This window comes from Pseudomonas sp. LBUM1645 (assembly GCF_059716185.1).
Map to the genome: position 1 here is coordinate 4,435,599 of NZ_CP166811.1, position 110,164 is coordinate 4,545,762.

Consider the following 110,164-nt stretch of genomic DNA (forward strand, 5'->3'; position numbering starts at 1 on the left):
TCACCGCAGAAACGGATATGTACCCAACCTTAAGTGAACAGCATTACGGCAAGCGGGCCGGGCTCAATGAAGCTGGCGTTGTCTCTGCAGCTCCGTCTTCAGCCAGGTACTCGTCGGCTGGACGCCTGTTGAGCAACGCACTTCATAGGCTTTGCCATTCATGCTGCTTTTAGTGGCAGCGAGATCAATGAAGTCTTCCGCGCTGCTCACCATGTTCTTGCCTTCGAGATAATTCAGCTTCTTTTCGAGATGTGCCCGAGCCTGGGGTCCAGGGTATTCACTGCCGTTGCGCACGAACTTGCACTCACTGCGCTCCACAAAATCCAGCAAGCCCTTTATCTCCTGGTTTGCCTGTGGCGTGGTTTGAGCCTGTGCACCGCCCGCCACCGCAAAAAGGCCGATAGAAGCAGTGATCAACCATTGGCGAAAAATGGGCCGAGTCACCGCTACTTTCAAAATCCACATGATACTTCCTTGTCTAAAAGGCGTGACTGTAGCGCGGCGTCGCCCGAGCAGCCAGCAGAACGCTGAGCGATGTTGCTCGTTCGAAAGAATCAATCTGTGGAAGAGAAAGGGGATCAATGAGCCCAATGCCTCTGTGCGCGAGCAGTTGGCCAAAGTCGCTGTTACTTATCCCTGTATCGGCATCAGACTCATTGATCGTTGCCCAGCTCAATGTTGGGCGATTTCCATCTAACCGAATGGAGATGCATTGGCGCGTCAATAGCAGCCATGCACTATTTTTTTAACAAAACAACTTCGGCACGTCTAATCACCTTTTTCCCCGGCCTTATAGGCTCAGGAAATATCGGCACCACCATTCGTCGCATCAAAAACCTTGCGCGAATTTTTTGACTATTCCTGGCTTAAGGTTTGCACAAGACGCTCGTAGCAGCCACAGAACGACGTAATTCTGACACGGCAGCACTTTAATTAACGCTTAGGACGCCAGCGATGCGCTTGGTCAGTCACCGGGAGATGTAACGTGTCAACTCTCAACGAAATCGCAGCGAACCACGCGAGAATGGCCAAGGCTCTTGTCGAACAGTCGACCGGGCTGAGTGAGCGCCCCACCCAGATAGTGGAGAGTTTCGAAGTTCCATCCATGGATTCGCAACACATGCCTCTGCACCTTATCGCCGGCGTGCAGGACAACCATTTCGGGCAAGCGACGGCCTACTCGCTCTGACGATGCTTGATCCGGGCAGGCGGTGAAGGACTGCCTCCCGGCGCGCTAACGATCGAGTACCACTTTCTGGCCTAAACTCAACTGACTAGCCCGTTGGGGAGCTGCCGGAGTGGCATTCCCATGCTCGAAACTGTAGAGATGTCGCGCGTGAAGCACTTCGCCGCAAATGTTGCCGGCCGGGATTTCGCGGTCGGTGATATTCATGGCCATTTCACTGGGGTGCAGGCCGCTCTGGATGCAGCCGGGTTCAACCGCTTGGTCGATCGGCTGTTCAGTGTTGGCGATCTGATTGACCGCGGGCCCGAGTGCCGTGATGCGCTCGATTGGCTGGACAAACCATGGTTCCACCCGGTGCGAGGCAACCATGACGACTACGTGGTGTATTTCGATACCTGCGACATCGACAGCTGGCTACTCAACGGGGGCTCATGGTTCACGGGCCTGTCATTGATCGAGAAGCAAACATTCGCGGCGCAGTTCGCCAAGCTCCCTATCGCGATCGAAGTCGAAACGGCACACGGCCTGATCGGCATTGTGCACGCCGATTGTCCATTTCCATCATGGCAGCAGCTGCGAAAGGAACTGGAGTCGCCGGAAAGCAACAGGCGCCTGCAGGAAGCGCAGCACTACTGCATGTGGTCACGAAGGCGGATCGATCAGCAGGAGACGCATGGCGTTGAAGGCCTGCGCGCACTGGTCGTAGGGCATACGCCGCTTTACATGCCCGTCAGCCTTGGCAATGTGATTCACATCGATACGGGTGGCTGGAGGCCGGACCGTGGTTATTTCACCCTGCTGGATCTCGAAACGCTCCAAACCATCCCCGCAAGCTGACTCAACACGGATCGGCCAACGCCATTCACTCAAAAAAAACCCGGCCTCATCAGCCGGGTTCTTTTTTAGCTATTCAGGTGGCATCACTGCCACCGACCATCAACAGCACTTCGGCCCAGCCTTGCTTCCGTAACGAGCTTCCTGGCGCTCCCGAAAGAACACCTCATAACTCATCACCGGCTTGTCCGGGTGCTTGGTTTGCATGTGCTCGACGTAGGTGTCGTAGTCGGGCATCCCGACCATCAGGCGCGCGGCCTGACCGAGGTATTTACCGAGGCGACTCAGGTCATTGAACATGCTGCAATCCTCGATCAAGCGTCCGGCAGTGCCTGGAATGGCGCTTCTTTATCCGTACGTTCTTTAGTGCCCCAAGCGGCGATACCGACCTTGAGTGCAAAGAACAGGATGCTGAAGACCACCAGCAGGAACAACGCGGTCAGCGTTGCGTTGGTGTAGGCGTTGTAGATCACGTGCTGCATCTGGTCGATGCTCTTGGCCGGGGCGAGGATCTGACCGTTGGCCAGGGCATCGCTGTACTTCTTGGCCAGGGCCAGGAAACCGATCGCCGGGTTGGCATCAAACAGCTTGATGAAGCCGGCGGTGGTGGTGCAGATCAACAGCCACACGGCGGGCAGCATGGTGACCCAGACGTAGCGCTGGCGTTTCATTTTGATCAGCACAACGGTCGCCAACATCAGTGCGATACCGGCCAGCATCTGGTTGGAGATACCGAACAACGGCCACAAGGTGTTGATGCCACCCAGCGGATCGATCACGCCCTGATACAGCAAGTAACCCCACATCGCCACACAACCGGCGGTTGCGATCAGGTTAGCGGTCCAGGATTCAGTGCGTTTCAGCGCTGGCACGAAGGAACCGAGCAAGTCCTGCAGCATGAACCGTCCGGCACGGGTACCGGCATCGACGGCCGTCAGGATGAACAGCGCCTCGAACAGGATCGCGAAGTGGTACCAGAACGCCATGGTGTTTTCACCCGGCAGAAGGTGGTGCAGGATCTGCGCAATACCGACTGCCAGGGTCGGCGCACCGCCGGCACGGGCCAGGATGGTGGTTTCACCGATGTCCTTGGCCACCGCTTGCAGCGCTTCCGGGGTAATCGCAAAGCCCCAGCTGCTGACGGTCTGAGCCACCGTAACAGCATCGGAGCCGACAAGCGCCGCCGGGCTGTTCATGGCGAAGTACACGCCCGGTTCGATCACCGACGCAGCAACCATTGCCATGATGGCGACGAAGGACTCCATCAGCATGCCGCCGTAACCGATGTAACGGGCATGGCCTTCGCTGGCCAACAACTTCGGCGTGGTACCGGAAGCAATCAGCGCGTGGAAACCGGAGACCGCGCCACAGGCGATGGTGATGAACAGGAACGGAAACAGACCTCCCTTCCACACCGGCCCGGTGCCGTCGACAAACTGGGTGAGTGCCGGCATTTTCAAGTCAGGCATGGTGATCAGGATGCCGATCGCCAAGGCCACGATGGTGCCGATTTTCAGGAAGGTCGACAGATAATCTCGCGGCGCCAGAATCAGCCACACCGGCAATACCGCGGCGACGAAACCGTAGCCGATCAGCATCCAGGTGATCTGGATCCCGGTGAAGGTAAAGGCCTTGGCCCAGACCGGATCAGCAGCAATCTGCCCGCCCAACCAGATCGAACCGAGCAGCAACAGCACGCCGACCACAGAGATTTCACCGATGCGGCCCGGGCGGATGTAGCGCATGTAAATGCCCATGAACATCGCGATCGGGATAGTCGCCATCACCGTGAAAATGCCCCACGGGCTTTCGGCCAGGGCCTTGACCACGATCAACGCCAGCACCGCGAGGATGATGATCATGATCAGGAAGCAGCCAAACAGCGCGATGGTGCCGGGGATGCGGCCCATTTCTTCACGGACCATATCGCCGAGGGAGCGTCCGTTGCGGCGGGTGGACATGAACAGGACCATGAAGTCCTGAACGGCACCGGCCAGCACTACACCGGCAATCAGCCACAGCGTCCCGGGCAAATAGCCCATCTGCGCCGCCAAGACCGGACCGACCAGCGGCCCCGCGCCAGCAATGGCGGCAAAGTGGTGACCGAAGAGCACGTGTTTGTTGGTCGGCACGTAGTCCAGACCGTCATTGTTAACGACAGCGGGCGTGGCACGATTAGGGTCGAGTTGCATCACTTTGGTAGCGATGAACAGGCTGTAGTAGCGGTATGCGACGAGATAGATAGCGACTGCTGCGACTACGATCCAGAGAGCATTGATCGCTTCGCCGCGGCGCAGGGCCACGACACTTAGCGCAAACGCTCCCAGGACAGCCACGGCAAACCAGGCGAGGTGTTTAGCCAGACGGGGCATAGCGTGTCTCCTGCCGACAGCCAGTGGACTGCGGCGGTAATTTTTATAATTGTGTCCGCTGTGCGGAGCTGGCCCAATATCCCCGCATGCCGTCTACAAATAAATCCGCGTTACTACGTACGTGGCGCCTACGTAGTTCTACGTAGATGTCGCCTGATACACCGCCATCGCGAGCAAGCTCGCTCCCACAGGGGATTGGTGTCATCTGCCAGAGATTGGTCGGCTGTCAGGCCACCAAGGTCAAGATCAAAAGATCGCAGCCTCGTTGCACTCGACAGCTCCTACAGGGGAATCGGCGTACGCATTTCGCTCCTCACCACTCAACAGGCCGAGCGTTAGCTCGCCTGCAAGCTTTTGATCTTGATCCACCCGCCCCTTCGGGAGGCTGAGTGGAGGTGTGCATCCGGGGAGTGGCGCGCAGCGCCGTTCGACGCAGTCGAACACGCTGCATGTAGGTCGTCGCGAAGCAGACCGGAGGGCAGTGTCCCCGGATGGATACCGGAACGAAGGAACGCCGAGCCCAAGCGAGGGGCCGGACGCTCGGGGCGAGACTTTTTGGTTACTTTTGAGGCGTTTGTCAAAAGTGACTCGCCGTAAGGGCGAAACCCTAAGCGGCCGTTACCGCAGAAATGGATATGTACACCTGAGGTCATTCCGTCCAGCACCGCTACTGGACCCGCGTATCTTTGGCATATGATGCCGGGCCTTAGCCTCCCCTCAGTCCGGTCAGGAGCCAAGATGCAGCTCAAACACAAAATCGTCGCGCTCGGGATTCTGCCGCTGGTATTGGCCATCGCCGTCATCTGCGCGCTGGTGATCTCCATGAACCGGCAACTGGGTGAACAACAGGCACAACTGATCGAAGACAGCATTCTGGCGAGCAAGCGCGCAGAACTTAAAAACTACGTCGAAATGGCGCAAAGCCTGATCGAACCGCTGTACGACGACGGCCACGGTGACGAACACGCACAGCAACAAGTGCTGGAAGAACTGCGCAAGCTCAGCTTTGGCATCAATGGCTACTTCTTCGTCTACGACCACGAAGGTCGCAGCCTGATGCACGCGCGCCAGTCCGAGCTGGTGGGCAAATACCTGTGGGACATGAAGGACCCTCACGGTTTGCCCGTGATCCAGGCGTTGCTCAAAAGTGCGCAATCGGGCGAAGGCTTTCAACGCTACGCCTGGAACAAACCCTCTTCCGGCCAAGTGACCGACAAGCTCGCCTATGTGGTGATGCTGGATCGTTGGGGATGGATGCTCGGCACCGGCATCTACCTTGAAGACGTTGAGCGCGCGACCCAGCAAGCGCGTGACGAAGTGGCCCAGGGCATTCGTAAAACCATGCTGGCGATTGCCGCGGTGGCCCTCGTGGCGGTGCTGTTTGTCTTCGCCAGCGGCATGACGCTGAACGTCAGCGAGCATCGTCTGGCCGACAAAAAACTGCAGCGCCTGACTCAGCGTATCGTCAGCTTGCAAGAGGAAGAGCGCTCGCGGGTTTCCCGTGAACTGCACGACGGCATCAGCCAGCTACTGGTCTCCATCAAGTTTCAGTTCGAGCTGGCCAGCCATCTGCTCGAGAATGGGCAAGCACACGACAAGGGTTTGAGCACGTTGAGGGACGCCACGGAACGCCTGGGGGAAGCGATTGGCGAGGTTCGCAGCCTCTCTCACGACCTGCGTTCCTCACTGCTCGACACCTTGGGCCTGCCGGCGGCGATCGGTCAACTCGCCGCGGAATTCGAGCAACGCAGCGGCCTGGTAGTGACCTACAACGACAACGAATTCGACTGTCATTTGGTTGATGGGGCAGCGGTTTCGCTGTTTCGCATCGTGCAAGAAGGCCTGACGAATATTGAACGACACGCCCAGGCTAAAAACGTCTCCATTACCCTGCACGGGTCCGAAGATTCCATACGATTGACAGTGGTCGATGACGGTATCGGTTTCAACGTCGCCCAGGTCGAACGTCGTCACGCGGGCATTGGCCTGCGCAATATCCGTGAGCGTGTCGAGCATTTTGGTGGACGATTCGACCTGATCTCGATGCCGGGACGAAGTGAGCTGGACGTTTGGCTGCCAATGAAAATGCCCGGTACAACACGCTGACTCGCCCCCTGACAACAAGAGTGAATACCCGCGATGAACCTGCCCTACCCGATCCGCGTCGCCCTGGTCGACGATCACGCCCTGGTCCGCGACGGGATCAAAGCACTGCTGGCGGTCATGGCCCCCCTGGAAGTGGTGGGCGAAGCCGAGAGTGGCGCGGATGCCATTGAAATGGTCGGGCGCTGCCAGCCGGACCTGTTGCTGGTCGACATCAGCCTGCGGGACATGAACGGGCTCGAGCTGACCCGGCTGTTGCGCAGCCAGTACCCGTCGCTCAAGGTGCTGGTGCTCAGCATGTACGACAATAATGAATACGTCAGTGAGTCCGTTCGCGCCGGGGCCAGCGGCTATGTGCTGAAGAATTCACCGTCGCGGGAAATCATCGCGGCGATCGAAGCCATCGCCAGCGGCGGCACGTTCTACAGCGCCGAGATCGCCCAGCGGCTCATCGCCGATAAAAATACCGACAACGAGCTGACACCGCGCGAGAGCCAGGTGTTGTACAAGATGGCTCAAGGGCTGAACAACAAAGAGATGGCCCGCGAACTGGACATCAGCGTTCGCACGGTAGAAACCCATCGCCTGAGCATCCGTCGCAAACTCAACATCGACAAACCGGCGGCCCTGGTCAAATACGCGATCGATCACGGGATCATTTCGCGGTAGCGGATATGCATCATTTGCCACCGTGATTTTGATGCACCGGGTCAGATTGAGCGCACCGGTCCGAATTTCAGGCAAAAAAAATCCCAGGCAGCTGATGGACGCCTGGGACTCAAAATGCATAAACCGTGGTGGTGAACGCGGGGCGAATATTACTTAATATTTCTGCCTGTAACAAGATATTTTGATTCACTATCCAGTTACTAAAACGTCTAACTCATTAAATATCCACACATTTTTTATGGACGAGCACCGACAAGGACTGATTTAGAGGTACCAGCGATACTCCCGCGCACTGATGTCCTGCAGGAATGCCAAATGGTCCTGGCGCTTGTTTTCGCAGTAGACATCTACAAACTCAGCCCCCAAACCCTCGCGCAGCTGCGCGTTGTTTTGCATCGAACGCACGGCCTCCAGCATCTCCAACGGGAAGTCGATTCCGCTGCCACGATCTTCGTTGAGGGATGCAATCGGTTCACGCCCCACTTCCAGCCCTTGCTCCAGCCCGACCAGAATCGCCGCCAACACGAGATAAGGATTGGCATCCGCGCCCGCCAGGCGATGTTCGATGCGCAGATTTTTAGCGTCCGACTCCGGCACCCGCAGGCAGGCGTCACGATCTTCAAAGCCCCAACTGGCGCGCGTCGCGACATTCACCGTGCCGCTCAAGCGACGCATTGCGTTGTGATTCGGTGCAAAGATCGGCATGCAATGCGGCAACACTTCAAGGCAACCGGCCACTGCATGGCGCAGCGCCTGCTGATTGTCAGCCGCCAACAGGTTGGTTCCCGCCTCGTCGTAAAGGCTCACATGCACATGCATGCCGCTACCGGGGTGCTGCAAGTAGGGTTTTGCCATGAAGCTGGCGCGGTGGTTGTGCTTGAGGGCCACGCCCCGTGTGCTGCGGCAGAACAGGGCCGCCCAGTCGGCCGCACGCAGGCCGTCGTCAAGGTGACCGAAATTGATCTCGAACTGGCCCGGGCCCAGCTCCGCAGTGATCACCGTGGCATCGATGCCTTGCGCCCGCGCCGTCTCGACCATGTCATCGAGTACCGGTGAAAATCTCGACAGCCGTTCGATGTGCATATTCGGCTGATCATCGGCATCGTCGGTCAGCTGATCGCGAGGGAACTGTGGCAAGCCGTCACGTAGCTGACGATCGAACAGATAGAACTCCAGTTCGAACGCGACCACAGGGAAAATCCCTTTTCGGCCGAGGCGCTCGAGCACCTGCGCCAACACTTCGCGCGGCTCGAAGACGATGGGCTTTTCAGTACCGCTTGAGGTAATCAGCATCTGCCCCAGCAGTTGTTTTTCCCAGCTCACTGGCTTGAGCGTACCGGGCACCAGGCGGCGTGGAGCATCCGGGTCGCCGTCGTTGAAACAGTAGTCGCCGATTTTGAACAGACCGCCCTGCGTGCCCAGCAACACACAGTTTTGCGGCAGCTTGAGCGCGCTGCCTGCGGCGACCTTCTCGAGCATTTCTATCGGGTAACGTTTACCGTAAAAATGCCCGGGGATGTCCAGGGAAATCAGGTCAACGTAACGCACCTGCGGGAAGCGCTGACGAAACGCGCGAACCTCAGCAACCAGATCAGAGCAGACAGCATCCATCGTTAGTGTTCCTTGTTGTTTTTATCAGGTGTAAACCCAAAGCACTCGGGTGAGCTGATCCGTGAGGTTGCCGTAGCGACAATGCGTGTGACTGGCCAGCTGAAAACTGTCGCCGGTGCGCAATGTCACCGGTTTATCGTCGTCCAGCCACAGCGTCAGCTCCCCCTCGAGGACATAGCCACCTTGCTCCGAGCTGTCGTTCATGTGCCGATCACCACTGCTGGCGCCGGGCTCCAGTTGGCTTTCAAGCATTGAAAAGGACGCCCTCATCTTTGGAGAGACGAGGATGTCGGTAATCCCGTCGGCGTAATACAGCGTGCGTCGCTCATCCGGACGGGTCACCCAAGGCAATGCCATGGGCTTTGGCAAGCTGTAGAAATAGGTAGTCGGCACGCCGAATGTTTCGCTGATGGCGGTCAAGTCCGCCACCGTGGGACGTGACAACCCCCGCTCGACTTGCGAGAGAAACCCGACCGAACGACCGATTTTGTCCGCCAGGTCTTTCAGCGTGTATTTTTTGTGTTTGCGCAGGTCCTGGATCAGGATCGCCAGCGCCGAGATTTCTTCTTGCATGTCCATCTAAAGGCTTCCCGAAATTGATGCTTCAAATACTGTCGCGCAGCCGATACCAGGCCTTGCCGATGGCTTCCAGCGGTGCTGCCAAATGCTTTCCACCGGGAAAACTGCCGTTGATCAAACCCTGATACAACGCCAGCTCATCCGGCAGGCCAAGTATCGCGTCGGACACGGCACGCGCCCCGGCCAATGTCGGCAGCACGCCATGCCCTGAGTAACCCTGTAGCCAGTACAGATCGCCACGTCGACCGATGTCAGGCGTGCGCTTGAGGGTCAGATCGATGTGTCCTCCCCAGGCAAAGTCCAGTTCGACGCCCCTGAGTTGGGGAAACACGCGTTCCAGATAGGGCCGTGTCGCGGCGGCGATGTCCTTCGGCATGCCGCCCAGGTAGGTGCAACCACCGCCGAACAACAGGCGGTTGTCCGGCGTGCGACGGAAATAATCGAGGACAAACTGGTTGTCGGTGACGCACACATTGCTAGGTAGCAACGCGGTCGCCTGTTGCTCTGAAAGTGGCGCGGTGGCCACCTGGTAAGTGCCAACCGGTAACACGCAACTCGCCAATTGCGGGTCAAGCCGATCAAGGTAGGCATTGCACGCCAGCACCAGCACGTCGGCGCGAATGCGACCGCGTTCAGTGGTGACCACGTAACGATCGCCCTCTTCGCGATAACTCAGCGCCTTGCTCTGTTCATGAATGCGTCCACCGGCCTGTTCAATCGCAGCGGCCAGGCCGAGCGCCAGTTTCAGCGGATTCAAATGCCCGCCTTCAGGATCAAACAGGCCTGCCTGGTAACGCTCACTGGCGACCCAATCAGGTAACGCTTCGCGCGCAATGAACTGCAAACCATCGTGGCCCCACTTGTGGCTGGCCTCGTGTTGCCATTCTGTCAGCAGACTCACCCGACGCGGCATCACTGACGTCCAGAGGTGACCGGGCCGATAGTCGCAATCGAAACCATGGCGCGCGGGCAAGTCTCGCAACTCCCGGGCAGCCCAACGCATGCTGTCCCATAACCGGCGCGCGCGCTCATAACCCAGCGCCGCCTCCAACGGCGGCATGTCACACGACCAACCGAGAATGGCCTGACCGCCATTGCGACCGGAGGCGGCCCAGGCCACCCGACTGGCTTCCAGCAACGTCACGCGCTTGCCGGCCAGGGCCAGACGCAACGCCGTATGCAATCCACTGAAGCCGGCCCCGATGACCAACACTTCGGTGTCCTGCTCGCCCTCCAACGCGGCTCGATCGAACAGACGATCGGCGCAGGTGTGGGCGTAATAGCTGGCGACGTGCTGGGTAGATTGCTGAAACATGCAGGCCTCGTGAATTTTTATACTTATATTTTCATGAAAAAGTACACGTTAAATTTCACGACCGCAACCGTTCAAGGCGCAAAAAAAATCCCGCCCAAGAGAACCCTGGCGGGATTTTTTCTAAACAGACAGCGTTATCGAAGCAACGCTGCCGACGTTTCAGGCCACAGGAATCATCGGATCCGCTGAAGCCAGCGCAGTGACACGATCAGCCGCGGGCGGGTAGATCCACATCGTGTTGATCTGGGTCTTCAACGCCTTGGCTTCCTCCTTGACCAACTTCACCTGGCGGTCCCAACCCTCGGTGTAGACCGCTCCCCAGGCACCCAGATCCAGACAGGTCACGTATTTAGGCTGGCTGTACGGGGTCGGGTCCACGCCCAGGATCTGCGCGGCCACGTTGTTACCGGCATGACGACCCAGCGAGATGGCGTGCTGACAGGTCATCAATGCGAAGTTGCCGATGTCATCGCTGGCGGCGTAGGCGACGTCGCCGGTGGCGAAGATGTCTTCCTGACCAATGACTTTCAAGTGCGCGTCGACGTGCAGACGGCCCAGGTGATCGCGTTCGGCCGGGATCTGCTCGGTCAACGAGCTGGCGCGCACACCGGTGGTCCAGACCACGGTTTTGGCATCGATGCGCTGACCATCGGTCAGGGTCACGCCGTTTTCATCGACGGCGACGACCGACGATTTCAAGCGCCATTTCACGCCGGTTTCGATACTGGCTTCAGCAATCGACTCGGCGATTTCGGCGCCCATGGACCCGCCAACCTTCTCGCCACGATCAACGATGATCACTTCGATGTCGGCACGATCACCCAGGATGGCACGCAGACGCGCAGGCATTTCAGTCGCGGTTTCAATCCCGGTGAAGCCACCGCCAGCCACCACTACGGTGTTGCGAGCTTTGCTTTCTGGCAGGTTGACCAGGGACTTGAGGTGATTTTCCAGGCGTACAGCCTGTTCAATCTGGTCGACGTCGAAGGCGTGTTCCGCCACACCTGGAGTGTTCGGCAGTGCCAGACGGCTGCCGGTCGCCAGAACGAGTTTGTCGTAGCTGCACACTTGCTGGTTGCCCGACGCATCGACGTAGCCGACACGTTTTTGCTCAACGTCGATGGTCTCGGCAGAGCCTTTGATGAAATTAACGCCGACCGCATCAAACAGTTCGCCGATCGGTGCGGCCAGTTGGTGAGCATTCGGCTCGTAGAAGCGCGGACGGACTCGCAGCTCGGCCTGAGGGGCCAGAACGGTCACTTCAACGTCGTTGTGACCATGAATGTCGAACAAACGCGTGGCGCTCAAAGCCGTCCACATGCCACCGAAACCTGCGCCGATAACCAAGATGTGCTGTTTCATTTTTAACTCCGGGGAGAAAGACCAAGTGATGAATTCGTTAAAGGTCACGCTCTTCGGTAGCGACTGCTTACCACTGCTGACCGGACAACGGCGACTATATTGATCCTAGTTACTTGGCACAAAACGAAATTACTGATGGTTAGTATCGAAAAGTTTGATTTGTCCATAAAAGGCTTATGAACAGCCAACTCTGCCGCACAACAAGCAGTTAATACGCGACCGGATGCGTTGCTCGACTCGCTTTCCGCTGTTAACATTTACGACAACTTTAGTCGGAGATTGATATGTCTCTTTACAGCGCAGGCGTTGAGTACGGCATTCATTGCCTGATTTTTTTGGTGGGCAATAGCGGCGACACCCGTGAGGCGAGCGTGCGTGACCTTGCTGAGCTGCAAGGCGTACCTCAGGACTATCTGGCAAAAATTTTCACCAAACTGGCCAAGGCAAAACTGGTGGTCGCCACTGAAGGCGTGCGCGGCGGGTTCAAGCTGGCCCGCCCTTCTGACGAAATCAGCATTCTGGATATCGTCAATGCCATCGACGGCCAGAAGCTCATCTTCGATTGTCGAGAGATTCGGGGGCGTTGCGCCTTGTTCGAAGGTTCCGCGCCGGCGTGGGCGCTGGCAGGTCCTTGCGCAGTTCATGCCGCCATGATGACCGCGCAGAAACGCATGGAAGACGCCCTCGCCCAGCAGACCATTCTTGATCTCGCCAGGAAGGTCGGACGAAAAGCGCCGGCGCAATTCAATGCTCAGGTGGACAACTGGATGAACGATCGTCGGGAAAAGAAAACCAGTGCGAGCACTCAGGCAAGCGGCGACCCGATCATCCAGGTGACCGATATCACCGACTAACCCTTAAAGGCAATCACGCACTGCCTGACGCAACGCCCCGGATTTCGCCCAAGGCGGCCCCTGATAAAGCGACACGTGGCTGCCATCCTTGGATTTCACTATGTCCACGATCTCGTCGGCCGTGATGATGCTCGGTGCCGTGACCCTGTAGCCATTGGAAATCGCCGATTGGGTCGTGTTGGGTATCTCCTTCTGCCACGCCGGCAGCACGCACGCGGCATAGTCTTTTGGCGCCTTGTTGCTGTACTTGCTGACATTGGGCTCACCTGGCACCAGGGACGCGGGCAACGAACAGCCCGCCAGCAACGCCAACCCTACTCCCCCAATCAATTTGCGCATGACGCTTCCTTAACCCGAAAAAAGGGAATGTAGCGTGTCGCTGTCCAGACATCCATCCGCTGCACTGAACTCAGCAAGGGGCGTTGTGATCGCCGGGATGCGGATACGACCTCTCGTTCAGATAAGTCATCCATCTTTCGTACGCTTCATGCTGCCATTGAGTGACCCGCTCCCATTCCGGGCCGCTCAACTGATGTGCAGAAATCAGTTTCATCATTTCCGTGGTAGCCGCGTCCAGATCAACCATCAGCTCATGGGCATGAAATCTAAAGTCATCAGTAGCCGTCATTTGAAGTTGCCTCGCCCTAGCAAAAATTCAATACCTCACTACGACATCAGATCTGCGGGTTCGCGTTCTTTTTCCCGACGAAAGGCTGCACCAACGGTCCAGACGAACAAAACGTCCTGACTCGGGAAATGGGACTAAAATTTCGTAGCGGGGATTGGCAGGAGGTCATCATGTGGCTTAACGAATCTGAAAACGAACTTCGGCGTAACCTGCAAAGCGTTGCGTCGGATTTGAGATGGTCAGCGGTAGAGCTTTTGCGCATCGCAGAGCAGCTACGCCTGGCCGGCAATGATGTGGATGCGCAAGCAACCCTGAAGCTGTGCGAGTTGTTTCAGGGAGATGAAGAACGACTGAAGGGTTATGCCGAGGAAGTGAAAGCCAAGGTGATCACTCGAACGAAAACTCATTAGCAGGAGCACCGCCATGCACAAGCCTCTATGTGCGCTGGTCGTTGTATTGGCCGCGTCGGGTGGCTGCAGCTCCGAATCGCGTGTCTATCGGGATCAGCCGCTGGTCGCAAAGGTCGAGACCGGTATGAGCAAGGATCAAGTCCAGCAGATTGGCGGCCAGCCTTTATCCATAACGGATCGCACCGTTGAGCCTGGCACTTGCTTTGACTACAAGCTGAAGCAGGCCGGCCATCAGCAGACGTACAACGTCAGTTTCGATGGCAGGGGCAAGGTCGACCATACAAGCTTCATGACCTGCGCGGAATGGAGTAACGCACAGCAAAAAGCCCGAGAGCCCTCCCGCAGCACCGGCGGCGGCGGTTATTAGCGCGGGATCTCAGCGCCCAACAAAGAAAAGCCCCGGCGAACCGGGGCTGCAAGTGCGCTATTTATCTGATTTCTGGCTGCGTGCAGGCCGACTTGCCTTGGCCTTGTAGCCGGGAAGAGCGGCCGCAAAGGCCAATGCTTCCTCTCTACTGCCAAAGGCTCCAAGCCGGTCACCTTTGGTGCACACCCGCCACGGGCCGTTGTTCACGCTGAGTACGTCATAACCGTTCATGTGCATTTTGGTCAGCATCGGAACGCTCATAGTCACCTCCATTTCGGCAGTGATGATCCTGGATTCACTTCAATACCTTACACCCGACCTTCCATGAAGTGCGGACCAGACGTCGCGCCAGGATTCCGACATCCGGTTGCACTTTCAACTTCGTCCATCACTCCAACCATTGAGACAGACACCCCGGCTCGAATATTGCATTTTTATGACTGATTTATGACAAACGGCAATCAGGTAACACATGAAAGTACGCGCGACCGTCATTTGCGAGCAGGACCGGCACATTCTCCTGGTGCGCAAGCCAAGGAGTCGCTGGATGCTGCCCGGCGGAAAGGTTGAGCGTGGTGAAGCCATTGCCGACGCCGCCACGCGAGAGCTTCAGGAAGAGACAGGGCTTGGGGCCGACGGGTTGCTGTATCTGATGGAGTTGCAAACGGGCAGCACCCGACACCATGTGTACGAGGCCTTTGTGGCGAACGCGGATGAGGCCCGCCCGCAAAACGAAATTTTCGATTGCATCTGGTATCCGCTGGACGCAGTCCAGAACCTGAACACAAGCGACGCCACGCTCAGAATCATCAAAGCGTTTCAGCGTCGCCTGTAAGTTGCTCAGCCCTGGTCTCCGCCACCGACCGGCATGATCATGCCGGTGATATAGGACGCTTCGTCGCTGGCCAGAAACAGAATAGCGCTTGCCTGTTCATCCAGCGTGCCATAGCGCTTCATCAAACTGCTGTCGAGCGTCTGGTCGACAATCTGCTGATACCAGACCTTCTCTTGCTCACTCTGATCGGCGCTGTTGCGCGGAATGACTCGCGGCGGCGCTTCGGTGCCACCGGGCGCGGTGGCATTGACTCGAATCCCGCGACCGGCGGTTTCGAAGGCCAGGCAAGCGGTCAGCGCGTTGACCCCACCCTTCGCCGCACCGTACGGCACACGATTGACACTGCGCGTGGCGATGGACGAAACGTTGACGATAGCGCCACTCCCTTGTTCAAGCATGAACGGCAGCGCGGCATGACAGCACCACAACGTCGGGAACAGCGAACGGCGCACTTCGGCCTCGATCTGCGACGCTTCGTAATGCTCAAAAGGCTTGGTCCAGATCGTCCCGCCCACATTATTGACCAGCACATCCAGGCGCCCGAAACGCTCGACGGCGGTTTGCATCACGCGGCTGCATTCGCTGTATTGCTCAAGATCGGCGGTCAGCGCCAGCACCTGGCTGCCCTGCCCCAATTGCTGCTGAACCTCAAACACCAGCTCGGAGCGATCGACCAGAATCAACCGCGCCCCTTCCGCCGCCATGCGCTCGGCAACACGCCGACCGATGCCTTGGGCAGCGCCGGTGATCAGCGCGACTTTCTCGTGGAATCTGTTCATACATACCTCGTGTTTGCGCCACCCCCTCCGTAGGAGCTGTCGAGTGAAACGAGGCTGCGATCTTTATAAGGGCGACATCAAAAGATCGCAGCCTCGTTTCACTCGACAGCTCCTACAGGGACAATGTCGCAGAGAATACTTACGCCGCGCTGGCGGCAAATTTCTCGTAGTAAAAGTTTGTCGGCGCGATGCCTTTTTCACGGATGAACTGGCTGACCGCCTCGACCATCGGCGGCGGACCGCACAGGTAGACATCGACGTCGCCTTCGTTCAAATGCTGCGGCTCGATGTGCTGGGTCACGTAGCCCTTGAGCGGGTGCTGGCTGTCCGGGTTGGCCACGCAGGCACTGAAGCTGAAGTTCGGGATTCGCGCGGCAAACGCTTCGAGTCGATCCATTTCCACCAGATCGAAATCGTTGGTCACGCCGTAGATCAAATGCAGCGGATGCTCACTGCCCTGTTCGGCGATTTTTTCCAGCATCGCCGTGAATGGCGCCAGCCCCGTGCCGCCGGCCAGCAGCAACAACGGACGGCGGATATCACGCAGATAGAAACTGCCCAACGGCCCGGCCAGGCTCATGCTGTCGCCGGCCTTGGCCATGCCGGTGAGGAAGCTGCTCATCAAGCCGCCGGGCACGTTGCGGATCAGGAAACTGACTTCGCCGTCACGCTGCAACGAGCTGAACGAATAGGCGCGGGTCTGCTCGCTGCCGGGAATTCCGAGGTTCACGTATTGCCCTGGCAGGAACGCCAATTTGCTCAGGGCTTCGCCCTTGATCGACAACGCGATGGTGCTGTCGGACAACTGGCGCACGGCGCTGATGGTCGCGTCGTAACTGGCCTGACGGGTGCGGCACACCTCGGATGAGGTCGGCACGCGCACCACGCAATCGCTCTGGGCGCGCATCTGGCAGGTCAGGACGAAACCTTGCTCGGCCTCTTCCGCGCTGAGCGCGTCTTCGATGTACTCCTCGCCCAAATCATAACGGCCGGCCTCGGCGAAGCACTTGCAGGTACCACAGGCGCCGTCGCGGCAATCCAGCGGAATATTGATGCCTTGGCGATACGCGGCATCGGCCACGGTTTCGCCGACATTGGCGTCGATGAATCGGGTGACGCCGTCTTCAAAATTGAATGCAATGGAATGAGTCATGACCGCTGCCTCACAGGTGGTAGACATCGATGACCTGGCGAACGTAGTCGTTCTTCAGGATCACTTTCTTGGCCTTGATCAGCGGGTTTTCACCGCGCACATCAAGGGTGTAGAAACTGCTGCCGAAATAGCTGTCGACGGTCTTGTAGCGAAAGCTCAGGGTGTGCCAGTTGAAGCGCACCTTGCAGAAGCCGTCGGCCTGTTCGAGCAGCTCGATGTTGCTGATGTTGTGCGAGGTGCGGGTGTCCGGCATGGTGGCGCTGGAACGCTCGGTCTTGATGCGGAAGACGCGGTCTTCCAGACCTGTGCGGTTGCCGTACCAGATCAGCGAGATTTCCCGTTGCGGGTCTTCGGTCAGCTCGTCGTTGTCGTCCCAGGACGGCATCCAGAACGTGGCGTCCGGGGCGTACAACTCCAGCCATTCATCCCATTGCCGGTCATCGAGATAACGCGCTTCGCGGAAGAGAAAGTCGCGCACGGTGTCATAAGTGATGGTCATTGCACGGCCTCCACAGGAATCAGGTCGGACTGCTCGGCGGCCAAGGCCTTGAGCATGGTCTGCTGCCAATACTTGTGTTGCAGCACGAACAGGCCTTCGTCTTCGGTGCGCACACCGCTGAGCAGCGGATGCAGGTCGATTTCCTTGGCCGCTTCATCGGCGCCTTCGATCCAGTGTTCGGCGCCACGGGACATGTCGTTCCAGGCGGTCACGCTGCCCTGATAGCTGGTCTGGCAGGAACGAAACTCTTCCAGATCATCTGGGGTGGCCATGCCGCTGACGTTGAAGAAGTCTTCGTACTGACGAATCCGGCTCGAACGGGCGTGGTCGCTTTCGCCTTTGGGGGCGATGCAGTAAATGGTGATTTCCGTGCGGTCGACCGAGATCGGCCGGGCGATGCGAATCTGCGAGCTGAACTGGTCCATCAGGTACACATTCGGGTACAGGCAAAGGTTGCGCGAGTTCTCGATCATCCAGTCGGCGCGGGCCTTGCCGAAGTCCTGGGCCAGCTCATCGCGACGCTCGTACAGCGGACGATCTTCTGGGTTGGACCAACGGGTCCAGAGCAGCATGTGGCCCTTGTCGAAGGAATAGAAACCGCCGCCCTGCTTTGCCCAGCTGCCGGCACTCATGGTCGGGTTGCTATCGCCGGCCTCGCGCTGCTTGCGCTGGTTCTGGGTGGCAGCGTAGTTCCAGTGCACGGAGCTGACGTGATAGCCGTCGGCACCGTTTTCGGCGGTAAGTTTCCAGTTGCCTTCGTAGATGTAGCTGGAGGAACCGCGCAACACTTCCAGGCCATCGGCAGACTGGTCGACGATCATGTCGATGATCTTTGCCGACTCTCCCAGGTGTTCAACCAACGGCTCGACATCAGCCTTGAGGCTGCCAAACAGGAAGCCGCGATACGACTCGAAACGCGCGACTTTGGTCAGGTCGTGGGAGCCTTCGCAGTTGAAGCTCGCCGGGTAGCCCGCTTCGGCCGGATCCTTGACCTTGAGCAGCTTGCCGGAGTTGTTGAAGGTCCAGCCGTGGAATGGGCAGGTGTACGAGCTCTTATTGCCGGATTTGTGCCGGCACAAGGTCGCGCCACGATGGCTGCAGGCGTTGAGGAACGCATTGAGCTCACCGTCCTTGTTGCGCGCGATGAAGATCGACTGGCGCCCCATGGTGGTGGTGTAGAAGTCGTTTTTGTTGGGGATCTGGCTTTCATGGGCCAGGTACAGCCAGTTGCCTTCGAAGATGTGCTGCATCTCGAGATCGAACAGCCGCGGGTCGGTGAACATCTCGCGCTTGCAGCGATAGATGCCCTGTTCTTTGTCATCTTCGAGCAGGGAGTGAAGGTATTCGGGTCGCAGGGACATGGCCGCCGCCTCCATTGTTTTTATTCAGGCAGGGCCATGCTAGGACGGGGGGAAGTGGCGGACTATCCGCTGGGTGCAGACCTTTATCCGTTTTGTGCAGAACACAAAAAACCCCGTAGGAGCTGCCGCAGGCTGCGATCTTTTGATTTTGTTTTTGAAAAGCAAAGTCAAAAGATCGCAGCCTGCGGCAGCTCCTACAGGGTCCGGTGTTTCAGTGGCGGCGTTTGAGGGTGTCCGACGGCAGTTCGCCAAACTGTTTGCGGTAGCTGTCGGAGAACCGGCCCAGGTGCAGGAAGCCGTAATCCATCGCCACTTCCGTGACGTTGCGCACGTTGCAGGTCGGGTCGCTCAGGCAGGCGTTGATGCGTTCAAGGCGTTTTTGCCGGATGTAGTTTTTCGGCGTGGTGCCGGCGTTGCGTTCAAACAATCCGTACAACGAGCGCAGACTCATCCGCGCCTGGCGTGCCAGTTCTTCGCTGTCGATGTCCTGTTTGAGGTGGCCCGAGATGTAGTCGGCAATCACCTCGAACGTGGCCGTCTGTGAGCCGAGACTGATCCGGCTGACATTGGTCTTCATCAGGCTGAGCATCTTGCTGACGATGATCTGTGCGTAGTGCTCCTGCACCTTGGGAATCTGCTCGGTGGCCTCGGCTTCCTGGCAAATCATCGCCAACAGACCGACAAAGCCTTCCAGTTCATCGAGCTGATAACGGTTCTCCAGAAACCGCACGCCCTGCCCCGGATAGCGCCAGCGCTGCTCATCGCACACGGATTCCAGCAACGTAGTGGGGACTTTCAGGATGAATTTTTCGCAATCGTCGGAATACGTCAGGTCCACCGGATCGTCGGGATTGATCAGCAGCAACTCGCCGGGTGCAAAGTAGTGTTCCTGGCCGTGGCCGCGCCACAAGCAGTTGCCACGCAGCAACACTTGCAGGTGATAGATGCTTTCCAGCGCACCGGAAGTGACCCGTACGCTGCCGCCATAGCTGATGCGGCACAGGTCGAGGCTGGCAAACTTGCGATGATTGAGGCTGGCCAGCGGTCGCCCGGCCCGGGGCATCAGAATGCAATGATTACCGACATGCTGATTGACGTACCCCGACACCGCGTAAGGGTCGGCGTGGTCGAATACGGTGCTGCGCTGACTCAACAGTTGCGCTTGCATCATCGGGTCACTCTCATTGTTGTTATCGGTTGCGTCGGGGCATTCTAGAACAGTGTGTCAGGAGCTTGAGATATTTCCGGCGAGCTGCACAAACCCTTGTGGGAGCGAGCTTGCTCGCGATGACGGAGTGCCAGTCAACATCAATGTTGAATGTTAAACCGCTATCGCGAGCAAGCTCGCTCCCACAGGATTCCGCCGTCAGTCCTCGAGTGCGCGGACCCGCTCGTGGCGTTGCTGCTCGTCGGGTTGCGCGGAGGTCTGCAAGGTGAAATCGAAGTCGATTTCGGCAAAGCGACCGCTGACGCCGTGGGCCGCTGCACGCTGTTGATCGTCGCTGAAGGTGATCTTAGCGATCAGCTCGTCACGGGTGGCATAGGCGAAATCGTCGTGCAGGTATTGATCGCCATCGAGGTTGATCTGGGTGGTCAGGTGACGATGATCCGGCGCGGAAATGAAGAAGTGAATGTGCGCCGGCCGTTGACCATGACGGCCCAGTTGATCGAGCAGTTGCTGGGTCGGACCGTCCGGCGGGCAGCCATAGCCCGACGGCACGATGCTGCGGAAGCGATAACGACCCTCGGCATCGGTGACGATACGACGACGCAGGTTGAACTCCGACTGAGTGGTATCGAAGTAGGAGTAAGTGCCGCCGGTGTTGGCGTGCCAGACATCCACCACCGCACCGGCCAACGGTTCGCCGGCGGTGTTCTTGACCTGGCCCTGCATGAACAGCACCACACCCGGATCGACGCCATCATCCAGTCGTGCTTCGCCTTTCGACAGCGGCGCACCCGCCACGTACAGCGGGCCTTCGATGGTCCGCGGTGTGCCGCCGGCCTTGCCGGCCTGCTCGTCTTCGGCGTCCATCAGCAGGTCGAGGTAATGTTCCAGACCGAGCCCGGCCACAACCAATCCGGCCTCTTGACGCGCACCCAGCACGTTGAGGTAGTTGACGGCTTTCCAGAACTCTTCCGGCGTCACGGCCAGGTCTTCGATGATGTTCACCGAATCACGCAGGATGCGGTAGACCAGGGCCTTGACCCGCGGGTCGCCGGCGTCGTTGAGCAGGCCGCTGGCCTCTTCAAGAAACTTCTGGACACTGGCAGTGTGGGAAATCTTGACGTTCATTTTGGTGGGTTCCTCATCTTGTAATTATTAGCGTAGCGAACTGAACAGGCTGGGTTCAGCGGTCATCCTCGCGAATGGAAGAAGGATGCCGGCACATCGCGTCGACCTCGATCGCCATGTACGGAAACAGCGGCAATTGCATGAGCAGGTCGTGCAGTTCCTGAACGCTGTCGACGTCGAAAACGCTGTAATTGGCATAGTGACCGGCGATCCGCCACAGGTGACGCCACTTGCCCTGCTCCTGCAGGCGCTGGGCCAGGGCTTTTTCGTCAGCCTTCAATTTGGCGGCTGCTTGCGGATTCATGTCGACCGGCAGATTCACGGTCATTTTTACGTGGAACAGCATAGTGCTCTCCTCAGGCGTGATGAATGGCAGTAGACGTTTTGTCACGACGGAAGAACGCCAGACGTTCTTCATCGAGGCTCAGGCCCAGGCCCGGTGTTTTCGGCACGTGCAACTCGAAATCGCGATAGACCAGCGGTTCGCTGAGAATGTCTTCGGTCAGCAGCAATGGGCCAAACAGCTCGGTATCCCAGGCCAGTTTATTCAGCGTGATAAAGGCATGAGCCGAGGCCAGGGTGCCGATACCACCTTCGAGCATGGTGCCGCCATACAGGCCGATACCGGCCGCTTCGGCAATCGCAGCGGTGCGCAGCACGGCGCGCGGACCGCCGTTCTTGGCGATTTTCAGGGCGAACACCGAGGCCGCGCCTTCACGGGCCAGGTTGAACGCATCTTCCACGCACTCGATGGATTCGTCGGCCATGATCGGCGCAGGGCTCATGGCGTTCAGGCGCGCCATGCCGGCGCGGTTATTGCGCGAAATCGGCTGTTCGATCAGGTCGATACCGTTGGTTCCCAGGATTCGGCAGGCGCGCAACGCGACCGCTTCATCCCAGGCCTGATTGACATCGACCCGCACACTGGCGCGATCGCCCAAGGCTTTCTTGATTGCAATGACGTGGGCCAGGTCGCGGTTGACCTCACCGGCACCGATCTTCAGTTTGAAGATTCGATGGCGGCGCAGGTCGAGCATTTTTTCCGCTTCGGCGATGTCCTTGTCGGTGTCGCCACTGGCCAGGGTCCACGCCACTGGCAGGGCATCGCGAACGCGGCCGCCCAGCAACTCGCTGACCGGCAACCCAAGGCGTTTGCCCTGAGCGTCGAGCAAGGCGGTTTCGATACCTGATTTAGCGAACGTGTTGCCACGGATGCTGCGCTCCAGGCGCAACATCGCGGCGTTCACGTTGGCGCTATCCTGGCCCAGCAGCAGCGGCGCGAAGTGTCGGTCGATATTGGTCTTGATGCTGTCAGGGCTTTCGTTACCGTAGGCCAGGCCACCGATGGTGGTGGATTCGCCAACACCTTCAATGCCGTCGGCGCAGCGCACGCGAATGATCACCAGGGTCTGGCTCTGCATGGTGTGCATCGCCAGCTTGTGCGGGCGGATGGTCGGCAGATCGACGATGATCGTCTCGATCGATTCAATGGCTGTTGCAAGCATGTCGATACCCGTCAGGTTCTTAAAGTTCTGGAACCGATTCTGGTACGGCTTTTTTCGGGAAGCCAATATAGAATTGGTCTGACTTGATACCTTTAAGGTATGCAACCGACTTGCGTCTGGAGGTTCCATGGAACTGCGTCACCTGCGGTATTTTCAGGTATTGGCTCAAACCCTCAATTTCACCCGTGCCGCCGAGCTTCTGCACATTGCCCAACCACCCCTGAGCCGGCAGATGCAGCAACTGGAGGATGAACTCGGGGTGTTGTTGCTGGAACGCGGGCGGCCGCTGAAGCTGACCGATGCCGGACGGTTTTTCCATGAGCACTCCACCGCCCTGCTCGAGCAACTGGGCAAGGTGTGCGACAACACGCGACGGATCGGTCTGGGCGAAAAGACCTGGCTGGGTATCGGTTTTGCTCCATCGACGCTCTACGGCGTGCTGCCGGAACTGATTCGCCGTTTGCGCAGCGGCGAGCCCCTGGAACTTGAACTGGGGCTCTCGGAAATGACCACGTTGCAGCAAGTACAGGCGCTCAAGGCCGGGCGTATCGATATAGGTTTCGGCCGAATCCGCATCGACGATCCGGCGATCATCCAGACTGTGTTGACCGAGGATCGGTTGGTCGCCGCCCTGCCCGCCGGTCACCCATTACTGGCCGGGCCGATCAGCCTTCGCGAATTGGCGAAAGAACCCTTCGTGCTGTACCCCGGCAACCCGCGGCCCAGCTACGCCGACCATGTCATCGCATTGTTCGAATCCTATGGCGTGAGCATCCATGTGGCGCAATGGACCAACGAGCTGCAAACAGCCATCGGCCTGGTGGGAGCGGGAATCGGCGTCACCCTGGTGCCGGCCTCGGTGCAATTGCTGCACCGCGACGACATCGGTTTCACGCCGCTGCTGGAAGACAACGCGACCTCGCCGATTATTCTCAGCAGGCGCGTGGGCGACGTATCCCCGGGGTTGAATCATTGCTTGCAGATGATTGATGAACTGCAGCCGCGGGACACTACAGAGACAACCCGAGATTAAGCGCGCAGTCCGACCCGCAACGCATTCAAGGCGTCCGCATGACAAATTTCAAAAGCTTCATTTTTACGTTCAGGTTCAACAAACAGGCCATCACTTCCCTATCGCTTGAAAAGCAGATTGAAAAAGCTGCCGGGTTTCTGCGACAGGCCGGGGCAATCAGCCCGCTTCTGGCCAACTGGTATTTGCAAGGAAAAAGCCTGAAAGACTCGCTTTCAACCGACATCAGTACCAACACTCAAGCGCTGATCGAAAAAGTAAAACACGCTCATGATCCGGAGCTTCCTGACCTGATCGAATTTTCGGTCTGGAATGCCATCCAGGACCCGCTTGAAGGTGGAGTCGCTTTTCATTACAGCGCGCACAATCTCGATTCCGTTTCCGCCATGTCCTTCGAAGACGCCGGTGCATTATTGATGAAGTGTGAGTCCCCGCAGGAGATGTTCACCAGAATCATTGGCATGGCAGTGAATATCTGGCCCGAAATTGACTGGGTCACTGTGGTACCGGCCAACTATTTCAGAAAAGGCCGTGCCTTCAAGGACCGGCAAACCATTGGATGGATTGGCTTCTGCCCTGAATCGTTGAAAAAGGAAGACTTTCCTCTGGCACAAAAACTGGTTCCCGTGCCAGACAGGGGAACCATTATCGTCAGCTGCCCTGAGGTTATGAACGAGCAAAACCTCGATCACTTTGAACGGGTTGGGAACATCGATACAAAACTGGTAGCGCTCGGTTATTTGCCGTTGTTTCTGAACTGAATCCTGCCAGGTGTCATTTGGCGTCCGCCCCCCAGATCCAATTCCAGAGCCCCGGTAATTTAACCGGCTGTGAACTGTCGCGAACGGTACGCGCCATGGCGGCCCGTTGCAGCGCTGCCGTGTCGTCGTAAAACGGCTTTTCTGCGGTTTTCACACCGGTAGCCTGTGCGCTGTCGAGGAGGATTTGCAGGTACTCCCGCGTGTGCCGGGCGGTGTAGCGATTGAGATCGTGGAAGGTCACCACCACCGGAATCACCCCGTCCACCACCGGTAACTCGCCAAGGGCGATGCGCTCGCGCACTTCGGACATTGAGCGCAAGAAGTGGGCCCGCCGCCGGGGGCTGGCGTTGAAGCCCCAGATCTTGCCGTCATTAGCGCTCAGGTCGGTCAGCAGCACATGCATGCCGTGTTGCTGATAGGCCGCGAACGTGCGCTTGTCGTAGTTCCAGAATGGCGGGCGCACTAGCGTCGGCGGCGCGCCGGTGATCGCGGCGATGTCGGCACTGCCTTTGTTCAGCGCCTGCTCCAGTTCTTCCGGGGTCAGGGAGCGGTGATTGGTGTGCGAATGGGTGGCCGTGTGGAAGCCCAGAATCTGCCCTTCTGCCTGTTCGCGGCGCATGACCTCGCGACCGATATCGCTGTCGCCGGCACGTGGCGCACGGGTCTGCACGAAGAACACCGCTTTGAGGTTCGGTTGCACCGGATTCGTCGCCAGACTGTCGAGCACCGTCATCGTCGGATTCCAGAAACTCGAGGCGCTGGGACCGTCGTCGAAGGTCAGCAGAAAACGGATCGGTGGTTGCGCGCTCAGACGCTGTTCGGTCTGCGGCGTCATTTCGATGGGAGAAGCGATACACCCAACCAGCCCTGTGGCGATGATGAGTGCAGAGAGAACCTTGAACAGCCGTTTCATGTTTTGCCCATTTATCCTTCGTCGGCCCGCAGGTCGCTGCAGGCCGAGGTTGGATAAGGGTACACAGTGTTTGGTTCCAGTGCTGCCCGGCATCGTGGGTTACTGGGCAAACGCCTGCTGAAACGAGCTGTCGATAATCGGCGCAGTCGCCAACGCAGCCGGCAGCGCTTTTACCTTGAACAGGAAGTCCGCGGTGCTTTGCAAATCCTTGGCGGCCTGCGCATCCACCGGGCCGACGGTCATGTGGGCCTGACGCAACCAATGGCGCGAGACGTTCTGGTCAAGGTTGGCTTTCTTCGCCCAGAGATCGGCGTACTCGTCGGTGTGGTTGTCGACCCAGGCCCGGGCCTTTTTCAGGCGCACCAGAAAGTCGGCAATGGCTTCGCGTTTGCTGTCGATCGACGGTGTCGAGGCGGCGATGGCGCTCAGGCCGGGCATCAGGTTCTTGGCGGTGAGGATCGGCCGGGCGCCGGAGAACAGAATCTGCTGGGAGATGTAAGGTTCCCAGACCGGGAATGCGTCGATGCTGCCCTGAGGCAACGCGGCGGCGGCATCGATCGGCATCAGCTTGATGAAGTCGACGTAGTCTTCCGGCAGGTCGGCTTTTTCCAGGGCACGCAGGGTCAGTTGCTGGCTCCAGGCACCGGGCCAGTAAGCGACTTTCTTACCCTTCAGGTCGGCGATGGTTTTGACCGGCGAATCCTTGGGCACCAGCAAGGCGATGGTGTCGGGGTTCTGCCGCGACACGCCGATCAGTTTCACCGGCGCCTGCTTGGCGGCGAGGAACAGAAAACCCGAATCGCCGAGAAAACCCAGATCCAGCGCGCCGGTGTTCAGCGCTTCGGCCAGCGGCGCGGCGGCCTGGAAGTGCTTCCAGTCGACGGTATACGGCGCGTCTTTCAGTACACCCGACGCCTCCACCGAAGCGCGAACGTTGTAGTAGTTCTGATCACCGACGTGCAGGACGACGGGCTCGGCGGCGTAAGCCAGTGGTGCGGCGAACAGTGCGCTGGTCAGCAGACTGCGCACGAATCGGGACAGGTTCATCGGGGGCTCCTTGAGGGTTATTGAGATAGACCATAACGCTCTTACAACAAGCTTTTTAAATTCGATTTATGCATAAGCTCATGACCAGCAGCGAACAGTGTTTGCCCAGCAACAGCGACTAAACAGACTGTTTTCCCTTGAACATTTCTCTGCCCCTGCTTCAGCGCCAAGGCCTTGAAAACGCTCGTCACGAAAAACATGGCACAGAGCCTGCAATATTCCTTTTATGCAGGAAGCATTTATAAAAAATGATTTTTTGGAAATAAGAACCTCGCCGCCTTGCCCGGAGCTGTCCCATGAAAACCACCTTCCGTGTTCCCCACGTCAGGTCTCTGCTCAGCGCCTGCGCCCTGGCGCTGAGCCTGCTACCGCTTGCTCAGGCCGCTGAAGCGCCACCAGCCGAAGTGCATCTGGATTACGCCTATTACTCGCCCGTGAGCCTGGTGCTCAAGCACTTCGGCTTTCTGGAAAAAGCCCTGCCACAGACCAAGGTCAGCTGGGTGCTGAGCCAGGGCAGCAACCGCTCGCTGGAATACCTCAACAGCGGCGGCGTCGACTTCGCCTCCTCCGCCAGCCTCGCCGCCGTGCTGAGCCGCGCCAATGGCAGCCCGATCAAATCGGTTTACGTCTACAGCCGCGCCGAATGGACGGCGTTGGTGGTGCGCAAGGACTCGCCCTACAAGACCGTGGCCGATCTGAAAGGCAAAAAAATCGCCGCTACCAAGGGCACCGATCCGTACCTGTTTACCCTGCGCAGCCTGCAACAGGCAGGCTTGAGCAAAGACGATGTGGAACTGGTGCATTTGCAGCACCCGGACGGTCGCACCGCGCTGGAAAAAGGTGACGTCGACGCCTGGGCTGGACTCGATCCGCACATGGCCGCGAGCCAGGTTCAGGCCGGTTCCCGGTTGCTCTATCGCAACACTGATTTCAACAGCTACGGCGTGGTCAGCGTCACCGACACCTATGCGAAAGAGCACCCGCAGACCATCGAAACCGTCCTGAAAGCGTACGAAAAGGCCCGCGACTGGGCGGTAAAAAATCCTGACGAACTGGCGAAACTGCTCGCCACCGAATCCGGTCTGCCGCTGGAAGTGGCCAAGCTGCAATTGTCGCGCACCGATCTGAGCAGCCCGCAATTGACCGCCAAGGACGTGATTGCCTCCAAGGCTGCCGCACCGATTCTGGTCTCAGAAGAACTGGTTCGTCGTGGGGTGAATGTCGATCAAGTGATCGACCAACTGATCGACACCGGCTTCAAAGAAACCGTGGCTCGTCGGTAAAAACAAAAGATCGCAGCCTGCGGCAGCTCCTACAGGGAAACGCATATCCCCATGTAGGAGCTGCCGCAGGCTGCGATCTTTTGATCTTGCTTCAAATCAGCGCTGTAAACCGCGCCTGTCGCGGATTCGTCGTGACCGGAGAAACCCCATGACCAGCAAAAGCAAAGACCTGCCCGTCAGCCTGACATTGCCTGCGCCGCACCGGGCCAGCGCCTCCCTGAACAACGCCTGGCGACTGCGCCTCAAAGGTTTGGCCTTGCCGGTGCTGATCATCCTGCTGCTGGAATTCGTCGTGCGTATCGGCTGGTTGCCGTCTTACCAGATGCCGGCCCCCAGCGAGATCGCGCTGACCTTGAGAGACCTCGCCGAAGGCACGCTGTGGAAGCACATCAGCGCCAGCCTGTTGCGGGTGCTGCTGGGTTTCGCCATCGGCGCCAGTCTGGCCCTGGTGTTTGCCGCGTGGGTCGGTTTGAGTCGCGAAGCCGAAGCCTGGCTGGAGCCGACGTTCGCCGGCCTGCGCTCGATTCCGAGCCTGGCCTGGGTGCCGCTGTTGCTGCTGTGGCTGGGCATCGACGAGACCTCGAAAATCGTATTGATCGCCATCGGCGCCTTCTTCCCGGTGTACCTCAACGGCGTCGCGGCAATCCGCGACATCGACCGCAAACTGGTGGAAGTCGGACAGATGTACGGTTTCAGCCGTCGCCGACTGGTGCGCCGCATTCTGCTGCCCGCCGCCCTGCCCGGCCTGTTCACCGGGTTACGCAGCGGCATGAGCCTGGCCTGGATGTTTTTGGTCGCCGCCGAACTGATCGCCGCGACCAAAGGTTTGGGGTATCTGCTCAGCGACGGCCGCGAGACTTCACGGCCGGACATCGTGCTGGCGGCAATCATCGTGCTGGCGCTGCTGGGCAAACTCAGCGACGGCATCCTCGCCGGCCTGGAGAAGCGTTTCCTCGCCTGGCGCGACACCTTCAACGGCCAAAGCGCAGAGGATTGAGCCATGACCGACCACCTGCTGGACATTCGCGTCGAGCGCAAAACCTTCGCCACCACCACCGTGCTCAAGAACATCCATTTGCAATTGCAACCCCGGGAAGCCATCAGCCTGCTGGGGCCCAGCGGCTGCGGGAAAAGCACGTTGCTGCGGATCATCGCCGGCCTGGAAAAGGACTTTGAGGGCGAAGTGCTCCGCAGCGCCGGGGAAGTCGCTTTCGTGTTCCAGGAGCCGCGGCTGATGCCATGGCTGACGGTCGAACAGAACATCGGTTTCAGCGCCGACAACCAATACGACAAAGCCTGGGTCGCGCAACTGATCGACGAAGTCGGTCTCGGCGGTTTTGCTCAAGCCCTGCCCAAAGCGCTGTCGGGCGGCATGGCGCAGCGGGTGGCGATCGCTCGCGGCCTCTACTCGCGACCGCAGGTGCTGTTGCTCGACGAACCCTTCAGCGCGGTGGACGCCTTCACCCGCATGAAATTGCAGGACTTGCTGCTGCAACTGGCCGAACGTCACGCCATCGCCCTGCTGCTGGTGACCCACGACGTGGATGAAGCGCTGTACCTCAGTGATCGGGTGCTGGTGATGGACAATCGCCCCAGCAGCATTCGTCAGGAGCTGGCGGTGCAACTGGCCCATCCCCGTGACCGGCGCGACCCGCTGCTCGCTCGCCTCAAGGCCTTGTCGTTGACCGAGTTGCAGCGCGCCCATGTGATCTGAGCAACTAAGCTGAAATCTCCAGTCAGAGCTCTTCAATGGGAGCTCTTCAATCAGAGAATCAGCCCATGTGCGGACGCCTGTCGCAGTACCGTGGCATTCACGATTTTGTCGCCGTGCTGAGCATCCCCGACGCGTTGATCAACCACGTCGGTGATGAACCGTTGACCCGCTACAACGCTGCGCCCACCACGCAACTCGCCCTTCTGCATCTGGAAAGCAACGGCCTGCACGCCGATTTTCAGCGCTGGGGATGGCGGCCGCACTGGGCGAAGGATCGGGCGGCTCCGATCAATGCACGGGTCGAAAAAGTTGCCCACGGCCCGTTCTTCCGGGCGATCTGGCCGCACCGCGCGATCGTGCCGATCGACAACTGGTTCGAATGGGTCGACGCCGGGGATTCGACGAGGCAACCGTGGCTGATCCGCCGACGGGACCGGGCGCCGATTTTATGCGCGGCGATCGGACAGTTTCCCGGCCCGGGTGGTGAGCCGCGGGCCGACGACGGTTTTGTGATCATCACCGCCGACAGTGCGGGCGGCATGCTCGACATTCATGACCGGCGCCCCGTGGTGTTGTCTGCGCCGCTGGCGCGGGAATGGCTTGACCCGGCCACCCCCAAGGAACGCGCTGAGCAGATGGTGCTTTTGCAGGGTGAAGTCAGCGAGGTTTTCGAGTGGTACAAGGTGGACAAAGCGGTGGGCAATTCAAGAAATCAAGGCGCGGCGCTGATTGATGAAAGGCCATAAACGTATCAATACAGACATATATGCGGGCATAAGTAACAGTTATATATACATATTCAACACTTAATCGTTACACATGTCGTTTCATCCAAGAAACACTTGGCTTTGTTTGCGATTTAACCTATTAACCGCCTGTCTGACATTTCGATACATTTCGAATAACTATGGATAGCATGCGCGCCGCATTCCCTTCGGCACCCCGCAATTGACCAAAGAGTCAATAAACCAAGGAAATCCTTACAACAACAAGCCTTGCAGAGAATTAAATTGCGCGACGATTTCACAATTAATCAAGTCGATGGTCTGGCGTGTGTTTATGTTTCGAAGACAGAACATTACCCACTCGACTGTTTTATCGGGCAATACATAAAGACCCGCAACCTGAATTCAATTGCCACTATCGGCGACCTCCTGCGTACAACCCTCGAACGCTATCCGGGTAAACCTCCGGTCATGGTCAACGAGCTGAACGCCTGGATCGACAAGACTTTGGGTTATCGGGCCTCCCACCCCGATTTTCTGACGTTGGAAGAGGCTTGAGTTGATGGACCGGGTTCATTCAGCCAAAGAACTGAACGAACCCGACATCGAGCCACTCTCAATAACTGAGCTTCGGTCCAAGGAGGAATACATGAGCAAACTCATCCCCTATGCCGTGCACTATATGTTCGACGGCGTTCGTCAGCACTTTTTCAAACTGGCCGAACAGTTTTCCGATGTCGAGGCGATACATTCGGCGTCCGCCCATGCTTATCCCGACTCCGGTCGTCAAATCGCCGAACACGCCAACCTCGAAACCGCGCGCATCAAAGCGCAGCAATTGGGTATTACGCACATTCGCTGGAATGAAGCGATTTAATAATCGCCCAACGAAAAGCCCCGCTTGATAGCGGGGCTTTTTTGTATATGCAGATCGGTCAAGGCTTCAGCGGACGCTCCTGGTCGCGATCTGACAACTCTTTACCGTCGTCGGGGTGCTTCCAGTCCGGCGTCGAACGCCTCTGCCGCTCCATCTCCTCTTCCGTGGGTTCATCCAGCTCTTCATCCGGGTCCGGACGCTTTGGATCATTAGCCATGCTCACCTCTCTTCCTGTAGGGGTCCCCTTTAAGCGTAGAACAGTTTCGACGGGAACGATTTAGAGCCACCAACGCAGCAAAAAGAAGAACCCCATGCTCAACAACATGCTGAGCAAGGTATTGCGGGTGTAAAGCACCAGCCCCACCGCCACCAGCGAACTGATCAGGTACGGGTTATCCCACTGCAGATTCAGCTGCTTGTCCGGCATGAACACGATCGGCCCACAGATCGCCGTCAACATGCCCGGCACCGCAAAACCCAGGAACTGCCGCGCATTGCTACTCAAGCGCAAGGGCAGCCGCGGCTCCAGAAACACATAGCGGTTGAGGAACACCAATAGCCCCATGCCAAAAATAACCGCCCAGACCATCATGTGCGTCCACCGTAGAATTTGTTGCAGATAAAGCCTGCGGTCATGCCCGCCAACCCCGACAACACCAGCGCCGAGCCCCATTGCCAATAGCTGAACAGCACCGAGCAGAACAACGACACCGCCACGCACACCACGGTCGGCACGTTCCGCACCACCGGGGTGATCAGGGCGATAAAGGTCGCCGCGATGGAGAAGTCCAACCCCAGATGTTCCAGCCCCGGAATGCTGCTGCCCAGCACGATGCCGGCCAGAGTAAAGAGGTTCCAGGCGATGTAAAACGTCAGGCCGACACCCAACGCGTACCATCGGTTGAACTGTTGTTTGTCATGCGCACTGGTCAGCGCGAACAGCTCATCGGTGAGCAAAAAGCCCAACCCCACACGCCAGCGACCCGGCAACGGTGAAATCACCGAACGCATGCTCATCCCGTAGAGCAAATGCTGGGAGGTCAGCAGCAGCGTGGTCAGCAGAATCGAAAAGATCCCTGCACCGCCCTTGAGCATGCCGATCGCCACCAGTTGCGCCGCCCCGGCAAACACGATGCTCGACAACCCCTGGCCTTGCAGGGGCGTGAGATTGGCCTCGATGGCCATGGAGCCGGCCAGCAGCCCCCAGGGCGCGGTGGCCAGGGACAACGGCATGATCGCCGCAGCGCCGCGAAGAAAGGCACTGCGCGGCATGAGTGAATTGGACATAACGCTCTACAACCAGGGAAAGTCTTCAGACTGTGCCAGCAGTCATGGCCGAAGGCTTGAACAATCTTGCGCACTTGGTCCGCGGCCAGGCACAACGGCAGAGTGCGTGCGGAGCTCGCTGATTTTCGCGATTGACAAAAATCGCGCCGGCTTTTAAAACTGAGCGCCTCATTCAGGGTGTAAGCAAGTATGTCCGCAACCTTCAACCTCAACACTGTCGTCATTGGCTTGAATGCCAAGGCGCAAGGTTGCGTTGCGCACGCCCTCAAATCGAAGAAACAGTCGCTCATGTGACCGGGGCGCGCTGTCCCGTCAGATGAGCTGACAGGACATTGAGCGCGACGGACACCCTCCCCTTGCTTTCTGCCTTCTACGCTTCTGACGGTGACGAATTCGGTCAACCTTCAGGAGTAAGTGCATGTCATCGTTTCAAGGTATCTGGGTCCCTCTCGTTACACCGTTTCGCAACGGTGCGATCGATTTCGTCGGCTTGCACCGGCTGGTCAATCATCTGCTGGAAAAAGGTGTCGATGGCTTTGTGGTCTGCGGCACCACGGCGGAAGCGGCGGCACTGAGCAAACACGAACAACTGGCGGTGCTCGATGCGGTGCTCGCGCAGGTGCCGGCGGAACGGGTGGTCATGGGCCTGGCCGGCAACAATATGACCGAGCTGCTGCAATTTCAGAGCGAAATCCTGAAACGTCCACTAGCCGGTTTACTGGTACCGCCGCCGTATTACATCCGTCCGTCTCAGGCTGGCCTCGAAGCGTTTTTCAAAACTGTCGCCGATGCCTCCAGCGTTCCGCTCATTCTTTACGACATCCCTTACCGCACCGGCGTGGCGTTCGAGCAGGCAACCCTGCTCAACATCGTCGCCCATGAGCGAATCGTCGCGATCAAGGATTGCGGCGGCAATCAGGCCAACACCCTGGCACTGCTAGGCAGTGGCAAGGTCGACGTGCTGTGCGGCGAAGATAACCAGATCTTCAGCGCCTTGTGCCTGGGCGCCAAAGGCGCCATTGCCGCTTCGGCTCATGTTCATCCGGAGCTGTTCGTGGCGTTGTATCAACAGATCCGCGACAACCGGTTAGTGGCTGGTCGAGCGACATTCTTCCAACTGCTGCCGCTGATTCACAGCCTGTTCATCGAGCCCAATCCCGCCCCGGTGAAAACCGCCCTGGCCCTTGAAGGCTTGATCGACGACGAACTGCGCGCACCGATGCAACGCAGTAGCGAAACCTTGGCGGTGCGCCTGAAGGAAGTGCTGGCGGCGTTGAACAGCAACAATCGATAGAGCGCCAGCAACCAGCCCGAGTACCATGGAGCCATTCGCATAACGCGTCAGGGAGTCGACATGCTTTACCGAATCGCCGCCGACGGGCTGGTCCTGTTTCATCTGTTGTTCATTCTGTTCGTGCTGTTCGGCGGGCTGCTGGTGCTCAAATGGCACCCCCTGATCTGGTGGCACCTGCCTGCTGCTGTGTGGGGCGTGTCGGTGGAAGTCTTCCACCTGACCTGCCCGCTGACCGAGTGGGAAAACCTCATGCGCGACGCGGCCGGACAAACCGGCTATAGCGGCGGATTCATCGAACATTACGTGTGGCCGGTCATTTACCCGGCGGGCCTGACACCGGCGATTCAGCTGGGACTGGGCAGCGTGGTGCTGGCGATCAACGTGCTGGTCTATTTTCGGCTGATCAGGCTGTGGAAATTACGCCGAGCAACCTGACACCAAGATCAAAAGATCGCAGCCTGCGGCAGCTCCTACACTGGGATATGCGTTTCCAGTAGGAGCTGCCGCAGGCTGCGATCTTTTGATCCTATCCGTTCAAGGATTCTGCCCCATGTTGTCGATTGAAGACCTCACGTTGCTGCAAGCCATCCGCGAAACCGGCAGCCTGTCGCGGGCCGCAGCCCACTTGGGCAAGGCGCCCTCGACGGTGTCCTACGCGGCGCGGCAACTGGAGGAACGCTTTGACGCCTTGCTGTTCGACCGTCGTCGCTACCGCTTGCAGCTGACCCCGGCGGGTGAGTTGCTGGTGAACGAGGCGGCGCGACTGATGCAGGACGTCTCGCGGCTGACCCAGCGGGTGCAGCAAGTGGCCAATGGCTGGGAGAGCCGGCTATGGATCGTCACCGATGAGTTGCTCGAATTCGAAGCGTTGATCCCGGTGATTCACGAGTTCGATGCGCTGGAGTCCGGCGTGCCGTTGCGCATCACTCAGGAAGTCCTCAAAGGTGTTTGGGAAGCCCTGCGTGAAGGCCGCGCAGACTTGATCATCGGCGCCACCAACGAACCACCAGCGATCCCATCCTTGCGCTGGATGCAACTGGGGGAAATGGAATGGGTGTTCGCGGTTTCGCCCAAGCACCCGCTGGCCAAGGCCCAGGAGCCAATTTCACGCGCCATGGTTGCGCAGCATCGGGCGATTGTCGTGGCAGATTCATCCAGGGTTACCGAGGGCAGCACCTACGGCGTCTCCGGCGGCCAACCGGTGCTCGCCGTGCCGACCATGCGCGCCAAGATCCTCGCCCAGTGTGACGGGTTGGGCGTGGGTTGGTTACCGAAGCATCGGGTCGGCTCGTTACTGAAAAACGGCACGCTGGTTGAAAAACAGATGGCCGATCCGCGCGAGCCGAACATTTTGTATGCCGGTTGGCGTGGCGATCATGACGGCCGCGCCCTGGGCTGGTGGCTGGAAAAACTCAAGCAATCGTACCTGTCCACCAAACTGGTTCAGGGCAGTGACCGGTTTGTTTGAATTCAGTTGGCAATGACGCTCATGTTCCGGCCGCTGGCCTTGGCCACATAGAGCGCCTTGTCGGCGGCAGCCACCAGGTCGTTGGGCTGGGCTTGTGACGCCGGATCATAAGCGGCGACCCCCAGGCTGACCGTCACCGTGCCTTCAGCCCCTTCACTGTGCTCGATACCGGCCAGCTGAACCGCGCGACGAATTTTTTCCGCCACCAAAAACGCCCCAACGTAGTCGGTCCCGGGCAGTACCACCGCAAACTCTTCGCCGCCATAGCGCGCAGCCAGGTCGCCGGGGCGCTTGATGTTGTCCCTGATGATCGTGCTGATGTTGCGTAAACACTCATCGCCGGCCACATGGCCGTAAAGATCGTTGAAGCTCTTGAAGTGATCGACATCGATCATCAGCAGCGCGAGGTGGGTCTGGTTGCGCCTGGCGCGGCCCATTTCGGCGAGGATGAACAGATCGAACTGACGCCGGTTGGACAGCCCGGTCAGTGCATCCTCCAGCGCCAGCAACTCAAGGCTGCGGTTGACCTCGATCAGTTTTTCCTGCGCATCCAGCAATACGCCCTGCACATGGTTCTGCTGCTTCATGAGGCGAATGAGGCGATAACCGAGGACACCGAGAAACACCAGGAATAACGAGACGATGCCGGCACTCAGCAGTACCTCATTACGCCAGGCTGCCAGGACTTCATCTTTATTCAGCGCCGCAAAGATGATCAGCGGATAACCGTCGACCCTACGAAAACCGACCACACGCTCGACACCATCCACATAGGACGGGACCGTTGCCGTGCCCGAATTGCCCTTGGGCAATAGCTGCGTGAACAGCGGCCCCTTGGCGACGCTGATGCCGACTTCAGATTCTTTGAACGGCCGGCGAACGACGATGGTGGCGTCGTCGGCGATCAGATTGATCACGCCGTTATGACCCATGTCGATGCTGTCGTAGAGCGCAAGGAAGTGGTTGAGATAGAGGCTTGCCAACGCCACGCCGGCAAAGCTGCCATCCGGATGATTGATCCGGCGGGAAACCGTCATGACCCATTCACCGCTCGAACGGCTCTTGATCGACGGGCCAATGTGAGGCCCACGATCGGGATGATCACGATGGAAAATGAAGTATTCGCGGTCGGAATTGTTGGCATCGGGCAGGGCCACGTGGTTGGAGTTGGCAACCCAGCGCCCTTCTTCGTCATAAACAAACAATCCATGGAGCTGGCTCAGCTCACTGCGCTGGGCACTGAGCAAACGCTCCAATCGGGGTACCCGGGCCTGGTCGATACCATCGTTTTCGAGGCGATCCACCAGGGTAAACAGCAGCGTATCGGCTTGCTTGATCGACGCCCGCGCTTGCGAGGCCAGGGTCTGGGCAAGGTTGGACATCGCCACTTCTTTGTCTCGCAGATGGTACTGGCGCGAGTTCCAGGCTTCCCAAATCACGATAGCCGTCATGGACAGGCACACCGCGACCAGCAGAATCACCGCAGAGCGAACCTTGAGAGTTGCCCCGGCTTGCTCGGCGACCCAAGGCACGCCATGACGGGATTGTTCAATTTGATTGTTAACGGACGGATGACCCATGACGCTCCTTGAATCCTGACCACAGGGCGAATCTTCCCGTTCGCCCTTTTTATGAACCCTGACGGGTATGAGCCGCCTGATGGGAGGCGACTATGCCTCATCAAACACCCGATAGGTTGATCTACGCGAGAAGTATTCGCATGGTTGTCTCGACAAACGGCGTAATTCACTTGCGGTTGGGGATATATCCGTTTCTGCGGTGATGGCTGATTACGGTTTCGCTCTTACAGCGAGTCACTTTCGAAAAGCGCGAAAGTAACCAAAGCGCTTTTGCCCCGCCATTCGGTGCCTCGCCTAGGCTCGGCATGCCCTCACTCCGGCATTGCTCCGGGGGCCCGCCGCCATCGGCCATCCATGGCCGGGGGCGGCTACCGCGGCATCCTTGCCGCGGTGCCCCCTGCGCAACGCCTGCGTTCGGCCTCTGGGAAAGGGGCAACAGATCAAAATCAAAAGCCACAGCAAGATCAAAAGATCGCAGCCTCGTTTCACTCGACAGCTCCTACAGAGGGGGCGGGGGTGTATGCACGCTCCTCACCACTCAACAGGCCGAGCGTTAGCTCGCCTGCAGCTCTTGATCTTGATGCACCGCCCCATCGAGAGGCCGAGAGGAGGTTCTGCGCAGTGGGCAACCCGGCATGGATGCCGGGTTAGCCGCCCCCGGCCATGGATGGCCGATGGCGGCGGGCCCACGGAGCAGGACCGGAGCGAGGGTATGCCGAGCCTAAGCGAGGCACCGAACGAAAGGGGCAAGAGCGTTTGGTTACTTTGCGCTTTTCAAAGTGACTCGCTGTAAAAGCGAAACCGATAGCCGCCGTGACCACAGAAACGGATATATACACGAAGGGTTTTACGCTACTTGAGACTTCCCGCCAAAAACTGCTGCAACCGCTCACTCCGAGGCTGCTCCAGCACGGTATTCGGTGCGCCCTGTTCTTCCACCCGTCCCTGATGCAAAAACATGACATGGTTCGACACCTGCCGGGCAAACGCCATTTCATGGGTGACCACCACCATTGTCCGGCCCTCTTCAGCCAGCTGCTGCATGACCTTGAGCACCTCGCCCACCAGCTCGGGGTCCAGGGCGGAGGTCGGTTCGTCGAACAGCATCACTTGCGGTTCCATGGCCAGCGCACGAGCAATGGCGACGCGCTGTTGCTGGCCGCCAGACAGCTGGACCGGATACTGCGTCTCGACCTTTGCCGGCAAACCTACCTTGGCGAGGTAATGCCGCGCCCGCTCCAGAGCCTCCGCCCGACCGACACCCAGCACGCTCATCGGGCACTCGATGATGTTTTCCAACACCGTCATGTGGCTCCACAGATTGAAGTGCTGGAACACCATCGACAACTTGCTGCGCATGACTTGCAACTGCGCGGGATCGACCGCACACAAATCCCCCCTTGAATTCTTGCGGGTGAGCAGCTCTTCGGCATTGACGATGATGCGCCCGGCTGACGGTTGTTCGAGATGGTTGATACAGCGCAAGAAGGTACTTTTCCCCGACCCCGAAGAGCCAATGATGCTGATCACGTCCCCCGCCCTGGCCTTGAGTGAGACACCCTTCAAAACCTCATGGCTGCCGTAGTTCTTATGCACATCTTCAACGATCAATTTATACATTCGAGCATGTCCAGTTAGGGGTCAGTGCGTCCGCGGTTTGAGGTAGCCAAGCCAATGCAGTTCGCCGCGACGAAACAGCCAGATCAGGAAAAACGCGCTGCCGGCATACAGCACCCCGGCGATCCCGAATGCGGCAAAGGATGCATAAGTCGCCGAGTTGACGTCCCGGGCAATCTTCAGCAAATCGGGAACCGTGGCGGTAAATGCCACCGAGGTGGAATGCAGCATCAGGATCACTTCATTGCTGAAAAACGGCAGGGCCCGGCGCAACGCCGACGGCAGAATGATCCGACGATAGAGGGTGAACCGGCTCATGCCGTAGGCGCTGGCGGCCTCGATTTCGCCATGGGGAGTCGCCCTGATTGAACCGGCGAAAATTTCGGTCATGTAGGCGCAGGTATTGAGCGCGAACGCCAGCACCGTGCAGTTGAACCCGTCTCGGAAAAACGCGTTGAGAAAGTCCTGGGAACGAACCACGTGCAAGCTGTACACCCCGGTGTAGAAAAACAGCAGCTGGATGTACAACGGGGTGCCGCGAAACACGTAGGTGTAACACCAGACCGGCAGACGGATCAGCGGGTTGCGGCTGACGCGGGCAATCGACAACGGCACCGCGAGCAAAAAGCCCGTTACCACCGAAAGAATGAGCAGCCACAAGGTCACCGCCAACCCGGAAAAGTGTGGCCCGTCACTCCACAGATACGCCTGCCAGTAGTTTTCGAGAATGCCGGTCATAGCGCAGCCTTCCTGACACCCACCGAATAGCGGTGCTCAAGCCACATCAAGACCACGTTGGACACCGTGGTGATGGCGAGGTAGATCAGGCCGCCGACCAGGGTGAAATAGAAGAACTGCATCGAGCCCTTGCCCGCATCCTGCGTGGCTTTGATGACATCGGTCAGGCCGATGATCGATACCAGCGCGGTCGACTTGATCAACACCTGCCAGTTATTGCCAATGCCCGGCAGTGCGTGACGGAGCATTTGCGGGAACAGGATTTTTCGAAAGGTTTTCCCGCGACTCATGCCGTAGGCCCTTGCCGCTTCGAGCTGGCCAGCCGGGACGGCCTGGAAGGCGCCGCGAAACGTCTCGGTAAAGTAAGCCCCGTAAATGAAAGCCAGGGTGATGACGCCGGCCAGAAACGGGTCGATGTCGATCTGAGCGATGCCCAGCCAATCGGTCATCCGGTTGAGCAGCATTTGCAGGCTGAAGAACAGCAACAGCATGATCACCAGGTCCGGCATGCTGCGAATCACCGTCGTATAACCGGTGGCCAGCGCTCGCAACAAACGGTTGGAGGACAACTTGGAACTGGCGCCGAGCAGCCCGGCCAGGACCGCGATCAACAATGACCATAACGCCAGTTTGATAGTGGCCAGGGTGCCCAGCAGGATCTGCGGGCCAAAGCCTTCCAGAAACATTTCACTCTCCTTGTTCTTATTAGGTCGAGGTGAAGGGATTGAGCAATTGTGGCGAGGGAGCTTGCTCCCGTCAGACTGCGCAGCAGTCTCTTTTTGGGGCCGCTACGCGACCCAGCGGGAGCAAGCTCCCTCGCCACAATTCGGTGTCACGCTTAGCTGACTGGCGTTTGGCCAGATGAGCGCTCGGTTTCAGGTATCGAAGGGGTATTACTTCGCGCCGTAGACGTCGAAATCGAAGTACTTTTTATTGATCCGCGCGTAAGTGCCATTGGCAAGAATCGTCGCCAGGGCCTTGTTCAAGTCTTCGCGCAACTCGACATCGCTCTTGCGCAAACCGATGCCGTCACCGACGCCAAAAAAGGCTGGGTCATCCAGGGTGGCGCCGGCAAATTCATAGTCCTTGCCCTGCGCGGTGCTGAGGAAGCCGTAACTGGCTTGAATGGCCCCTTGCAACGAGGCATCGAGTCGGCCCACCACCAGGTCCGCATACACCTGGTCCTGATTTTGGTAAGAGAGCACGTCGATGCCCTTCGAACCCCAGACGGCTTTGGCATACGCCTCTTGAGTCGAACCCTGCTCCACACCAATGCGTTTGCCCTTGAGCGACTCGAGGGTGGGCAGCAGGCCCGATCCACGCTTGACGACCAACCGGGCCGGCGCATTGGAGACCTTGTCGGTGAACGCAATCTGCTCCAGGCGCTTGGGCGTCACGGTCATCGACGACGCCACCGCGTCGAACTTGCGCGCCAGCAGCGCCGGGATCATGCCGTCCCAGCTGCTTTCAACCCAAATGCAGCGGGCCTTCAACTCGGCACACAGCGCCTCGGCGATGTCGACCCCGAAACCGGTCAGCGTGCCATCCTGGTTCTTGTATTCCAGCGGTGGATACGTGGGGTCGACCCCCAGTTTCAGGACTTTGCCAGACCAGTCGGCCGCGCTGGCCAGACCAGAGGCCGTCAACAACACCAGTGAAACAGCCGCAATCATCTTGTTCATTATTTTTGTTCCTCTCAGGCCCAACGAAAATACGGCGACTCAACCCAGAAAACGTTCGACCAACTTGACCCAGTAACTCGCACCGATCGGCAGGCAGGCATCATTGAAGTCATAGCCGGGGTTGTGCAGCAGACACCCGCTATCGCCCTCGCCGTTGCCGATCACCAGGTAACTGCCGGGGCATTTTTCCAGGACAAAGGCAAAGTCCTCACTCGCGGTGAAAGGCCGCAAATCGTCGATCAGTTGCCCTTCTCCCAACCATTCGCGCGCTACTTCTCGGGCAAACGCGGTGGGCTCGGGATGGTTAATCAACACCGGATGACAATGCTGATAATCGATGTGGGCCCGGGCGCCGAAACTGGCTGCCTGACCGTTGACCAATTCGGTAATCCTGACTTCGAGCAAGTGGCGAATCTCGGGAGTCAGGGCACGCACACTCAGGCTCATCTCGGCGCTGGACGGAATCACGTTCGAAGCGCTGCCGGCATGAAGGGAGCCTACCGTGATGATCGCCATTTCCTGCGGATTGACGTTGCGCGAGACGATGCTTTGCAGGGCGATCACGATCGAGGAGCAGACCAGCACCGGGTCGACCGCTTTGTGCGGCACCGCGCCATGACCACCGTTGCCGATGATTTTGATGTTCACCGTGTCGGCAGACGCCATGAACGGGCCGCTGTAGAACCCCAGATGCCCGACGGGATAACCCGGCACGTTGTGCATGGCGAATATCGCATCACACGGAAACCGTTCGAGCAGGCCCTCCTCCAGCATTTTCCGGGCACCGCCCAGGCCTTCTTCGGCCGGTTGAAAAATCAGGTTCACCGTGCCGTTGAACGCCCGGGTCTGCGCCAGGTGTTTAGCGGCCGCCAGCAGCGTTGCCGTATGACCGTCGTGGCCGCAGGCATGCATGACGCCGTCGATTCGGCTGGCGTAGGGCAAACCGGTGGTTTCCTGAATCGGCAGTGCATCCATGTCGGCGCGCAAACCAATGGACCTGCCCTCGCCATTTTTCAGGGTGGCGACGACGCCGGTCTTGCCTACACCCGTGCTGACCTCAAACCCCCACTGCGTCAAACATCCTGCAACCCGCTCACTGGTAGCGAATTCTTCAAAGCCCAACTCGGGGTGCGCGTGAATGCTGTGACGCAGCGCGATCATTTCCTCTTGGATGGCTGCAATACCCGGCAAGACTGGGTCGGCGATCATTGTTGTATTCCTTCGATAAGACCTGAGCGGTTGCTGAGTCGGATCTTAGGGAACGGGCTCTGGGCTGGGGAGGCCCAGTTTGGTTATGATGACAACCATGGGTTGTCACCAGGGTGAGCAGATGAAACTCCATCAATTACAAGCACTGATTGCCAGCGCCGAAACCGGCAGCATCCGCGCCGCCGCGCGTTCGCTGGACATCTCCCAGGCCGCCGTGACCAAAGCATTGCGCGAACTGGAAACCAGCCAGCAGTTACCGCTGTTCACCCGAACCCCCAGCGGCCTGAACTTTACGGAATACGGAAAAGTATTGCTGACCCACGCCCGGCTCGTGATCAAGCAACTGGAGCACGCCCAAACCGAGCTCGATCACATGCGTGGCAAGGCCCAGGGGCGGCTCTGTGTCGGGGTTACGCCCTGGATCGCCCTGACCTTCTTGCCCGAGGTGGTCCTGGCGTTTCGCGAGCGCATGCCGGAAATCCGCCTGGAGCTGTACGAAAGCCTGATGGCCGTGGCCCAGCCGCTGCTGCGCGATGGCAGCATGGATTTTGCCATTGGTCAGTTGCACCCGGCGCAATCGACCCAGGAATTTGCCTGCGAAACCTTGCTCGATTACCAGACGTCGGTGCTGGTCCGTCAGGGCCATGCCCGGCAGGACGCTCGGTCAATCCATGAGTTGCTGGAGCAGAACTGGACGCTGAACTACGCGCCGGACGGACACGACGGGCTGATGCAGGCGCTGTTCTGGAAACATGGTGCGCAGATCGATGAGAACCGAATCGTTCGGGCCCATTCACTGGCCATCTTGCAGATGATGGTCGAGCGGGCCGACATGTGTACCTGGGGACCGTCCATCGTGAGCGTTGCCCCGCCCTTCCTCGGCCGGGTGGTTGCCCTGGATCTGGCCGAGCAGTTCGAACCCCGGCAGCTGAGCATCGTGACCCGCCGCAATGGCTCGCTGAGCAATGCAGCGCTGTGCTTTACCGATTGCCTGTTGCAGGTCATTCGGCGCCATGCACGCTCGGCCAAAAAGGAAGACAGGGAACTGTTTGAAACCCTGCGCTTGCGGGTTTAGGTAGGGCGACTCGCCGTAAGCCAAGCCGCGATCCGTAGCAGCTGGCGAAGCCTGCGTTCGGCTGCGCAGCAGTCGTGAACCCTCAGTACGCGGTGAGTCTGATACACCTCATTGCCTGATCTTACGACTGCTGCGCAGCCGAACGCAGCCTTCGGCAGCTGCTACAGGGATCGCGTTGGCTGAATGGCATTAGATCCAATGTTTTAGCGTGGCGTCTGCTTCACGGCCTCGATCCAGGCGGGATTCAATTGCGTCTGATCAGTCTCGATGCCCAGCGCTTCCATCCGCGCCTTGTGCTGATCCATCTCGCGGGTCAATTGGCTGTGATCACTGGAGTTGCCGTCCAGCTCGTGCATCTGGCTCAACCCCAGATGGTAGAAACGCAGCAGCTTCATGGCCGTCGGATCCTCCTTCTCCACCGCCGCCGTCACCTGATGCATGACGTTGGTGATGCTCATCAGGCTGCGCTTGAGCTGCCAGCCGTAAACCGCCGGGGCCATCCATGGTTGGGTCCAGAACGTGCCGCGCATCAGCGCGGCCATCAGCAGCACCGACACAAACACGCCGCCGACGTTGAATCGCAGATTGTCGCCACCGGGTTCGCCGAACAGCGCCACCGCCGTGGTGGACAACACCATCGCCAGGGCCAGGAAAATCAAGGCTATGATTATTGTGCTGCGTCGCGTCTGGCTTCGATAGCGTTCGGGGTTCTGCGGCTGGATTTCGAACATCGCGACGGGGTTCCTTGAGGGCATGGGTAAAAAGGCTGCGGGGCATTATCGCCTCTGCAGGGGATTTAGCTATGCTGGGGCTCCTTTTCATCTTTTCATCGTCAAACGGGGAAATGGCGATACAGCGCAGTTCGTGCCATCTTCTTTCATGGATACATACTATTCGGATGCCATTTGCCTGTATGAAAGGCATCGTTTTAAGGATCATTGAATGACCCAACGACAAGTAATCAACGCCTCGGTCAGCCCAAAAGGCAGCCTGGAAACCCTTTCTCAACGTGAAGTACAGCAACTGAGCGAAGCCGGATCCGGCAGCACCTACACCTTATTCCGCCAGTGCGCCCTGGCCATCCTCAATACCGGCGCCCATGTCGATAACGCAAAAACCATCCTCGAAGCCTACAAAGACTTCGAAATCCGCATTCACCAGCAGGACCGCGGCGTACGCCTCGAACTGCTGAACGCCCCGGCCGACGCCTTCGTTGATGGCGAAATGATCGCCAGCACCCGGGAAATGCTCTTCAGCGCCCTGCGCGACATCGTCTACACCGAAAACGAACTCGACGCCCAACGCATCGACCTGAGCACCTCCCAGGGCATCAGCGACTACGTGTTCCACCTGCTGCGCAACGCCCGCACCCTGCGCCCCGGCGTCGAGCCGAAGATCGTGGTGTGCTGGGGCGGCCACTCGATCAACACCGAAGAATACAAATACACCAAGAAAGTCGGCCACGAACTGGGCCTGCGCAGCCTCGACATCTGCACCGGTTGCGGTCCTGGCGTGATGAAAGGCCCGATGAAAGGCGCGACCATCGCCCACGCCAAACAGCGTATCCACGGCGGCCGCTACCTCGGCTTGACCGAGCCGGGCATCATCGCCGCCGAAGCGCCGAACCCGATCGTCAACGAACTGGTAATCCTGCCGGACATTGAAAAACGTCTGGAAGCCTTCGTCCGCGTCGGCCACGGCATCATCATTTTCCCAGGCGGCGCCGGCACGGCCGAAGAGTTCCTGTACCTGCTCGGCATCCTGATGCACCCGGACAACGCCGGCCTGCCCTTCCCCGTGGTCCTCACCGGACCGAAACATGCCGCGCCGTATCTGGAGCAACTGGATGCGTTTGTCGGTGCCACGCTGGGTGAAGCCGCGAAGCAGCACTACGAGATCATCATCGACGACCCGGCCGAAGTCGCGCGTCAAATGACTCAAGGCTTCAAGGCGGTCAAACAGTTCCGTCGCGAGCGCAATGACGCGTTCCATTTCAACTGGTTGCTGAAGATCGACGAAAGCTTCCAGCGCCCGTTCGATCCAACCCACGAAAACATGGCCAACCTGAAACTGAGTCGCAACCTGCCGGCCCACGAACTGGCCGCCAACCTGCGCCGCGCGTTCTCCGGCATCGTCGCCGGCAACGTCAAGGACAAGGGCATCCGCCTGATCGAAGAGCACGGGCCGTATCAGATCCGTGGCGATGCGGCGGTGATGCAACCGCTGGATCAACTGCTCAAGGCCTTCGTCGCCCAGCACCGGATGAAACTGCCGGGCGGCGCGGCGTATGTGCCGTGTTATCAAGTGGTTGCGTAACCCGGCTAAAGATCATTCCCACGCTCCCGCGTGGGAATGATCTCGCGGCACTAATGCTCAGAGGTTATCCGCGTCGATCACTGCCTTGGCAAAGGCCTGCGGATCTTCCTGCGGCAAGTTGTGGCCGATGCCGCCGTTGATGAGTCGGAACTCATATTTGCCGGTGAAGCGCTTGGCATAATCCTCGGGAGCCGGATGCGGCGCCCCGTTGGCGTCACCTTCCATCGTGATGGTCGGCACCGTAATGACCGGGGCCTTGGCCAGCCGCCGCTCCAGCGCTTCATATTGAGGTTCGCCCTGAATCATGCTCAGCCGCCAGCGATAGTTGAAGATCGTGATAGCGACGTGGTCTGGGTTTTCCAGGGCAGCAGCACTGCGGTCGAAGGTCGCGTCGTCGAATTTCCATTTCGGCGATGCCAGCTCCCAGATCAACTTGGCGAAGTCGTGGCGATTTTTTTCGTAACCGGCCTGTCCGCGTTCGGTAGCGAAGTAGAACTGGTACCACCATTGCAGCTCAGCCTTGGGCGGCAATGGATTCTTGCCGGCGGCCTGATTGCCGATGAGGTAGCCGCTCACCGAGACCAGCGCCTCTACCCGCTCCGGCCAGAGCGCCGAAACGATGTCCGCCGAGCGCGCGCCCCAGTCGTAGCCGCCGAGCACTGCCTTCTTGATCTTGAGCGCATCCATAAAGTCGATGACATCACTGGCCAGCGCGGCAGGCTGACCGTTGCGAACAGTCTTGTCGGACAGGAAATGCGTGTCGCCGTAGCCTCGTGCATACGGGATCAACACCCGGTAACCCTTGGCCGCCAACAAGGGCGCCACTTCGCTATAGCTGTGAATGTCGTAGGGCCAGCCGTGCAGAAGAATCACCACCGGACCCTCGACGGGGCCGACTTCGGCGTAAGCCACATTCAGCAACCCGGCGTTGACATGCTTCAGCGGGCCGAACGAGTCCGCCTTGAGGGTGCCGGCGCCGGCCACCACGGGTTCTGGCGTCGCGGTTTGCGCATTGGCAGCACCAAGGGCACCTAACTGCATCAGCGCGAAAGCGAGGACCGATGGGCCAAAGAAACGACGACGTGAGTCGTTTTTTTTGCTCAACACATTCATCTTCATGGTGATTTCCCTGGAAGTCATTGACCGGGTGTTTTGGATCGACAGCGATGAGCGTAGTGAAAAGATCAGCCGCCCTGATTGCCGCACTCTGCGAATTTGCTGTAATCGAGGACTTTCTGCGCGCCGCTGGAATCGAGATAGGTCAGGCGGGCATCGACAATGCCGCAATTGCCGCCGCCGTTGTCGACGATGGAAACCACTTTCTTGATATCGAGGTGGGTGCCGTGAGAAGTTGTCTGCGACGGCGCTTGAACATCGGCATGGGCCGAAAAGGCTGCAACGTTCAGGACCGCGAAGAAGCTGGCGGCAATCAGTTTGTTCCAGTTCATGGTGATTTCCTCTGGGTTGCAATGGGCGGTGGAGTGAGGCAAGTCGGCTTGTCTCGATGGAACCCATTTAATCGGCCCGAGGTATCTGCCATGTGTCGTAAAACCAGGCGTATTAAGGCGTAAGGTGTCACACAGGGCGCCAGATACAGTGCGATACAAAGCGAATAACAAGAGGCTTGAGCGATGGAACATGTGAACCACATCCTGATCGTCGACGACGACCGGGAGATTCGCGAGCTGGTCGGCAATTACCTGAAAAAGAACGGCCTGCGCACCACCGTCGTCGCCGATGGCCGGCAGATGCGCAGCTTTCTGGAAACCAATCAGGTGGACCTGATCGTGCTGGACATCATGATGCCCGGCGATGACGGCCTGCTGCTGTGCCGCGAATTGCGCTCGGGTAAACACAAAGCCACACCGATCCTGATGCTCACCGCACGCAACGACGAAACCGATCGCATCCTCGGCCTGGAAATGGGCGCCGACGACTACCTGACCAAACCCTTCGCCGCCCGTGAACTGCTGGCGCGGATCAATGCCGTGTTGCGCCGTACGCGGATGCTGCCGCCCAACCTGCTGATCACCGAAACTGGCCGATTGCTGGGTTTCGGTCGCTGGCGCCTGGACACTACCGCCCGGCACTTGCTCGACGAAGACGGCACGATGGTGGCCCTCAGTGGCGCCGAATACCGTCTGCTGCGCGTGTTCCTCGATCACCCGCAACGGGTGCTCAGCCGTGACCAGTTGCTCAACCTGACCCAGGGCCGCGACGCCGACCTGTTTGATCGCTCGATTGATTTGCTGGTGAGCCGTCTGCGCCAGCGATTGATGGATGACTCACGGGAATCGACCTACATCAAAACCGTGCGCAGCGAAGGCTACGTGTTCTCCTACCCGGTGGAATTGCTCGGCGCAGAATCATAGGATTTTGTATCCGTCTGTATAAGAACCCGCGACAGATACGCAGACACCGATTTCGGCTTGTCCGAGCACACATCACCGATACACCCGAGCGTTTAACTGTGATCACCGGATAGCAGCAGCTACCGACCCACTCAAACTAAACGCACGGAGAATCACCCATGATCAACTTCTCGAAAGTCTCGTCCTTGGCACTCGGTCTGGCACTGGTTAGTGGTCTCGGCCTGTCGAGCCTGGCGTCGGCCCACACCGGCAATGCTGCATCCCCTGGCCAGGTTCAACAACTGCTGGTGGAAGGCGGCTCCGATCGTCTGATCGAGAATCGCGTGGCCGAAGGCGGTGCCGACCGTCTGCAAGAACTGCGTGAACGTGTGGCATCGGTCAGCCCGAGCAATGCCCTGCGCGGTGGTGTGGTTGTAGCGGAAAACCGCGCTGAGTTCGGTTCGAAATATCAGCGGTACTGATCGAGATCTACACAGCGGCAGAGATCAAATGTGGGAGCGAGCTTGCTCGCGTTGAGGGACTGTCAGTCAGCATCATTGTTGAATGACACACCGCCATCGCGAGCAAGCTCGCTCCCACATTTGACTGTGTTCCGTCAGACAAACCCCATCTGCATCCACCCTGCATGACACCTATAAGTCCTGAGATCTGACGCAATAGTCCGACAATTCCTCGGGACATCTACAGCACGCCCGTACTAAGATTTACGCCTCATTTGATCAAGGACGATTCATGAAGCGCATTGCCGGTTGCCTGTTGTCTTTCCTGACCTTTACGGCGCTCGCGGCGGATCTGAACCTGCTCACCGACAACCATCCGCCCTTGCATTTTCAGCAGGGTAACCAACTGGTGGGGTTTGGCGTGGACGTGGTACAGGCACTGGCCGAACGCACCGGCGACCAGGTGCACTTGCAACAAGTCCCTTTGCTGCGCGCCCTGCACGTCGCCACGACCGAGCCTGCCACCGGGGTGTTTACGGTGTTGCGCACCGCCGAGCGCGATGGCCTGTACCAGTGGGTCGGACCGCTGATGGACGTGGAAACGGCGCTGTATTCCGCTAACACCCAGCAACCGGTGCGCAGTTTGCAGGACGCCAGCACCCAGGGCCGTATCGCCGTCCCGCGAAAATGGCTGGCTTACGACTACCTGCGCAAGCAGGGTCTGAACAATCTGTACGGTGTGGAAACGCCCGAACAAATGATGCGTCTGGCACGTCTGGGGCGCATCGAGTTTGTGGTGGCCGACACCCTCTCCATCGCCACCCTCGCCCGGGAGGAAGGCTTGGCGCCCAGCCAGTTGCACTATCAGATGCCGCTGATGAAGCAAGGCACCTACATCGCGTTTTCCCCGCAGACCGATGCGCGCCAGGTCGCGCGCTGGCAACAGGCGCTGGACGAGATGAACCGCGATGGGCGCCTGGAACAACTCAAGCAGCGCTGGCTCAGCGACAACCCACCCCGCTGACAATGGATCAACGCTCTCGATAACAACTATGCGTCAGGGTGTTTTTTCATCGCGATGCTCCAGCACTACAGTGGCCACATCTTCTCCCCACTCTCTGGAGCACCATCATGAAAAGCATCATCGGTCTTGGATTCGCCCTTTCGGTTCTTGGCGCTACCTCCGCCATCGCCGCCCCACACGCCACCTCGCCAGTCGTTGCAGTGGCCAAAGTCAGCCAACCGGCCACTCTGAACGTGAACACCGTCAGTGTTGATCACAAAGACAGCCAGGCGAGCAAACTCTACGTCGCTGAAAACCGCCCTGAGTTCGGTTCGAAGTATCAGCGTTATTGATCAACGGCTTTGCGCCGCTTGAAACAACAAACCCCGGGTAGATCCGATCTACCCGGGGTTTGTTGTTTCTGAAGGTTTAGCCCGCCAACCGCGCTGCCAACGCCTTGGCCTGGCTCGCCACGTCAGTCACCGCCGTGCTTTCCCACCACATGCCGCGCAACGGTGGGCCCATGGCGAACAGGCGGCTGGCGACGTGTGCATCGGCATCCAGCACCGCGCCATCGACTGCCGCTGCAATCCCCAGCGCCAACGGCCCCGGCCGGACGAGTCCGCGCGCCAGTAGTTGCTGTGGCAGCGGTCGGGCGACCCGGCGCCAGTCGTATTCGATGCCGCTGGAGTTGATCAATGCCGCGCCGCTGACAACGGTGGTTTCTGATTCACCCCGACGGCGGATGCGGATACTGACTTCACCGCCCGAGGAAGGCTCCAGCCCTTTGAACGACGCCGCCTGAATCCGCAACCGCCCTTCCTTGTGCAACCGTTCCACCAGTTCGGCACTCAACGGCGGCGAGCGGTGGTGATGGCTTTCCCACCACGGCCGCACATGTCGCACAAACTGTCGACGCTGCGCGTCCGTCGCCTGATTCCACAAGCGGCCAATGTGCGCCCGCACGGTGTCGAGCGGCGCCTGCCAGTCGATGCCTTGAGCGATGGCGTCCCGGCAATGCCGACGCAGTTCGCGCACCAGCTGTCGCGGCGTGCGAATGCTCTGATCCTCGGCGAGAAAGTCTGCCCAGGCCGGTGGCTGACGACGTACATGAGGCAGCAAGCCATGCCGGGAAAACACTTCGATCGGCCCGCGATGCCCGGCTTGTTCCAGCGACACCACGGCATCGACCATGGTCAGGCCCGAACCGATGATCAGCACGGTCGACTGCGGATCGAGTTGCTGCATGGCAGCGACATCCCACGGATCAAGCGCAGCGGCGTTCAAGCCGCTGGATTCGGTCTGTGGAGTACGCGCAGCGGGGAACATCCCCGTGGCCAACACCGCATAAGCGCCCTGCAAGCGTTGCCCGTCACTCAACGTCAGCAACACAGAATCGTCTCGGGTTTGCAGGTCAACCACCTCGGCCCGCACATGCTCGACCGTTGACCCGTTCAACGCCCCCACCGCTTGCGCTTCGGCCAGGCGTTGCTGCACGTACAAACCGAAAATCCCCCGCGGCGGGAACAATTCGCTGACCGGCACATGTTGCTCATCAGACTCCGGCCAGCCGCCGGCCGCGATGTACTCGGCCAGCCATTGAGTCAGGTCGTCGGCGTTGTCCGGGTCGACGCTCATCCGCGCCGCATTGCCGTTGAGCGTGTGGCCCAATTCGACCGCGCTGTACGCTTCGCCCCGTCCCAGTTCGGCGCGGGGTTCGATCACCAGCACCTGGCGTTTGCCCGGCAAGCGCAGCAACTGCGCCGCCAGCATTGCACCGCTGAGGCCGCCGCCGACGATCAGGATGTCCGCACGGCGGATGGCGTCGGTGGCCTGTCCGCTTTGGGTTTCAGTCATGGCGTTCTCACTGATCAATGTTTCATCTCGAAAATCTCCTGGACGATAATAGGCGCCAAACCCATGAAGGTTCATCAAGCAGTACCAAAGTAGGACAGAGAAATACCGCTGACTTGCAGGATGGAATCGGTCGAGCTCATGCGATGTCCCGTTTGAATTCGGATAGCCAGGCAGGCGCAGGTTGAGCGTCGGGCGCGCGCGTGGCTTGCCAGATGAAATGCAGGTTTTGAAAGCCCAGCAGTCGGCGAACGCGGTTTTTGATCAGCCGTTGCAGGCCTTTTTCCGGGTGGGCGATGGCCCAGTCGCAGAGGCGTCGGCGCCAGGTGCCTTGGGGGGCGAGACGGCTGTCGATTTCGGCGGCCAGCAATTGCAGGCGCTCGGCCGATAACAGCAATCCCGAGGGTGCCACTTCACGACGGTCACGACTGGCACTGCCGGGGCTTTCCGGGAAGGCCAGTGATTGGCCGCTGGTCAGCCAGTGTTCGAGCAAAACGCTGAGGCCGGCCTGCCATTGGGTGCCCTCTTCGCTCCACAATGGCTTGCCTTGTGCCCAGCGGTTCAGGCGTTGCGGGGGTTCAACCGGGCCGAGCAGATCATCGAAGTTCAGCAGCGACTGGCCTTCGTTGAGCCAGAGCTGTCGGGTCTGTCGGTCCTGGACGAACGCGTGAGTGGGACGGCTGCGCCATAGATTTTTGTGCAGTGATTCGGAGTCGAGGTTGTCCGGCAAGGTCAGCAGTTCACCGCCGATGTGTAGCGCCGCCAGGGCCAGCAGCAATAGATTCGGCTCGAACGCACCGCTCAACGCCAGACGCGATTCTTTTGTGAATCCTTGCTGACTCAAACCATCCGCCAAACGCTCGACATCGCGTAAGGCATCGATCCAGCGCCAAACGAACCACTGACCATGGCGCTTGTGCCGCAAGGCCGGTTGCAAGGGGCTGACCTGAGCCCAGTGGCGCAACTGCTCCAAAGCCTGGGGCACTTCGACCCGCCACTCGGTGGTGTCCGCGATTGGCGGACGTTTGAGTTCGTGCACGCTCATGGGTGACCTCTTGTTCCTGGGCAAAAGCGCGCGGTGGTCCGCCGGGCTGAGATCTGTAAAACACCACCGTCCCCTGTGGGAGCGAGCTTGCTCGCGATGGCGGTCTAATAGGCGACATCGATGTTGGATGTGCTGGCCTCATCGTCGGAACGCCGCCCGGACCAAGCTCGCTCCCACAGGGGATATGTGTTGTGTTCAAGTCATTTAGGCAGTCGCGACTTTCTTCTCCTGCTGCCGCAACGCCGCGAGGTCTCGATAACCCGCGCCCGGATGAATCTCCGGCAAGCGCGGCCCTTCCCCAAACAACTTCTCGCGCAAGGTCCCCGGCGCGTATTCGGTTTTGTACACTCCGCGCTTCTGCAACTCCGGCACCAGCAATTCCACGGCGTCGATGAAGGTTTCGTGAGTCAGTGCATAGGCCAGGTTAAAGCCGTCCACATCGGTCTCCTCGACCCACTCCTGCAGCAAATCGGCGACGGTCTCCGGACTGCCGACAAACAACGGACCAAAACCGCCGATGCCCACCCAGTCAGCCAGTTCATTCGGGGTCCAGACCTTGTTCGGGTCCGCCGTGGAGAACGCTTCCACCGCCGATTGAATCGCGTTGGTATGCACATGCTTGAGCGGCTCATCGGGTTTGAACTGGCTGAAATCAATCCCGGTCCAGCCAGAGATCAACGCCATCGCGCCTTCATAACTGACCCAGGTTTTGTACTCCTCGAACTTGGCTTTGGCCTTGGCGTCGGTCTCGCCGAGGATCACGGTTTGCAGGTTGAAGATCAGAATCTTCGACGGATCGCGTCCGGCTTCGGCAGCACGACGACGGATGTCGGCAACGGTTTTCTTCAGCAGCACTTTCGACGGTGCAGCAACGAACACACACTCGGCATGCTCGGCGGCAAACTGCTTGCCGCGACTCGATGCGCCAGCCTGATAGAGAACCGGCGTGCGTTGCGGCGAGGGTTCGCAAAGATGAATGCCCGGTACCTGGAAGTGCTTACCGACGTGCCGGATCTCGTGGATTTTGCTTGGGTCGCTGAAGATCCGCCGCTCGCGATCCCGCAGGATCGCACCCTCTTCCCAACTGCCTTCCCACAGTTTGTAGCAAACCTCCAGGTACTCTTCGGCGAAGTCGTAACGGGCGTCGTGTTCGGTCTGGTTTTTCTGGCCGAGGTTCTTTGCGCCACTTTCCAGATACGAGGTGACGATGTTCCAGCCGGCGCGGCCCTTGGTCAGGTGATCGAGGGTCGACAGGCGTCGGGCGAACGGATACGGGTGTTCGAACGACAGCGACGCGGTCAGGCCGAACCCCAGATGCTCGGTGACCAGCGCCATCGGCGGAATCAATTGCAGTGGGTCGTTGACCGGTACTTGCGCTGCCTGACGGATCGCCGCGTCACCATTGCCGTTATAAACGTCGTAGATGCCCAGCACATCGGCAATGAACAAGCCGTCAAACTTGCCACGCTCAAGGATTTTCGCCAGATCGGTCCAGTACTCCAGATCCTTGTATTGCCAGGAGCGATCTCGCGGATGCGCCCACAGACCCGGCGACTGGTGACCGACGCAGTTCATGTCAAACGCGTTGAGACGAATTTCACGGGCCATCAAACCGCACTCCGAAAACTTGGGGGATGGATGCCGTTGAGGCGGAAGTTACCGATGAGGTGGAGTTTCCGATGCAACGGGTCATGCAGCGATCCAGACAACACGGTGCGTTGGCCGGTGAGTTCGAATTCAGCGTTGCTGACGGCATTTAGCGCGTCCGCGCTGGCCAGGTGCGACTCGGCGATGGCGACGCTGATTTCCGTGTCGTCATCAACGCTGTTCAGAAAATCTTCGGCGCGTTCGAGCAGCGCGGCGGCGACTTCAATGCGAATGTGCAAATCGCCGAAGCGGCTGATGACGTAAGGGTCATCCGTGGCTTGAGTCTGACGGACGAAACGCAAGGTCGTATCGAGCAAGCTGCGAGCGTTGTGCAGGTCATGCTGACTTTTCGCCAGGGAATGCCCGGCAACATTGGGTTGGGTCAAAGCGTTCATGGTGGGCTCCTCAGTTCCAGGCGTGGCGCGCAGGCTTCACGCCGTTGAGCAGGTAGTTGCCGATCAGGTGGTATTTCCAGCGTGCCGGGTCGTGCAGGGTGTGCGTCCGGGCGTTGCGCCAGTGGCGGTCGAGGTTGTATTTGCCGAGCACCGAGCGAGTACCGGCCAGTTCGAAGAGTTTGCTGCTGGCAAGCAAGGCGATCTCGGCGGACAGCACTTTCGCCTGGGCAACCACCAACGAAGCACGGGCCACCGTTTCTTCGTTGGGGTTGAGCAAGGCATGGTCAATGGCGCGACCGGCCTTTTTGAGGATCGCTTCGGTGCCGTGGACTCGCCATTCCAGGTCGCCAATCGCAGCGATGCTGAACGGGTCCTGCCAGCCGTGATCCTGTCCGCTGTCGATCCAGGGTCGGGCTTCGCGGGCGTAGCGTTTGGTTTCTTCCAGGGCGCCGACGGCAATGCCAGTGTCCACGGCAGCCTGAATGATTTGTGAAATCGGGCCGTCGGCGGTGGGTTCGTCGAAGGCCTTGTGGGCCGGAATGACCGCACTGAGCGGGACCTTCACCGCGCTCAGGGTGACACCGCCGCTGGCCGTGGTGCGCTGGCCGAAACCGTCCCAGCTGTCGATGACGGTCAAGCCGGGATTGTCACGCTCGATGAAGGCGATGAAGGCCTTGTTCTCTTCATCGACCGCCACCGCTGGCACGATGTGCGCGAACAAGGCCCCGGTGCAGTAGAACTTCTCGCCATCAATCTGCGCGGTGTCTTTGTCGAAACGGATTCGGGTTTCGAAGGCCCCGGCATTTTTGCTTTTGGATTCGGAGAAGGCGTTGCCGAAACGGTAGCCCTGCAGGACTTTGCCGAAGTAGTAACGCTTCTGCTCCTCGGTGGCGGTTTGCAGCAGGATGTCGAGCACGCCTAGATGGTTTTGCGGGATCTGGCCGAGGGACGAGTCGGCTGCGGAAATAATCTTGATCACTTCGGCGACGGTCACGTAGGACACGCCAGCGCCGCCGTATTCCTTGGGAACGGTGATGCCCCAGAGGCCGCTGGCGGAGAACTCGTCGAGCTCGGCGACTGGCAAGCGTCGCTCGCGATCCCGCACGCTGGCCTCGATGGCAAAGCGTGCGGCGAGCTTGTGGGCGACGGCAATCGCCTCGGCGTCCGAGCGGATCACATGGGCGGTGCGAGAGGGTTGGGCAGAGGCTGTCATGGGCCGACTCCGGGATCTGGTGAATGCACCAGAGCTTTTGCAGGAGTCGTGCCTGAAACTAAATCACTTTATTTTCAATATGTTAAAGAATCATCCGAGAAAGACTCGCAGCTATAAAACAGCAAAGTGTCTATCCAGTGTTGATCCGCAAACAGTTAGATCACCACATTTCGCACAAACCGCGCCGCCACCGGCCCATCGTTGCGATAGGCGTGGGGCTGGTTGCTGGCGAACATGTAGAACTCGCCGGCAGCGATCTCATGTGGTGTATCGCCCAGCATCAGTGTCAGGCAGCCTTCGAACACATAGATCTGCTCACTCCAACCCTCGGCGTCCGGTTGCGACGGGTAAATTTCCCCTGGTTGCAGGCACCATTCCCATTGTTCCACTTCACGGGTGGCGGTGGCTTTGGAGAGTAAAACGGCTTTGCTGCCAGGAATCTTCCCGGCCCAGGCCACTTCGTTGATGCGGCTCGGGTCGCGAGCATCCGGGGCCTGGATCAGGTCGCTGAATGCAACGTTCAGCGCTTCGGCCACGCGGTCGAGGGTGGTCAGGCTGACGTTCTTCTCGCCGGCCTCGATGGCCACCAGCATCCGGCGGCTGACCCCGGATTTTTCCGCCAGCGTCGCCTGGCTCATGTCGGCGGCGTGGCGCAAGCGTCGAACGTTTAGGCTGACGTGCTGGAGGACCGAAGCCCGCTGGGTAGAATCTTTGTGCACTATATTGCTCACTTAGTGGGGTTGGGCAGTATACTGCGCAACATTCGGCGCATTGTGCGTCCCCCTCAGGTAGCGCGCAAGGTCATGACGTCGGTGAATACCCCTCACACTTCCCCCCGTTTCTCGCGGTTCAGCAAGGCCGAGTGCGTGCTGGTGCTGATCACCATGGTCTGGGGCGGCACCTTCTTGCTGGTGCAACATGCGATGACCGTCAGCGGGCCGATGTTTTTCGTCGGTCTGCGTTTTGCTGCGGCGGCGTTCATTGTTGCGCTGTTTTCCTGGCGTCATCTGCGGGAACTGACGCTGTTCGAATTGAAGGCTGGGGCCTTTATCGGCGTGGCGATCATGCTTGGCTATGGATTGCAGACCGTCGGGTTGCAGAGCATTCCCAGCAGTCAGTCGGCGTTTATTACTGCGTTGTACGTGCCCTTCGTGCCGTTGCTGCAATGGCTGGTGCTGGGGCGGCGTCCGGGGTTGATGCCGAGCATCGGGATCATGTTGGCGTTTACCGGGTTGATGTTGCTGTCGGGACCAGCCGGCGCATCGTTCAATTTCAGCCCTGGTGAAATCGCCACGCTGATCAGCGCCGTGGCGATTGCAGCGGAGATCATTCTGATCAGCACCTATGCCGGCCAGGTCGATGTGCGACGGGTGACGGTGGTGCAATTGGCGGTCACCTCGGCGCTGGCGTTTTTGATGGTGGTGCCGACTCAGGAAAGAATTCCGGACTTCTCCTGGCTGCTGTTATGCAGCGCGCTGGGCTTGGGCGCGGCCAGTGCGGCGATTCAAGTGGCGATGAACTGGGCGCAGAAAAGCGTTTCGCCGACTCGGGCGACGTTGATTTATGCCGGTGAGCCGGTGTGGGCCGGGATTGTCGGGCGGATTGCCGGGGAGCGGTTGCCGGCAATTGCGCTGGTTGGGGCGGGGTTGATTGTGGCGGCGGTGATCGTCAGTGAGTTGAAGACCAAGGGTAAGGCTGCTGCAACTGAAGAGGAGTTGGAGCGGGAAACACAGGGTTAAGCCGCCATATCTGCGGCGCCTGATAGATAGCTATCGCGAGCAAGCTCGCTCCCACATTAGGTCTTTGGTGTACACATAACCTATGTACACCACGATTCACTGTGGGAGCGAGCTTGCTCGCGATGGCGTCAGACCGGTCAAATACAGGTTTTGGAAACAATGTGAATCAGGAATTTTCCGTCTACCTTGTAGGATTCTGCGACAGCTTGGCGTTTGGTGATCCGGGAGCTGGCACGTATGATGCTTCACAAACTTCCGCAGATTAGAAGCCTATGTCCCTGATAGTTCTACTGCTTCTGCCTTTTATCGGCAGCTGTCTGGCAGCCTTGCTGCCGCACAACGCGCGTAACACCGAATCTTTGTTGGCTGGTCTGGTTGCCTTGATAGGCACCGTTCAGGTCGCCCTGCTGTACCCGCAAATCGCCGATGGTGGCGTGATCCGCGAAGAATTTTTCTGGCTCCCCAGCCTTGGCCTGAACTTCGTCCTGCGCATGGACGGGTTTGCCTGGCTGTTCTCGATGCTGGTGCTGGGCATCGGCACGCTGGTTTCGTTGTACGCCCGCTACTACATGTCGCCGGACGATCCGGTGCCACGGTTCTTCGCGTTTTTCCTGGCGTTCATGGGCGCCATGCTCGGACTGGTGATCTCCGGCAACCTGATCCAGATCGTGTTTTTCTGGGAGCTGACCAGCCTCTTTTCGTTCCTGTTGATCGGCTACTGGCACCACCGCGCCGATGCGCGACGCGGTGCTTATATGGCGCTGATGGTCACCGGCGCAGGCGGTTTGTGTTTGCTGGCGGGGGTCATGCTGCTCGGCCATGTGGTCGGCAGCTATGACCTGGACAAGGTCCTGGCCGCCGGCGATCTGATTCGCGCACACGCCCTCTACCCTATTCTGCTGCCCCTGATCCTGATCGGCGCCCTGAGCAAAAGCGCGCAATTCCCCTTCCACTTCTGGCTGCCCCACGCGATGGCGGCGCCAACACCGGTCTCGGCCTATCTGCACTCGGCGACCATGGTCAAGGCCGGGGTGTTTCTCCTCGCACGGCTGTGGCCGTCGCTGTCCGGCAGTGAAGAATGGTTCTACATCGTCAGCGGCGCCGGCGCTTGCACCCTGTTGCTCGGTGCGTATTGCGCGATGTTCCAGAACGACCTCAAGGGGTTGCTGGCCTACTCGACCATCAGTCACCTGGGCCTGATCACCCTCCTGCTGGGCCTGAACAGTCCGCTGGCCGCCGTGGCCGCGGTGTTTCACATTCTCAACCACGCCACGTTCAAGGCTTCGCTGTTCATGGCCGCCGGGATCATCGACCACGAAAGCGGTACCCGGGACATTCGCAAGCTCAGCGGCCTGATCAAGCTGATCCCGTTCACCGCCACCCTGGCCATGGTCGCCAGCGCTTCCATGGCCGGCGTGCCGCTGCTCAACGGCTTCCTCTCGAAAGAGATGTTCTTCGCCGAAACCGTGTTCATCAATGCCACGGCCTGGATCGAGATGACGCTGCCCATCGTCGCGACCATCGCCGGTACCTTCAGCGTCGCCTACTCGCTGCGCTTCACCGTCGACGTATTCTTCGGCCCGACCGCCACCGACTTGCCACACACCCCACACGAGCCGCCCCGCTGGATGCGCGCGCCGGTGGAGTTGTTGGTATTCGCCTGCCTGGTCGTGGGGATTTTCCCGGCGCAGGTGGTCGGCCCGTTGCTGGCCGCGGCTGCCCTGCCGGTGGTGGGCGGCACCTTGCCTGAATACAGCCTGGCGATCTGGCACGGCTGGAACGCGCCGATGATCATGAGCCTGATCGCCATGTCCTGCGGCATCGTGCTTTATCTGCTGTTGCGCACTCAGCTCAAACACGGGCGTTTCAAGTACCCGCCGATCATTGGTCGGTTCAACGGCAAGCGCCTGTTCGAACGCAGCCTGGTGATCATGATGCGCCTGGCCCGTCGTCTCGAGCGGCGGATCAGCACCAAGCGCCTGCAAACCCAATTGTTCCTGGTGGTGCTCGCGGCCGTGTTGGCCGGGTTGATCCCGATGCTCCACAGCAGCCTGAGTTGGGGCGACCGGCCGAAGATTCCGGGTTCGATTGTGTTCGTGACCCTCTGGCTGCTGGCGATTGCCTGCGCCCTCGGCGCGGCGTGGCAGGCCAAGTATCACCGGCTCGCGGCCCTGACCATGGTCAGCGTCTGCGGCCTGATGACCTGCATCACCTTCGTCTGGTTCTCGGCGCCGGACCTGGCCTTGACGCAACTGGCGGTCGAAGTGGTGACCACGGTGCTGATCCTGCTGGGTCTGCGCTGGCTACCTCGACGGATCGAAGAGGTGTCGCCGCTGCCAAGCACCCTGCGCAAGGCACGCATCCGCCGTATCCGCGACTTGCTGTTGTCGACCGTGGTCGGCGGCGGCATGGCGCTGTTGGCCTACGCGATGCTGACGCGCCAGACGCCGAACCACATTTCTTCGTTCTACCTCAGCCGAGCCCTGCCCGAAGGCGGCGGCAGCAACGTGGTCAACGTGATGCTGGTGGACTTCCGCGGCTTCGACACCCTCGGTGAAATTACCGTGCTGGTGGCTGTGGCCCTGACCGTATTCGCCCTGCTGCGACGTTTCCGCCCGCCAAAAGAAAGCCTGCAGTTGCCAGCCCAGCAGCGTTTGCTTGCACCGGACGTGGTCACTGACCTGGTCAACCCGCGTCACGCCAGCGATACCGCGCTCGGTTTCATGATGGTGCCGGCGGTGCTGGTTCGCCTGCTGCTGCCGATTGCGTTCGTAGTGTCGGTCTACCTGTTCATGCGCGGCCACAATCAACCGGGCGGCGGTTTTGTCGCAGGTCTGGTGATGTCCGTAGCGTTCATCCTGCAATACATGGTCGCCGGCACCCAGTGGGTCGAAGCGCAAATGAGCCTGCGACCGCTGCGCTGGATGGGCACCGGTCTGCTGTTCGCCACCGTCACCGGGCTTGGGGCGATGGCGGTCGGGTATCCATTCCTGACCACCCACACCTGGCATTTCGAACTGCCGGTGCTGGGCAACATTCACATCGCCAGCGCGCTGTTCTTCGACATTGGCGTCTACGCCGTGGTGGTCGGTTCGACCCTGTTGATCCTCACCGCCCTCGCCCACCAATCGGTACGCGGTCACAAGACCGCTGCCCTGCCCAGATCCGTCGCCACGAAAGGAGCCGTCTGATGGAAGAAGTCATCGCAATCGCCATCGGCGTGCTGGCCGCGTCCGGCGTCTGGCTGATCCTGCGGCCACGGACGTTTCAGGTGGTGATGGGCCTGTGCCTGCTGTCCTACGGCGTCAATCTGTTCATCTTCAGCATGGGCAGCCTGTTTATCGGCAAGGAGCCGATCATCAAGGACGGCGTGCCGCAGGACCTGTTGCACTACACCGACCCGCTGCCGCAAGCGCTGGTGTTGACCGCGATCGTGATCAGCTTCGCCATGACCGCATTGTTTCTGGTGGTGCTGCTGGCCTCCCGGGGCCTGACCGGTACCGACCATGTGGATGGCCGGGAGCCTAAAGAATGAATCTGATGCCGCACCTGATCGCTGCACCGATTCTGCTGCCGCTGCTGACCGCCGCCGTGATGCTGATGCTGGGCGAGAAACACCGGCCGCTGAAGGCCAAGATCAACCTGTTTTCCAGCCTGGTGGGGTTGGGCATTGCCGTGCTGTTGCTGCAATGGACTCAGGAGACGGGCGTCCCCGGCTCCATCGGCGTGTACCTGCCAGGCAACTGGCAGGTGCCGTTCGGTATCGTGCTGGTGGTCGATCGACTGTCGGCGCTGATGCTGGTGCTGACCGGGATCATCGGCGTCAGCGCCCTGCTGTTCGCCATGGCCCGTTGGGACGGCGCCGGTTCGAGTTTCCACGCGCTGTTCCAGATTCAGATGATGGGCCTGTACGGCGCATTCCTGACGGCGGACCTGTTCAACCTGTTTGTGTTTTTTGAAGTGTTGCTGGCGGCCTCTTATGGCCTGATGCTCCACGGTTCGGGCCGGTCGCGGGTGTCGTCGGGTTTGCATTACATCTCGATCAACCTGCTGGCCTCGTCACTGTTTCTGATCGGCGCGGCGCTGATCTACGGCGTCACCGGCACCCTGAACATGGCCGATCTGGCGCTGAAAATCCCGCTGGTGCCGGAAGCCGATCGCGGCCTGCTGCATGCCGGCGCGGGGATTCTGGCCGTGGCGTTCCTGGCCAAGGCCGGGATGTGGCCGCTGAACTTCTGGCTGGTGCCGGCCTATTCCGCGGCGAGCGCGCCGGTGGCGGCGATGTTCGCGATCATGACCAAGGTCGGCGTCTACACCTTGCTGCGCTTGTGGACCTTGCTCTTCTCCGGCCAGGCCGGCGCCTCGGCGTACTTTGGCGGCGACTGGCTGATCTACGGCGGCATGGCGACCATCGTCTGCGCTGCGGTGGCAATCCTGGCCGCACAACGTCTGGAGCGCCTGGCCAGCCTGAGCATTCTGGTGTCGGCCGGGATTCTGCTGTCGGCCATCGGTTTCGCCCAGCCCAACCTGATCGGCGCCGCCCTGTTCTATCTGGTCAGCTCGACCCTGGCATTGAGCGCGTTGTTCCTGTTGGCCGAGTTGATCGAGCGTTCGCGTTCGGCCAATGAAATGCCGTTTTTCGATGACGGCGATCTGCCGCGACCGATGGAATCCTTGCAGCCACCCAAAGGCATCAACCTCGATGACGAGCAGAAAGCCGTGGTCGGCCAGGTGATTCCCTGGACCATGGCGTTCCTTGGGTTGAGCTTCATTGCCTGCTCGCTGCTGATCATCGGCATGCCGCCGCTCTCGGGATTCATTGGCAAACTCGGCTTGCTCAGCGCCCTGCTCAATCCGTTGGGCCTGGGCAATGGCAGCGATGAGCCGATCTCAAACGCAGCGTGGGGCTTGCTGGCGTTGCTGATCCTCTCCGGGCTGGCATCGTTGATCGCGTTCTCGCGCTTGGGCATCCAGCGGTTCTGGACACCCGAGGAGCGGCCGTCGCCGTTGCTGCGACGTTTCGAATGCGTGCCGATCATTGCGCTGCTGGGCTTGAGCATTGCGCTGACCTTCAAGGCCGAACCGCTGCTGCGCTACACCCAGGCGGCCGCCCAAGCCTTGAACAACCCGCAGCAATACGTGATGGCGGTGCTCGGTACCCGTGCGATTCCAAGCCCCGAAGCCAAAGCCGCGGTAGCGGAGGTCACACCATGAAGCGTCTGTTTCCTGCTCCCTGGTTGTCGCTGGCGCTGTGGTTGCTGTGGCTGGTGCTGAACCTGTCGATGAGTCCCGGCAATCTGCTGCTGGGCGCGGTGCTGGGGTTCTGCGCGCCGTTGATGATGCGCAAGCTGCGACCGCTGCCGATCCGCATTCGTCGACCGGGTGTGATTGTGCGTTTGTTCTTTCTTGTCGGTCGCGATGTGGTGGTGTCCAACCTCGTCGTGGCCTGGGGCGTGCTCAACGCCGGTCGCCGTCCACCGCGTTCGCGCTTCATCAAGGTGCCGATGGACTTGCGTGACGCCAATGGCCTGGCCGCGTTGTCGATGATCTGCACGGTGATTCCCGGCACCGTGTGGTCGGAACTGGCGCTGGACCGCAGCATTCTGTTGCTGCACGTCTTCGATCTGGATGACGAAGCGCTGTTCATCCAGCACTTCAAGGCGACCTACGAGCGCCCCTTGATGGAGATCTTCGAATGAGCGCATTGCTGTCGAACGCGATCCTGCTGAGCCTGTTCATCTTTTCGCTGGCGATGATTCTGACCCTGATCCGGCTGTTCAAAGGGCCATCGGCGCAGGACCGGGTTTTGGCGCTGGATTACCTGTACATCATCGCGATGCTGATGATGCTGGCGCTGGGCATTCGTTATGCCAGTGACACTTACTTCGAGGCGGCGCTGCTGATTGCGCTGTTCGGTTTCGTCGGCTCGTTTGCCCTGGCGAAATTCCTGCTGCGTGGCGAGGTGATCGAATGAGCGCTGAACTGTCTCTGTGGGTGGAAATTCCGGTGGCGATCCTGCTGGTGCTCAGCAGTCTGTTTGCGCTGATCGGCGCGGTTGGACTGGTGCGGATGAAAGATTACTTCCAGCGCATGCACCCGCCGGCGCTGGCGTCGACCTTGGGCGCCTGGTGCGTCGCGTTGGCCTCGATCATTTACTTTTCGGCACTCAAGTCCGGGCCGGTGCTGCATGCCTGGCTGATTCCGATTCTGTTGTCGCTGACGGTGCCGGTGACCACGCTGCTGCTGGCGCGGGCGGCGTTATTTCGCAAGCGTATGGCGGGGGATGATGTGCCGGCTGAGGTGAGTAGTCGGCGCACAGAGAGCGGGAGTTAGACGCCAAAAGATCGCAGCCTCGTTTCACTCGACAGCTCCTACAGGGGAATGCATAACCCATGTAGGAGCTGTCGAGTGAAACGAGGCTGCGATCTTTTGATCTTGCTTTGCCTCAGATCCAGGCAACGGCCAACAACCCGGCCCCCAACACCACACACAACGGCGAATACGCCCACGTGTCGAGCCGGGCAAACTTCGAATCCTTCACCTGCTTGAAGAACCCTATCAAATTCGAATCGCCAATCGCCCTGGCAAACATCACCATCGCAATAGCGCTGATCACCCATTGCAGCGCCGAGTGATGCACCGTCGGCAAATACAGACCGACCCGCAAGCACACCAGCATCGCAATCAGCAGCAACCCGACCGCCACCAGCAACGTGGCGAAGCCTGAAGGCTTGAAGGCCGGCCTGGGTTCTCCGCCGTCCTCCGTGGATATTCGCGGGACCGCCGCCTCGCTACCCAACGTGCCACCCGCCGCCCAGTACAGGTGGATCAGGCTGATCAACAGGAAGATGGCAGCCATCCATTGCGCGATCAATAGGCTCATGTTCGGACTTCCAGCGTGAAATGTCGCAGCAGAATGAACTTCCTTGAACGATTTTGTAAGGGTATTCGTCATCGGCGATGATAAAGTGCCGCTCCATGAAACTCGCCCGAACTGATCGCACATTGATGGCCTGGATGCTTTATTGCTGCGTCCTGTTCAATGTGTTCGCCTGCAGTATCGGTCACGGGCAAATGGTCGGGATGCAGCTCAACGGCATCGGCGGCCAGTTCTGTACCGTCGACCCGGCCAGCCAGCTGCCGGCCTCGTCGAACACTTCCGAAGACAAACTGCCGACCCTGTCCAAGTCCTTCGGCTGCCCGTTGTGCTCCACCGGCGGCATGGGCCCGGCGCTCAATTCCAGCCTGACCCTGGCGATCCTCCCGCAGCAACACAGTCCGCCCTTGGCCGTCGTCGCCAATGCTGACCTCCCTGCCCGCTTCACCTGGCCCTCGGCCAACCCTCGCGCTCCGCCTGTCGCCTGAATTTCTTCGCCTTTTCTGATCAGCCCACCTCGCCAACGCGTGGCATTGGCGTGTGCGCTGTTTCCTAGTCAAGCATTCAGGATTCATCGATGAAACGCATTCCTTTACTGGCAAGCCTGTTCGGCTGCCTGTCTGTAAACGCTTGGGCGCAATCCACAATCGACCTCGCGCCCATCACCATTGATGGCGAAACTGCGGCTGAGCCAGGGCTGAGTCTGGATCAGTCCAGCGGCATGGCGTCGCGGCTTGGCCTGAGCGTGCGCGAAACCCCGGCCTCGGTGGCCGTGGCCAACCGCAACGACATCGAGCGCCACGGCGCGCAGAACTTCCAGGACGCCGCCAACACCTTGCCGGGCGTCAATGCCAGCGCACCGCCGGGTTTCGGCGGGTTCGTCTCCTACCGCGGTTTCACCAGCAGCCAGATCACCCAGATGTTCAACGGCATCAATGTCTCCGGCGGCCTCGCCCGGCCGGTAGACGCCTGGATCTATGATCGAGTGGAACTGGTGGGCGGCCCGTCATCGCTGATCAATGGTGCTGGCTCCGTGGGCGGCTCGCTGAACTACGTGACCAAACTGGCCACTCGTGAAGAGCAAGCCGTCGAAGGCCGGGTCAGCTACGGCAGCTACGACACTACCGAGACCGCATTCGGCCTCAACCACGCCCTGAGCGATGCCAGCGCGGACGTTCAGCACTATGCGCGGCTCGACGTCAGCCACAACACCGGCAACGGCTACATCGACCGTCAGGAGCGCGATGCGTGGAGCGTGGCGTTCTCGCTGCTCAGCGACCTGACGCCCAGCCTGTCCCACACCCTGGCCCTGGAATATCAGGATGAACACGAAGACAGCCCTTACTGGGGCACCCCGGTGCTCAACCCCAAGGCCGGCGAATTGAAGATCGACAAGCACAACCGATTCAACAACTACAACGTCGAGGACGGCCGCTACGAGCAACGCACGATCTGGGTGCGCTCGATCATCGACTACCGGATCAACGACAGCACCAGCCTGCGCAACACCCTTTACCACCTCGACAGCCAGCGCGATTACCGTAACCTGGAAACCTATCAGTACAACGCCGACAACAGTGCGGTGAATCGCTCCACGGCGTATCAGGTCCGGCATCAGGGCGAGCAGAACGGCAACCAGTTCGAACTGCGTCACGACAACACGTTGTTCGGGCTGGACATGACCTGGTCCGGCGGCTTCGAGTACAAGGTCAACCAGACCACCAACTCGCCGCTGAACGTCAAAGGTGCCAGCACCGTCGACCCGAACAACTTTCAGCCGGGTCACTTCTATGACATCCCGGGCACCCGACCGGGTTTTGTCAGCGACAAGACCAACGAAGTCACCACCAAAGCCCTGTTCGCCGAGAACCGTTTGGCCCTCACCGACAAACTCGCGCTGCTGACCGGCCTGCGTTACGACGACATCGACCTGGACGTGACCAACCACCGAGTCGTGACCGCCAGCAATCCCCGGCACCTCAAGCGCAGCTGGGAGCCGGTGACCGGCCGGGTCGGCCTGACTTACCAATTCATTCCCGAAGCCAACGTCTACGTGCAATACAGCACCGCCGCCGAACAACCCAACGGCACGCAGGATTTCGACGTGTCCACCGGCAAGCAATGGGAAGTCGGCAGTAAATTCGACTATCTGGACGGCCGCGGCTCGGCGACGGTGGCGGCTTATACGATCGAGCGAAAGGACTTCGCAGTCACCGATCCACTGGATCCGACCAGCAGCATTCCCGTGGGTCAGCAGACGTCCAAAGGGATCGAACTGGCCAGTTCGTTCAGGATCACCGACAAGCTGTTGGCCGAAGGTAATTTCGCCTGGGTCGATGCGCAGTACGACGAATTCAACGAGAAGAATGCCGCGGGTGTCGTGGTTTCACGCAAAGGCAACACACCGACCAACGTGCCGGACCGGGTCGGCAATCTGTGGCTGACCTATGACTTCGCGCCGCAATGGCAGGGCGGTGTCGATGCGCGGTATGTGGCCTCGGTGTTTGCCGACAGCGCCAACACCCTGACCGTGCCGTCGTACACGCTCTACGGAACGTTCCTCAGCTACAAGGTCGATCAACACACCACCGTCACCGGCCGGGTACGCAACCTGACCAATGAGGTGTATGCCGAATTCGCGCATGTGTCACCGGCGTATTACCTCGGTACGCCGCGCACCTTCGAGTTGGCGGTGCAAACCAGGTTCTAAGACCGCGAGCAGAACTGCTGTCTTGTAGGAGCCGAGCTTGCTCGCGATGGCGTTTTCAAGGACGCCATCGCCGGCAAGCCGTGCTCCTACAAAGGTCAATCGCTCACTTCAATTCGGCGGAGACTTTATCCGCCACTTCCTTGGGCACCCAGGCCTGCCACACGTCCGGGTGCGCCTTCATGAACGCCTGCGCCGCCTGACGTGGCGGAGTGTGTTTTTCGCTCATCTCGGCCAGTGCCTTGTTCAATGGATCGATTGGCAAATCGACCTTGCTGAAGAACTCGGCAATTTGCGGATACTGTTTCTGGAATGGCGTGGACACGCCAATGGACAGCTTCGAGGGCAGTGAGCGCGTCGGTTTTGGATTCGGGTCGTCGGCGTTGGTCAGGGTTTTCCAGGCATCGGCATCGAACGGCGGCTCTTCCAGCTGAATCAGTTTGAAGCGGCCGAGCAATGGCGTAGGCGACCAGTAATAGAACAACACCGGTTTGCCGCGCCGAATCGAAGAACTGATCTCCGCATCCAGCGCTGCGCCGGAACCGCTGCGGAAATTCACATAGCTGTCGTCCAGCCCATACGCCTTGAGTTTCTGTTTGTTGACCACTTCCGACGTCCAGCCGATCGGGCTGTTGAGGAAGCGCCCCTTGCCCGGGGATTCCGGATCGCTGAACACACCCTTGTATTTCGGCAGGTCGCTGACACTGCGCAAGTCCGGCGCCAGCGGCTTGATGCCTTTCGCCGGGTCGCCCTTGATCACATACTCGGGCACCCACCAGCCTTCGGTAGCACCTTTGACCGTATCGCCGAGACTCGCGACTTTGCCTTCGGCCTCAGCCTTGACCCAGACCGGACTGCGACCGGCCCACTCTTCGCCAATCACCTGAATGTCATTGTTGGCCAGTGCGGTCTCCAGGGTGATGGTCGTCCCCGGCAAGGTATCGGTCGGCAGCCCGTAGCCCTTCTCGACGATGATCCGCAGGATATCGGTAATCAGGCTGCCGCTTTCCCAGTTCAGATCGGCGAAGTGGATCGGCGCTTGGGCAGCGAACACTGGAACGGGTGAAGCCAACAATCCGAAAGTGGCCAGGGTAGCAGCCAGCAACCGTCGAAATCCGTTCATGCTTTTGCACCTCGTGCTGTTCACAGCAATAGCAGGATGGCCTGGCAGAAGACCGCAAAGCCTCTGAATACTCAGTCAACTGACTGTAGTAGAGGTTCCTGCTTTCGAGGGAGGTCAATCAGTTTTCGGGAGGTTCCTGCAAGCGCGCCAGCGCTCTTCGTACCATGCTGGCGTACTCCGCCGGACGCAACGTATAGATCTGTGACGCCACCCAACCCAGCCATGCACCTTGCAAAACGGCCTTCTGATCGAACATCCGCTGGGCTTCGGCTTGCGCACTGGCCTGGTTCTGTTCGTGGAAGTCGGCGCGGGTCAGGGTCATTATTCGCTGGCCTTGAAGGTGACCAGTTCACCCTTGCGCCACTTGGCAGCCTTGGCGGTCACGGCTTTCAGGGTTTTGGTCAGGCCTTCCTGCAACTGTTGGTGAGCGGCGAACACCATCACCACGCTATGACCTTCCTTGAACACGATCCCGTGACCATCAGCGGTGGTGACGAAGGCGTAATCACCCAGGCCGTAAACCGTCAGTTTGATTTCGCGGAACTTGATGTCCAGCTTGCCGCCTTCGCGACTGGGTAATACAGAGGCGCTGAAATGATCGCCGACCTTGAGTTTAAGCCCTGGTTTGTCATCAACCACCAGCGCCTCTTCGGTGTCGATCTCGGCAATATAAATGCCTTCAGCGTTCTGTTCGGTGATGTAAACAAAACGTGACTGGAACTGTTTAACCAGCTTTGCGCGCAAATCACCCAGCACGAACAAAGCATGCATATCGAGATTACTTACTGCCAAGGAAACATCCCCACATCTGAAAATGATGCTGCACGCAGGAAAACAGCGCACAGCAGAAAAAAGCGGCAATGCCGAAGGTGTAGCCAAATGACCCGGGTTGAAATCCTGAAACGAGCAGAGCGCTCATCCATCGCGAGGTTTGAGAAGACTACTGGAACAACACTCACGTCGTCTTGCCTGGCGTTCGTCAGAGGTTGAAGGAAAAAGCCCTTCCGACGGCCAGAAAAACGGGACTACCAACTTTAGGGAAAAAACTCTTTAAAAAAAGCACTTTTCCGACATATCGCCAGCAAAAAATTGCTTTAGATGAACATCGATCGCCAAACACTGACAGTGATTCTAGAGCAGCGATGCTCATCGAGACTACCCAAAACCACGTACGCACGTCGGTAAAACAACGAAAAGGACTTCATATGTGCACGCTGACACATTTTGCTTACCCTCAGGCGCCCAATACGAACAGCTCGAGGACACTGCCCCCAGGGATGTTTCAACCGCATGAATACTACCCTGAAGAGCTCGCCGGGCCACGCTTTCAGGTCATTCTGGCCGGCAATGCCTTTTTTCATATCAAGGAAATTTCCACCGGCCGCGTCAGAGGTTTCCGCGGCAATCATAACGAAGCCTGCGCCCTTGCCCGCTCGCTCGAGTTACGTGGTTGACGGTCCCGCCACGTTCATTTCCATAGACGCTTCGTCATGCCGGCGACTTAACTCAGCCGCCGGCATGCAACTACTGCCATACTGCCCGACCAATGAAACCCGTCCCCAGGGTGGGCGGCGTTCAAAACAACAGAATATTTCAAGGGAAGGCTGCTACGTGACGGAATTTGATATCGGTGAATTTTTTATCCGGGGCGAAGCCAGAGAAGTCGAAGGCGAATTCCAGGCAGTCATTATCATGCGTGCCAAACCACCGCTGACCACCGTGACCTATCACCAGGTCGAGAAGGATCGCTGGTTCAAGACGTCAGACGTCGCCGCCGTTGCCGCGCAGGAAGCCGCCAAGGCGCTGAAGCTTGCGGTCGATGAAGGTGCATTGAAAGCCTGATAGTCGGTTTGCAGTCTATGCTCACTTCTGCATTTGAACATCGCCATCGAACTCCTGAAGCGCGGCTCTCTCAGATGTATTGAAGCCGCCCCTCAGATCTCGCACTCGACGCGACCCGCAAGGAGATGAACATGGATTCACCGACACATGACTTGAAAGGTTTGTTCGACCAACTCGGTCTGGACTCCAGCGAGAAGGCCATCGACGATTTCATTGCCAGCCATTCACCCCTGGCCGACGACAAGAAACTCATTGATGCCGAGTTCTGGACCCCGCAGCAAGCAGGCTTCCTGAAAGAACAATTGCGTGAAGACGCGGATTGGGCACGGGTGGTCGACGACCTGAACCTGCGCATGCATCAGATCCACTAGCCTCTGATTCCATGCAGGCTGTCGGGTGTTTCGGCGTTCAGTTGCGCCAACCAGGCAGCCCTGCACTCCTGCGCCTCTTCGCGACTTGAGAATGCCGTTCCGCGACGCTCGCCATTCAGCAGCACCACCCAACAAACGCTCTTCCCCAGCGAACGCAAACTGGCAGGCACACCGCTGCCTATCATGACTGCGACATCGACTTTGCTTTGCATGCTGACCTCTCGAATTTCATTAGCAACCTAACTATGTAGGCATGGTAATGAGTTCATCGGCGAGGAAACAGCAACGGCGCTGCACAGATTAATTGCCAGAATCGCAACAATGCCGCGACGTTGTTCACTTACGTGTGTATGTGGTTTTGCCGTGATAGTTGCGGCGGCTGGGTACATATCCGTTTTTGCGGTAGTGGCGGCTATCGGTTTCGCTTTTACAGCGAGTCACTTTCGAAAAGCGCGAAAGTAACCAAAGCGCTTCTGCCCCTGTCGTTCGGTGCCTCGCTTAGGCTCGGCATACCCTCGCTCCGGTCCTGCTCCGTGGGCCCGCCGCCATCGGCCATCCATGGCCGGGGGCGGCTAACCCGGCATCCATGCCGGGTTGCCCACTGCGCAGAACCTCCACTCGGCCTCTCGAGGCGGCGGTGCATCAAGATCAAAAGCGGCAGGCGAGCTAACGCTCGGCCTGTTGAGTGGTGAGGAGCGTGCGTACACCCCCGCCCCCTGTAGGAGCTGTCGAGTGAAACGAGGCTGCGATCTTTTGATCTGGCTGTGGCTGTGGCTGTGGCTGTGGCTTTTGATTTTGATCTGTTGCCCCTTTCCCAGAGGCCGAACGCAGGCGTTGCGCAGGGGGCACCGCGGCAAGGATGCCGCGGTAGCCGCCCCCGGCCATGGATGGCCGATGGCGGCGGGCCCCCGGAGCAATGCCGGAGTGAGGGCATGCCGAGCCTAGGCGAGGCACCGAATGGAGGGGCAAAGCCTTTTGCTTACTTTTCGGCGTTTGGAAAAGTGAGTCGCTGTAAGAGCGAAACCGTAATCAGCCGTTACCGAAGAAACGGATATGTCCCCAATCCAGCCCCAACCCCAACCCCCGTTAACAACAACGCCAAACAACTCAACGAGGATTCTCGGGTTTATAGCCCAATCGCAAACCACCCCAATGCCGGCCCTTGAGCATGATCGGCACCGAAAGGTCGTGCATCAGCTCACCGGTGTCGCGGGTGTAGGTTTGCAGCAGTACCGCCTGCTGGTGACTGCCGCAGCGGATCCCGGTGCGGTCGGCAAATTTGCGTTTGGTGCGGTTCTGCAAGGTATCGACCTGCGCATCACCGGTCAGTGGTTGGCTGAAGACCTTGTTGTGGGTCGGCACATAGCCCTGCTGCGTGCAGGCGATGGCGAACACCAGGCCTTCATGGCGCGGCAACAAGGGTTCCTGGATCGCCGGCAAGACCTGATCGGCGTAGCGATCGAAACGGGTCTGGAACTTGGCCGGGCTGGTGTTGGGAATGGTTTGGTAATTGCGGTCAAACAGGTCATCGAGGCTCACGCGGCCCTCGTCGATATCCGCTTCAAAGCGCGCCGCGATCTGACTTGCGCCTTCGCGGGCCAAGTCATAAATCCGCTGGTGGTAGTCATCCAGTCCGACTTCGGCGAGGCGTTCGCTGATGGTTTCGGCCTGACCTTCCATTTGCACGGCGGCCTGGGCCAGGCGCTGGGTCTGTTGGTCGCTGATCGCCAGGTCGCTGCGCATCTGTTCGATGGCGTGAAACAGGCTATCGAGTTGTTCGCGGTTGGTGTCGGCGCCCCTGGCGATTTCCCCGACCTGGCTTTCGACGCCGGCAGCCAGACGTGCAATGTTCTCCAGGTGCTGACCGGTGTGCTCGACCTGCTCGACACCGGTGTCGAGGTCGCTGGACAGTTGACGGATCTGCTCCACCACTTGCGCGGTGCGTTGCTGAATATCAGCAACCATTTCCCCGACTTCGCCAGTGGCCGTTGCCGTGCGCGCGGCCAGACCGCGAACCTCATCGGCCACCACCGCAAATCCGCGACCATGCTCGCCGGCCCGCGCCGCCTCGATAGCCGCGTTCAAGGCCAGCAGATTGGTCTGGCTGGCGATGGACTGGATCACCAGGGTGACCCGTTGGATATCATCACTGCGCAGGCTCAGGGCCTCGATCAGTTCACGGCTGTTGCTGGCGCGCTGACTGAGTTGATGCATACGGGCGATGGACTCGATCAGCTCCGTACGCCCTGCCGCGCTGCTCCGATGAGCCTCGCTGGCCGCACTGAGGGCTTCCCGACTGAGTGTCGAGGTGGCTTGTTCGGTCGCGATCATCACTTCGGCGTTGCTGACAATCTGAGCCGCGGCACCGAGCTGCGATTGCAGTTTGTCGGCCAGTTGCTTGACCGAAAAGGCCACACCGGCGGCAGACAACGCGTTATGACTGGTGGTGTAGGAAAGATCGCGAGTCAACTCGGCAATCGCGCTGGCGCTGTCGACGGGGGTTGCTTCAGGGGTGGCGCGCGAGCGCAAGCGCGGTAGCCAGATCACCAGCACCGCCAATGGCAAGCCAAGGTAAAGCGACCAGCCGCCCAGCGTCATGCCGCACAACAAGAGCATCAGGGCGATGCTTTGCAGAGTTGGCGTCAGCCAAAGGTTTTTCGGCAAAAGCACGGGTGCAGACACTGCTGCAACCACAGATCCGTCACGCGTCATCTTCGTCACCCCACGAATAATTCTAATTGTTGTATCGGCATTAAACGCCACTACAAGGCCATTATCTATGGTCCATTAGTAGTGGGCCTTGCAGCAGATCAATAGAAGTGCGCGGGTTTTTCGCAGACGAAAAAAAGCATCGCGGGCAAGCCTTGCTCCTGACAGGAGTGAGGCTTGCCCGCGATGCGGGGCGTTACGGAATCAGGCCTGACGCTGGTGCTTGTCGATCTGTTCGTGACGCTCTTGAGCTTCGATGCAGTACTTGGTGGTCGGGCTGATCAGCAGGCGCTTCAGGCCAATGGCCTCGCCGCTGTCGTCGCACCAGCCAAAGCTGTCTTCCTTGATGCGTTCCAGAGCCTGTTCCAACTGAGGCAGCATACGTTGGTCGCGATCGATCGCGTTCACCAGCCAGGTGCGCTCTTCTTCAACAGAAGCAGCGTCGGCCGGATCGGCCGGGGTGTCCAGGCTTTCGATGGCGATGCGATTCTGTTCGATGCGCTCATGGGTTTCGACTTTCATGTTCTGCAACAGCTCAGAGAAAAAAGCATGTTGCTCGGCATTCATGTAGTCATCCGCCGGCATGGCCAGCAACTTGTCCTTTGTCATTGATATCTCTATAAAAAAACGTGCATTAAGGCGAATTAGGGAGCGTTCCGGCGGACCTGGGTCGGCCATTGGAACGGCGCCGTTTAATTCCAAGCGCCACCCGGCACTCAATTTACGAGGGGCGGCAGTCTAAGGCCGACTTGAGGCCTCAGCAACTGAAAAGACAGCGAATTTGTCCGACAAAGCCCTGAAAGTGCTCTACGGCGGTCTTTGCGATGGTTATCGGAGTGCGTTTATAGCAAGAAATTCAATCGAGCGGCTGTATATAGAAGACAAACGGCTGCGCCACGCGGGTCAGGCGTGGCGCATTGGCTGCTTTATCTGAGACTCAGCGCTTGAGTTTGCGCTTGTTGCGGTACTGATCGATGACTACTGCCACCACGATGATCAGGCCTTTGATGATGTCCTGAATGTAAGCATCGACGCCGACAAAGGTGAAACCGCTGGCCATGACCCCGAGGATCAGAGCGCCGATCACCGTGCCGGTGATGCGCCCTACTCCGCCGGCCAGGCTGGTGCCGCCGATCACTGCTGCGGCAATCGCGTCCAGCTCATAAGACATGCCCATCCCGGCTTGCCCGGTCGCGGCCCGTGCCGACGCCACCACACCCGCCAGGCCTGCCAGCAACCCGGCGATGCTGTAGACGATCACCAGATGCCGCTTGACGTTGATCCCCGAGGTACGCGCCGCCTGCATGTTGCCGCCGATGGCGTAGGTGTACTTGCCGTACTTGGTGTACCGCAGGGCGATATGAAAGATCACCGCGACCACCAGGAAAATGATCACCGGCATCGCGCCGTGTCCGATAGCCGTGTAGGAATCCGAGAGCATGCTCACCGGTTGGCCTTCGGTGTAGTAACGCGCGAGGCCACGGGCCGAGACCATCATGCCGAGGGTGGCAATGAACGGCGGGATACCGGTAATGGCAATGATGCTGCCGTTGATCGCCCCCGCCAGCAGTCCCACCCCGAGCCCGGCAATCACCGGAATCCACACCGGCAAGTCAGTGAGCGACGGGAACACCGCCCGAGCGAAGTCCGACGTCTGGGCCAGACTGGCAGCGATCATCGCCGACAGCGCCAGCACCGAGCCGGACGACAGGTCGATACCCGTGGTGATGATGACCTGGGTCACGCCGATCGCCAGCAGGCCGATAATCGACACCTGCAGAATCATCAGCACCAGACGCTGGGAGTTCATCAGGAAGCTCTGGTCGCGCACGATCCAGCCAAACACTTCAAAGACCAGGCCGATGCCAATCAGCACCAGGAAAATACTCAACTCGGTCGGAAAGCGCCGGCGACTCTTGACCGGTGCCGTTGCTGGCTTGTTTTCCAGTATCGCGTTCATAAACACTCACCCTTCTAAAAAATCCGGCATCGAATACATACCCTGTGGCCAGTGATTGCCTGTGGCGAGGGAGCTTGCTCCCGCTGGACTGCGCAGCAGTCCCATTCTTTTGGGGCCGCTTCGCGACCCAGCGGGAGCAAGCTCCCTCGCCACAAGCAAGCTCCCTCGCCACAGAACTGCGTTCTCTCTTGCTTAGTGAACCGCGGACATGCCCGAGGCCAATTGCATCACTCGTTCCTGGGTCGCTTCGCTGCGGTCGAGGGTGCCCATCAGGTCGCCCTCGTGCATGACCATCACCCGGTCGCTCATGCCGAGCACTTCCGGCAGTTCCGAGGAAATCATGATCACCGCCATGCCTTCGCTGGCGAGGTAGGAAATGAGCCGGTAGATCTCGGCCTTGGCGCCGACGTCGATACCGCGGGTCGGCTCGTCGAGAATCAGGATCCGTGGATTGGTCATCAGCCAGCGAGCCAACAAAGCCTTCTGTTGATTACCGCCGGACAAGGTGTCGATGCACTGCTCCAGCGACGGGGTTTTGACCCGCAGCTTCTTGCACATGTCTTCGCACAAGGCGCGCAGGGCTTTTTGCTGGATGAAACCGTGGCCGGCGTAATGCGGCAACACCGCCATTTCCATGTTCTCCAGCACCGACAGGCACGGGAACAGGCCGCTGAGCTTGCGATCCTCGGTCAGTAACGCGAAGCCCTTCTCGATCGCCATGTGCGGATCGCTGATGCGCACCACTTCGCCGTCGAGACGAATCTCGCCACCGTCGCTCGGGGTGATGCCGAAAATCGCTTCGGCAACGTTGGTCCGTCCCGAGCCCATCAACCCGGCGATGCCGAGGATTTCGCCGGCGTGCAGGTCGAAGGAAACATCCTTGAAAATGCCCTCCAGTTTAAGGTCGCGTACCGACAGCAGCAGATCGCCGATCGGCTTTTCACGCTCCGGGAACAACTGGCTCAGCTCGCGGCCGACCATCATCGAAATCAGGCTGTCGCCGTCCATGCTGTCAGCCCGCTGCAGGCCGATGTAGGCGCCGTCACGGAACACCGCCACTTCATCGGCGATGCTGAACACTTCGTTCATCTTGTGGGTGATGTAGATGATGCCTTTGCCCTGGCTCTTGAGGTCGGCAATGATCGAGAACAGATGCGCGACTTCCTTGTCGGTGATGGCCGAGGTCGGTTCATCCATGATCAGGATGTCGGAATCGTAGGACACGGCTTTGGCGATCTCGACCATCTGCCGTTCGGCGATGCTCAGGTTGCCGACCTGCTCTTCCGGATCGAGGTTGATCCGCAGGCGTTCCAGCAGTTTCGCCGTGCAGCGGTGCATTTCACGGTGGTCGATCATGTGGAAACCGTTGAGCTGCTCACGGCCGATCCAGATGTTCTCGGCGATGCTCATGTGCGGCATCAGGTTGAGTTCCTGGTGGATCATCGCGATCCCGGCCTGGAGCGCGGCCAATGGCGTTTCGAAAACCACCGGTTTGCCTCTCAGGCGAAGTTCACCGGCGTCCGGCTGATAGATGCCGGCAATGATTTTCATCAGGGTGGATTTGCCCGCGCCGTTTTCGCCCATCAGGGCGAGCACCGAACCGGGGCGTACCCGAAGCTGCACATCGGACAAGGCCACCACACCGGGAAATCCCTTGCTGACGTTGATGATCTCCAGCAGGTACGGCTCATCGACAGGTGTTGCAGCTGGCTGGATACCCACCAACGGGGTGCTCGAAGCAGTCGCTGAAGCGAACATGATCAGGTACTCCATCAGCAAGGTCGCGGTCGCAACCTTGCGTGTTTATTGTTGTTATTGAACGGATGGGCTATTTGAACGTGTCGACGTTTTGCGGGGTGATCAAGCGGTATGGCACCCACACGGCCTGTTCAACCGGCTCGTTCTTGGCCATTTTCACGGCGGTGTCGATCGAACCGTCGGCCTGACCCTTGGCGTCCTGAAATACTGAGACCGCCATGCTGCCTTTCTTAATCGCGTTCAACCCGTCGGGCGTGCCGTCGACACCGGCGATCAAAACGCTGCCTTTGTCGACACCGGCCTGACTCAGGGCCATGGCGGCACCAATGGCCATTTCGTCGTTGTTGGCCACGACCGCATCGAACTTGCGGCCCTGGGTCAGCCAGTCGTTGACCAGGGTCATGCCCTTGTCCCGCGACCAGATGCCGGTCTGCTCTTGTTCGATCTTGATGTTCGGGTATTTGGCCAGAACGTCTTTGACGCCCTTGGTGCGGTTGGTGGTGGAGTTGTTCGCGAGGTCGCCCAGCAGAATCACGATGTCACCCTTGCCGCCCATTTTGTCAGCCAGGTACTGCATCTGCATTTCACCGGCCTCCAGATCGTTGGAGGCGACAGTGACCACGCCTTTGGGCAGCTTCAGGTCATCGGGGCGGCGGTTGACGTAGACCAGCGGGATGCCGGCCTTGACGGCGGCTTCAGTGATTTTCCGGGTGGCGGCGGTATCCACCGGGTTGACCACGATGGCATCGACCTTCTGGCTGATGAAGCTTTCGACCTGGCTCAACTGCTTGACCACGTCGCTGCGGGCGTCTTCGAATTGCAGCTGCACGCCCTCGGGATAGGACTTGGCTTTCTTGTCCATGGATTCGCGCAGGTAGGTCAGCCAGGTGTCATCGAATTGGGACATGCTGACGCCGATCTTCATATCGGCGAGCGCCGCGCCACTGGCAAACATCAGGGACAAGGCAAGTGAGGCGAAGCGGATCTTGGTCTTCATGAAAAGTCTTTCTCCACATTCTTGTTGGTTTTATGGATGAGGCGTGACGATTTCAGTAAGCAGGCAAGCAGGAAAAGGGTTGAAACAGGTTGCGAGGCAGGTCGCTGAAAATGACTTTATTAGAAAATAATTTCTATATCAACTCATTTTAGAATTTTATTCTGATTTTATTCCATGGCTTTCAAACTGGCTCAATTCCACCACTTGATGCCGCTCGGCGCTCAGTCGCGCAGCGTCTAGCACGCGGGTGGTCGCCAGTGCATCACGGGCGTCCACAGGCAGCGGGCCACCGCTCTGCAATGCGGCTTGGAGCTGTAAATAGAACTGATTCCAGCAACCGCGCTCGGAGGGAACCCGCTCGCGCACCTCACCCTGTTCGAACCAGCCCCAGCGGCGATGCTCTTCAACGCCCCAGCGCTCACCTTCGGATTTTGGCGAGAGCCCCGCGAGCGCCGAGGCTTCTTGCCCGTCCAGGCCATCAACGCTGTAACAACCTTGGGTGCCGGTCACCCGAAAGCGCGGGCCGGGGGTGTTTTGCAGGCAGCTGCCGCCCAGGTGTGAGGCCACGCCACTGGCATGGGTCAGGGACATAAAGAAGCCGTTATCGAAGACCTGGCCTTTTTCCAGGTAATCCAGTTCGGCGTAGACCCGTGTCACCGGGCCGAACAACAGCAACGCCTGATCCACCAGATGGCTACCCAAGTCGCGAAGGAAGCCACCGCCACTGCCGTTGTTCACCGCCTGCGGTGAGTAACGCTCGATCCGCGATTCGAAACGGGTGACCTGGCCCAGCGCACCGGATTCGATGAGTTTGCGCACGGTCAGGAAGTCCGAATCCCAGCGACGGTTCTGGTAGACGCTGAGCTGCACGCCCTGGCGCTCGGCCATGGTGATCAGGGTTTGCGCTTGCTGCGCATCAGCGGCAAACGGTTTGTCGCTGACCACCGCCACACCGTGTTCGATGCCATCGAGCACCAGTGCCGGACGACCCTTGAGCGGCGTGGACACCACCAGCACATCGATCCCGGCCTCCACCAGTTGGCCGATGCTGTCGAACGCTGGCACCCCTGGGTGCTCGGCCGCCAGCAATTGTCGGCGCTCCGGCGAACGGGTGACCACACCCACAAACTTCGCCGCCGGCAAACTGCTGATCAGCGGAGCATGGAAAAACCGGCCGCCATGGCCGTAACCGACAAGTCCGATACGCATGAGATTCTCCTTATAGAACGCGGCCCCTGTGGGAGCGAGCTTGCTCGCGATGGCGGAGTGTCAGCCGACAGAGATGTCGAATGTGCTGACGCTATCGCGAGCAAGCTCGCTCCCACAGGGTTTTGTGTAGGTCTTAGCGACAGAGTTCGCTTTTGACTCGTTCAAGCATCATCCGGTTGGATTCATCCGGCCGGTCTTCCCAGGCAAATACCGAGACTGTGGCGATGCCGTCGAACTGGATCTCGCGCAGGGTACCGAAAAACGCGTCCCAATCGACTTCACCCTGACCGATGTCCAGATGCTGATGCACGGTGGCAACGACACCCGGCGGGTTGACGATGTAGCGCAACCCGGAAGAAGCCTTGTGGTTGTAAGTGTCGGCGATGATCAGGTGGCTCAGCTTTGAGCCAGCGTACTTGAGCATCGAGGCAATATCGCCTTTGCCGTCGTCATAGAAGAAGGTGTGCGGCGCTGCGTAGAGGTAGTTGATCCACTCGCGATCCAGACCGCGAATGATGTCCACCGACTCGTTGTTGCGCTCGCAGAAGTCGTAAGGGTGGGCCTGGATATCAAGCTTGATACCTTCGCGTTCGAACTCCGGGATCAGCTCGTCCATGGAGCGCATGAACTGGTTCTCGCACACCAGCGGGTTGTCTGACTGGCCGGTGAACTCGGTGTTGACCAGCTCGCAGTCCATCTCCACGGCAATCTGGATCGCCCGTTTCCAGTTGCGCACGGCGGCAACACGCAGGCCTTCGTCGGCGGCGGCCCAGTGGTACATCGGTAATAAGGAAGAAAGTTTGACCCCGGTATCGCTCAGGGCTTTGCGAAATTCCTTGATCCGCGCCTTGTCGACCCGCGGAGCTTTGTAGAACGGCAGGAAATCTTCCCGAGGCGAGAGTTCGATGTGTTCGTAACCGAGCTCGGCGACCTTATCGACCATCTTGCCCAGGGACAGGGTGCGGTACATGTAGGGGTCTAGTGCGATGCGCATGTTTTTCTCCTTCACCCGAAATCGACACTGCCCCCTGTAGGAGCATGGCTTGCCCGCGATGGCGCCAGTTCTGACACACCGCGTTATCGTTCATCGCGAGCAAGCTTTGCTCCTACAGGGGATCGGGTTAGCCGTAGAAGTGTGGGCGGTCAGGGAGAGTAACTTGAACGATCGCACCGCTGTTCTGTGCTTCGATGCACGCGTCTGCTGCGACGGCAGCGGCGAAGCCATCCCACGCCGAAGGCCCACCGACCTGCCCGGCCCGCACACCATCAATGAATGCCTGCAACTCAACGTCGTACGCCGCGATGAAGCGATCCTTCCAATCCATCAGAATCGCGTTGGACAACTTCGCTCCGCTGCGCAACTGAACCTGCGACGGCTCCGGCAGTTTGGCGATGCCGGTCTCCCCCACCACTTCGCACTGGATGTCGTAGCCGTATTGGCAGTTAACGAACACTTCCACGTCGATGCGCGTGCCCTTGGCGGTTTCCAGCAGCACGATCTGCGGGTCTTTCAAATGTGCGAGGGCCTTGCTGCTCTTGCGCGGGAACACCACTTGCACTGACACGTAATCGTCATCGAGCAACCAGCGCAATACATCCAGCTCATGGATCAGGGTGTCGGTGATCGCCATGTCGGTCTTGTAGTTTTCACCCACGGTCGGGTTGCGGTGCGCGCAGTGCAACATCAATGGCTCACCAATCTGACCGCTGTCGATCACGGCTTTCAGTGCCCGATAACCTTCATCGTAAGGACGCATGAAACCGACCTGGACCAAGCGTTTGCCGTGGGCCACTTCGGCCTCGACGATTTTGCGGCAGCCTTCAGCGGTGACGGCCAGCGGCTTCTCGCAGAACACCGGTTTACCCGCGGCAATCGCCGCCAGCACGAACTCTTCGTGGCTCGGGCCCCAAGAGGTGACGAGGATCGCTTCGACTTCCGGCGCCTTGATCAGCGCGTGGCCGTCGGGATAAACCTCGGCGGTCAGCTTCAGATCGGAAACCACGTTCGCTGCTTGTTGCAAATTGATGTCGGTGACCGCGACTACCTGGCTGTTAAGCAAGGTCTGGCTGCAACGACGAATGTGATCCTGGCCGATGGCCCCGGTGCCGATGACGCCGATCTTTAAAGACATGTAATGACTCCTGGATTTGTAGTTGTTCGTTCAGGGCAAAATCAGTACTGACGGGCCTTGGCCAGTCGTTCATTCAGGGTCTTGGCCACCGCATCGGTACGCGCGCTGGTGGAGACTTGCGCCACGCCGACCCGCCACCACGACAGGTATTTGTGAATCATGGTTTTGGGCAGGACCTTGATGTCGATCAGCGTCGACACCGTCTGCAATCGCGCATCGGCCAATGCAGCTTGCAGTTCTTCGACCGTGTTCACTTTGTAGGTTTTGCAGCCATAGGCCGCCGCGCTCATGGCGAAATCCACCGGCACGAACCCGCCGTCGAGCTTGCCGGTTTCCGGGTTACGGAAACGGAACTCGGTGCCGAAGCTGTCCATGCCGTGTTCCATCTGCAGATTGTTGATGCAACCGAACGTCATGTTGTCGAGCAACACCACGTTGATCTTGCGTCGCTCCTGAATCGAGGTCGCCAGTTCGGAATGCAGCATCATGTAGGAGCCGTCGCCGACCAGCGCATAGACCTCGCGATCCGGCTCGGCAAGTTTCACACCCAGTGCGGCGTTCACTTCGTAACCCATGCAGGAATAGCCGTACTCGACGTGATAGGTGTTCACCCCCTTGCTACGCCAGCTGCGCTGCAAGTCGCCGGGCAGGCTGCCGGCGGCGGCGACGATCACGGCGTCATCGGCGAGGGTTTCATTGAGCACGCCGAGCACGCGGCTCTGGGTCAGGCAGGAACCGGTCAGCTCGATGAATTCGCGCAGCACCGCCGGGTCCGTGTGGTCGTTGATTTCCGGGATGAAGTCCTGGGTCTGGTATTCGACCTGATAGATACGGTCGACTTCCTCGTCCAGTTGCGCCTTGGCCTGGCGCGGTTGATCACCCCATGCAGAACGGTAATCGCCCAAGGCTTCAGCCAAGGCTTGCAGCCCGACTTTGGCATCCGCCAACAGTTGCACGCCGTCGAGCTTCAGGGCATCGCAGGGACTGATGTTGAGGTTGAGAAATTGCACGTCCGGATGCTGGAACAGGGATTTCGACGCGGTGGTGAAATCGCTGTAGCGGGTGCCGACACCGATGATCAGATCCGCATCCCTGGCCAACAGATTCGCCGCCAGACAGCCAGTTTCGCCAATGCCGCCAACGTTCAGCGGATGACTGGACACCACCGCACTCTTGCCGGCCTGGGTTTCGGCGAAGGGAATATCGAAGCGCTCGGCAAACGCCTGCAAGGCGGCATTGGCGCCGGAGTATCTGACCCCGCCACCGCAAATGATCAGCGGTTTGCGCTTGCCTTTGAACAGCGCCAGCGCATCACCGAGCATCGCTTCAGTTGCTGGACGACGCTCAATGCGGTGCACGCGTTTTTGCAGGAAGTAATCGGGGTAGTCGTAGGCCTCGGCCTGCACGTCTTGCGGCAGGGCCAGGGTCACCGCGCCGGTTTCGGCGGGGTCAGTGAGCACACGCATGGCGTGGATCGCCGCCGTCATCAGTTGCTCGGGACGGTTGATGCGGTCCCAGTATTTGCTCACGGCCTTGAACGCGTCGTTGGTGCTGATGCTCAGGTCGTGGAACTGCTCGATCTGTTGCAGCACCGGGTCCGGCTGGCGGCAGGCATAGACATCGCCGGGCAACAGCAGCAAGGGAATGCGGTTGGCAGTCGCCGTCGCGGCGGCGGTCAGCATGTTCGCCGCACCTGGGCCTACCGATGAGGAGCAGGCGTAGATCTTGCGCCGCAGGTGTTGCTTGGCGAAACCGATGGCGGCGTGGGCCATGCCTTGCTCGTTGCGACCCTGATGGACGATCAGGTCGCCGCTGTCCTGTTCCAGAGCCTGGCCCAGACCCAGCACATTACCGTGGCCGAAAATGGTAAAGATCCCGGCGACGAATTTGCTTTGAACCCCATCGACCTCGATGTACTGGTTATCGAGGAATTTCACCAGGGCCTGGGCCATGGTCAGTCTTGTTGTGGTCATAACCGATCCTTTCAAATACACACCCGATCCCTGTAGGAGCTGCCGAAGGCTGCGATCTTTTGATCTTGATCTTTAAAATCAAAAGATCGCAGCCTCGTTTCACTCGACAGCTCCTACAGGGGGAGGTGTCAGGCCAGGGATTTCTGTAGGTGATCCATGCTCGCGCCGATCGCCTGCTGGATATCCGCGAGGCCATGGACGCTGTCGGCAAACGGTTCGAACGACAGGTAGCCGCTGTAACCGCTGCTGAGCAAGGTGTCGATTTGCGCCGCGTTGCCGAGGATGTCGCCCTCGCCCACCAACACCCGATGCCCGTCACGAATGCTCGCCAGCGGTGCCTCGGCATCCTCGACACCGGAGATGTGCACCAGCCCGGTCAGCTCGGGGAAGAATTCATGTTCGCTGGCCAGGTGATGGTGGAAGGTGTCATGCACCAGACGGAACACATCCAGCCCACCGATGGCCTTGATCGCGTCCACTGCCGTGCGCTTGCGGCGCAGTGAGCATTCTTCGAAACCCAGCGGTTCGATGAAACCGAGAATGCCGTGTTCGCGCAGGATCGGCGCCAGTTCAGTCAACGCCGTTCGCAAACCTGAAGCACGTGCGGCCTCGTTACGCGGATCGGCACGGTCGTTGAGCGGACACATGACCAACCCCTGTGCGCCGCAATCACGGGCATAAGCGGCCAGCTTCAAGGCCTGTGCACGGCGCTCGTCATTCCACACATCAAACGGATACAGCGCGTTGATCGACAGCACGGTAATGCCTTGGGCGGCACACAACTCACGGACGCGCTCGGGTGCGGTGCCGTCTTCGATCTCGACGCCTTTAAGGTCGTTGCGAATTTCGATGGCGTCGGCCTTGAGGGTCACCGCCAACTCGATGAACGCCGGCAGGGACAAACGTGGGGCGACCATACGGTTCAGGGCGAAACGCAGGGGTTTGCTCATTATTGTTGTTCTCCGCACAGGTGAATTAGTTGGCCGTCGGCATGCTGAATTCAGGGCCCTTGGCAATGCTGTCGGGCCAGCGCTGCATCACGCTTTTGTAGCGGCTGTAGAAGCGGATGCCTTCTTCGCCGTAAGCATGGTGATCACCGAACAGCGAGCGCTTCCAGCCGCCGAAAGAGTGCCAGGCCATCGGCACCGGAATCGGCACGTTGATGCCGACCATGCCGACCTTGATGGTGCGGGCGAAGGCTCGGGCGATGCCGCCGTCGCGGGTGAAACAGGACACGCCGTTGCCGAACTCGTGGGCGTTGATCAACGCGACGGCGCTGGCGAAGTCCGGCACCCGAACGATGCCCAGCACCGGACCGAAAATTTCCTGCTGGTAGATGCTCATCTCGGTCGTGACGTTATCGAACAGCGTCGCGCCGACGAAGAAGCCGTTCTCGGCGCCCGGCACCTTGAAGTTACGACCATCGACAATCAGCTGCGCGCCCTGGGCCACGCCTTCATCGATGAAACCTTCGACTTTGGCCTTGTGCTCGGCGGTCACCAACGGCCCCATGTCACTGTCAGCCTTCAGGCCATTGCCGACTTTCAGTTGATCGATACGCGGCAGCAGTTTGGCAATCAACTCGTCGCCGACATCGCCCACCGCCACGGCAATCGAAATCGCCATGCAGCGCTCGCCGGCCGAGCCGTAAGCCGCGCCGATCAAGGCATCCGCCGCTTGATCCAGATCCGCATCGGGCATGACGATCATGTGATTCTTCGCCCCGCCCAGCGCCTGCACGCGCTTACCGCGGGAGGTGGCTTGCTGGTGGATGTATTCGGCAATCGGTGTCGAGCCGACGAAGGAAATCGCCTCGATGTCCGGGTGTTGCAGCAACGCGTCGACGGCGGTCTTGTCACCCTGAACCACGTTGAACACACCGTCCGGCAACCCGGCTTCGCTCAACAGTCGGGCCATCAGCAAACTGGCGGACGGATCGCGCTCGGACGGCTTGAGGATGAAGCAGTTACCGGTGATCAGCGCCAGCGGGATCATCCACAACGGCACCATTACCGGGAAGTTGAACGGCGTGACGCCGGCACACACGCCCAGCGGCTGACGCAGGTTCCAGTTATCAATGCCGCCGCCGATGTTGTCGCTGAACTCGGTTTTCAGCAGGTTGGGCGCACCGCAGGCGTACTCGACGATTTCGATGCCCCGGGTGACTTCGCCCTTGGCGTCCGAAAACACCTTGCCGTGTTCGCGGCTGATGATTTCTGCCAGCTCATCGTGATGTTGGTCGAGCAATTCCTTGAACTTGAACATCACCCGCGAACGGCGCAGGGACGATTGTTCGGACCAGGCCGGAAAGGCTTTCAGGGCCGAGGCGACAGCTTCGTCGACGGTCTTCTGGCTGGCCAGCCCGACGCGCGCCTGAACGCTGCCGGTGGCCGGGTTGAAGACGTTGCTGAACCGTTCGCTGCTGTCTTGCACTTGACCGTGGATGTAATGGCCGATTACCGGGGCGTCGCTCATTGATCGTGTTCTCCGTGCAGATGTAGGAATTCAGAGATCCATCAGCCAGCTGTGCTGCGGATCGTTATGGAACTGCCAGACACGTTTCGGGCCGGCCATCACGTTCAGGTAATACGACTCGTAGCCGTACGGCACGCTGACCGGGTGATAGCCCTTGGGCACGACCACGAGGTCGCTGTTTTCCACGGCCATGGCCTGATCGATGCTGCGATCGTCGGTGTAAACCCGCTGGAACACGAAGCCCTGGGGCGGGTTGATCTGGTGGTAATAGGTTTCTTCGAGAAAACTCTGGTGCGGCAAATCGTCGGTGTCGTGTTTGTGCGGCGGGTAGCTCGACGAGTGACCCGACGGCGTGCGCACTTCCACCACCAGCAGCGAATGGGCCGGTTCAGTGTCCGGCAGAATGTCGCAGACGTAGCGGGTGTTGGCGCCTTTGCCGCGCACGCTGCGTTTCATGGTGTCGGGTTTGATCAGCCGTGGGCCGAGGCCGTTGCTCGTTGAACCGGGCGCGGCGCACACAGCGATTTGCACATCGCTGAGCGCGACCACTTGCGCCTGACTGCCGGGTGGCAAGTACGCGGCGAAGGGGGATTTGTCTTCGAACACCGACTGGCGATCGCCGATGTTGTCCCAGTCGAACGCGCCCTGCCCCGGCGCTTCACCCTTGATGCTGACCCGGCCGCTGAGCAGCACCAGGCACAGTTCTTTATCACCGGCGGAAACCGGCAGGGTTTCGCCCAGGCTCAGGCGGTAAGCGGCGAAGCCGACGTATTCCAGCTCACCTTTGCCCAACTCGACCATGGTCCGGCCACGTGAATTGCTTTTGACCAGCAGGCTCATCATTTAGTCCTCTCGTCGAGCAGCGCACGCAGGGTGTCGTAACCTTTTTTGGCGTAGACATAACTTGGCGCCACCGCTGGGTCCTGCTCGGCTTCAACCACCAGCCAGCCGTGGTAATCGGCAGCCAGCAGCTCGTCGAGCAAGGCACCGAAATCGATATCGCCATCACCGGGCACGGTGAAGGTGCCGTTGATGATGCAGTCCGGGAAGCTCCACAGGTTGTTGCGTGCCAGTTGCACCACCGGTTTGCGCACGTCCTTGAAATGCACGTGGCAGATGCGTTCGATGTGTTTGCGCAGCACCTGCAACGGTTCGCCGCCACCCATGTAGCAATGGCCCGAATCGAACAGCAGGCCGACTTCGCTGCCGGTCAATGCCATCAATTTATCGATGTCGGCCGGGGATTCGACGTAGGCGCCCATGTGATGGTGGTAGGCCAGGCGCACGCCTTGGGACAAGGTGAAGCGCGCAAGCTCGGTGAGCTTGTCGGCGTATTCCTGCCAGGCGTGTTCGGTGTGGAATCGCGGGCGTTCTACCAGCGGGATGCGCTGGCCTTGAATGGAATCGGCGACTTCACCGTACACCAGCACCTTGGCGCCGTTCTTCGCCAACAGCTCGACATGGCTGCCGATGGCGTCGATTTCTTCGGCCACCGAGCGGCGGGCCAGACGACTGGAATACCAGCCGGACACCAGCGCCAGGTCGTATGGCCGCAGCACGTCACCGACGCCTTTGGCATCTTTGGGGAATTTGCCGTTGAGTTCGAAACCTTCGTAGCCGATTTCCTTGCCTTCGCTCAGGGCGGTGCTCAGCGGCGTCTCGCCACCGAGGGACGGCAGGTCGTCGTTGCTCCAGGAGATCGGGTTGATGCCAATTCGAATAGCGGGCATGGCTGCACCTTTTATTGTTTTCTAAATGAGATCACTGCAAACCGACCCTGTAGGAGCAAAGCTTGCTCGCGATGCTTTTTGGCGTTCTTGAGGGCCCCATCGCGGGCAAGCCTTGCTCCTACAGATCTTCTGCGCTCAGGCGCGGGCTGTGCGCCAAGCATCAATCAGTTCGACGAACGTGCCCTGCACCTGACGGATCAGCGCTTCATCGTCGATTTCACCGGCCATCCACGCGCGGCTCGGCTCCTGGAAAATCGTCCGGCCGACTGCAAACCCGCGGCAAGTCTGGCTCTGGCGGGCTTGTTGAAACCCTTCGGCCAGTGCCGCTGCCGGTGCATTCAGCCCCAGCAACACCACGCCTCGGCAGTACGGATCACGCTCTTGAATCAGTTCGTCGAGTTGTTTCCACTCCTCGGCGCTCTGCGCTTCGATCTTCCACCACGCCGGGTAAATGCCCAGGTTGTAGAGGCGTTTCAGCGCGCGATACAACACGTCCGGATGGGTCGACGGATGATCCTTGGGCGGGATGATTTCCAGCAGCAGTTCATGACCACTGACCTGGGAGGCCTGGTACAAACCCTTGATCTGCGCTTCCTGTTCCAGTCGCAGCAACGGCTCATCGTCCGGGTGGAATTGCACCAGGCACTTGATAATTTGTTCCTGCGGCCAGGCGATCAGGTTGCTGCCGATGGAGCGCCCATGTTCGAAAGCCAATGGCCGCGAACCCTGCACTTCCACCGGACGCGCCACCCACCAGCCGCGACCGGTGGCGGCGTTCAGCGAGTCCTGGCCGAAGCGTTGATCGGCCAGCAGCCCGACATCGGCCTCGATGCCCTGCGCGCGCAAATCGGCTTCGACCCGCTCCACGGCTTTGATAAACAGTTGCTTGAGTTCGCCGATGGCGCTCAGGTCGCGACCGCCCTTGTGCGCCAGTTCCACCAGTTGCCCGCGATGGTCGAAAGCAAAAATGAACAGCTGCTTCCACTGTTTGCGCGGCACGCTGACCTGATGCAGACGCTGCAACACCGCGTCCTGATCCGGGCGAGTAATCGGCACCGGGCTGTTAAACAGATAGTCGAGTTCGGCGCGGGTCGGCATTGCCGGTGCGCAGGCATGGCGCGACACCACCAGACCGCCGCAGGCATTGGCCAACTGGCAGCAGCGCTCGTCGCTCGCATCCTCCAGCCAACCGGCGAGGAAGCCCGACATGAAGGCATCGCCGGCCCCAAGCACATTCAACACTTCCACCCGAACGCCGGGATAAATCGCGCCGTCTTCGAGACGCTCCGGAATGACGCCATGAATCACCGTGCAGCCTTGCGGGCCGAGCTTGACCACCAGGGTCGCCGCGCTCAGGCGCCGCACATTGCGCAGCGCGGTGAGCAAATCCTCGGAGCCGCCGGCAATCAGGAATTCTTCTTCAGTGCCGACGATCAGGTCGAAACGCGGGAGGATTTTCTGCACATGCTGGCTGACGTTCTGGTCGGCGACGAAACGGGTTTCGCCGTCGGCCTTACCGGCCAGGCCCCAGAGCACCGGGCGATAGTCGATGTCCAGCACCCGCTTGACGTTGTGCTTCTCGGCGTAATCCAGCGCCTGGATGCTCGCCTTGTAGACGCCGTCGGTGGAGAAATGGGTGCCGGTGATCAGCAAGGCTTTGCTGGAAGCGATGAAGGCTTCGCTGATGTCTTCGGCCCGCAGCGCCATGTCGGCGCAGTTTTCGCGGTAGAAGACCAAAGGAAAGGTTTCGCGATCCTTGAGGCCCAGCAGGACCATGGCGGTCAGGCGTTCCGGATCGACCTTGATGCCGCTGACATCGCAACCTTCGCGGGTCAGGGATTCGACCAGGAAGCGGCCCATATGGTCGTCCCCTACCCGGCTCAGCATCGCCGATTTCAGGCCCAGCCGAGCCGTGCCGAAAGCGATGTTGGCGGACGACCCGCCGAGGTATTTGGCGAAGCTTGAAACATCTTCCAACCGCGCCCCGACTTGCTGCGCATAGAGGTCGACGCCTAGGCGCCCCAGGCAAATCAGATCCAATTGACGCCCACTGGCAAAACGAGTCTGGCCCATGCTGGCTCCTGTTATTTTTATCAGCCTGCGTCCGGGGCGATGGTCGCGCCGAACACTCTTGGTGGATGCAGACTAAAACGTCCGGGACCGAACAATCAATAATTATTCTAAATATTTTTTATGTAGAATATTTTTTCCAATAAACGTTGGTACAGGCGTTTCAGTGGCAGTGCATCGTTTCAGCACACCTCGTACTGACCGCAAGCTCAAGATTTTATTCCGGCCTACCCTGTAGACTGCGCACAGCCAACCTATTGTCAGGGGATGACGCAATCCGTCCTCCCTATAAGAACAAGCCAGAAGGATTCCTTATGACCCGCACCGATCAGCCGGCGACGACCGAGAGCACGCCCGACAGCGATCTCGCCAGCCCCCCGATCAATGCCGAGCGTCTGCTGCAGCTGATCACCAACGAATACGAAAGCCTGCCGCGCCAGCTCAAACGCATCGCCAGTTACATGAGCCAGCAGAGCGACCGGATCATGGTCGACCGCATCAGCGACATCGCTCGCGAGTGCGAAGTGCACCCGTCGGCGATCGTGCGGTTTTCCCAGCGCTTCGGCTTCAGTGGCTTTAGCGAAATGCAGGCGCTGTTCCGCGAGGCCTATACCCACAAGACCACGCCGGTTCAGAACTATCAGCAGCGCATTCGCAGCATGATCGCCAACAAGTCGCAGAAGGCCAGCGGCGGCGACCTGGCGCGCGAGTGCATCAATGCGACCCTGTCGGGCATCGAACGGTTGGGGCTGGAACTCGATGACCAGGCCTTCGACAAGGCCGTCGACCTGGTGGTGAATGCCGACAATATCTACGTGGTCGGGGTGCGCCGTTCGTTCGCGGTGGCCGACTACCTGGTCTACAACCTGCAGCACACCAACAAGCGCATCCATCTGGTCTCGGGGCTCGGCGGCAGCTACCGCGAGCAGATGCGCAGCGTGCGCGCCAATGACCTGGTGATCGCCATCAGCTTCACGCCCTACGGCAAGGAGACCCAGCACTGCCTGCGCATTGCCCAGCACCATCAGGCCAAAACCCTGATCATCACCGACAGCAACCTCTCGCCCCTGGCCAAGCGCGCCAACACCGTGCTGCTGGTCAACGAAGGCAGCTCGTTTGCGTTCCGTTCGTTGAGTGCGACGCTGTGCCTGTGCCAGGCGCTGTTTATCGCTGTGGCCTATAGGCTGGAATTGAAGGTCGATGAGATCCACGAACAGGTCGGCTTCGAAGATTAGCGCCCACGCCGTTTGCAACTCGCTGAAGCTAAACTAAGGTTGTCCACCCCGAAATGGACATCTGAAGGAGCGGTTCAATGAAGCTGATCGGCATGCTGGATTCACCCTACGTGCGGCGCGTCGCCATCTCCGCCAAACGCCTTGGCATCCCACTGGAACACCAGTCGGTTTCGGTGTTTCGGCATTTCGAGCAATTCCAGCAGATCAACCCGGTGGTCAAGGCGCCCACCCTGGTGCTCGACGACGGCGAGGTGTTGATCGACTCGACGCTGATCATCGACTACCTGGAAGCCTTGGCCGGTCCTGGCAACAGCCTGATGCCCGACGATCTCGATCAACGCCTGCGCTCATTGCGCCTGATCGGCCTGGGGCTAGCGGCGTGTGAAAAGTCCGTGCAGCTCTACTACGAACGCAACCTGCGGCCAGCGGAGATTCAGTTTGAACCGTGGGTTGAGCGGGTCGAAGGACAATTGGCGGCCGCCTATTCGGCGCTGGAGCGGGAGCTGGAAATGCAGCCGCTGAAGACTGACGGGACGATTGCTCAAGACGGGATTACGTTGGCGGTGGCGTGGAGTTTCACCAACCTTGTGGTGCCGGATCAGGTGGATGTGAATCGGTTTCCACAGATCAGTGCGTTTACGGCGTATGCCGAAGGGCTTGAGGACTTTGTCAGTACACCGATCGAATAATGGCTTGAAGATCAAAAGATCGCAGGCTGCGCCAGCTCCTACAGGGATCCGCATACACCCGTAGGAGCTGGCGCAGCCTGCGATCTTTTGCCTTTGTTCCATTCCAGGCAAGTGCCCCAGCGTAAGTCAGTGCATGAACAGGGCAATCAGGATGATGATCGGGATCGGTACGCCGAGAAAGAACAGCAGTAATGAGCGCATGATAGTTCTCCTGGGTTAGCGAACAGGCAGTTGAGTAGTGGTCACGTAATCGTTGCTTTCCAGATACACCACGGCATCCCGACGACGGCCGCCAAAGGTTGCAGCGAGGCTGGCGAAAAACGCACCGATCAGCAGCGCAATGAACATCCACAGCGAAGTCCAGGCAGCGACTTTGGCAGCGGTGTCGGCGGCTTGTTGGGCGGCAAGTTTGGCGTCGGCCACGGCTTTTTGCGTGCGGGCATACACTTCATCAACGCGACGTTCCGCGTCCGCTTGAGTGAGGTTGGTCCGTTGGGCGACCAGTTGCGCCAGGTAGATGCGATCTTCGGCAGCCAGTTGACCGTTGTTGCTCAGGTTGCGCACGAAGATGCGCGTCACGGTGCCATGAACGGCGTCATCACTGACCGCCGCCGGACGGTCATCGCGGAACAGGCTGTCGACGAAGTAACCGTACTGGTCACTGTCAGTGTTGCCGACAGCCGTGCCGGCTGCTTGAGTCGCGGCACTCGCGGCGCCACCGACCATACTCGCCCCGGCCTGCACGCCACCGCTGACAATGCTGCTGACCGAGCCGACCACCAGCGTCGCCGTCACCAGCGTTGCCACGCACCAGGCCAGGAAGCCATGGGCGGTGTCACGGAAGTAAACCTCATCACCGTGCATGTACGCCCACTTCACCCGCAGACGACCGGCGATATAACCGCCAAGCCCCGACGCCACGATTTGCGTAGCGGCCAGCCAGACAATCGTTGAAATGCCCAGGCCCTTGGCGCTCACCCCTTCATTGGCCCACGGCGACACCGCCGAAAAACCCAGGCCAAAGCCGAGCAGCACGAGAATCAACGATAACGCCGCCGCAGCAGCAGCCCCCGCGAAGATCGCCCCCCAGGACACGCCAGAGAGCGTGCTCGTTTCTTCTGCGACAGGATAGAAACCATCAGAGGATCTATTCATTGTTATATCGCTCCAGGCAGGAAAGATGGTGTTACAACTCTTCAACGGAGGAAGTGCAGTCCCCGTGCCAGTCGCCGACTTTAAATAAATCGCTGGTTTTCAATCACTTATAAAGTTTGAACTTCCAATGGCCATGCAATTTGCAAGAAACCGGCATTAGCAGCGTGTTTTATGCATTGATCAAAAAGGTACCTGCATGAAGTTTTATTTAGAAAGCCCGCACCCATTTCTTGGCAAAATGCCGCTCAACGTTGAGTACTCCTAATCAGGCCCGCCCTATGACCCGCATCTTGACCATCGAAGACGACGCCGTGACCGCCCGGGAAATCGTCGCCGAACTGAGCAGCCACGGCCTCGACGTGGATTGGGTCGACAATGGCCGCGAAGGTCTGGCGCGCGCGGTCAGCGGCAACTACGACCTGATCACCCTCGACCGCATGCTGCCCGAGCTCGATGGTCTGGCGATTGTCACCACGTTGCGGACCATGGGCGTGGCCACGCCGATTCTGATGATCAGCGCCCTCTCCGACGTCGATGAGCGTGTGCGTGGCTTGCGCGCGGGCGGTGACGATTACCTGACCAAACCGTTCGCCACCGATGAAATGGCCGCCCGGGTCGAAGTCCTGCTGCGCCGGCAGAACACCGTGACCGCCCAGGCCACCACACTGCGGGTGGCGGATCTGGAGTTGAACCTGATCAGCCATGAAGCCAGCCGCGACGGTCAGCTGCTGACGTTGTTGCCCACCGAGTACAAGTTGCTGGAATTCCTGATGCGCAACACCGGGCAGATTCTGTCGCGGATGATGATTTTCGAAGAGGTCTGGGGTTACCACTTCGACCCCGGCACCAACCTGATCGACGTGCACATCGGCCGGCTGCGCAAGAAGATCGACCCGCCAGGCAATGTCCCACTGATTCGGACCGTGCGAGGCTCGGGTTATGTCATTGCTGAACCCCTCTAACGGCTGGCGTTCATCCAGCAGCCGTTTGCTGGCGCTCTACAGTTCGCTGTTCGTGATCTGGAGCGGGATTCTCATGGGGGTCATGTACTACGATGTTTCCTCTTATCTGGACAACCTGGCCAAACACTCTCTGATGCAACGTCAGCATTTGTTTTCGCGCTTTCAAGGCGAACAATTGATGGACGCCCTCGCCGTCAGCATGACCTTCGACATTCGCGGCATCGACGCCTATGGCCTGTTCGATGGTCAGCATCGCTACCTCAATGGCGCCCTGCGGCACATTCCCGAAGGCCTGCCGCTGGACGGCAAGATTCACATGCTCAGCGACTGCGCCGACTCCGACGACCCGACCCTGCCCGCCGACAGCTGCGACGCGGTTGCGACACAGACCAAGGACGGCCGCTGGCTGATCCTGGTGCGGGACAACGGTTCGTTGTTCGCCGTCACCCGGATCATCCTCCACGCGTTGTTCTGGGGTGTGACCCTGACGATCCTGCCGGGCATCGTCGGTTGGCACCTGTTGCGGCGGCGTCCGTTGCGGCGGATTCGTGCTATCCAGGCCAGTGCCGAGGCCATCGTCGCCGGCGACCTGACCCGCCGTCTGCCACTGTCCAATCGCCGCGATGAGCTGGACATGCTCGCCGCCATCGTCAACGCCATGCTCGAACGTATCGAACGCTTGATGAACGAGGTCAAGGGCGTCTGCGACAACATCGCCCACGACCTGCGCACACCGTTGACGCGCCTGCGGGCGCAGCTGTACCGGATTCAGCAACAGGCTGATGAGGGTTCGACGCTGGCGGTGCAACTGGACTCAGTGCTCGGTGAAGCGGACACCTTGATGGCGCGTTTTCGAGGGTTGTTGCGGATTTCCGAGCTGGAAGATCGTCAGCGGCGTTCGGGTTTTGTGCAGCTGGATCCGGTGCCGTTGTTGCAAGAGTTGCACGACTTTTATCTGCCGTTGGCGGAAGAAGGCGAACTGGTTTTCAAGCTGCAACTGCCGGAGTCGTTACCTTCGCTGAACGGTGATCGAGCGTTGTTGTTTGAGGCGGTGGCGAATTTGTTGAGCAACTCGATCAAGTTCACGCCGCCGGGTGGCGAGGTGATTTTGCGGGGGGTCAATGAGGGTGGGCGTACGCGGATTGAAGTGCTCGACTCGGGTTCCGGGATTCCGGAGGCAGAGCGGGAGGCAGTGTTCCAGCGGTTTTATCGTGCCGATGGTGGTAATCAGAAAAGCGGGTTTGGGCTGGGGCTGTCGATCGTAGCGGCGATTGTGAGCCTGCATGGGTTTACGCTTGAGGTGGGCACCAGTGAACTTGGAGGGGCGCGGTTAGTGCTGGATTGCCAGCAAAGTTTGATGCCCCCCGCTTGATCGTTCCCACGTCGAGGCGTCGAACCGTCCGCGTGGGAATGCAGCCCGGGACGCTCCGCGTCCCTTTCGAGAGCTGGAACGCGGAGCGTCCCTTGAGGCATTCCCACGCAGAGCGTGGGAACGATCATGCCAAGCCCACCACCCCTTCTTCATGCATCTGCCGCAACAACACCGCCCCACTTTCCATAAACTCCGGCGACCCAGCCATCCCCGCCTCCACCGCCAATCCTTCCAGCTGCTCACGCCCGTCCAGTTGAGGAAATTCCTCAATCCGCTGCAACAACCGCCACGCCAGCGGGCTCAGTGCAGAAAACTTCACACTCCAGTCCTCAGCCCGACGCACCAGCAACAATGTCGGCTGAGCCGGCGCTGTCTGCGGTTGATGATCCGGCCCCACCAACTGCACCGGCCAGGCATACGCCAACGGCCAGGCCAGCGGCGAAACCTGCAACGGTCGGTCCAGCAACAACCCGGCATCGCTCAGCGGCAACGGTTCCGCCTCGGACTGCTGCAACGCCATCTCGATCCATTCGTAATGCGCCAGTTCCACCATGAACGGCGGCCACGACCCTTCGGCCAACGCTTGCGGCTCCGAGGCCAGGAACTCGACAAACTCCTTGGCGATCTCGCCGAATTTCGGCGTGTGCGCGCGGTAGTCGCGCAGGAAAATCCGAACCAGTGAACGCCAGTGTTCATCACCGAGAATCTTGATCAGCGCCGGAAAAGTCCCGCCGAGCAATGACGACAGGTTTGCGAAAATCAGGTCGCGGTAAACCTGCGCCCGTGTCACGTCCATCCCGGTCGGTGGCGCGCAATGATCGGGATCGCGCAGGTAAAGACCCAGGGTGTTTTGTTGCTGAAACAGGCTCGGCTTATCCACGGTTCACCCCCTCGGTTTGCAGGCGGCGAATGGTCTGCAACTCGGCCACCAGTTCGGAAAATGCCGGAAAGTTGAAATCCCGTTCCAGCAGCGTCGGCTGCGCGCCGAATCGAGCGTAAGCCTCAGCCAGCAACGACCAGACCACCGGTTTCACCGAGGCGCCATGGGTGTCGATTTTCAAGGTGTCGGACTCATCGAAATGCCCGGCCACGTGCATGGCCACCACCCGGCCCGAATCGATGCCGGCCAAAAAGGTCTGCGGATCGAAACCGTGATTGATCGAGTTGACGTAGACGTTGTTGACGTCCAGCAGCAGGTCGCAATCGGCTTCGCGCAGCACCGCGTTGGTGAAGGTCACCTCGTCCATGTCTTGCTGTGGCGCGGCGTAGTAGGAGACGTTTTCCACCGCCAGGCGCCGACCAAGAATGTCCTGGGCCTGACGAATTCGCGCGGCAACGTGATGCACCGCTTCTTCGGTAAAGGGCAGCGGCAGCAGGTCGTAAAGGTGACCGTCATCGCTGCAGTAGCTCAAGTGTTCGCTGTACAGCGGCACCTTGTATTGATCGAGGAAAATCCGGACTTCCTGCAGAAACCCGACGTCCAGCGGTGCCGGGCCTCCCAATGACAGGGACAAGCCGTGACAGGACAACGGAAAACGCTCGGCCAAGGCACGCAGCGCATGACCATGAGCGCCGCCGATACCGATCCAGTTCTCCGGCGCAACTTCCAGAAAATCGAAATCGCCCACACGGGCTGCCTGAAGGTCCTTCATTAAACCGCGACGCAAGCCGAGCCCGACGGTCGCCTTCGCTGATGTGATGGGGGTCTGCATGATCTCGATCTCAATGATTGTCAGGACGGAATCACAGTTAACCGAAAGGGTGTATCGGGTCTGTGTTCCGCTCTGGCAGAAAATCGCAGCGGTTGTATCGCCGGCGGGTCTGTACACACTGTGGTACAGACCCGCCGTTGCGCGTTACGCCAGGTCGTACTTCTCGCGCACCAGATGGCCAATGCCGATGCGATCCAGCACGGTCATCGGGCACAGGAACGTCACGCGCACGGTGCCCGGCAAGCGGCTAATGTCGATCGAACCGGTGATGGTCGCGCGGTTGAGCACTTCGTCGTATGGCAGACCGGTGACCGAGGCGGCGCGTTTCAAGCCGTTCTCTACTGCGACGTTGAGGTTCTCGCCGCTGCCGATAAAGGTGATCGGCCCGCTCTGCTCGATGTCGTGCTGACCCCAGCGCTCGCCCAGCTCGCGGACTTTCTGCCGCTGTTCGGCATTCATCGGCCGAGCCATGGGCGGCAAGTCGTCGAGGTTTTGCAGCAGGATCGGCCCTTCCAACGTCAGGTTCTTCACCACCTCCACCACTACTTCAGTTTCCCCGGAGCAATCGGTGGCATGCCCGGCGATCTCGCCGTTGCCCTGCTGGGCGTGCATGTCGCCCATATACACGCCGGCGCCTGGCACCTTGACCGGGCAGATCAACACGCAGCCCTCGCGGATCGAGTTGGTGTCCATGTGACCGTCGGTCTTGGCCGCGTGAAGTTCTTCGCGGGTCATGCCGAAACGGTGCGGCGCGCCGATCAGGTATTGGCCGAAATCGGCGCAGTTATGGGAGTCGGGCAAATCTCGGGACGGCGTGGTGCCGATGTTGCCGAGGAACGGCCGCATGTGCGCCGCCACACCGGGGATGTCGGCGCGCGCCAGGGACAGGATCGAATGTTGCGCGGCGAATTCCGGCAGCGCCGACATCTCGGCTGCGTTACCGGCCAGTTGATTGGCGACGTCCTGATTGACGGTCAGACTGACCTGATTCTGCGCATCGAACACAATTACGTAGCCATGGCTGAAGCGAAACGCGCTGACCTCGGCGCCACAGGTGTTACAGCGAATCGCGTCCTCGCCGATGCCTTCGACATGGCTGGCCGGGTGTTCGGTGCCGCACTTGGCGCAGAATTTGGAAACGAACGGATCGCCGTTGTAGCGACCTTCAACGAATTTCATCACCCCGGACGAAGTGGCCAGCGAAGTGACGCGCATGCTTTTGATCTTGATCGCCACCGCGTCGCCGATTTCCGCACCGGCGATGGCCACCGGTTGCGTCACTTCGTGGCCACCCTCGAAGGCCGGCGTGATCATCGGCCCCCAACAGCCCGGCGGTGTGCCGGTGATCAGGGTGCCGCCGTCGGCCAGTGGCCCGAGCATCGGCTGGCTTGGGCCGATGATGCCGCTGGTGTAGTGGTCGACGCGCAGGCGATTGACGGGTGTGGGTTTCAGGTCGGTTTCAGGCAGGAGCGTGGTCATTGTTGTCCCCTTCACGGTGTATAGGGTGCCAAATGGCCTACGCAGTTCATCGCAGGTTTGTATCTCGCCTGTGTTCGGCAGTGCCACGGTGTTCGGGGGAACTGTATCGGGAAGCCAGTTAGATACAGTGCAATACACACCACAAATCCCTGTGGGAGCGAGCTTGCTCGCGATGGCGGTGGGCCAGGCAACATCCTTGTCGACTGATAAACCGCTATCGCGAGCAAGCTCGCTCCCACAGGGGTGGTGGCAGTCAGGGGAAATGTGGCCCCCAAGGGCTTTCGTCGCTCAAAGAAGCGCTGCACAGCCCCCGGACTAAACTTAGTGCACGCAGGGCGCGGTTATCGTCCTGTTCATTCCCACGACCACCGCCCAGAGGTGAACGCCTCGAAAAACAAGGCTTCTGGACTGTGATCCTGCTGAAGGAGCACACGTGATGGACGAGGCCAGACTCAATGATTTCATGGGCAAACTGGTGAACGACATGGGCGGCGCGGCGATGCTTGCCAACGTCATCCTCGGCGAAGAGCTCGGACTGTACCGGGCCATGGCCGACAGTCAGCCAGTCACCCCGGAAGCCCTCGCTGACAAAACCGGCTGCAACACCCGCCTGCTGCGCGAATGGCTCAGCGCCCACGCCGCTTCCGGCTACATGGAACACCGCGACGGCCAGTTCCGCCTGCCCCAAGAGCAGGCCCTGGCATTGGCGATCGAAGACTCACCGGTCTATATCGCGGGTGGCGTCGGGGTAGTCGCATCGTTTTTCCATGACAAGGACAAACTGGTCAACGCCATGCGCGGCGATGGTGCCCTCGCCTGGGGCGATCACCATCCGTGCATGTTCAGCGGCACGGAGCGGTTCTTCCGGCCAGGTTACAAAGCGCACTTGGTCGCCGAATGGCTGCCAGCACTCGAAGGCGTGGTCGCCAAACTGGAGGCTGGCGCCAAGGTGGCGGATATCGGCTGCGGCCACGGCGCATCCACCGTGATCATGGCCCAGTCGTTTCCGGATTCGCGGTTTGTCGGTTTCGACTACCACGCGCCCTCCGTCACCGTCGCCACCCAGCGCGCTGAAGCCGGTGGCGTGTCCGGGCGTGCGCGGTTCTTCCAGGGCACGGCAAAAAGCTTCCCCGGCAACGACTATGACCTGGTCTGCTACTTCGACTGCCTGCACGACATGGGCGATCCGGTGGGCGCGGCGCGGCACGCTTATGGCGCGCTGAAACCGGACGGCACGGTGCTGCTGGTAGAACCGTTCGCCAATGACTCGCTCGACGACAACGTCACCCCGGTTGGCCGCTTGTTCTACGCCGCCTCGACCTTCATCTGCACCCCGAACTCGCTGTCCCAGGAAGTCGGCCTCGGGCTCGGTGCCCAGGCTGGCGAGGCGCGTTTGCGCAAGGTCTTCACCGAGGCGGGGTTCAAGACGTTCCGGCGGGCTACGGAAACGCCGTTCAACCTGATTCTGGAGGCGCGTAAGTAAACACTGCTGACGGTTGATGGCTGACGGTCTACTGTAGGAGCTGCCGAAGGCTGCGATCTTTTGATCTTGATTTGGCGATGTTGAAATCGCTGAAGATCAAAAGATCGCAGCCTTCGGCAGCTCCTACCGGCCCTCCGGAGTGTTGAACATGCTCGACAGCCTCATCCGCGAACAACTCGACCACCTTCAGCAGTTAATGACCGACCAGCCGTTTGTGGTCCTGACCGGCGCGGGCATCAGCACTCCGTCGGGCATTCCGGACTACCGCGACAACCAGGGCGTGCGGCGTGGCCGGCAGCCGATGATGTATCAGGAATTCCTCTCTGCCCCCGAATCCCGGCGACGCTATTGGGCGCGGGCGATGCTCGGTTGGCCGCGAGTGCGCCAGGCCCAGCCGAACGTGGCCCACGAAGCCTTGGCCAGTTTGCAAAGTTCGCAGCAGATCAGCGGGCTGATCACTCAAAACGTCGACACCCTGCACGACCAGGCCGGCAGCCATGACGTCATCGAACTTCACGGCAGCCTGCACCGGGTGCTGTGCCTGGACTGCGGAAAACGCAGCGAACGGGATTCGATCCAGCAATTGATGGAAGCGCAGAATCCGTATCTGGCAGGGGTGGATGCAGTGCAAGCCCCGGATGGCGACACGCTGCTGGATGCGGCGTTTGAGGCGCGGTTTCAGGTGCCGCATTGCCCGCATTGCGCGGGTGAGCGGATGAAGCCGGATGTGGTGTTTTTTGGCGAGAATGTGGCGCAGGTGACGGCGGCCAAAGCAATGGCGGCGGTCGAAAAGGCTGCGGGGTTGTTGGTGGTCGGGTCTTCGTTGATGGCGTATTCGGCGTTTCGGTTATGCCGGGCGGTGGCGGATCAGGGGAAGCCATTGATTGCGATTAATTTGGGGAAGACTCGGGCGGATGACCTTCTTGATCTGAAAATAGAAGCGTCGTGCGAGCAGCTTTTGCCGTTGCTGGCTGAGCACCTGAGCACTTAGAAACTGAAGAAACCGAACCCCTGTGGGAGCGAGCTTGCTCGCGATGAGGTCGGCACATTCAACATTAATGTCGCCTGACACGACGCCATCGCGAGCAAGCTCGCTCCCACATTGGATCTGTGTTTCATCGCGCAGAAAGGCGCTGGCTCAGGTTTTCTTCTTTGAGAATATCGAACAACGCCTGAGCCGCCGCCGACAGTTCAACCCCAGGTTTGGTCAACACCCCAATCGCCCGCTCCACCACCGGATCGCGCAAGGTAATGCACCGCGCCCCGAGTTCCAGCATCTGCCCGACACACAGCGCCGGCACCGCGCTCACCCCCAATCCACTGGCCACCATCCGCCCAACCGTCGCCAGCTGATGGCTTTCAAACTCCACCGGCAATTTCATCCCTCGCGCCTGCAAGTGTTCTTCGAGCATCACCCGTACCGTCGACGGACGCTGCAAAGTGATGAACGGTTCCTTGAGCAAGGTCTGCCAATCGATGTCTTCCCGTTCGGCAAAAGGAGAATCCTTCGGCACAACGGCCACAAACCGGTCCATATACAACGGCGTGAATGCCAGCGATGAACTCTGAGTCGGTTCAAACGCCACCCCCAGCTCAACCTGCCGATCACGCACCATCTCCAGCACCTGCTCGTTGATCACGTCATTCACCGTGACGTTGACCTTGGGATAGCGCGCGCGGAAGGTTTTCAGGATCGGCGGCAGCAGGTTGCCGGCAAACGACGGCATCGCCGCCAACGTCACGCGACCGCGCTGGAGGGTGAAGCGTTGGCGCAGCTCATCCTCGGCGTTATCCCAGTCGGCGATCAGGCGACGCGCCAGTGGCACCAGCGATTCTCCTTCCGCGGTCAGCGCGACATTGCGCGTGTTGCGGGTGAACAGGCGCCCGCCCAGCCCCTCCTCCAGCGCCTTGATGGTCAGGCTCAAAGCCGATTGCGACAGGTGCAACCGCTCGCAGGCCACGGCGAAACTCAAACTCTGGGCTACGGCCAGGAATGCGCGGATCTGCTTGACTGTCATGTGCGAGTTGCTCCAGTACTTAGGAGCACGGCTTGCCCACGATGGCTTCCTTGAAATCGCCATCGCGAGCAAGCTCGCTCCCACAGGATTGATTGGTGAGTTTTATCTATCAATCAACCTTAAAAATCAACTTAACAAATGAATCCTTCAGCGAGACACTCCTATCCCATACGGCTAGCCAGCCGCCCACAAAGAATAAAAGAGGTGCATATGGCAGGTTTCGACAAGCGCGTGAGTTCCTACGAGGAAGCTCTGGCAGGTCTTGAAGACGGCATGACCGTGATCGCCGGCGGCTTCGGTCTGTGCGGGATCCCGGAAAACCTTATCGCCGAGATCAAGCGCAAAGGCACTCGCGACCTCACTGTGGTTTCCAACAACTGCGGTGTCGACGGTTTCGGTCTTGGCGTGCTGCTGACCGACCGCCAGATCAGCAAAGTCGTCGCCTCCTACGTCGGCGAAAACAAGCTGTTCGAAGAGCAACTGCTCAAAGGCGAAATCGAAGTGGTCCTGACCCCTCAAGGCACCCTCGCCGAAAAAATGCGTGCAGGCGGTGCCGGCATCCCCGCGTTCTTCACCGCGACCGGCGTCGGCACCCCAGTTGCCGACGGTAAGGAAGTCCGCGAATTCCATGGCCGCAAGTACCTGATGGAAGAGTCCATCACCGGTGACTTCGCCATCGTCAAAGGCTGGAAAGCCGACCATTTCGGCAACGTCATCTATCGCCACACCGCCCAGAACTTCAACCCGCTGGCCGCCACTGCCGGCAAGATCACCGTGGTCGAAGTCGAAGAAATCGTCGAACCCGGCGAGCTGGACCCGGCGCAGATCCACACCCCTGGCATCTACGTCGACCGGGTCATTTGCGGCACGTTCGAGAAGCGCATCGAACAGCGCACCGTGCGTAAGTGATCCCCTGCCCCCGGACCGAATGAAGGAATAACAACAATGGCACTTTCCCGCGAACAAATGGCTCAACGCGTCGCCCGCGAAATGCAGGACGGCTTCTACGTGAACCTGGGCATCGGCATTCCGACCCTGGTCGCCAACTACATTCCTGAAGGCATGGAAGTCATGCTGCAGTCGGAAAACGGCCTGCTCGGCATGGGTCCTTTTCCTACTGAAGAAACCATCGATGCCGACATGATCAACGCCGGCAAACAAACGGTGACCGCGCGTATCGGCGCGTCGATCTTTTCCTCGGCCGAGTCCTTCGCGATGATCCGCGGTGGTCATGTCGACCTGACCGTACTCGGTGCGTTTGAAGTGGACGTGGAAGGCAACATCGCCTCGTGGATGATCCCCGGCAAACTGGTCAAGGGCATGGGCGGCGCGATGGATCTGGTGGCCGGCGCAGACAACATCATCGTCATCATGACCCACGCCTCCAAGGACGGTGAGTCCAAGCTCTTGTCCAAATGCAGCCTGCCGCTGACCGGCGCCGGGTGCATCAAGCGTGTGCTGACCGACCTGGCTTACCTGGAAATCGAAAACGGCGCGTTCATTCTCAAAGAACGCGCACCGGGCGTCAGCGTCGAGGAGATTGTCGCCAAGACCGCCGGTAAACTGATCGTGCCGGATCACGTTCCGGAAATGCAGTTCGCTGCTCAGTGAGGAATCATTCCATGCAAGAAGTCGTCATTGTCGCCGCCACCCGTACCGCCATCGGCAGTTTCCAGGGTGCCCTGGCGAATGTTTCCGCCGTTGACCTCGGCGCTGCGGTGATCCGTCAGTTGCTGGCGCAAACCGGCCTGGACGTTGCTGAAGTCGATGAAGTGATCATGGGCCAGGTGTTGACCGCCGGCGCCGGGCAAAACCCTGCGCGCCAGTCCGCGATCAAGGCCGGCCTGCCGTTTACCGTTCCGGCGATGACCCTGAACAAGGTCTGCGGTTCGGGCCTCAAAGCGCTGCATCTGGCCACTCAGGCGATTCGCTGCGGCGATGCCGACGTGATCATTGCCGGCGGCCAGGAAAACATGAGCCTGTCCAATTACGTCATGCCGGGCGCTCGCACCGGTCTGCGTATGGGTCACGCGCAAATCGTCGACACCATGATCAGCGACGGCCTGTGGGATGCGTTCAACGATTACCACATGGGCATCACCGCCGAGAACCTGGCTGACAAGTACAGTCTGACTCGTGAGCAACAGGACGCCTTCGCCGCAGCCTCGCAGCAGAAAGCCACGGCCGCCATCGAAGCCGGGCGTTTTGCCGACGAGATCACGCCGATCCTGATTCCTCAGCGCAAGGGCGATCCGGTCGCCTTCCAGGTTGACGAACAGCCACGGGCCGGCACCACGGCTGAAGCGCTGGGCAAACTGAAACCAGCCTTCAAAAAGGACGGTTCGGTGACCGCCGGTAACGCCTCGTCCCTGAACGACGGTGCCGCCGCCGTAATCCTGATGAGCGCGGCAAAAGCCAAGGCGCTCGGCCTGCCCGTGCTGGCGAAAATCGCCGCTTACGCCAATGCGGGCGTCGATCCGGCGATCATGGGCATCGGCCCGGTATCGGCGACTCGTCGTTGCCTGAGCAAGGCAGGCTGGTCCATCGACCAACTGGACCTGATCGAAGCCAACGAAGCCTTCGCGGCGCAATCTCTGGCGGTCGCCAAGGACCTGGAATGGGACCTGAACAAGGTCAACGTCAACGGCGGCGCTATCGCCTTGGGCCATCCGATCGGCGCATCGGGTTGCCGAGTGCTGGTGACTTTGCTGCATGAAATGATCAAGCGTGACGCCAAGAAAGGCCTCGCCACCCTGTGCATCGGTGGTGGTCAGGGCGTGGCACTGGCGATCGAACGGGCGTAAAGCGTTCAACAGACGGCGCGGGGACCCACGAAGATCCGTTCGCCGTCTGGCAAAACACCCGGTGCGACTCACGTCGCACCGGGTTCTACAGTCAGTCATAAATCTACGCTGCGCCGCATACTTTGTAGCAGCTGGCGAAGCCTGCGTTCGGCTGCGAAGCAGTCGTTAATTCAGACAATGCGGTGTCTCAGGAAGACCGCGCACTCAGGTTTGACGACTGCTTCGCAGCCGAACGCAGGCTTCGCCAGCTGCTACAGGTTGTGTTGTCAGGCAAATTTCACCAGGTTCAGCACCGGCAGCGGACCGCCTGGAAACTGCACCAGCCGCGCCCCGACGCTCAATTCCCCAAGATCAATCCCGAAGAAGCCCAGCTGTTCGATCAGCGCCGCCACTTGAGCTTTTGCATCGGCATCATCACCCGAGAGAAACAGCACCCGCCGCCCGCCCTCTGCTGTCGGATCGCTCTCCAGAAAACGCGCCTGAAGGTGATTGAACGCCTTCACCACCCGCGCACCGGGCACCCACTCGGCAAACACTTCGCTGGACATTCGCCCCTGCAAATCCACCGCTTTGAACGACGGCGCCTCGATTGAGTTGTTGGCGTCGATGACAATCCGTCCGCCAAAATCCGGCAGGCCGGCAAGCGCGGTCGGCAACTTCGACCAGTTGACCGCGACCAGCACGATAGCTTGTGCGGCGGCCTCCTCGCGGGCTCCGGCACGCGCCGTTGGCCCGAGTTCTTCCACCATCGAGGCCAGGCTTTGCGGGCCACGGCTGTTGGCGATAACCACTTCAATGCCTTGACGCGACAGTGCTCTGGCAAAAGCTGCGCCGATTGCGCCGGCGCCGATGATTCCGATGGTGCTCATGGTTTTTCACTCCGAAGGTTGTCGTTGGAGTGAATACTGCACTTGTCATTAGCACTTGATTAGCGGGTAATGTTTTGAATGATTTTCAAGCATGACTAGCAGGTGCCTGCCATGGAAACCCTCGCCAACCTCGAATCCTTCGTCCGCAGTGCCGAGACCGGCAGTTTTTCCGCCGCCGCACGGGTGCTCGCGCTGACCCCTGCCGCTGTCAGCCGCAACGTGGCGATGCTCGAACGCAACATCGGCGTGCGGTTGTTCCAGCGCTCGACCCGCAAACTGTCCCTGACCGAAGCCGGGGAACGCTTTCTGACGAGCATCGGCGGCAATTTGGAAGCGTTACAGACAGCAATCAGCGCGGTCAGCAGCGACCAAGGCGAGCCGGCGGGCGTGCTCAAAGTCAGTCTGGCGCCGACGTTTGGCATCGGTCATGTCTTGCCGCTGCTGCCGGCGTTCCTGGCGCGCTACCCGCTGATTCGGCCGGAATGGCACTTCGAAAACCGCCCCGTGGATTTGATTGCCGAGGGGTATGACGCGGCCATTGGTGGCGGCTTCAAGTTGACGCCCGGGGTGGTGTCGCGGACGTTGGCGGCGGCGCATGTGGTGGCGGTGGCCTCTCCCGCCTACCTCGCAGGACGCAACCTGCCCGACAGTCCGGCAGACCTGTCCGGACACACCGGCATTGTGATGCGCGGCACCCGCACCGGGCGGATTCGCCAATGGCTGATGCACGATGGCGCGGGCAACGAAGCACCGGCCAATTTGAACGAAAACATCGTGCTCAATGACCCGGCCGCCATGCGCGAAGCGGCGATACTCGGCCTGGGCGTGACGCTGCTGGTGTTGCCGGATGTGCTGGCGCATATCCAGCGTGGCGAACTGGTACGCCTGCTGCCCGACTGGCACGCGGACGCGGGGCCGATTTCGCTGTATTACCCGAGCCGGACGTTGATGCCGGCCAAGACTCGGGTGTTTATTGATTTTGTCGTTGAGGCGTTTGAACGGGGTTGAAGATCAAAAGATCGCAGCCTGCGGCAGCTCCTACAGGAGTACGCATTCCCATGTAGGAGCTGCCGCAGGCTGCGATCTTTTAAAGATTCACACCAAGAACTGCAGAATCAACCAGCTATTCGCCCCACTGATCACCACAAACAACCCCCACGCCAGCACCCGCGTCGGCCACCGATTCACCAACGGCCCCATGAGCGTGTGATCGTTGGTCATGCGAATCAGCGGATACAACGCAAACGGCAATTGCAGGCTCAACACCACCTGACTCAACACCAGCAGCTTACCGATCGCGTCGTCGCCCATCATCCAGACGCCAATAAACGCCGGGATCAGCGCCAGCCCGCGCGTGAGCAATCGTCGTTGCCAGCAGGGAATCCGCAGGTTCAGGAAGCCCTCCATGATCACTTGCCCGGCGATGGTCCCGGTGAAGGTCGAGCTCTGACCCGAAGCCAGCAACGCGACGCCAAACAACACACTGGCCAGCGCCCCGCCCACCAACGGGTCGAGCAGGTGATAAGCGTCCTGGATGTCGACCACGTCGGTATGCCCGGTCTTGTGGAACGCCGCCGCGGCGAGGATCAGGATCGCCGCGTTGACCAGCAACGCCAGGGCCAGGGAGCCAATCGTGTCGATGCGCGCCAGTTTCACCGCGTCCTGCTTGCTGGCCAGGTCCTTGCCAATCATCCGGGTCTGCACGATGGAGGTGTGCAGGTACAAGTTATGCGGCATCACCGTGGCCCCGAGAATACCGATGGCCAGGTACAGTGGCGCGGCATCGCCGATGGCGGACAGTGACGGGGTGAACCCTCGGGCGACGTCCGGCCAGTAGGGTTTGATCAACAGCAATTCAACGAAGAAACACACGCCGATAGTGCCCACCAGCACCAGCATGATTGCTTCGAGTCGGCGGAAACCACGGTTTTGCAGGGCCAGCACCAGCAAGGTGTCGAACGCCGTGAGCGCGATGCCGAAGGTCAGCGAACAGCCCAGCAGCAAATGGAACGCCAGGGCGCAGCCGAGCACTTCGGCCAGATCGGTGGCGATGATCGAGATTTCCGCCAACACCCACTGGGTCCGTGCGGTCCGCGTGCTGTAGCGCTCCCGGGACAACTGCGCCAGATCACGCCCGGTGGCAATGCCCAGGCGCGAACACAAACACTGCACCACCATCCCCGCCAGGCTCGCCAACAGCACGACGAACAACAAGCTGTAACCAAACCGCGAGCCGGCCTCGATGGCGGTCGCCCAGTTGCCGGGGTCCATGTAGCCGATGGAAACCAGCAAGCCAGGACCGGCAAAGCGCAGCATCCGGTTGAAGAACGAGGCGCGGGGATCGACGGCAACACTGCCGGCCACTTCCGGCGGACAGAACGGCGCCGTGGCGGTTTTGGGCAAACTGAATTTCACGTAAACATCCAGAAACAAGTGGAAGGGGGCAGCTTAGACGTTCACTCATTCGGCTGTACATGCAAAACCCTGTAGGAGCTGCCGCAGGCTGCGATCTTTTGATCTTGATCTTCGGCGAAGCTGAAATTGCTGAAAATCAAAAGATCGCAGCCTGCGGCAGCTCCTACATCAGCATTGAAGCCCTGATATTTGTATACAAAATCACGACATCTATAGAGCAATCAGTCACCCACAATGCTAACGTTGCCGCCTCACTCAGGTCGGAGGTGCGTGCGTGCTGCTACTCAAACTGCTGGTCATCCCAGGGTTTCTCTTGTTGATTTCCCTGGCCGGTAAACGCTGGGGACCGAGTGTCGCCGGTTGGCTGTCGGGGTTGCCGGTGGTGGTCGGGCCGATTCTGTTCTTTCTCGCCATCGAGCAAGGCCAGGTGTTCGCCGCTCAATCGGCGACGGCAGCACTGTCCGCAATGTTCGCGATGATTGCCTTTTGCGTGACCTACGCTCAGGTTGCACAGCGCGCGGGTTGGCCGTGGGCGCTGGTGATTTCGCTGTTGGTCTGGGCCACGGCAGCGGTTGTGCTGTCGTTGATTCCGCCATCCCTGGTGTTCTCGGTGATCGCCGCCGCAACCGCCCTGCTGGCGGCGCCGTACCTGTTTCCCTCGGTACAGCCGATCGTTTCAAGCCCGGCGCCGAAGTCCGACAAATTGCTGTTGCGCATGTTTGCCGGCGCCCTGCTCACCCTCGCTGTCACGTTGCTGGCCAGCACCGTTGGCGAACGCTGGAGCGGACTGCTCGCCGTGTTCCCGGTGCTGGGCAGCGTGATGGCGGTGTTCTCCCAGCAAACCCGCGGGCCGGCGTTTACCGCTGCGTTGTTGCGGGCGACGGCGACCGGGATGTATTCGTTCGCCGCGTTTTGCCTGGTGTTGGCGTTGGCCTTGCCAGGCATGGGTTTGAGCGCGTTCGCCCTGGGCGTCGCGGTGTCAGTGGGTATGCTCGGGGTGACCAAGCGCTTGTTGGCCAAGCCGGTGAGCCCAACGGCGGACGCTGGACGTACGGCAATCAAACGCTAAGCTGCTTGATGTCATCGGGCCAGGATGGTCGCCCGCTCATCGCGCTGAAGGAACAGACATGACTCCGCTTCGAAACAGCCACAGCGCGACGGCCGTCGGCGTGATTGCGATAGTGCTCTGGTCCTCCCTGGCTTTGCTGACCACCCTCACCGAAGGCATTCCACCGTTTGAACTGCTGACGCTGGGTTTCGGCGCGGCGTTCGCGGCGAGCCTGGTGATTCTGGGCCGACGCGGGATCGCCGGGTTCACCAGTTGGCGCCAGCCCTGGGCCGTTTGGGCGACCGGGTTCGTCGGAATTTTCGTTTATCACGCGCTGTATTTTTTCGCGCTCAAAGCCGCCCCGGCGGCCGAAGCCAGCCTGATCAACTACCTTTGGCCGCTGTTACTGGTGTTGCTGTCGGCGTTCTCGGCCGGAGAAAAGCTGCACAAGCGGCAATTGCTTGGCGCACTGCTGGGCCTGGCCGGCACGGCTTTCATCATGCAGCAGCGCGCTCCGAATGCTGATGCCGCGATGCCCATCGCCGGTTATCTCGCGGCGTTCGGTTGTGCGCTGATCTGGTCGGTTTATTCGGTGATCAACCGCCGGTTCAGCGAAGTACCAAGCAGCATCATTGGTGGCATCTGCGGTCTGGTCGCCGTGGCCGGACTGGTCTGTCACCTGGCCTTCGAAACCACGGTACAGCCTGACTTCAGCCAATGGACTGCGATTGTCGTCCTCGGGCTTGGACCGGTAGGGCTGGCGTTTTTTGCCTGGGACCACGCCACCAAACACGGCAGTCTGGCGACGCTGGGAGCGCTTTCCTACTTGGCGCCGCTGATTTCCACGTTGTTGCTGATCACCGTGGGGCGCAGCCATGCCAGCCCGATTCTGATCGTCCCCGCGCTGCTGATTATCGCCGGTGCAGTCATCGCCACGTCGCGATCAACCGCTAAAGTGCCAATAACACGTTCGATAGTTTCGAACGAGTAAAGCAAAAAGCTCGCACGTCAATCGAACGGGTTTACTTCAACATCAGCCTCAGTTGAAACCAATCACTGACTGAGGCCTACACCATGAAGTTCTTTTTCCACCCTTCGCCCAACCCGATGAAAGTCGCCCTGCTGCTCGAAGAGCTGCAAACGCCCTACGAATTGATCGGCGTCGACACCTTCAAGGGCGAGCAACACCTGCCGGCATTTTTGGCGATCAACCCGAACGCCAAGGTGCCGGCCCTGGTCGATGGCGACGCGACTGTCTTCGACTCCCAGGCGATCCTGCTGCACCTGGCGCAAAAACATCAGCGCTTCCTCCCGACCTCAGTGGCCGGGCAAGCCGAGTTACTGTCATGGCTGATGTTCATCGCCACCGGCCTGTCGCCATTTTCCGGCCAGGCGGTGCATTTCCTGCACCACGCACCGGAAGACCTGGCGTATGCGAAAAACCGCTACCTCAAGGAAGTCGAACGCCACTACCGCGTGCTCGATCAGCGCCTGGCCGACCATCAGTACCTGGCCGGCGACACCTACAGCATCGCCGACATGGCGCTCTGGGGTTGGGCCAATTACGCGCCGTACATCCTCGGCGAGAACGGTCTGGCGGCGTACCCGAACGTCAAGCGACTGTTCGATGAAATCAGCGCCCGTCCGGCCGCCCAACGTGCCCACGGCCTTAAAGAGAAACTGGTGCTGAAGGCTGAATTCGACGAAGAAACCCGTCGCAACCTGTTCCCGCAGAACCAGACGCAGTAACCCAATCCCAGCGTGCGAAGGTGATGAAATGAGTGATCAAGTCGCGTTTATTGTTTACCTGCCGGCCAAACCGGAACGTTTCGCCGAAATGAAAGAACGGCTGCTGGACGTGGTGCACCAGATGTCGGCCGAGCCGGACTTCGTCAACACCTGGGTCCACCAACTTCAGGACGACCCGAACACCTTGGTGCTTTACGAA

The 110,164-nt window shown here is 59.6% G+C and carries 116 protein-coding genes (1 of these 116 running past the window's edge); 52 read left to right on the plus strand and 64 right to left on the minus strand.

Going from position 1 to position 110,164, the window contains the following annotated elements; genetic code table 11:
* Positions 1-63: 63 nt before the first annotated feature.
* Positions 64-465 (minus strand): YfeK family protein, encoded by a 402-nt coding sequence (locus ACA079_RS19870; RefSeq protein WP_497700619.1) that lies wholly within the window; start codon positions 463-465, stop codon positions 64-66.
* Positions 466-985: 520 nt separating this feature from the next.
* Here ACA079_RS19870 and ACA079_RS19875 point away from each other — a divergent pair.
* Positions 986-1,189, plus strand: a complete 204-nt coding sequence (locus ACA079_RS19875; RefSeq protein ID WP_497700620.1) for a hypothetical protein — start codon at positions 986-988, stop codon at positions 1,187-1,189.
* A gap of 120 nt (positions 1,190-1,309) precedes the next feature.
* Positions 1,310-2,023, plus strand: a complete 714-nt coding sequence (locus ACA079_RS19880; protein WP_497700621.1) for a metallophosphoesterase — start codon at positions 1,310-1,312, stop codon at positions 2,021-2,023.
* Between the two features lie 99 nt (positions 2,024-2,122).
* Here ACA079_RS19880 and ACA079_RS19885 read toward each other — a convergent pair whose 3' ends face one another.
* Both ACA079_RS19885 and ACA079_RS19890 read right to left on the minus strand, forming a co-directional pair.
* Positions 2,123-2,320, minus strand: a complete 198-nt coding sequence (locus ACA079_RS19885) for a YbdD/YjiX family protein (RefSeq protein WP_007900300.1) — start codon at positions 2,318-2,320, stop codon at positions 2,123-2,125.
* 14 nt (positions 2,321-2,334) lie between these two features.
* Positions 2,335-4,392 (minus strand): carbon starvation CstA family protein, encoded by a 2,058-nt coding sequence (locus tag ACA079_RS19890; protein ID WP_497700622.1) that lies wholly within the window; start codon positions 4,390-4,392, stop codon positions 2,335-2,337.
* 738 nt (positions 4,393-5,130) lie between these two features.
* On the opposite strand from ACA079_RS19890, the gene ACA079_RS19895 reads away from it, so the two are divergent.
* Both ACA079_RS19895 and ACA079_RS19900 read left to right on the plus strand, forming a co-directional pair.
* Positions 5,131-6,498: a cache domain-containing protein gene (locus tag ACA079_RS19895; RefSeq protein ID WP_056740519.1), complete on the plus strand. Its 1,368-nt coding sequence runs from the start codon at positions 5,131-5,133 to the stop codon at positions 6,496-6,498.
* A 33-nt stretch (positions 6,499-6,531) separates the two neighbouring features.
* The gene (locus ACA079_RS19900; protein ID WP_497700623.1) at positions 6,532-7,164 is read left to right on the plus strand and encodes a response regulator; all 633 of its coding nucleotides are present in this window, start codon (positions 6,532-6,534) and stop codon (positions 7,162-7,164) included.
* A 264-nt stretch (positions 7,165-7,428) separates the two neighbouring features.
* On the opposite strand, the gene ACA079_RS19905 is transcribed toward ACA079_RS19900, so the two are convergent.
* From ACA079_RS19905 to ACA079_RS19915, 3 genes are read right to left on the minus strand one after another with little or no spacing between them, the layout of a single operon-like run.
* Positions 7,429-8,775: a glutamine synthetase family protein gene (locus ACA079_RS19905; RefSeq protein WP_497700624.1), complete on the minus strand. Its 1,347-nt coding sequence runs from the start codon at positions 8,773-8,775 to the stop codon at positions 7,429-7,431.
* Positions 8,776-8,799: 24 nt separating this feature from the next.
* A complete protein-coding gene (locus tag ACA079_RS19910; RefSeq protein WP_497700625.1) occupies positions 8,800-9,354 on the minus strand; it encodes a helix-turn-helix domain-containing protein in 555 nt (184 codons plus the stop codon).
* 25 nt (positions 9,355-9,379) lie between these two features.
* Positions 9,380-10,669: an NAD(P)/FAD-dependent oxidoreductase gene (locus tag ACA079_RS19915; RefSeq protein WP_497700626.1), complete on the minus strand. Its 1,290-nt coding sequence runs from the start codon at positions 10,667-10,669 to the stop codon at positions 9,380-9,382.
* Between the two features lie 9 nt (positions 10,670-10,678).
* Between ACA079_RS19915 and ACA079_RS19920 the strand changes: the two genes are divergently transcribed.
* The gene (locus ACA079_RS19920) at positions 10,679-10,858 is read left to right on the plus strand and encodes a hypothetical protein (protein WP_497700627.1); all 180 of its coding nucleotides are present in this window, start codon (positions 10,679-10,681) and stop codon (positions 10,856-10,858) included.
* Here ACA079_RS19920 and ACA079_RS19925 read toward each other — a convergent pair.
* Positions 10,829-12,031, minus strand: coding sequence for an NAD(P)/FAD-dependent oxidoreductase (locus tag ACA079_RS19925; RefSeq protein ID WP_497700628.1), 1,203 nt, complete (start codon positions 12,029-12,031; stop codon positions 10,829-10,831). The genes ACA079_RS19920 and ACA079_RS19925 overlap by 30 nt on opposite strands.
* A gap of 284 nt (positions 12,032-12,315) precedes the next feature.
* Here ACA079_RS19925 and ACA079_RS19930 point away from each other — a divergent pair, with 284 nt between their 5' ends.
* Positions 12,316-12,885 carry an RrF2 family transcriptional regulator gene (locus ACA079_RS19930; protein WP_497700629.1) on the plus strand — a complete coding sequence of 190 codons (570 nt, stop codon included), beginning with the start codon at positions 12,316-12,318 and terminating at the stop codon, positions 12,883-12,885.
* 3 nt (positions 12,886-12,888) lie between these two features.
* Here the strand turns inward: ACA079_RS19930 and ACA079_RS19935 are convergent, their stop codons facing one another.
* Both ACA079_RS19935 and ACA079_RS19940 read right to left on the minus strand, forming a co-directional pair.
* Positions 12,889-13,224 carry a hypothetical protein gene (locus tag ACA079_RS19935; RefSeq protein WP_497700630.1) on the minus strand — a complete coding sequence of 112 codons (336 nt, stop codon included), beginning with the start codon at positions 13,222-13,224 and terminating at the stop codon, positions 12,889-12,891.
* A gap of 70 nt (positions 13,225-13,294) precedes the next feature.
* Positions 13,295-13,513 (minus strand): hypothetical protein, encoded by a 219-nt coding sequence (locus ACA079_RS19940; protein ID WP_497700631.1) that lies wholly within the window; start codon positions 13,511-13,513, stop codon positions 13,295-13,297.
* Positions 13,514-13,683: 170 nt separating this feature from the next.
* Between ACA079_RS19940 and ACA079_RS19945 the strand changes: the two genes are divergently transcribed.
* Together ACA079_RS19945 and osmE are read left to right on the plus strand one after the other, a co-directional pair.
* Complete coding sequence (locus tag ACA079_RS19945) at positions 13,684-13,923, plus strand: hypothetical protein (RefSeq protein WP_497700632.1); 240 nt, start codon at positions 13,684-13,686, stop codon at positions 13,921-13,923.
* 13 nt (positions 13,924-13,936) lie between these two features.
* Positions 13,937-14,290: an osmotically-inducible lipoprotein OsmE gene (osmE, locus tag ACA079_RS19950; protein WP_497700633.1), complete on the plus strand. Its 354-nt coding sequence runs from the start codon at positions 13,937-13,939 to the stop codon at positions 14,288-14,290.
* Between the two features lie 57 nt (positions 14,291-14,347).
* Here the strand turns inward: osmE and ACA079_RS19955 are convergent, their stop codons facing one another.
* Positions 14,348-14,551, minus strand: a complete 204-nt coding sequence (locus ACA079_RS19955; RefSeq protein ID WP_008154564.1) for a hypothetical protein — start codon at positions 14,549-14,551, stop codon at positions 14,348-14,350.
* 211 nt (positions 14,552-14,762) lie between these two features.
* On the opposite strand from ACA079_RS19955, the gene ACA079_RS19960 reads away from it, so the two are divergent.
* Positions 14,763-15,125 carry an NUDIX hydrolase gene (locus tag ACA079_RS19960; protein ID WP_497700634.1) on the plus strand — a complete coding sequence of 121 codons (363 nt, stop codon included), beginning with the start codon at positions 14,763-14,765 and terminating at the stop codon, positions 15,123-15,125.
* 5 nt (positions 15,126-15,130) lie between these two features.
* On the opposite strand, the gene ACA079_RS19965 is transcribed toward ACA079_RS19960, so the two are convergent.
* The 8 genes from ACA079_RS19965 to ACA079_RS20000 all read right to left on the minus strand — a co-directional run bounded on the left by ACA079_RS19965 (position 15,131) and on the right by ACA079_RS20000 (position 22,718).
* Positions 15,131-15,904, minus strand: coding sequence for a 1,6-dihydroxycyclohexa-2,4-diene-1-carboxylate dehydrogenase (locus tag ACA079_RS19965; RefSeq protein ID WP_008154556.1), 774 nt, complete (start codon positions 15,902-15,904; stop codon positions 15,131-15,133).
* A 139-nt stretch (positions 15,905-16,043) separates the two neighbouring features.
* Positions 16,044-17,057: a benzoate 1,2-dioxygenase electron transfer component BenC gene (gene benC, locus ACA079_RS19970; RefSeq protein ID WP_033057713.1), complete on the minus strand. Its 1,014-nt coding sequence runs from the start codon at positions 17,055-17,057 to the stop codon at positions 16,044-16,046.
* Between the two features lie 10 nt (positions 17,058-17,067).
* Positions 17,068-17,556 carry a benzoate 1,2-dioxygenase small subunit gene (gene benB, locus ACA079_RS19975; RefSeq protein ID WP_497700635.1) on the minus strand — a complete coding sequence of 163 codons (489 nt, stop codon included), beginning with the start codon at positions 17,554-17,556 and terminating at the stop codon, positions 17,068-17,070.
* Positions 17,553-18,917, minus strand: a complete 1,365-nt coding sequence (gene benA, locus ACA079_RS19980; RefSeq protein ID WP_497700636.1) for a benzoate 1,2-dioxygenase large subunit — start codon at positions 18,915-18,917, stop codon at positions 17,553-17,555. The genes benB and benA overlap by 4 nt, the downstream gene beginning before the upstream one ends.
* Before the next feature lie 211 nt (positions 18,918-19,128).
* Positions 19,129-20,088, minus strand: coding sequence for an AraC family transcriptional regulator (locus ACA079_RS19985; RefSeq protein ID WP_497700637.1), 960 nt, complete (start codon positions 20,086-20,088; stop codon positions 19,129-19,131).
* Positions 20,089-20,283: 195 nt separating this feature from the next.
* On the minus strand, positions 20,284-21,213 hold the full coding sequence (gene catA, locus ACA079_RS19990) for a catechol 1,2-dioxygenase (protein WP_497700638.1): 930 nt from the start codon (positions 21,211-21,213) through the stop codon (positions 20,284-20,286).
* Between the two features lie 55 nt (positions 21,214-21,268).
* Positions 21,269-21,559, minus strand: a complete 291-nt coding sequence (gene catC, locus ACA079_RS19995; RefSeq protein ID WP_046053497.1) for a muconolactone Delta-isomerase — start codon at positions 21,557-21,559, stop codon at positions 21,269-21,271.
* 10 nt (positions 21,560-21,569) lie between these two features.
* Positions 21,570-22,718 (minus strand): muconate cycloisomerase family protein, encoded by a 1,149-nt coding sequence (locus ACA079_RS20000; protein WP_497700639.1) that lies wholly within the window; start codon positions 22,716-22,718, stop codon positions 21,570-21,572.
* A 127-nt stretch (positions 22,719-22,845) separates the two neighbouring features.
* On the opposite strand from ACA079_RS20000, the gene ACA079_RS20005 reads away from it, so the two are divergent.
* Together ACA079_RS20005 and ACA079_RS20010 are read left to right on the plus strand one after the other, a co-directional pair.
* Positions 22,846-23,751 (plus strand): LysR family transcriptional regulator, encoded by a 906-nt coding sequence (locus ACA079_RS20005; protein WP_497700640.1) that lies wholly within the window; start codon positions 22,846-22,848, stop codon positions 23,749-23,751.
* A gap of 38 nt (positions 23,752-23,789) precedes the next feature.
* Positions 23,790-24,509, plus strand: a complete 720-nt coding sequence (locus ACA079_RS20010) for an Imm52 family immunity protein (protein WP_497700641.1) — start codon at positions 23,790-23,792, stop codon at positions 24,507-24,509.
* A gap of 13 nt (positions 24,510-24,522) precedes the next feature.
* Here the strand turns inward: ACA079_RS20010 and ACA079_RS20015 are convergent, their stop codons facing one another.
* Together ACA079_RS20015 and ACA079_RS20020 are read right to left on the minus strand one after the other, a co-directional pair.
* Entirely contained in the window at positions 24,523-25,422 is a 900-nt protein-coding gene (locus ACA079_RS20015; RefSeq protein ID WP_497700642.1) for a polysaccharide deacetylase family protein, read from the minus strand.
* A 99-nt stretch (positions 25,423-25,521) separates the two neighbouring features.
* Complete coding sequence (locus ACA079_RS20020) at positions 25,522-26,469, minus strand: ABC transporter substrate-binding protein (protein ID WP_008157325.1); 948 nt, start codon at positions 26,467-26,469, stop codon at positions 25,522-25,524.
* Positions 26,470-26,765: 296 nt separating this feature from the next.
* Between ACA079_RS20020 and ACA079_RS20025 the strand changes: the two genes are divergently transcribed.
* From ACA079_RS20025 to ACA079_RS20050, 6 genes are all read left to right on the plus strand, one after another.
* A complete protein-coding gene (locus ACA079_RS20025; RefSeq protein WP_497700643.1) occupies positions 26,766-27,752 on the plus strand; it encodes an aliphatic sulfonate ABC transporter substrate-binding protein in 987 nt (328 codons plus the stop codon).
* A 148-nt stretch (positions 27,753-27,900) separates the two neighbouring features.
* Complete coding sequence (locus tag ACA079_RS20030) at positions 27,901-28,749, plus strand: ABC transporter permease (RefSeq protein ID WP_497700644.1); 849 nt, start codon at positions 27,901-27,903, stop codon at positions 28,747-28,749.
* 3 nt (positions 28,750-28,752) lie between these two features.
* Positions 28,753-29,466, plus strand: coding sequence for an ABC transporter ATP-binding protein (locus ACA079_RS20035; RefSeq protein ID WP_497700645.1), 714 nt, complete (start codon positions 28,753-28,755; stop codon positions 29,464-29,466).
* Positions 29,467-29,531: 65 nt separating this feature from the next.
* On the plus strand, positions 29,532-30,212 hold the full coding sequence (locus tag ACA079_RS20040) for an SOS response-associated peptidase (RefSeq protein ID WP_497700646.1): 681 nt from the start codon (positions 29,532-29,534) through the stop codon (positions 30,210-30,212).
* Between the two features lie 264 nt (positions 30,213-30,476).
* Positions 30,477-30,749, plus strand: a complete 273-nt coding sequence (locus ACA079_RS20045) for a hypothetical protein (protein WP_497700647.1) — start codon at positions 30,477-30,479, stop codon at positions 30,747-30,749.
* A 91-nt stretch (positions 30,750-30,840) separates the two neighbouring features.
* Positions 30,841-31,068 (plus strand): DUF6555 family protein, encoded by a 228-nt coding sequence (locus ACA079_RS20050; RefSeq protein ID WP_497700648.1) that lies wholly within the window; start codon positions 30,841-30,843, stop codon positions 31,066-31,068.
* A 58-nt stretch (positions 31,069-31,126) separates the two neighbouring features.
* Here the strand turns inward: ACA079_RS20050 and ACA079_RS20055 are convergent, their stop codons facing one another.
* From ACA079_RS20055 to ACA079_RS20065, 3 genes are read right to left on the minus strand one after another with little or no spacing between them, the layout of a single operon-like run.
* Positions 31,127-31,285, minus strand: coding sequence for a hypothetical protein (locus tag ACA079_RS20055; protein WP_497700649.1), 159 nt, complete (start codon positions 31,283-31,285; stop codon positions 31,127-31,129).
* A gap of 60 nt (positions 31,286-31,345) precedes the next feature.
* Complete coding sequence (locus tag ACA079_RS20060) at positions 31,346-31,657, minus strand: AzlD domain-containing protein (protein ID WP_415773983.1); 312 nt, start codon at positions 31,655-31,657, stop codon at positions 31,346-31,348.
* A complete protein-coding gene (locus tag ACA079_RS20065; protein ID WP_008157336.1) occupies positions 31,657-32,355 on the minus strand; it encodes an AzlC family ABC transporter permease in 699 nt (232 codons plus the stop codon). Before ACA079_RS20065 ends, ACA079_RS20060 begins: the two co-directional genes overlap by 1 nt.
* 418 nt (positions 32,356-32,773) lie before the next feature.
* Between ACA079_RS20065 and dapA the strand changes: the two genes are divergently transcribed.
* From dapA to ACA079_RS20080, 3 genes are all read left to right on the plus strand, one after another.
* A complete protein-coding gene (gene dapA / locus ACA079_RS20070; protein ID WP_497700650.1) occupies positions 32,774-33,649 on the plus strand; it encodes a 4-hydroxy-tetrahydrodipicolinate synthase in 876 nt (291 codons plus the stop codon).
* A gap of 60 nt (positions 33,650-33,709) precedes the next feature.
* Positions 33,710-34,084 (plus strand): DUF2784 domain-containing protein, encoded by a 375-nt coding sequence (locus tag ACA079_RS20075; protein ID WP_497700651.1) that lies wholly within the window; start codon positions 33,710-33,712, stop codon positions 34,082-34,084.
* 115 nt (positions 34,085-34,199) lie between these two features.
* Positions 34,200-35,117 carry a LysR family transcriptional regulator gene (locus tag ACA079_RS20080; RefSeq protein ID WP_497700652.1) on the plus strand — a complete coding sequence of 306 codons (918 nt, stop codon included), beginning with the start codon at positions 34,200-34,202 and terminating at the stop codon, positions 35,115-35,117.
* A gap of 2 nt (positions 35,118-35,119) precedes the next feature.
* Here ACA079_RS20080 and ACA079_RS20085 read toward each other — a convergent pair whose 3' ends face one another.
* From ACA079_RS20085 to ACA079_RS20110, 6 genes are all read right to left on the minus strand, one after another.
* Positions 35,120-36,697, minus strand: a complete 1,578-nt coding sequence (locus tag ACA079_RS20085) for a sensor domain-containing diguanylate cyclase (protein WP_497700653.1) — start codon at positions 36,695-36,697, stop codon at positions 35,120-35,122.
* An 852-nt stretch (positions 36,698-37,549) separates the two neighbouring features.
* The gene (locus ACA079_RS20090) at positions 37,550-38,317 is read right to left on the minus strand and encodes an ABC transporter ATP-binding protein (protein ID WP_497700654.1); all 768 of its coding nucleotides are present in this window, start codon (positions 38,315-38,317) and stop codon (positions 37,550-37,552) included.
* A gap of 21 nt (positions 38,318-38,338) precedes the next feature.
* Positions 38,339-39,052 (minus strand): ABC transporter permease, encoded by a 714-nt coding sequence (locus ACA079_RS20095; protein WP_008151739.1) that lies wholly within the window; start codon positions 39,050-39,052, stop codon positions 38,339-38,341.
* A complete protein-coding gene (locus ACA079_RS20100) occupies positions 39,049-39,738 on the minus strand; it encodes an ABC transporter permease (RefSeq protein ID WP_497700655.1) in 690 nt (229 codons plus the stop codon). The genes ACA079_RS20095 and ACA079_RS20100 overlap by 4 nt, the downstream gene beginning before the upstream one ends.
* Positions 39,739-39,945: 207 nt before the next feature.
* Entirely contained in the window at positions 39,946-40,734 is a 789-nt protein-coding gene (locus ACA079_RS20105; protein ID WP_497700656.1) for an ABC transporter substrate-binding protein, read from the minus strand.
* 39 nt (positions 40,735-40,773) lie between these two features.
* Entirely contained in the window at positions 40,774-41,943 is a 1,170-nt protein-coding gene (locus ACA079_RS20110) for a M20 aminoacylase family protein (protein ID WP_497700657.1), read from the minus strand.
* 85 nt (positions 41,944-42,028) lie between these two features.
* Here ACA079_RS20110 and ACA079_RS20115 point away from each other — a divergent pair, with 85 nt between their 5' ends.
* Complete coding sequence (locus ACA079_RS20115; RefSeq protein ID WP_497704351.1) at positions 42,029-43,018, plus strand: LysR family transcriptional regulator; 990 nt, start codon at positions 42,029-42,031, stop codon at positions 43,016-43,018.
* Between the two features lie 203 nt (positions 43,019-43,221).
* On the opposite strand, the gene ACA079_RS20120 is transcribed toward ACA079_RS20115, so the two are convergent.
* Positions 43,222-43,749, minus strand: coding sequence for a DUF3087 domain-containing protein (locus ACA079_RS20120; RefSeq protein WP_497700658.1), 528 nt, complete (start codon positions 43,747-43,749; stop codon positions 43,222-43,224).
* 211 nt (positions 43,750-43,960) lie between these two features.
* On the opposite strand from ACA079_RS20120, the gene ppnN reads away from it, so the two are divergent.
* Entirely contained in the window at positions 43,961-45,334 is a 1,374-nt protein-coding gene (ppnN, locus tag ACA079_RS20125) for a nucleotide 5'-monophosphate nucleosidase PpnN (RefSeq protein WP_415769661.1), read from the plus strand.
* Positions 45,335-45,391: 57 nt separating this feature from the next.
* Here the strand turns inward: ppnN and ACA079_RS20130 are convergent, their stop codons facing one another.
* Together ACA079_RS20130 and ACA079_RS20135 are read right to left on the minus strand one after the other, a co-directional pair.
* The gene (locus ACA079_RS20130; protein WP_497700659.1) at positions 45,392-46,453 is read right to left on the minus strand and encodes an alpha/beta fold hydrolase; all 1,062 of its coding nucleotides are present in this window, start codon (positions 46,451-46,453) and stop codon (positions 45,392-45,394) included.
* 65 nt (positions 46,454-46,518) lie between these two features.
* Positions 46,519-46,782, minus strand: coding sequence for a DUF2790 domain-containing protein (locus tag ACA079_RS20135; protein WP_497700660.1), 264 nt, complete (start codon positions 46,780-46,782; stop codon positions 46,519-46,521).
* A 183-nt stretch (positions 46,783-46,965) separates the two neighbouring features.
* Here ACA079_RS20135 and ACA079_RS20140 point away from each other — a divergent pair, with 183 nt between their 5' ends.
* The 4 genes from ACA079_RS20140 to ACA079_RS20155 all read left to right on the plus strand — a co-directional run bounded on the left by ACA079_RS20140 (position 46,966) and on the right by ACA079_RS20155 (position 49,502).
* Positions 46,966-47,706, plus strand: coding sequence for a response regulator (locus ACA079_RS20140; RefSeq protein WP_056744878.1), 741 nt, complete (start codon positions 46,966-46,968; stop codon positions 47,704-47,706).
* A gap of 158 nt (positions 47,707-47,864) precedes the next feature.
* Positions 47,865-48,167 carry a phage infection protein gene (locus ACA079_RS20145; protein ID WP_497700661.1) on the plus strand — a complete coding sequence of 101 codons (303 nt, stop codon included), beginning with the start codon at positions 47,865-47,867 and terminating at the stop codon, positions 48,165-48,167.
* Between the two features lie 271 nt (positions 48,168-48,438).
* The gene (locus ACA079_RS20150) at positions 48,439-49,170 is read left to right on the plus strand and encodes a substrate-binding periplasmic protein (protein WP_497700662.1); all 732 of its coding nucleotides are present in this window, start codon (positions 48,439-48,441) and stop codon (positions 49,168-49,170) included.
* A gap of 107 nt (positions 49,171-49,277) precedes the next feature.
* On the plus strand, positions 49,278-49,502 hold the full coding sequence (locus ACA079_RS20155; RefSeq protein WP_497700663.1) for a hypothetical protein: 225 nt from the start codon (positions 49,278-49,280) through the stop codon (positions 49,500-49,502).
* Between the two features lie 76 nt (positions 49,503-49,578).
* On the opposite strand, the gene ACA079_RS20160 is transcribed toward ACA079_RS20155, so the two are convergent.
* The 6 genes from ACA079_RS20160 to ACA079_RS20185 form a co-directional block, all read right to left on the minus strand.
* Positions 49,579-51,006: an FAD/NAD(P)-binding protein gene (locus ACA079_RS20160; protein ID WP_497700664.1), complete on the minus strand. Its 1,428-nt coding sequence runs from the start codon at positions 51,004-51,006 to the stop codon at positions 49,579-49,581.
* A 136-nt stretch (positions 51,007-51,142) separates the two neighbouring features.
* Positions 51,143-52,048 carry an AMP-binding protein gene (locus ACA079_RS20165; protein ID WP_497700665.1) on the minus strand — a complete coding sequence of 302 codons (906 nt, stop codon included), beginning with the start codon at positions 52,046-52,048 and terminating at the stop codon, positions 51,143-51,145.
* Positions 52,049-52,252: 204 nt separating this feature from the next.
* Positions 52,253-53,656 carry an LLM class flavin-dependent oxidoreductase gene (locus ACA079_RS20170; RefSeq protein ID WP_497700666.1) on the minus strand — a complete coding sequence of 468 codons (1,404 nt, stop codon included), beginning with the start codon at positions 53,654-53,656 and terminating at the stop codon, positions 52,253-52,255.
* Positions 53,656-54,090: an acyl-CoA dehydrogenase gene (locus ACA079_RS20175; RefSeq protein WP_497700667.1), complete on the minus strand. Its 435-nt coding sequence runs from the start codon at positions 54,088-54,090 to the stop codon at positions 53,656-53,658. Before ACA079_RS20175 ends, ACA079_RS20170 begins: the two co-directional genes overlap by 1 nt.
* 10 nt (positions 54,091-54,100) lie before the next feature.
* Positions 54,101-55,303: an SfnB family sulfur acquisition oxidoreductase gene (locus ACA079_RS20180; protein WP_497700668.1), complete on the minus strand. Its 1,203-nt coding sequence runs from the start codon at positions 55,301-55,303 to the stop codon at positions 54,101-54,103.
* Positions 55,304-55,458: 155 nt separating this feature from the next.
* Positions 55,459-56,022: a helix-turn-helix domain-containing protein gene (locus ACA079_RS20185; protein WP_497700669.1), complete on the minus strand. Its 564-nt coding sequence runs from the start codon at positions 56,020-56,022 to the stop codon at positions 55,459-55,461.
* Here ACA079_RS20185 and ACA079_RS20190 point away from each other — a divergent pair.
* The 7 genes from ACA079_RS20190 (at position 56,017) to ACA079_RS20220 (ending at position 63,375) form a co-directional block, all read left to right on the plus strand.
* Complete coding sequence (locus tag ACA079_RS20190; RefSeq protein ID WP_497700670.1) at positions 56,017-57,042, plus strand: DMT family transporter; 1,026 nt, start codon at positions 56,017-56,019, stop codon at positions 57,040-57,042. The two genes, ACA079_RS20185 and ACA079_RS20190, sit on opposite strands and share 6 nt — an antisense overlap.
* Positions 57,043-57,314: 272 nt before the next feature.
* A complete protein-coding gene (locus ACA079_RS20195) occupies positions 57,315-60,233 on the plus strand; it encodes a monovalent cation/H+ antiporter subunit A (RefSeq protein WP_497700671.1) in 2,919 nt (972 codons plus the stop codon).
* On the plus strand, positions 60,233-60,577 hold the full coding sequence (locus tag ACA079_RS20200; RefSeq protein ID WP_007986256.1) for a Na+/H+ antiporter subunit C: 345 nt from the start codon (positions 60,233-60,235) through the stop codon (positions 60,575-60,577). Before ACA079_RS20195 ends, ACA079_RS20200 begins: the two co-directional genes overlap by 1 nt.
* Positions 60,574-62,256: a monovalent cation/H+ antiporter subunit D gene (locus ACA079_RS20205; protein WP_497700672.1), complete on the plus strand. Its 1,683-nt coding sequence runs from the start codon at positions 60,574-60,576 to the stop codon at positions 62,254-62,256. Before ACA079_RS20200 ends, ACA079_RS20205 begins: the two co-directional genes overlap by 4 nt.
* Complete coding sequence (locus tag ACA079_RS20210; RefSeq protein WP_415769690.1) at positions 62,253-62,741, plus strand: Na+/H+ antiporter subunit E; 489 nt, start codon at positions 62,253-62,255, stop codon at positions 62,739-62,741. Before ACA079_RS20205 ends, ACA079_RS20210 begins: the two co-directional genes overlap by 4 nt.
* Positions 62,738-63,016 carry a K+/H+ antiporter subunit F gene (locus tag ACA079_RS20215; RefSeq protein ID WP_008151692.1) on the plus strand — a complete coding sequence of 93 codons (279 nt, stop codon included), beginning with the start codon at positions 62,738-62,740 and terminating at the stop codon, positions 63,014-63,016. The genes ACA079_RS20210 and ACA079_RS20215 overlap by 4 nt, the downstream gene beginning before the upstream one ends.
* Positions 63,013-63,375, plus strand: coding sequence for a Na+/H+ antiporter subunit G (locus ACA079_RS20220; RefSeq protein WP_497266263.1), 363 nt, complete (start codon positions 63,013-63,015; stop codon positions 63,373-63,375). The genes ACA079_RS20215 and ACA079_RS20220 overlap by 4 nt, the downstream gene beginning before the upstream one ends.
* 112 nt (positions 63,376-63,487) lie before the next feature.
* Here ACA079_RS20220 and ACA079_RS20225 read toward each other — a convergent pair whose 3' ends face one another.
* Entirely contained in the window at positions 63,488-63,925 is a 438-nt protein-coding gene (locus ACA079_RS20225; RefSeq protein WP_497700673.1) for a DUF3995 domain-containing protein, read from the minus strand.
* A gap of 95 nt (positions 63,926-64,020) precedes the next feature.
* Between ACA079_RS20225 and ACA079_RS20230 the strand changes: the two genes are divergently transcribed.
* Both ACA079_RS20230 and ACA079_RS20235 read left to right on the plus strand, forming a co-directional pair.
* Positions 64,021-64,407, plus strand: a complete 387-nt coding sequence (locus ACA079_RS20230; protein WP_497700674.1) for a DUF2946 domain-containing protein — start codon at positions 64,021-64,023, stop codon at positions 64,405-64,407.
* Between the two features lie 89 nt (positions 64,408-64,496).
* Positions 64,497-66,629 carry a TonB-dependent receptor gene (locus ACA079_RS20235; RefSeq protein WP_497700675.1) on the plus strand — a complete coding sequence of 711 codons (2,133 nt, stop codon included), beginning with the start codon at positions 64,497-64,499 and terminating at the stop codon, positions 66,627-66,629.
* Positions 66,630-66,732: 103 nt separating this feature from the next.
* Here the strand turns inward: ACA079_RS20235 and ACA079_RS20240 are convergent, their stop codons facing one another.
* The 3 genes from ACA079_RS20240 to ACA079_RS20250 form a co-directional block, all read right to left on the minus strand.
* Entirely contained in the window at positions 66,733-67,749 is a 1,017-nt protein-coding gene (locus tag ACA079_RS20240) for an ABC transporter substrate-binding protein (RefSeq protein WP_497700676.1), read from the minus strand.
* Between the two features lie 118 nt (positions 67,750-67,867).
* A complete protein-coding gene (locus ACA079_RS20245; RefSeq protein WP_497700677.1) occupies positions 67,868-68,071 on the minus strand; it encodes a hypothetical protein in 204 nt (67 codons plus the stop codon).
* A complete protein-coding gene (locus tag ACA079_RS20250; protein WP_008151679.1) occupies positions 68,071-68,541 on the minus strand; it encodes a hypothetical protein in 471 nt (156 codons plus the stop codon). Before ACA079_RS20250 ends, ACA079_RS20245 begins: the two co-directional genes overlap by 1 nt.
* Before the next feature lie 413 nt (positions 68,542-68,954).
* Here ACA079_RS20250 and ACA079_RS20255 point away from each other — a divergent pair, with 413 nt between their 5' ends.
* The 3 genes from ACA079_RS20255 to ACA079_RS20265 all read left to right on the plus strand — a co-directional run bounded on the left by ACA079_RS20255 (position 68,955) and on the right by ACA079_RS20265 (position 69,962).
* Complete coding sequence (locus tag ACA079_RS20255; protein ID WP_497704352.1) at positions 68,955-69,203, plus strand: hypothetical protein; 249 nt, start codon at positions 68,955-68,957, stop codon at positions 69,201-69,203.
* A gap of 157 nt (positions 69,204-69,360) precedes the next feature.
* Positions 69,361-69,591, plus strand: a complete 231-nt coding sequence (locus ACA079_RS20260; protein ID WP_145317060.1) for a hypothetical protein — start codon at positions 69,361-69,363, stop codon at positions 69,589-69,591.
* A gap of 131 nt (positions 69,592-69,722) precedes the next feature.
* Positions 69,723-69,962, plus strand: a complete 240-nt coding sequence (locus ACA079_RS20265) for a DUF2789 domain-containing protein (RefSeq protein ID WP_033057641.1) — start codon at positions 69,723-69,725, stop codon at positions 69,960-69,962.
* Here the strand turns inward: ACA079_RS20265 and ACA079_RS20270 are convergent.
* The 15 genes from ACA079_RS20270 to ACA079_RS20340 form a co-directional block, all read right to left on the minus strand.
* Positions 69,959-70,174: a hypothetical protein gene (locus ACA079_RS20270; protein WP_046048115.1), complete on the minus strand. Its 216-nt coding sequence runs from the start codon at positions 70,172-70,174 to the stop codon at positions 69,959-69,961. The genes ACA079_RS20265 and ACA079_RS20270 overlap by 4 nt on opposite strands.
* 895 nt (positions 70,175-71,069) lie before the next feature.
* A complete protein-coding gene (locus ACA079_RS20275) occupies positions 71,070-72,674 on the minus strand; it encodes a methyl-accepting chemotaxis protein (RefSeq protein WP_497700678.1) in 1,605 nt (534 codons plus the stop codon).
* Between the two features lie 201 nt (positions 72,675-72,875).
* The gene (locus ACA079_RS20280) at positions 72,876-73,280 is read right to left on the minus strand and encodes a TraR/DksA family transcriptional regulator (RefSeq protein WP_007907888.1); all 405 of its coding nucleotides are present in this window, start codon (positions 73,278-73,280) and stop codon (positions 72,876-72,878) included.
* A gap of 328 nt (positions 73,281-73,608) precedes the next feature.
* Positions 73,609-74,631 carry an ABC transporter permease gene (locus ACA079_RS20285; protein ID WP_008153855.1) on the minus strand — a complete coding sequence of 341 codons (1,023 nt, stop codon included), beginning with the start codon at positions 74,629-74,631 and terminating at the stop codon, positions 73,609-73,611.
* Between the two features lie 192 nt (positions 74,632-74,823).
* The gene (locus tag ACA079_RS20290; protein WP_497700679.1) at positions 74,824-76,389 is read right to left on the minus strand and encodes a sugar ABC transporter ATP-binding protein; all 1,566 of its coding nucleotides are present in this window, start codon (positions 76,387-76,389) and stop codon (positions 74,824-74,826) included.
* A 70-nt stretch (positions 76,390-76,459) separates the two neighbouring features.
* A complete protein-coding gene (locus tag ACA079_RS20295; protein ID WP_497700680.1) occupies positions 76,460-77,386 on the minus strand; it encodes a sugar ABC transporter substrate-binding protein in 927 nt (308 codons plus the stop codon).
* A gap of 156 nt (positions 77,387-77,542) precedes the next feature.
* Entirely contained in the window at positions 77,543-78,595 is a 1,053-nt protein-coding gene (locus ACA079_RS20300; RefSeq protein ID WP_497700681.1) for a Gfo/Idh/MocA family protein, read from the minus strand.
* A gap of 133 nt (positions 78,596-78,728) precedes the next feature.
* A complete protein-coding gene (locus tag ACA079_RS20305) occupies positions 78,729-79,589 on the minus strand; it encodes a sugar phosphate isomerase/epimerase family protein (RefSeq protein ID WP_129443399.1) in 861 nt (286 codons plus the stop codon).
* A gap of 127 nt (positions 79,590-79,716) precedes the next feature.
* Positions 79,717-80,727 carry a bifunctional inositol 2-dehydrogenase/D-chiro-inositol 1-dehydrogenase gene (iolG, locus tag ACA079_RS20310; RefSeq protein ID WP_497700682.1) on the minus strand — a complete coding sequence of 337 codons (1,011 nt, stop codon included), beginning with the start codon at positions 80,725-80,727 and terminating at the stop codon, positions 79,717-79,719.
* 41 nt (positions 80,728-80,768) lie between these two features.
* The gene (iolD, locus tag ACA079_RS20315; protein WP_497700683.1) at positions 80,769-82,700 is read right to left on the minus strand and encodes a 3D-(3,5/4)-trihydroxycyclohexane-1,2-dione acylhydrolase (decyclizing); all 1,932 of its coding nucleotides are present in this window, start codon (positions 82,698-82,700) and stop codon (positions 80,769-80,771) included.
* A 128-nt stretch (positions 82,701-82,828) separates the two neighbouring features.
* Positions 82,829-83,650: a TIM barrel protein gene (locus ACA079_RS20320; RefSeq protein WP_497700684.1), complete on the minus strand. Its 822-nt coding sequence runs from the start codon at positions 83,648-83,650 to the stop codon at positions 82,829-82,831.
* A 25-nt stretch (positions 83,651-83,675) separates the two neighbouring features.
* The gene (locus ACA079_RS20325; protein ID WP_497700685.1) at positions 83,676-85,175 is read right to left on the minus strand and encodes a CoA-acylating methylmalonate-semialdehyde dehydrogenase; all 1,500 of its coding nucleotides are present in this window, start codon (positions 85,173-85,175) and stop codon (positions 83,676-83,678) included.
* Positions 85,176-85,205: 30 nt separating this feature from the next.
* Positions 85,206-86,015 (minus strand): 5-deoxy-glucuronate isomerase, encoded by an 810-nt coding sequence (gene iolB / locus ACA079_RS20330; protein ID WP_497700686.1) that lies wholly within the window; start codon positions 86,013-86,015, stop codon positions 85,206-85,208.
* Entirely contained in the window at positions 86,015-86,905 is an 891-nt protein-coding gene (gene iolE / locus ACA079_RS20335) for a myo-inosose-2 dehydratase (protein WP_497700687.1), read from the minus strand. Before iolE ends, iolB begins: the two co-directional genes overlap by 1 nt.
* 135 nt (positions 86,906-87,040) lie before the next feature.
* Complete coding sequence (locus tag ACA079_RS20340; protein WP_497700688.1) at positions 87,041-88,978, minus strand: bifunctional 5-dehydro-2-deoxygluconokinase/5-dehydro-2-deoxyphosphogluconate aldolase; 1,938 nt, start codon at positions 88,976-88,978, stop codon at positions 87,041-87,043.
* A gap of 311 nt (positions 88,979-89,289) precedes the next feature.
* On the opposite strand from ACA079_RS20340, the gene ACA079_RS20345 reads away from it, so the two are divergent.
* Positions 89,290-90,210: a MurR/RpiR family transcriptional regulator gene (locus tag ACA079_RS20345; protein WP_033057626.1), complete on the plus strand. Its 921-nt coding sequence runs from the start codon at positions 89,290-89,292 to the stop codon at positions 90,208-90,210.
* A gap of 77 nt (positions 90,211-90,287) precedes the next feature.
* A complete protein-coding gene (locus ACA079_RS20350; protein WP_347804693.1) occupies positions 90,288-90,899 on the plus strand; it encodes a glutathione S-transferase in 612 nt (203 codons plus the stop codon).
* Between the two features lie 216 nt (positions 90,900-91,115).
* Here ACA079_RS20350 and ACA079_RS20355 read toward each other — a convergent pair whose 3' ends face one another.
* Positions 91,116-92,054: a hypothetical protein gene (locus tag ACA079_RS20355; RefSeq protein ID WP_497700689.1), complete on the minus strand. Its 939-nt coding sequence runs from the start codon at positions 92,052-92,054 to the stop codon at positions 91,116-91,118.
* A 278-nt stretch (positions 92,055-92,332) separates the two neighbouring features.
* On the opposite strand from ACA079_RS20355, the gene ACA079_RS20360 reads away from it, so the two are divergent.
* Positions 92,333-93,016 (plus strand): response regulator transcription factor, encoded by a 684-nt coding sequence (locus ACA079_RS20360; protein ID WP_033058247.1) that lies wholly within the window; start codon positions 92,333-92,335, stop codon positions 93,014-93,016.
* Positions 92,994-94,388: a sensor histidine kinase gene (locus ACA079_RS20365; RefSeq protein WP_497700690.1), complete on the plus strand. Its 1,395-nt coding sequence runs from the start codon at positions 92,994-92,996 to the stop codon at positions 94,386-94,388. The genes ACA079_RS20360 and ACA079_RS20365 overlap by 23 nt, the downstream gene beginning before the upstream one ends.
* A gap of 124 nt (positions 94,389-94,512) precedes the next feature.
* Here the strand turns inward: ACA079_RS20365 and ACA079_RS20370 are convergent, their stop codons facing one another.
* From ACA079_RS20370 to ACA079_RS20380, 3 genes are all read right to left on the minus strand, one after another.
* Entirely contained in the window at positions 94,513-95,268 is a 756-nt protein-coding gene (locus ACA079_RS20370; protein WP_497700691.1) for an HvfC family RiPP maturation protein, read from the minus strand.
* A complete protein-coding gene (locus tag ACA079_RS20375; RefSeq protein WP_497700692.1) occupies positions 95,261-96,100 on the minus strand; it encodes an HvfB family MNIO-type RiPP peptide maturase in 840 nt (279 codons plus the stop codon). Before ACA079_RS20375 ends, ACA079_RS20370 begins: the two co-directional genes overlap by 8 nt.
* A gap of 144 nt (positions 96,101-96,244) precedes the next feature.
* Positions 96,245-97,579, minus strand: coding sequence for an acetamidase/formamidase family protein (locus ACA079_RS20380; RefSeq protein ID WP_497700693.1), 1,335 nt, complete (start codon positions 97,577-97,579; stop codon positions 96,245-96,247).
* A gap of 436 nt (positions 97,580-98,015) precedes the next feature.
* On the opposite strand from ACA079_RS20380, the gene ACA079_RS20385 reads away from it, so the two are divergent.
* Both ACA079_RS20385 and ACA079_RS20390 read left to right on the plus strand, forming a co-directional pair.
* A complete protein-coding gene (locus ACA079_RS20385; RefSeq protein ID WP_497700694.1) occupies positions 98,016-99,062 on the plus strand; it encodes a class I SAM-dependent methyltransferase in 1,047 nt (348 codons plus the stop codon).
* Positions 99,063-99,210: 148 nt separating this feature from the next.
* Positions 99,211-100,053 (plus strand): NAD-dependent protein deacetylase, encoded by an 843-nt coding sequence (locus ACA079_RS20390; RefSeq protein WP_497700695.1) that lies wholly within the window; start codon positions 99,211-99,213, stop codon positions 100,051-100,053.
* 124 nt (positions 100,054-100,177) lie between these two features.
* Here ACA079_RS20390 and ACA079_RS20395 read toward each other — a convergent pair whose 3' ends face one another.
* Positions 100,178-101,080, minus strand: a complete 903-nt coding sequence (locus ACA079_RS20395; protein WP_415764500.1) for a LysR family transcriptional regulator — start codon at positions 101,078-101,080, stop codon at positions 100,178-100,180.
* Between the two features lie 210 nt (positions 101,081-101,290).
* Here ACA079_RS20395 and ACA079_RS20400 point away from each other — a divergent pair, with 210 nt between their 5' ends.
* The 3 genes from ACA079_RS20400 to ACA079_RS20410 are packed head-to-tail and all read left to right on the plus strand — an operon-like array spanning position 101,291 to position 103,884.
* Positions 101,291-101,989 (plus strand): CoA transferase subunit A, encoded by a 699-nt coding sequence (locus tag ACA079_RS20400; RefSeq protein ID WP_129443355.1) that lies wholly within the window; start codon positions 101,291-101,293, stop codon positions 101,987-101,989.
* A gap of 36 nt (positions 101,990-102,025) precedes the next feature.
* Positions 102,026-102,691 (plus strand): CoA transferase subunit B, encoded by a 666-nt coding sequence (locus ACA079_RS20405; RefSeq protein ID WP_054051104.1) that lies wholly within the window; start codon positions 102,026-102,028, stop codon positions 102,689-102,691.
* An 11-nt stretch (positions 102,692-102,702) separates the two neighbouring features.
* Positions 102,703-103,884, plus strand: coding sequence for an acetyl-CoA C-acetyltransferase (locus ACA079_RS20410; RefSeq protein ID WP_497700696.1), 1,182 nt, complete (start codon positions 102,703-102,705; stop codon positions 103,882-103,884).
* A 266-nt stretch (positions 103,885-104,150) separates the two neighbouring features.
* Here ACA079_RS20410 and ACA079_RS20415 read toward each other — a convergent pair whose 3' ends face one another.
* Entirely contained in the window at positions 104,151-104,753 is a 603-nt protein-coding gene (locus ACA079_RS20415; protein ID WP_497700697.1) for an NADPH-dependent F420 reductase, read from the minus strand.
* 111 nt (positions 104,754-104,864) lie between these two features.
* Here ACA079_RS20415 and ACA079_RS20420 point away from each other — a divergent pair, with 111 nt between their 5' ends.
* The gene (locus tag ACA079_RS20420) at positions 104,865-105,761 is read left to right on the plus strand and encodes a LysR family transcriptional regulator (RefSeq protein WP_497700698.1); all 897 of its coding nucleotides are present in this window, start codon (positions 104,865-104,867) and stop codon (positions 105,759-105,761) included.
* An 87-nt stretch (positions 105,762-105,848) separates the two neighbouring features.
* Here ACA079_RS20420 and ACA079_RS20425 read toward each other — a convergent pair whose 3' ends face one another.
* Positions 105,849-107,168, minus strand: a complete 1,320-nt coding sequence (locus tag ACA079_RS20425; RefSeq protein ID WP_497700699.1) for an Nramp family divalent metal transporter — start codon at positions 107,166-107,168, stop codon at positions 105,849-105,851.
* Between the two features lie 274 nt (positions 107,169-107,442).
* Between ACA079_RS20425 and ACA079_RS20430 the strand changes: the two genes are divergently transcribed.
* The 4 genes from ACA079_RS20430 to ACA079_RS20445 all read left to right on the plus strand — a co-directional run.
* Positions 107,443-108,237 (plus strand): hypothetical protein, encoded by a 795-nt coding sequence (locus tag ACA079_RS20430; protein WP_497700700.1) that lies wholly within the window; start codon positions 107,443-107,445, stop codon positions 108,235-108,237.
* Positions 108,238-108,295: 58 nt separating this feature from the next.
* Positions 108,296-109,207 (plus strand): aromatic amino acid exporter YddG, encoded by a 912-nt coding sequence (gene yddG, locus ACA079_RS20435; protein WP_497700701.1) that lies wholly within the window; start codon positions 108,296-108,298, stop codon positions 109,205-109,207.
* Between the two features lie 83 nt (positions 109,208-109,290).
* Positions 109,291-109,965, plus strand: a complete 675-nt coding sequence (locus tag ACA079_RS20440; protein ID WP_497700702.1) for a glutathione S-transferase family protein — start codon at positions 109,291-109,293, stop codon at positions 109,963-109,965.
* A gap of 28 nt (positions 109,966-109,993) precedes the next feature.
* Positions 109,994-110,164, plus strand: partial view of a putative quinol monooxygenase gene (locus ACA079_RS20445; protein WP_095131236.1) — the 5' portion only. Its footprint extends 156 nt past the window's final position; only the first 171 of its 327 coding nucleotides appear in the window; it begins with the start codon at positions 109,994-109,996; its stop codon lies beyond the right edge, outside the window.

Excerpts from the sequence above, each read along its gene's own strand:
- ACA079_RS20290 (WP_497700679.1), bottom strand. The coding sequence starts at position 76,389 with ATGTTCGCTTCAGCGACTGCTTCGAGCACCCCGTTGGTGGGTATCCAG.
- ACA079_RS20025 (WP_497700643.1), top strand. The coding sequence starts at position 26,766 with ATGAAAACCACCTTCCGTGTTCCCCACGTCAGGTCTCTGCTCAGCGCC.
- ACA079_RS20155 (WP_497700663.1), top strand. The coding sequence starts at position 49,278 with ATGAAAAGCATCATCGGTCTTGGATTCGCCCTTTCGGTTCTTGGCGCT.
- ACA079_RS20235 (WP_497700675.1), top strand. The coding sequence starts at position 64,497 with ATGAAACGCATTCCTTTACTGGCAAGCCTGTTCGGCTGCCTGTCTGTA.
- ACA079_RS20385 (WP_497700694.1), top strand. The coding sequence starts at position 98,016 with ATGGACGAGGCCAGACTCAATGATTTCATGGGCAAACTGGTGAACGAC.
- ACA079_RS20085 (WP_497700653.1), bottom strand. The coding sequence starts at position 36,697 with ATGGGTCATCCGTCCGTTAACAATCAAATTGAACAATCCCGTCATGGC.
- ACA079_RS20055 (WP_497700649.1), bottom strand. The coding sequence starts at position 31,285 with ATGGCTAATGATCCAAAGCGTCCGGACCCGGATGAAGAGCTGGATGAA.
- benB (WP_497700635.1), bottom strand. The coding sequence starts at position 17,556 with ATGACCATCACTTATGACACCGTGCGCGACTTTCTCTTCCGCGAAGCG.
- ACA079_RS20205 (WP_497700672.1), top strand. The coding sequence starts at position 60,574 with ATGAATCTGATGCCGCACCTGATCGCTGCACCGATTCTGCTGCCGCTG.
- ACA079_RS20420 (WP_497700698.1), top strand. The coding sequence starts at position 104,865 with ATGGAAACCCTCGCCAACCTCGAATCCTTCGTCCGCAGTGCCGAGACC.
- ACA079_RS19955 (WP_008154564.1), bottom strand. The coding sequence starts at position 14,551 with ATGAGCGTTCCGATGCTGACCAAAATGCACATGAACGGTTATGACGTA.
- ACA079_RS19935 (WP_497700630.1), bottom strand. The coding sequence starts at position 13,224 with ATGCGCAAATTGATTGGGGGAGTAGGGTTGGCGTTGCTGGCGGGCTGT.
- ACA079_RS20380 (WP_497700693.1), bottom strand. The coding sequence starts at position 97,579 with ATGACCACGCTCCTGCCTGAAACCGACCTGAAACCCACACCCGTCAAT.
- ACA079_RS20305 (WP_129443399.1), bottom strand. The coding sequence starts at position 79,589 with ATGCGCATCGCACTAGACCCCTACATGTACCGCACCCTGTCCCTGGGC.
- ACA079_RS20395 (WP_415764500.1), bottom strand. The coding sequence starts at position 101,080 with ATGACAGTCAAGCAGATCCGCGCATTCCTGGCCGTAGCCCAGAGTTTG.
- ACA079_RS20275 (WP_497700678.1), bottom strand. The coding sequence starts at position 72,674 with ATGACGCGTGACGGATCTGTGGTTGCAGCAGTGTCTGCACCCGTGCTT.
- ACA079_RS19915 (WP_497700626.1), bottom strand. The coding sequence starts at position 10,669 with ATGTTTCAGCAATCTACCCAGCACGTCGCCAGCTATTACGCCCACACC.
- ACA079_RS20080 (WP_497700652.1), top strand. The coding sequence starts at position 34,200 with ATGTTGTCGATTGAAGACCTCACGTTGCTGCAAGCCATCCGCGAAACC.
- ACA079_RS20400 (WP_129443355.1), top strand. The coding sequence starts at position 101,291 with ATGGCAGGTTTCGACAAGCGCGTGAGTTCCTACGAGGAAGCTCTGGCA.
- iolG (WP_497700682.1), bottom strand. The coding sequence starts at position 80,727 with ATGTCTTTAAAGATCGGCGTCATCGGCACCGGGGCCATCGGCCAGGAT.
- ACA079_RS20105 (WP_497700656.1), bottom strand. The coding sequence starts at position 40,734 with ATGAACAAGATGATTGCGGCTGTTTCACTGGTGTTGTTGACGGCCTCT.
- ACA079_RS20010 (WP_497700641.1), top strand. The coding sequence starts at position 23,790 with ATGACAAATTTCAAAAGCTTCATTTTTACGTTCAGGTTCAACAAACAG.
- ACA079_RS20005 (WP_497700640.1), top strand. The coding sequence starts at position 22,846 with ATGGAACTGCGTCACCTGCGGTATTTTCAGGTATTGGCTCAAACCCTC.
- ACA079_RS19890 (WP_497700622.1), bottom strand. The coding sequence starts at position 4,392 with ATGCCCCGTCTGGCTAAACACCTCGCCTGGTTTGCCGTGGCTGTCCTG.
- ACA079_RS19925 (WP_497700628.1), bottom strand. The coding sequence starts at position 12,031 with ATGAAACAGCACATCTTGGTTATCGGCGCAGGTTTCGGTGGCATGTGG.
- ACA079_RS19945 (WP_497700632.1), top strand. The coding sequence starts at position 13,684 with ATGTGGCTTAACGAATCTGAAAACGAACTTCGGCGTAACCTGCAAAGC.
- ACA079_RS20075 (WP_497700651.1), top strand. The coding sequence starts at position 33,710 with ATGCTTTACCGAATCGCCGCCGACGGGCTGGTCCTGTTTCATCTGTTG.
- ACA079_RS20320 (WP_497700684.1), bottom strand. The coding sequence starts at position 83,650 with ATGAGCAAACCCCTGCGTTTCGCCCTGAACCGTATGGTCGCCCCACGT.
- ACA079_RS19900 (WP_497700623.1), top strand. The coding sequence starts at position 6,532 with ATGAACCTGCCCTACCCGATCCGCGTCGCCCTGGTCGACGATCACGCC.
- ACA079_RS20050 (WP_497700648.1), top strand. The coding sequence starts at position 30,841 with ATGAGCAAACTCATCCCCTATGCCGTGCACTATATGTTCGACGGCGTT.
- ACA079_RS20295 (WP_497700680.1), bottom strand. The coding sequence starts at position 77,386 with ATGAAGACCAAGATCCGCTTCGCCTCACTTGCCTTGTCCCTGATGTTT.
- ACA079_RS19960 (WP_497700634.1), top strand. The coding sequence starts at position 14,763 with ATGAAAGTACGCGCGACCGTCATTTGCGAGCAGGACCGGCACATTCTC.
- ACA079_RS20100 (WP_497700655.1), bottom strand. The coding sequence starts at position 39,738 with ATGTTTCTGGAAGGCTTTGGCCCGCAGATCCTGCTGGGCACCCTGGCC.
- catC (WP_046053497.1), bottom strand. The coding sequence starts at position 21,559 with ATGCTGTTCCACGTAAAAATGACCGTGAATCTGCCGGTCGACATGAAT.
- ACA079_RS20035 (WP_497700645.1), top strand. The coding sequence starts at position 28,753 with ATGACCGACCACCTGCTGGACATTCGCGTCGAGCGCAAAACCTTCGCC.
- ACA079_RS19885 (WP_007900300.1), bottom strand. The coding sequence starts at position 2,320 with ATGTTCAATGACCTGAGTCGCCTCGGTAAATACCTCGGTCAGGCCGCG.
- ACA079_RS20265 (WP_033057641.1), top strand. The coding sequence starts at position 69,723 with ATGGATTCACCGACACATGACTTGAAAGGTTTGTTCGACCAACTCGGT.
- ACA079_RS19930 (WP_497700629.1), top strand. The coding sequence starts at position 12,316 with ATGTCTCTTTACAGCGCAGGCGTTGAGTACGGCATTCATTGCCTGATT.
- ACA079_RS20130 (WP_497700659.1), bottom strand. The coding sequence starts at position 46,453 with ATGAAGATGAATGTGTTGAGCAAAAAAAACGACTCACGTCGTCGTTTC.
- ACA079_RS20180 (WP_497700668.1), bottom strand. The coding sequence starts at position 55,303 with ATGACAGCCTCTGCCCAACCCTCTCGCACCGCCCATGTGATCCGCTCG.
- ACA079_RS20145 (WP_497700661.1), top strand. The coding sequence starts at position 47,865 with ATGATCAACTTCTCGAAAGTCTCGTCCTTGGCACTCGGTCTGGCACTG.
- ACA079_RS20255 (WP_497704352.1), top strand. The coding sequence starts at position 68,955 with ATGTGCACGCTGACACATTTTGCTTACCCTCAGGCGCCCAATACGAAC.
- ACA079_RS19905 (WP_497700624.1), bottom strand. The coding sequence starts at position 8,775 with ATGGATGCTGTCTGCTCTGATCTGGTTGCTGAGGTTCGCGCGTTTCGT.
- benC (WP_033057713.1), bottom strand. The coding sequence starts at position 17,057 with ATGACTCATTCCATTGCATTCAATTTTGAAGACGGCGTCACCCGATTC.
- ACA079_RS20345 (WP_033057626.1), top strand. The coding sequence starts at position 89,290 with ATGACCCGCACCGATCAGCCGGCGACGACCGAGAGCACGCCCGACAGC.
- osmE (WP_497700633.1), top strand. The coding sequence starts at position 13,937 with ATGCACAAGCCTCTATGTGCGCTGGTCGTTGTATTGGCCGCGTCGGGT.
- ACA079_RS20300 (WP_497700681.1), bottom strand. The coding sequence starts at position 78,595 with ATGCGTATCGGACTTGTCGGTTACGGCCATGGCGGCCGGTTTTTCCAT.
- ACA079_RS20135 (WP_497700660.1), bottom strand. The coding sequence starts at position 46,782 with ATGAACTGGAACAAACTGATTGCCGCCAGCTTCTTCGCGGTCCTGAAC.
- ACA079_RS20200 (WP_007986256.1), top strand. The coding sequence starts at position 60,233 with ATGGAAGAAGTCATCGCAATCGCCATCGGCGTGCTGGCCGCGTCCGGC.
- ACA079_RS20195 (WP_497700671.1), top strand. The coding sequence starts at position 57,315 with ATGTCCCTGATAGTTCTACTGCTTCTGCCTTTTATCGGCAGCTGTCTG.
- dapA (WP_497700650.1), top strand. The coding sequence starts at position 32,774 with ATGTCATCGTTTCAAGGTATCTGGGTCCCTCTCGTTACACCGTTTCGC.
- ACA079_RS20215 (WP_008151692.1), top strand. The coding sequence starts at position 62,738 with ATGAGCGCATTGCTGTCGAACGCGATCCTGCTGAGCCTGTTCATCTTT.
- ACA079_RS20170 (WP_497700666.1), bottom strand. The coding sequence starts at position 53,656 with ATGGCCCGTGAAATTCGTCTCAACGCGTTTGACATGAACTGCGTCGGT.
- ACA079_RS19940 (WP_497700631.1), bottom strand. The coding sequence starts at position 13,513 with ATGACGGCTACTGATGACTTTAGATTTCATGCCCATGAGCTGATGGTT.
- ACA079_RS20060 (WP_415773983.1), bottom strand. The coding sequence starts at position 31,657 with ATGGTCTGGGCGGTTATTTTTGGCATGGGGCTATTGGTGTTCCTCAAC.
- yddG (WP_497700701.1), top strand. The coding sequence starts at position 108,296 with ATGACTCCGCTTCGAAACAGCCACAGCGCGACGGCCGTCGGCGTGATT.
- ACA079_RS20090 (WP_497700654.1), bottom strand. The coding sequence starts at position 38,317 with ATGTATAAATTGATCGTTGAAGATGTGCATAAGAACTACGGCAGCCAT.
- ACA079_RS20415 (WP_497700697.1), bottom strand. The coding sequence starts at position 104,753 with ATGAGCACCATCGGAATCATCGGCGCCGGCGCAATCGGCGCAGCTTTT.
- ACA079_RS20270 (WP_046048115.1), bottom strand. The coding sequence starts at position 70,174 with ATGCAAAGCAAAGTCGATGTCGCAGTCATGATAGGCAGCGGTGTGCCT.
- iolE (WP_497700687.1), bottom strand. The coding sequence starts at position 86,905 with ATGCCCGCTATTCGAATTGGCATCAACCCGATCTCCTGGAGCAACGAC.
- ACA079_RS19910 (WP_497700625.1), bottom strand. The coding sequence starts at position 9,354 with ATGGACATGCAAGAAGAAATCTCGGCGCTGGCGATCCTGATCCAGGAC.
- ppnN (WP_415769661.1), top strand. The coding sequence starts at position 43,961 with ATGACCCAACGACAAGTAATCAACGCCTCGGTCAGCCCAAAAGGCAGC.
- ACA079_RS20020 (WP_008157325.1), bottom strand. The coding sequence starts at position 26,469 with ATGAACCTGTCCCGATTCGTGCGCAGTCTGCTGACCAGCGCACTGTTC.
- ACA079_RS20160 (WP_497700664.1), bottom strand. The coding sequence starts at position 51,006 with ATGACTGAAACCCAAAGCGGACAGGCCACCGACGCCATCCGCCGTGCG.
- ACA079_RS20110 (WP_497700657.1), bottom strand. The coding sequence starts at position 41,943 with ATGATCGCCGACCCAGTCTTGCCGGGTATTGCAGCCATCCAAGAGGAA.
- ACA079_RS19965 (WP_008154556.1), bottom strand. The coding sequence starts at position 15,904 with ATGAACAGATTCCACGAGAAAGTCGCGCTGATCACCGGCGCTGCCCAA.
- ACA079_RS20410 (WP_497700696.1), top strand. The coding sequence starts at position 102,703 with ATGCAAGAAGTCGTCATTGTCGCCGCCACCCGTACCGCCATCGGCAGT.
- ACA079_RS19880 (WP_497700621.1), top strand. The coding sequence starts at position 1,310 with ATGCTCGAAACTGTAGAGATGTCGCGCGTGAAGCACTTCGCCGCAAAT.
- iolD (WP_497700683.1), bottom strand. The coding sequence starts at position 82,700 with ATGACCACAACAAGACTGACCATGGCCCAGGCCCTGGTGAAATTCCTC.
- ACA079_RS20360 (WP_033058247.1), top strand. The coding sequence starts at position 92,333 with ATGACCCGCATCTTGACCATCGAAGACGACGCCGTGACCGCCCGGGAA.
- ACA079_RS20175 (WP_497700667.1), bottom strand. The coding sequence starts at position 54,090 with ATGAACGCTTTGACCCAACCCAATGTTGCCGGGCATTCCCTGGCGAAA.
- ACA079_RS20150 (WP_497700662.1), top strand. The coding sequence starts at position 48,439 with ATGAAGCGCATTGCCGGTTGCCTGTTGTCTTTCCTGACCTTTACGGCG.
- ACA079_RS20120 (WP_497700658.1), bottom strand. The coding sequence starts at position 43,749 with ATGTTCGAAATCCAGCCGCAGAACCCCGAACGCTATCGAAGCCAGACG.
- benA (WP_497700636.1), bottom strand. The coding sequence starts at position 18,917 with ATGTCCCTGCGACCCGAATACCTTCACTCCCTGCTCGAAGATGACAAA.
- ACA079_RS20140 (WP_056744878.1), top strand. The coding sequence starts at position 46,966 with ATGGAACATGTGAACCACATCCTGATCGTCGACGACGACCGGGAGATT.
- ACA079_RS20225 (WP_497700673.1), bottom strand. The coding sequence starts at position 63,925 with ATGAGCCTATTGATCGCGCAATGGATGGCTGCCATCTTCCTGTTGATC.
- ACA079_RS19895 (WP_056740519.1), top strand. The coding sequence starts at position 5,131 with ATGCAGCTCAAACACAAAATCGTCGCGCTCGGGATTCTGCCGCTGGTA.
- catA (WP_497700638.1), bottom strand. The coding sequence starts at position 21,213 with ATGAACGTCAAGATTTCCCACACTGCCAGTGTCCAGAAGTTTCTTGAA.
- iolB (WP_497700686.1), bottom strand. The coding sequence starts at position 86,015 with ATGAGCCTGCTGGTCAAAAGCAATTCACGTGGCCGGACCATGGTCGAG.
- ACA079_RS20000 (WP_497700639.1), bottom strand. The coding sequence starts at position 22,718 with ATGCTTGCAACAGCCATTGAATCGATCGAGACGATCATCGTCGATCTG.
- ACA079_RS20440 (WP_497700702.1), top strand. The coding sequence starts at position 109,291 with ATGAAGTTCTTTTTCCACCCTTCGCCCAACCCGATGAAAGTCGCCCTG.
- ACA079_RS20015 (WP_497700642.1), bottom strand. The coding sequence starts at position 25,422 with ATGAAACGGCTGTTCAAGGTTCTCTCTGCACTCATCATCGCCACAGGG.
- ACA079_RS20365 (WP_497700690.1), top strand. The coding sequence starts at position 92,994 with ATGTCATTGCTGAACCCCTCTAACGGCTGGCGTTCATCCAGCAGCCGT.
- ACA079_RS19870 (WP_497700619.1), bottom strand. The coding sequence starts at position 465 with ATGTGGATTTTGAAAGTAGCGGTGACTCGGCCCATTTTTCGCCAATGG.
- ACA079_RS19985 (WP_497700637.1), bottom strand. The coding sequence starts at position 20,088 with ATGATGCAAGCGCAACTGTTGAGTCAGCGCAGCACCGTATTCGACCAC.
- ACA079_RS20245 (WP_497700677.1), bottom strand. The coding sequence starts at position 68,071 with ATGACCCTGACCCGCGCCGACTTCCACGAACAGAACCAGGCCAGTGCG.
- ACA079_RS20405 (WP_054051104.1), top strand. The coding sequence starts at position 102,026 with ATGGCACTTTCCCGCGAACAAATGGCTCAACGCGTCGCCCGCGAAATG.
- ACA079_RS20285 (WP_008153855.1), bottom strand. The coding sequence starts at position 74,631 with ATGAACGCGATACTGGAAAACAAGCCAGCAACGGCACCGGTCAAGAGT.
- ACA079_RS20350 (WP_347804693.1), top strand. The coding sequence starts at position 90,288 with ATGAAGCTGATCGGCATGCTGGATTCACCCTACGTGCGGCGCGTCGCC.
- ACA079_RS20355 (WP_497700689.1), bottom strand. The coding sequence starts at position 92,054 with ATGAATAGATCCTCTGATGGTTTCTATCCTGTCGCAGAAGAAACGAGC.
- ACA079_RS20040 (WP_497700646.1), top strand. The coding sequence starts at position 29,532 with ATGTGCGGACGCCTGTCGCAGTACCGTGGCATTCACGATTTTGTCGCC.
- ACA079_RS20165 (WP_497700665.1), bottom strand. The coding sequence starts at position 52,048 with ATGAGCGTGCACGAACTCAAACGTCCGCCAATCGCGGACACCACCGAG.
- ACA079_RS20325 (WP_497700685.1), bottom strand. The coding sequence starts at position 85,175 with ATGAGCGACGCCCCGGTAATCGGCCATTACATCCACGGTCAAGTGCAA.
- ACA079_RS20115 (WP_497704351.1), top strand. The coding sequence starts at position 42,029 with ATGATGACAACCATGGGTTGTCACCAGGGTGAGCAGATGAAACTCCAT.
- ACA079_RS20065 (WP_008157336.1), bottom strand. The coding sequence starts at position 32,355 with ATGTCCAATTCACTCATGCCGCGCAGTGCCTTTCTTCGCGGCGCTGCG.
- ACA079_RS20030 (WP_497700644.1), top strand. The coding sequence starts at position 27,901 with ATGACCAGCAAAAGCAAAGACCTGCCCGTCAGCCTGACATTGCCTGCG.
- ACA079_RS20340 (WP_497700688.1), bottom strand. The coding sequence starts at position 88,978 with ATGGGCCAGACTCGTTTTGCCAGTGGGCGTCAATTGGATCTGATTTGC.
- ACA079_RS20390 (WP_497700695.1), top strand. The coding sequence starts at position 99,211 with ATGCTCGACAGCCTCATCCGCGAACAACTCGACCACCTTCAGCAGTTA.
- ACA079_RS20375 (WP_497700692.1), bottom strand. The coding sequence starts at position 96,100 with ATGCAGACCCCCATCACATCAGCGAAGGCGACCGTCGGGCTCGGCTTG.
- ACA079_RS20210 (WP_415769690.1), top strand. The coding sequence starts at position 62,253 with ATGAAGCGTCTGTTTCCTGCTCCCTGGTTGTCGCTGGCGCTGTGGTTG.
- ACA079_RS20230 (WP_497700674.1), top strand. The coding sequence starts at position 64,021 with ATGAAACTCGCCCGAACTGATCGCACATTGATGGCCTGGATGCTTTAT.
- ACA079_RS20240 (WP_497700676.1), bottom strand. The coding sequence starts at position 67,749 with ATGAACGGATTTCGACGGTTGCTGGCTGCTACCCTGGCCACTTTCGGA.
- ACA079_RS20280 (WP_007907888.1), bottom strand. The coding sequence starts at position 73,280 with ATGACAAAGGACAAGTTGCTGGCCATGCCGGCGGATGACTACATGAAT.
- ACA079_RS20095 (WP_008151739.1), bottom strand. The coding sequence starts at position 39,052 with ATGACCGGCATTCTCGAAAACTACTGGCAGGCGTATCTGTGGAGTGAC.
- ACA079_RS20220 (WP_497266263.1), top strand. The coding sequence starts at position 63,013 with ATGAGCGCTGAACTGTCTCTGTGGGTGGAAATTCCGGTGGCGATCCTG.